Genomic DNA, 115343 nt, shown 5'->3' on the forward strand with positions numbered 1-115343 from the left:
GTGAAGACCCACACGGCGAAATCCGCGAAAAGGACCGCTGATCGCCAGGATCTGGTGAAGGAGTTGGTGAAGACAGAGATCAAGAATGCACTGGAGCGCCTGCCGGGGGCAGGTGATCTGACGAGTGCGAGCGTGCTGAAGAACGTCGACTACGTCGAGTACGCGCCCATCTTGACCACGACAATGGTGAAGCTCATCAGAGTCGACCCGGAGGTGGAGGGGCGTGCGGAGCCGCGGACGGCGGGGGCCACGGATCCGGCGCGTGTGGCGACCTCGGAGATCCCGGCGACCTCGGAGATCCCAGGGAATCCGGAAGTCTCGCAGACCTCGGAGATCCCGGAGGTCTCGGGGCCGGTCTTGTCGCTGGGTGGATTGTTCTTGCCGCAAGTGCCGCAAGTGCCGCATGTGCCGCATGTGCCGGTGGTGCCGGAGTTGTCGGGGGTGGTGCCGGTTCCTGTTGTGCAGTCTGAGGTGCCGCAGGTGCATGAGGGTGGAGTGCCGCGCTCAGCGGGTGGTGAGCCGTCCTCAGTGGATTCTCGGGTCGTCGGTGATGGCGGCGTGGAGTTGGTGTCTGATGTCGCGGGGTTTGATCCGACGGTTGAGGGTGGTTGGTCGCAGGCGGGGTGGGATGCGGCTGTTCGGTCGGCTGGGTTGTTGTGGGGGGAGATTGATGCGGCGTTGGCTGAGGCGAGGCGGTTGGTTGATGCGGGGTTGGGTGTTGAGCAGCTTGGTGGTGGGTATGCGGAGCGGTTCTGGTTGTTCGAAGAGGTGAAGAGGCTTGTTCCGCAGCCGGGGGGTTTGTTGTATATCGGGGCGCCGAGTGATGTGCAGCGGGAGCGGTTGCGGCGGCTTGATGAGGTGCGTGCGGTTGTGGCGGATGTGTATGTGCGTGATGGCCAGGCGGTGGCGGAGGAGTGGGCGGAGGCTCTGACGGGGCGGTTCGGCTTGGTTCGGACTGGTGGTTTGCCGGGTGGGTTCCCGGCTGGTGATGTTCCAGTTCAGTTGGGTGAGTCGGCGGCTGCCGGTGCGTTGATGGGCTCCGAGTCAGACCTGTGGCCTCCCGTGCGGAGTGATCAGCCGCCACCGGACGCGTTGAGCCAGCAGTTGCATGCGTGGCGGGGCGGGGCGGACAAGGACGGGCGGTTCTTCTTTGATATGGCAGCCAAGTCGTTGGTGGCGGCCAACGGTGTGGTGGTGGCCGGGTTGACCCACGACGTGCGGACGGCATTGGAAACGAGGATCAACCAGATCGTGGACCTGGCGGTCGAGCGTCACGATGCGGGACAGCAGCCGCCGGATGTGCGATTTGTCCTCCGGCTGACAAGCCGCAGGCAGAAATTGGTCGATTCAGCGGTCCAGCAGACCATGAAGTGGTTGACGGACTTGGTGAACGCTAAGATCCGGGAACGACGGCCTTCGGCGGAAACGCTGCACTTCACGCCAAGTCGTTCCAATCATCGGCCCCAGACGGGCACAAGACAGCACTTTGATCTGACGTTGCACGAGTCGGCCGCGAAAAGCCGGCGTGAGTACACCGCTGATCGTGAGCTTGTCGAGCCTTTCTGGATGATCCAGAACGTGTACCTGTGTCTGCCTGCTGTGCAGCGGCTGGAATGGGTGGTGGAGGGTTTCGTTCGCAGGACCCGGAGTCCGTACAGCGATGTGTCCTCGGTAGGTGACAGGCTGCGGATCTGGGTCATCTCTGACCCCGAGAATGCGGCGTACCCGGTGAAGTCGGTGCGGGACATCGTTGCCGGCGTGGTCACGCGGCTGGTCGGTCCCGCGGAGGCCAAGGCTTTCATCACAGAATTCGTCGATGTGCATACCTATCCCAAACCTGTGAACCCCAGGTCTCGGTCCGGAATGTTGGTCCAGGTGGGGCCGGATCCGGCTGGCCGACCTTCCGACGATGCCCGTCGGCCAGGACTGGACGACGCGGCCGTGTCCCAGGCCGTGCTGTTTGACCAGGTTGCGCACGGCGAGGCAGCGACCGAGTTGACTCGGGCGGCCAAGCGTCTGCGGATGTTGGCGGGTTCCAACCGCGACCTGGCCAGCGGGGTGTTCAGGGAGCAAAAATATGCCGCAGCGGCGTTCTCCCAGTGGCTGGGCGAGCAGTGCGCGCTGGAGTGGGAGGCATTGGAGCCGGACGCGGATGTGGCTCCGGACCTGGTGGTGGCTCTCGCCGGGCAGCGCACGGCGAATGCCGAGGCTCTTGATCGGGTGTTGCGGGAGCAGTTGATCGCGGCGAGGGCGATGTTCCTAAACGCACGGCTGGACGTGGTCGAGAGCGATCCGCAGGGATCGCTGGACCCTACCGTGCCCGCAGCGGTGATCGAGTCGGTCAAGGCTGCCCTGGCTGAGGGGAGCCACAACGCGTTCAAGCGGGCGAGGTTGAGGCAGGTCGAGCTGACCCGTGACGCCGTGGAGTCGTATCGCGCAACCAGCGCGTTGTTCGGTTCTACCAACCCGCCAGACCCGGCTGGTGGTCCGGAGACCGACGGCGTGTCCGGTGCACCTGTGATGTTCTGGATGAAAAACGCCGGGCCGGATCAGGCGAAAGACCCGCTGGTTCTTCAGGCGAACGAACTCGGCATCGACTTGGATCCAGCTGGTGCGTCGCCGGATACCGACGTCTTCACGGAGTGGCTGGGTGCGCAGGTGGCGCAGTCTGAGCAGGCGGTGGCGTGGGTTCGTGGTGATGCGCGTCTGGAGAGTTTGGCGCGGAGCCACCGGGTGTTGGCGGAGTTGTTGGACGCTGAGGTGGCCGATGTCAGGACGCGGCTGGAAGAGCGGTTGGGGCCGTTGGCGCCGCAGGCAGCGGCGGTGGATGGGGAGATTGCGGCGCTGGTGCCCGATGCGGATGTGACTCTGTCGTTGAGTCAGGTTCTGGCGGATAAGAACGTGGAGAATGCCGATGCTTTTGAGCGGGTGTTGCAGGAGCAGGTAGACGCGGTGCTGGGGGTGTTCCGGCTGGAGCGGTTGACTCTGGCTGAATCTGATCCGGATCGGGCGCTGGAGGTTCAGGCGCGGGAGGAGCTGATCGAGCGGGCGATCGCTGAGCGGGCTCAGGCGACCAAGGAGGCGTTCAAGCGGGCGCGGTCGAGGCAGTTCAAGCTGACCCTCGCAGCGGTGGAGCGGCACCGTGCGCACGTGTGGCTGGACCTGCTCGAGGGCCGTGATCCGGATTCGGCGGCTGAGCTGCGTGCGGCTGAGGCGCGAGCCGCGCTTGCGTTCAAGGGTCAACTGTCGGAGCTGAAGGCGCACCATCTGCAGGAGCTGTCCCGCAGGCTGGCGACGGTTGTGCGGGGCATGGATCTCGGTGCGGCGATGGACACCCAGTTCACTGCGAACAGGGCGGCGCTCAAGCGCGTGCTGCGGGAGCAGCGGGAGTTGCGGATGCCTGCGTACTGGCCGGAGCACATGCGGCTGCCGGTTGAGCTGACTAAGGCAGCCCCGGCGGCCCCGGCAGCCCCGGTAGCCCCGGCGGCCCCGGCAGGCCCGGCAGGTTCTCCGGTGCCCGGCGACGCGAGGTTATTGCCTTCCGACCTGCAAGCCAGGCTCGACGCGACCAAACCCCGGAAGCTTGATGGACTGAGCCGGCACACGGTAATGCGGACCGGCAAGGTGGGTAGGTCGTGGCGTGTCTTGTCGGTGGTCGATAAGACTGTTGACGCGGTGCTCGTGGGCGACGCTGCTCTCATGGATGCGGCGCGCGCTGTGGCAGAGCAGTTGGCTGAGCGTATGAACGCCGGTCATCAGCCGTTGGACGTCCGGATCTACGCGCAGGCACACTTCGCCCACAGTCCCAGTGATGACGAGTATCGACTGTTGCGTTCTGATCTGCGCGACTGCGCTGAGGCGCTCGAACAGGCGTTGACAGCGCTGATGCCGTTGGTTGACGGTTCGGCGACGTTCACACAGTTGACCAGAGTCGTCTCGGGTGTCGACACCGTCACCCACCCCAAGACCAACGTCGGCACCGACATTCACGTTGGGTTTGAGCTGTTCGAGACGGACCCGGTGGGGCTGGAGCACTACGCGGAGCTGCCGAACTTGACCGAGCGTTTCGTTAGGTACAAATCGTTCCTGGACGCGACGGCTGCGAAACGGGTCCGCGCTTTTGTCATGGGCAAGGCCAGGATGCGGCAGAAGGTGCAGATCGTCGTTGCAGGCTTCTCACCGACGACCGTCCAGAACGCTGTGAAGGATCTCCGGGCGCGGGTGCTCGCCGGCCTCTACCCGGCCAGGGATGAGCGCGTTCTCATCAATACAGTTGTCGGGCCGGACGTTCGTTTCGCGTTGCACCTCGATGTCATCCCCGACGATGCAGACCAGGCAGCAGGTAGCGCGGGGCCGATCGAATCGGAAGCACTGCCCGGACCCGGCAGCACCGTCGTCCCGCCGCCGATCGAACCGGCGCCTGCCAAGCACGATCAGATCCATAAGCAGGTCGGGTCGGGGGGCGAGTCGTCGGCGACTGGGGCGGCCATGGGAGATGCGTCCGAACTGTGGCGGGACAAACCTGCGAGCGCGTTGGCGCCGCCGCGCGGATGGACCGTGAAGCTGAGGTTCGTGCACGACAGCGAGGTGGCGAAGGGGCTGAAGTTCTTCGTCGATCTGCCGCCAGGTTCGGTCGCGGTTGAGAACGGCGAGTTGCGGGGTCTTTCCGACAAGAAGGCGCTGCACGAGAGGATCGCCGAGATCGTGGCCTTGGTGGTCGCTCGTCACGACGCGGAACAGCAGCCGCCGGATGTGCGGGTTCGTTTCCGGTCGCGGAGTGCCGACAGCGTCGCTGTCGAGTCGGCCATGCAGATCACCGTGGACTGGTTGGAAGGGCTGGTGAACGCGCAAGTCCAGCTCCAACGGCCGTCGGCGGAACCGCTGCGATTGACCCGATTTCGGCCCCTGCACAAACATATCGTGAACCAGCACTTTGAGCTGGTGGAGCACCACTCGGAGCCGCAGGGGCGGCCCGAATACCGCGCGATGCGTGAGCTCGTCGAGTCCTACTGGTCGAAGTCGGACGAGGAGCTGTCCGTGCCGGCTCTGCGGCGGCTGAAGTGGGTGGTGCAGGGATTCGTCCTGCGGCGGAGTCCAGGTCCGTACGGTGATTCGTCTTGTGCGGGGGACAGGCTGCGGCTGTTCGTCGTATCGGTGCCGTGGCTGGGAGCGGCCAGGGTGAAGGTCCTGCGGCAGGTGGTCGCTGATGAGGTAGAGCGGCTGCTGGGCGACTCGGCGAAGGCCGAGGCTTTCCTCACCGAGTTCGTCGATGTGCATGTCCACCCCAACGATCCGGACGGCGCCCGGGACGCTGTGTTGGTGTACGCGCGGCCGTTCTCGGCTGTCCTGCCGGAAACATCGCTGCCGTCCGGGGGGCGCACCAAGCTGAACACCCGACAGGACCGCCCGGTGGCGGAAGGGCTGAGTTACGTCATCGATACGCCACCGGAGTCGATTGGGGTGGACGAACTCGGTGAGCTGGTCGGTCTTCCCATCGCCAAAAGGTTGGCGCTGGAGGGGCGGATCAACGAGATCGTGGACCTGGTGGTCGCCCGCCACGACGCGGAACAGCAGCCGCCGGATCTGCGTTTCCATTTCCGGTCCCACAGTTGGGACAGCACCGCTGTCAATAAGGCGTCCGAGCTGACGAAGCGCTGGGTGGAGCGTCGGGTGAACGCGAAGGTCCAGAGCGAACGGCCCTCGGCGGTACCGCTGCGCATCACGCAAGCTCCAGTCACGAGCAGTATCAGAGCTGGCGTCAGACAGCACTTCGAGCTGGTGGAGTACCACTCGGAGCCGCAGGGGCCAGGCTATTACAGCGCTATTCCCGAGCTCGTCGAGACCTACTGGTCGAAGTACGGCGGGCAGCTGCCTGTGCCCGCCGTGCGGCGGTTGCAGTGGGCGGTGGATGGGTTCCTCCTTAGGAGTCCGAGTCCTTACGGTGACTCCTCCGCCCCGGCGGAGGACAGGCTGCGGCTGTTCGTCGTGTCGGCGCCGGACAGGGCGGCGGCGCGGATGGCGTTCGTGTGGCGTGCGGTCAGGCATGTGGCGGAGCGGCGGCTGGGTGACCCCGCGAAGGTCGAGGCCTTCCTCGACGAATTCGTCGAGGTTCTGTACACCAGGGCCGCCAAGCGGGAAGGTGTGTTGCTGTACGCGGGGGATCCGGCTGCCAAGCCCCCCGCCGCCAACCGGAAGCGGCCGCGGGGCGGTAACCAGGACGCACCTACCGGAAAGCGGCGGCGGACCGACGCGGCGGGCGCAGGCACGTCTGGGCACATCGAGTCTTCGCCGGACGGCAGCGCCGTCGACGAGCAGGCAGGTCCGCCCGCACCGGACGTCGACATGCTGGATGCCGACGTGTCCGAGGATGGGCACATCGAGCTGCCTTCCGGGTCCACGGCAACCCCGATGGAGTTGTCCGAGGCGCCCATTGACGCTCCGGGCGAGGTACTGACCAGCGAGCAGGAGGCGTGGCTGCTGGCTGAACTCAGGAAGACCACCGTGCCGAGCGGCTCGGCCGACAGCCAGGTGTTGCTCACCGGTGAATATGTGGAGGACTACTGCGACCACCGTGCCCACGTGTGGGCAGTGAAGTTGTTGAGCATTGGTGTGCCGAACGTCGCGAAGGTGTTCGTCGCAGTCAATGACGGGTTGTACATCGACACTCCGTACGCCTACGGCGCTACCGAAAGCAGCCCGGGGCGGGTGGCCTATGGACATCATGTGGCGCCATTGTTCGAGGTCGAGGCAGCCGACGGATCAGGACCGGTGCAGTTGGTGCTGGACCTGACGGTGAGCCCCGATCGGGTCCTGACGGTGGGCGAATGGCTGGACGCGTTGCACGCTCCCCGGTCCGCGGGAGACACCTCCCGATTGCCCGTCCAGCCACTGCCGACGCACTTCGAGGGCGCCCTGCCCGACGGTGAGATGCGGCTGGTGGCGTTCGACCCGGCCACGTACTCGCCGCCGTGGCTCGACGACTACTTCCCGAAGACCTTCGACGAGACGAGCCAGTTCATCGCGGATGGCCCCGAGCTTCTGAACGGTGAGCGGGAAGTCACCGCCCGGCGGGCTTTCCGGCGGTGGCACCACGCGCTGCCGGATTCCGCGCGGGAGCGGTTCGACACCTGGCACGAGTCCGCGAGTGGATTGGACGTGCGCCGGTTCCAGGACTACTTCCGCGCGCTGAACGAGGCCGAACGCGGCGAGATCGCCGACAGGCTGGCCGGCGGTGACGTGTCCGATCTGAGCCCGTCGCTGCGGTTGAGCGTATGGCTGGCGGGCCTTGGCTTGACCGGGGACGGGAACCGGCCGGACGCGACTCGGATCCTGGCGGCAGTAGGCATCACCCCGCAGGTGTTGCCGCCGAACGTGTCGTTCGAGGGCATCCAGGACCTCGCGATGTTCTGGCTGCAGGAGGCTGAGCAGGATCAGGTAGAGGACCTGCTGGAGCAGTTGGCGATCGAGTTGGGTGTCGATCCATGGGACATGTGGGACGGTGCAGAGGAGCAGGTGCCTGACTCGGTGGCTGTTGATCCGACGAGTGGTTGGTCGGAGGAGGACTGGGCGGCGGCTCTGGAGCGGCTGTTCGCCGGTGATGGGGTGGCGTCCGAGCAGGCTGGGGCCGAGGACGTGCTGGAGCAGTTGGCGATCGAGTTGGGTGTCGATCCACGGGGCATGTGGGACGGCGCAGAGGAGCAGGTGCCTGACTCGGTGGCTGTTGATCCGACGAGTGGTTGGTCGGAGGAGGACTGGGCGGCGGCTCTGGAGCGGCTGTTCGCCGGTGATGGGGTGGCGTCCGAGCAGGCTGGGGCCGAGGACGTGCTGGAGCAGTTGGCGATCGAGTTGGGTGTCGATCCACGGGGCATGTGGGACGGCGCAGAGGAGCAGGTGCCTGACTCGGTGGCTGTTGATCCGACGAGTGGTTGGTCGGAGGAGGACTGGGCGGCGGCTCTGGAGCGGCAGTTCGCCGGGGTGGCGTCCGAGCAGGCGCCGCTGGAGCAGGACGAGTTCGACCTGCCTACGGACGACCCGTCCGGCGATGCGCATCAGCGGGGGCGCGGTGCGCTGGATGAGGCGGTGCCGCGGTTCGAGCGGGCTCCGGTCGACAGGGGCCCGGAAGAGCGCGTGGCGCCGCCCGCACCGGTGCAGCGGCCGGCGTTCGATGTACGGCGCGCCGTACAGGACGAGACGTCGCCGGTGTCGCCGGAGGACGTTGCGTGGTACCCGCTCAGGGGTGACCGCAGGTACGGCATGGCCCTCGACACCGCGGAGCACGACCCCAACCGCGACGATCTGATGGCGTTCTCCGACGCGGCAAATGACCAGAGCCTGCGGACGGTGTTGGAGGAGCACACCAGGCCCGATGGCACGACGGTGCGCACGCCGACGACCGCGTTGTGGGCGGCCACGACGGATGGGAACTGGACGCGCCCGGTCCAGCTGGTCTTGGACGGCGAGGGTGACGAGTTCCTCGTTCCGCGCAAGGACGGGACCAGGGCGCGGGTGTCTCCGGAGCGGATGGCCGAGCTGATCGTGGACTCGCCGATGTTCACGGTGCTCACCAGAGGGCCGGTGCGTCCGCCGCTGCATGTGCTGACCAATGATCCGCAATCCGACGCGGCCACGGTGAGTGAGTCCAACGAGCGACTGCTGGCAAAACTGGCCGAGCTGACCGGGCCGTGGCAGGGCTTCCACTACACGGGGCCGGTCAAGTACGAGTGGGACCCGCTGCTCATTGTTCCAAAGGGGGCGAAGTTCACCGAGTTCTCGCAGCTGACGGTGAACGACCTTGAGCGGGAGTCGGCGGGTCCGGTATTCGCGTTCTCGCAGTCGGTCATGGACCGCGACATCTGGGGTCGGTTCGGGCGCGAGGTGCGGCGTGGTACCGCGAAGCTGCGGGATCTCCTGGTGGCGCCGGGTAAGAGGTTGGTGGTCGTCGCCGCGGACACTCCGGATGGGACGTTCGCGCGTGTGGTGACGAAGAACGGGGTGGTACACGAGGTCAGCGGTGGCCGGTTGGCGAAGCTGGCCTTGACCGATCCTTCGTTCCGTGCCGAGCTGGCTGGTGACGATTGGGAGTTGGCGCTGGTCGCGAAGGAAAGTGGCAAGCGGGTCAATTTCGATGGGTTCGGCTTCGACTTCGCCGGTGAGTTGCATGCTCAGGATCTGTTCGGCGAGGTAGTCGCGCCGACCGGGGACGCAGGTACCGATGGCACCCGGATCGAGCTGGCCGCCGATTCCGTCCTCGAGCCGGTGTCGGGGTTGCGGGCCGGGGATCTCGACGTGGAGGTGTTGCGGAACGAGGCGGGTGACGGTGTCGCGTTCTACGTGCGTGAACCTGGTGAGGGGCGGGAGTCGCCGCGGTACCTGGCCACGAAGAGGTGGGCGCTGAAGGTTACTGCCGACACTGTCTCCTCGTACAAGGTGGAGAACGCGGATGGCGGGCGGGTGACGGTCGATTCGCCGTGGCCGGTGGGCACCAGGCCGATGTTCGTCTTTGCCAGTGGGTCCGGGAGCGGCTACCTGGTCAGTCGCCGGGACGGTGCGTCCGAGTGGATCACCCCTGAGCAGTTGGCCAGGCTGCTGCGTGCTGACCCGCGGTTCCGAGAGATCCTCGGCCGGGACGCGAACGACCACGACCTGGTGCTGGCTTCGCAGTCTGGGCCGGTCGTCGGCGCGAAGGCCGTCGCGGCAGGTCTGCTGGACGGTGGTATCGCACGCTACGTACACGTGCCACGGAACGGTATCCGGCTGGACGATACCGGCGGGTTCACTGTGGACGGTGCGGAGCTGACGACAGTGAGGCCGGAGGTCACCGCCGATCATGTGCTGACCAGGGCGCTGGCCAACGGCGAATCCGGGACCTACGGCCAGGCCTACCCGCGCGACGCGGAGGACCTGTACGCCGTGCCGATGGCGGCGGGCAAGACGAACCCGGTGCAGGACCAGTACTACCTCCGTGAGCTGCCCCCGGGCAGCGCCAAGCGCTACGGCGTCTACCTCGCGCCCTCGGCGGGCCATGCGGGACCGGTGTGGACCATCGACGGGCACGGGGCAGCCACGTTTTTCGTGGTCGCGATGAAGAACGCGGATCGGCCGTTGCAGGTCGGCGACGCTCTTGAGGTCGGCGGCGAGGACATGACGCGGCTCATCGTCACCAGTTCGCTCTTTGGACTGGTCAAGGGCAAAACAGGCTTGCGGGTCGTGCACCAGGGCTGCGAGGTGAACAAGCCGTTGGACGGATCTCGTCCCAACGCCGCGGAGCAGCTCAAGTACGCGTGGTCGAAGTTCTTGCCCAGCGCGCCCACGACGGACGCGAGTACCACGAAGTTCGGCGTGTTCCCGCAGACTGGCGTTCGCATCGCCCAGCAGGGTGGTGTGCTCCAGGAGGTGTCGCCGGAGTCCGGCGGGCAGCCGCCGATGGTGCCGCTGGCCGACCTGGCTGCCGGGAAGATCGACCAGGTCGAGGCGGAGTTCGCGCACAAGCAAGAGTCGCTTGTGGACGCCGAGGCTGAGAAGGTGCGCGAGGTGGCCCGGCGGGTGGCCCGTGCGTATGCCTGGCGGGCGCTCAACGGTGCGGGCTTGCCCAAGGTCACGATCACCGGTTACGGCACCGCCGGCATGTTCAGATCCGGCGTGAGGACGGGCGCCACCAGGGCCGGTGCGGTGGCTGCCGAGTTCCGGGTGGAAATGGCCGCGGAGTTCGCCCGGCTGGCGCGGCTGGGGCTGGATGTCCGCCCGGCCGATGTCAAGATCGACATCCTCGGCGAGAGCGTGCCGCCTGACGGCTCGCGGTCCGCGACGATCAGCGTCACGCTGCCGGAACACGACCTGGGCGAACGGGAGCTGGCGGTCGTCGAGACCGGCGACGTCAGGGAGATCCCGATCGCCGCGCTCAACCGGGTGTTCGCCAAACTCGCCCCCGGTTGGTCCCCGCTCGCACCTACCGGCGGTACGCCGACGGGACAAGCTGCCAGAAATCCGGTGGCGGACGATCGCATGGCCGACGTCAGATCGGATGAGGAGCCGGACGACGGGGGTGAGTCGTCGGCGGCCGGTGCGCGGAAGCGGCCGCTGCCTGAAGCTGGTGGGAACGATCCTGCTGGGAAGCGGCGGCGCGACCTGGCCGGCTTGGCGGTGGATCCGGGTCTGCCGGGCCCGGCGGGTGCTGCGGTGACCGAGGTCGAGCCGACCGCATCGGCGAAACGACCTGGCGACTGGTTCGGCCGGATCTACGCGGCTCCAGGCGAGGAGTTGGATCTCGGCCTGGGGTATTCGTTGCGGATCGAGAAGGTCAATGGCCTGCTGCGGGTGGCGCCCGACGGTTCCGGTGTTCTGGACTTCTGGAATCGTCCGGATGTACAGATGAAGGTGCGGAAGTTGCACTGGCGGCTGTTTCAGCGGATGGTGCGTGGTCATCAGCTTCTGGACCTCCAGATCTCCGTGAAGTCGCATAGCAACAGCTGGCGAACTCGAGAGATGCTCGATGCGCTGACGGGGTGTCGCGACCGGTTCGAACAGGCGTTGCGCGAGCTGATGCCCTTGGTAGCCGATGCGGTGAAGTTCACGTATCTGGAGGGCCGGAGCAGCTCGCGCTACCGCGACACGGTCGAGGTCGGGCTCAAGGTGTTGACGACGCGGCCGATGCCGTTGGCGTCCTACGGAACGCGGCGGCAGCTGGCCGCACGTTTCCTTCCCAAAAAGCTCGTCCTGTCCGAGGCGAACATGGATCAGCTCCGTTTGCTTGCCGGGCAGGTTGATGACTCTGTCCCGGGTGGCCTGGGCAAGAGGCTGAACATCTGGGTCGTCAGCGGCTCCGAGACCCTTCTCCCGGCGTACCGGAAGGCGGTAATGGAGAATGTGCTGCCTAGTGTCCTCAGCGCGGATTTGATCAAGAGAAAGTGCCGTGTCGGGGGCCACAGCCAGATCAACATTCTGGCTGGTGTGGTGTTCGATGTCGAGCCGCTTGATGGTGAAGCGGGGTCGAGTACCGCGAAGGTGCCGCTGGTGGACGTCGACGTCGATGGGCTGGATGAGGCCTCTCGGGCCGCGGCGCTGTTGGACGTGGTGAAGACGTGCACGGTGTTGGACGAGTCGGATGGCAGTCTGCTGCATGTCTCCGGTGAGCATGTGGAGGCCGGCGGCCTTTTCCGTGCTCATGTGTGGGCTGCGAAGTTGCGGGATCTTGGTGTTCCTGTCAAGAAGCTGTTCGTGGCGGTCAATGGCGATGAGATGTTCTTTGATACGCCGTTTGCTTTTGGTGCGACGGTGGATCGTCCAGGGAGGGTGCGGTTCACCCAGCGTGCGGCGCTGTTGGTACAGGTCAAGAGTGTTGGTGATTCGGTGCCGGTGCAGTTGGTGCTGGATCCGGCGGTGAGTCCTGATCGGGTGTTGACGCTCGATGAGTGGTTGGACGCGTTGCATGTTCCGCGGCGTGCGGGGGATACGGATTGGTTGCCGATCGAGCCGTTGCCCGCGGAATTCGAGGGTGAGCTCGCTGATGGTGAGGTGCGGCTCGCGGCGTTCGATCCGGCGACCTTGGGGCCGCCGTGGCACCGCGGTTTCTTCCCGGGGTCCTTCGAGGAGACGAGCGAGTTCGTCGGCGGTGGCGATGAGCTTGTGCACGGTGAGAGGGAGGCCGCGCTTCGGCGGGCGTTCCGGGCGTGGCAGGAGGGGCTGAATCCCGCGGCTCAGCCACTGTTCAACGGTTGGGATGCGTCGGCGAGCGCGCTTGACCGGCTCCGGTTCCAGGACTATTTCCGTGGGTTGGATGAGTCTGGGCGGAACCGGCTGGCGGACAGTTTGGCCTCGGGTGACGCGTCCGAGTTGCGCCGGCCGTTGGCGGAGAGCGTGTTGGCGGCGCGTCGTGGGTTGAACGGCGACGAGGACCGTCGGTCGGATGCCGAAAGGCTCCTTGGGGAACTGGTGATCGCACCGCAGGAATTGTTGCTGGCGGTGTCGTTTGATGACCTTCGGGTTCTCGCGATGTTCTGGTTGCAGCGGCACGGGGACATGCTGGCGAAGGACCTGCTGGCGCAATTGGCGGCCGAACTCGGTATCGGGGGCCTGCCGGTAGGGATGGAACTCGATCCGCCCGCGCCGGATGAGGTCGTGTACCAGGAGCTCCTGCGGGAGCGGATCGCACAGGCCACGGCCGCGGTGGAGTCGGTTCTTGAGGATGAACGTCTGCGGGAATTGGCGAAGTCCCAGGAGGCGCTGGCTAGGTTGAAGGTCGCCGAGCACAGGGAGGTCCAGACACGGTTCGAGCTGCGGTTGGAGGAAATTTGGGCGCAGCAGGCGGCGGCGTTGACACAGGACATTGCCGCGTTGGTGCCGGACATGGACGCGGTTCCGGGCTTGGCGGAAGTTCTCCAGGCAGAGGAGGAGGCGAATACCGCCGCTTTTGATCGGCTGCGATGGGCACAGCTGCTCTCGGCGAAGGTGAGCTTCCAGAAGATACTGCTGGATGATTCCGAGTCCAATCCGCTGGAGGAACAGGAGAAAACCCCGCTGAGGGGGTTGATCGAGCAGGCGGAAGCCGAACTGGTTGAGGCGAGTCGGACTGCGTGTGAGCGGGTGCGGTCGAGGCGGCTCGATGTGACGCGCTCAGCGCTGGTGCTGCATCGGGCACAGCGGTCGTTGGACATGCTTGGCGGGACTGAACCTGACGCGCTTGGGTTACGCAGCGCCGCTGAGTCGGCCGATCAGGAGTTCGAGAGCCGGTTATCGTTGCTGGCGGCGAAGTATGAGCTGTTGTTGGCAGGCCGCCTGGCGGAGTTGCTGCCGGACGAGGACTCGAAGTCGTCGGTCGGCCAGGCGAAGTCCGCCCAGGCCGGTGTCACCAGGGCGGCGTTCGATCGGGTGTTGCTGGAGCAGCAGAAGTTGCACATGGCCGCGATCAGGCAGCGCCTGTGGCCGTCGGGCGGCCGCACTGTCGCCGAGCGGAACCCCGCTGAGTTACCCGCCGAGGTGGGTGAGTCGTCGGCGGCTGGTGGGCGGACGCGGTCGAAGGCTGCTGGTCCGGTGCTCGACGCTGAGCTGTTCCCGCTCGTGGACCCACCCCTCGGCTGGAGCACCCGGTTGTACGGCCAGGACGATACGAGCTCGGTCTTGCAGTGGCGGTCGAATTCGTTGCCGACGTCGAAGCCCGCTGGCCTGTGGCGTGTGACCTCTATCGCCGATGGTTCCGGTGGCCCGGACTTCAGTACCGATCCCGTTCTTAGGAAGCGGGCCATCGAGCTGCAACGGCTACTGCTTGAGCGTGAAGCCGCGGGTCATCAGCTGCTCGATGTCCGGATCTTCTACGTGGCGCAGTTCAAAAATAGGCCGAATGCCCTCTATGAATCTGATCTGGACACGTGCGTCGACCGGCTCGAAACAGCGTTGTCCGGCTTGATGCCTTTGGTAGGCAACAGGGTGGCCTTCACGCGTGCGACCGTCACAGGAGGCAGCGCAGGCAGCGCCGCTGTCGGGTTTGAGGCGATCATGACAAAGCCGGTGTCGCTGGCGCACTATGGGACGTTGACCAGCTTGGCCAAGAGTTTCATTCCGTACAAGCCAGTCTTTTCCAAGGCGCAGATGGACCAGCTCCGCAGCTTTGCCGTGGGCATGGCCGCAAGGCTTGCCAACGCTGATCTGGGTGGGCCGCGCAAGAAGCTGAGGATCCACGTCATCGGCCCAAGCGAGACTTTTGCCCGGACGGCTGTGCAGGGGATACAGGACGAGGTGCTTCCTGTTTTCCTCGCCGCGGGCTTGGGCATGGACAAGTTGATCGTCAAGGGAAGCGCTCGGGCAAGCCGTGCGCGCGGTGCGTTGTTCGACATCATCTCGCCGGACGAAGTCGGCGAGACCGGTGGTGCGGCGGGGCCGAGTACGGCGCCCGCTGTGGATGTCGACCAGCCGATGCCGCACGTCGAAGCGCCGGGTGAGCCGGATGACGATGCTCCCGGTGAGGTGGGCCGGTCGTCGACGACCGGTGGTCCGGCGACCGGCGCCCCGCCGATCGCATCAGCCCTACCTGACAACTGGTCAACGCGGTTGAAGTCCGTCAAGGGCAGGGAGATCAAGCACCTCGGTTGGGAAGGTTCAGTGCCGACGGTGGATCTCGGTGGCTGGCGTGTCCCGTCGTTGTTCGATGGTTCCGGTGGTCCGGACTTCAGCACCGATCCCGGACTCAGGGCGCAGGCGGAGGCTTTGGCACGGCACCTGCGCGAGCGTGATGCCGCAGGTCATCAACTGCTCGACGTCCGGATTCACGCGGCTTTTAAGCTCAGGCGCGAACCAGGTAGGAAGTCATTGCTTGAAACTGATCTTACGCAGTGTTGCCAACTGTTCGAGGAGGCGTTGTCCAGCCTGTTGCCATCAGTGGGCCAGCGGCTAAGTTTCACGCACCTGTCCGGCTCGAGGGAACAGTTCGCCACTGGCAGGGCCGCCATTGGCTTCGAGGTGTTCGAGACGCCGCGAGAGCCGCTTGCGTACTACAAGACGCTGGAGCACCTGGCCAAGGGTTTCGTTCCGCACAAGTCCTTCCTGTCCGCAGCGGACATGGATCAGGTCCGCTCGTTCGCCGACGGTGTTCGCGAGAAGCTTGCCAAGCCTGTTCCGGGTGCGCCGCGCAGGAAGCTGGCGATCCACGTCGTCGCCCCATCATCTGACGGCCTCGTGGAGCGGCAACGGGAAATTCGGAGCCGGGTGCTTCCTAAGGTCTTCGACGCGGATTTCATCAACGAGCACTGCTTGCCCATCGGCGGGACGGTGAAGGCAGGCGCTCCGGCCGGCGTGTTGTTCGACCTGGTCTTGGTCGACGCCGCGGGGTCGAGTACGGCGACCACACCGGATGCGGATGGGCAGATGCCAGACGTCGATGCGTCGGGTTCGGATGTGGCCGCGTTCAGGGCGCTGGTGGATGAGCGGGTTGCCTGGACCAGGGCTAAGGCTGAGTTGGCTGTCGGGGATGAACGTCAGAATGATTTGGCGGACGACTACGAGAACCTGGAGCTGTTGCTCGCCGATGAGCTCGACAATGTTCAGACGCAGTTCGAGGCGCGGTTGACCGAAATTCGGGAGCAGCAGGCGGCGGCGTTGGACCGGGAGACTTCCGCGATGGCGCCGGATCGGGATGCGGTGCCGGGTTTGGCGGAGGTGCTCCGCGCGCAGGAGACGGTGACTGCCCAGGCATTTGATCGGGTGTGGGAGGCGCGGCGGGACGCGGCGAAGGTGATGTTCCAAAGGTTGCTGCTCGACGATGCCGAGTCCGATCCGATGGGGGTGCAGGAGAAAACCGCGTTGGCGGTATTGATCGAGCAGGCGCGGGCCGAGCAGGTCACCGCGAGCGAGCTCGCGTTCGAGCGACTCCGGCTGAGGCAGGCCGAGCTGACTCGCGCCATGCTGGTGTCGCAGCGCGCGGAGTGGTCGCTGGACCTGTTGGCTGCGACTGATCCAGTGCTGGCGGCCGAGTTGCGCGGGGTCATTGAGGCAGCTGGGCAGGAGTCCGAGGCCATGGTGCGGGCGTTGGCGTTCGACCACCAGCAGCAGTTGGCCGCCCGGCTGGCGGAATTCGTGCGGGTCGAGGATCTGGGCTCCCAGGCCTCGGATGAGCAGATCGATGAGCACCTGGCGGCTGTCGAGCGGGTGGTGGACGAGCAGCGCACGTTGCACGGGGCCGCGATCAGGCACAACGTCACGCGCGAGCACGTCAACGCGCCTTCAGTGCCAGGGGAACCGGGTTCATCGGTTGATGGGTCGTTCGCGCCGCATGTGCCGGTGGTGCCCGGGTTGTCGGGTGTAATGCCGGTTCCTGTCGTGCCCTCCGGAGACGCGCACCAGTGGGGGCGTGGTGCGCTGGATGTGGCGGTACCGCGGTTGCGGGAGCGGGTGCGGGTGGTGCCGCGGTTCGACCCGGTTCCGGTCGAGGGAGGTCCGGAGGAGTTCGTGGCGCGGCCCAGGCCGGGGCAGCGGTCGGCGTTCGATGTGCGACGCGCTGTGCAGGATGGGGTGCCGACCACTGAGGTCACCGTGGTTGTGGAGATCGATGGTGGGGGTGTGCATGACGAGCGGGTGCGGGCGTCGGTGCTCCGGGTCGCGCAGGAGGGTGTTGACCGGTATCTGAACGCCGCGAATCTGGAGTTGCCCAATGGTGATGTGGTGCGGTTCCGGTTGGTGGCGGCGGTTGAGGGGGGGAGGCCCGCGCACCATCAGGTGCGGTTGTTGCCGACCGGAGCCGGTTTGGACGCGGCGGCGGTGGCGTTGATCGACCAGACGACGTGGCATCCGGATCAGCCGCCGGAGTTCGGGGCGCACGAGTTCGCGCACATGATCGGTTTGGTCGACGAGTTCGGGCCTGACGCGGGGCTTTCGGTTGAGGGCTCGTTGATGGGGAAGCTGTATGACGTCGACGAGGACGGTTCGTACGCACCGAGGCCGTTGAGGGTTCCGGATCGGTATGGGCAGGTGTTGGCGCAGTTCATCGGCGACGACGTGCCACAGGCTCGTGACGTTGGTGGCGAGACGGTCGTCCAGGAGTTGCTCACTGTGCCGTTCGGCCCGGCCACCGGCCCGGTACCGGGTTCGGTAGCCGGAGCAATTCGCTGGGCCGCTGGTGCGGTGGTGGACACGGCCGTGCGGTTCGCGGACCGATCACGGCCGACCATCACCGTCACTGCCCATCCGGACGGTGACGGCGAGCTGGATCGGGTGGCTGCGAAGGCACGTGCTGAGCGAATGCGTACGGAGTTCCTGGCTGCGCTGCCGGGTGAAGTGGACGTGCGGGTGGTCGTCGGTGCGCCGATCATCGACGAGGGTGATCCGTGTCGGGGCACTGTGCTATTCAGCCTGGAGATGCACCCGCTCGACTGGGTGTCACCAGACGAGGTGGCGTGGCACTCGCTGGTAGGCGCGGATGACCGCATGTTCGGCCTGGCCCCCAACACCGGTGAGCGCGACCGTCGTAACCTGGCGGTGCACGCCCGCACGGCGAATGACCAGAGCCTTCGGACAGTGATGGAGGAGGCCACCAAGTCCGACGGCGAAACGGTGCGCACGCCGATGATCGCGTTGTGGGCTGCTATGACGGACGGAAACCGGACTCGCCCCGTCGAGCTGATTCTGGACGGTGTGGACGATGACTTTCTGGTTCCGCTGATCGACGGGTCAAAGGCGCGAGTCACCCCGGAGCAGATGGCTCAGTTGCTCGTGTACTCGGCTGACTTCGCGCTGCTCACCGGCGGACCGGTGCGTCCGCCGCTGCTCCTGCTGAATAACCACAACCATGCCGACCCGGCCAAGGTGAGTAAGGCCAACGAGCGACTGCTGACAACACTGGGTGAGCTGACCGGGCCGTGGCAGGGCTTCCACTACGCGGGCCCGGTGAAGCACGAGAACTCGCGGGTGCTGGTGGTTCCGAAGGGGGCGCGGTTCACCGAGTTCTCGCAGCTGACGGCGACTGATCTGCAGCAGGAGTCGTCGGATTCGGTGTTCGCGTTCTCGGCGTCAGCGAGGGACCGCGGTACTTGGCGGCGCTTCGCGGATTCGGTGAAGAGCGGCGCGGCGAGGGTGCGTGGGTTGTCGGTTGTACCGGGCAAGAGGTTGGTGGTCGTCGCGGCGGACACACCGGATGGCACTGTCGCCCGTGTCGTCACGAAGAGCGGTGTGGTCCACGAGGTCGGTGGTGACCGGCTCGTCAAGATCGCGCTGACTGATCCTGTTTTCCGGGCGGCGGTGGACGGTGGCGACTGGGCGTTGGCGCTGATCGCGAAGGACAGCGGTAAGCGGGTCAATTTCGACGGGTTCGGGTTCGACTTCGCCGGCGGGTTGCATGCGGCGAAGCTGTTCGGCGAGGTTTCCGCGCCGACCGGTGATGTGGGTACCGACGGTACTGAGATCGTGTTGGCGCACGACTCCGTCTTTGAGTCGGTGTCGGTATTGCGTGCTGGGGATCTGGATGTGGAGGTGTTGCCGAACGCGGCGGGTGAGGCTGTCGCGGTGTGGGTGCATGAGCCCGGGGATGACGAGTCTGACCGGTATCGGGCGGTGACGGAATGGGCCCGCGATGCCACCGCCGCCGCGTTGTTCGTGTTCGCCGCTGTGGACGGGACCGGATATTCGGGCAGGCGCTCTGATGGTGTTGCCCAGTGGTTCACTCCTGGGCAGCTGGGCCGGGTGCTGCGTGCGGATATGAGGGTGCGGAAGATCCTCGGTTCGCGTGCCAGGCCGCGCGACTTCGTGTTCGCCCCGATGGGCGGGGAGGTCGCTGGTTCGGAAGACATCGCCGCGGCCCTGCTCGACGGCGGCATCAGCCGACGCATGCGTGTTCTGCGGAGCGGGATCCGGCTGAACGCCGACGGTGGGTTCACTGTGGACGGTGCGGACCTGGTCTCCGTGGCTCTGCCGGAGGTGACCGCCGACCACGTGCTGACCAGGGCGCTGGCCACCGGGGAAATGGGGACTTACGGGCAAGGCTTCCCGTGTGACCCCATGGATCTGTACCACATGCCTTACGCGGCGAGTAAGACGAACGCCGTTCAGGAGAAGTACTATCTCCGCGGAGAACCGGCGGGGTCCGCCAAACGCTTCGTCGCCTATCTCGCGCCGTCGGCGGGCCACGACGGGCCGACGTGGGCCATCCATGGGCACGCGGCACCCGGGTACTTCATCTTCGCGTTGAAGAACGCCGATCGCCCGTTGGACGTCGGTGACGTCGTCGCGGTCTACGGGGAGGACATGGCGCGGCTGATCACCACCAGTGCGCTCTTCGAGAAGGTGAAGGGCAAGCCCGGTCTGCGGATCGTGCACCTGGGGTGCCAGGTTAACCAGCCGTTGGGTCGATCTCGCCGCAATGCCGGGGAACAACTCAAGGACGCGTGGCCGAAGTTCCTGCCCACGTCGCTCACGACGGAGGCGGCCACCAGCAAGGTCAGCACAACGCTGCGGACGGGGGTTCGCATTCTGGACCCCGGTGGAGAGTTCCGGGTGGTCGAGCCGGAGTCTGGTGAGCAGCCGCCGATGGTGCCGCTGGGTGATTTGGCGGCGAGCCGGATCGGCCAGGTCGAGGTGAAGTTCGCGCACAAGAGCAAGGCGCTGGCGAAGGCCGATATCAAGCGGGTGGATGCGGCCGCCCAGAAGTTGGCGCGTGCGCATGTCTGGCGTGTGCTCAACGGTGCGGAACCGCCCGAGGTCAAGATCACGGGCAGGGGGACCACCACCGTACGTAGAAACGGTGAGAAGACTGGCGCGGCCAGGGCACAGGCGGTGGCCGACCTGCTCCGGCGACGGGTGAACGCGGAGATCACTCAGCTGGAGAAGCTTCTCGGACAGCGTGTCGGCCCCGCTCGGCCCAAGATCGATGTTGTCGGCGAGGGTGCCCGCGCCTTTGACTCGCGGTCCGCGACGATCACCTTCACTCTGCCGGAGCATGACCTGGGCGAGCGGGAGCTGGAGGTCGTCGAGGGCGGCAAGGACTTGCCGGGCCCGATCACCGCGCTCAACCGGGCGTTCGCGAAGCTCGCCCCCGGCTGGTCCCCGCCCGGTCCCGCGGGTGGCTCCCCGGCCGCTCCCGAGCTGGACATTGAGGCGGACTACCTGGCGCTGGCCTCGGAGACCGACGCCGAGCGCCCGCCGAAGCGTGGCGCCGATGAGCTGCATGTGGAACCGAAGAGGGCGCGAACAGGGTCGTTGGGTGACCTGGAACCCGGGGAGTACACCTCCGGGGGTGTGGTGTTCTCCGAGAACCCCGCCGAGCTGTGGCCCAGGAGGCAGAGTTACGACAGCATGCTGCCGCGGGCGGGCGAGGGTGAGCGGGAGGCGTTCTATGTCTTCGTCACCGTGCGCGGGGACGGCTTCGACCTCGATGGTGAACAGGTCTCCAGTGCCGAGTTCGCTGAGCGACTGCGGGCGCGAGACGCCTACCTACGCGTGGCGGGTGAGTCCGCCGTGCCGTTGGCGGTGGTGTACGACGTCCACCCGGACGGGGCAGACGAGGTCGACGAGGTCCTGCAGCAGTTCGCCGACGCCGTGCTCGCCGTCGACCCCGGCCGTGAGGTGCTCGCCGTCGAGCGGGGATGGCTCGAGCAGTTGCCGGTGGCCGCGTTCCTCCGGCTGTCCCCGATCGAGCTGGACGAGGTCGACTGGATGCGGCTGCGGGACGCGACCGGCAAGACCTATGGACTGGGCCTGCCCATCGAGCGTGACCTGAAGACCGCATGGGGCACGGTCGCGGGGATGAGCACCGGCTATGCCCGGCGGATCATCGAGGAGAAGGACCTCGATGGGCTGCCGGTCGACGATGAAGACGTCCCCGACGACGGCGTCGAGACGATGGCGCCGTGGGCGGCGGCCGTCCAGGACGGCCGGGTGGAGCCGCTGCTGCTCATGCTGGGGGCCGAGTCCGGTCGTCACCTGCTGATGTTGAAGTCAGGGCGGATTGTCGCCGTGCGCGCACAGCGGCTCGCCAAGCTGGTGCACGCGATGGACGTGTTCGACGCCGCGAGCGAGGCGGACATCCAGCCATCGCTGGCAGTGGCCACCGCCAACCTGGACCCCGAGGTGGATGAGGACTACACGCCCCGCGTCGTTGATCCGAATGTCGCGTTGCTGGCGCAGCTGAAGACCAAGCCCTGGCACAGTTACTCCTACTACGGTCGGGTGGCGTTCGGCGGCAACGGACACCTGAGGATTTCCCCTGGTACGACGTTCACCGAGCACCCGCTCATGCCCAGCGATGTCGAGTACGTCGTCGCCGGTTCGGTCTTCGGGTTCGTCGCCGGATCGGACATCGCCGCTGAGGTGGCCGAAGCGATCGCGGACGGGGCCATCAATCTTGACTCGTGGGGCGCGTTCGGGGAACCGATCATCGTGTTCCTCGACGGCGCGGAGAGGCATGCGACCCTGTGGCTGACCGGCGGCGGGAAGGTTGAGGCGGATGGCAGGCAGTTCACTGAGCTGTTGTTCACACTGCCGGAGTTCCGTGCTCTGCTCGCGGCGAAACCGAATCGGCCGCTGGTGTTCATGTCCCGCGACAGCGCGGCGCGGAAGAACATTGGCGGATTCGCCTTCGACAGTGCGGGGGTGTTGCGGGCCCGTAACCACTTCAGTGAAGTATTCGGCCTCGCGGAGGGCACGCGTCCCGAGCCCGGCATGCTCGTGAATTCGGCCACGTTCGAGCTGGTCTCGACCTGGCGCGCGGGTGACCTGCGGATGGTAATCTTGTCCAACCCCCAGTTCGACATCATGTTCTTCGTGTTGCGTTCACCCGGTGACGAGCAGTTCATCGAGGACCTGAAGACCTGGCTTGCCGGCGCTACTCCCAAGACGATCAGCGAATACCGTGACTCCGGCGGGCAGCAGCGGAAGTCGAACTGGGACGATGACAACCCACCGGTGTTCATCGTCGGCCGGACCACCCCCGACGGCCGTTTTTGGGGTATTCGGCGGGACGGCAAGCCAGCCGTGCTCACCGTGCTCGACGTATCGCACGTCATGCGGGACGATCTCGTTCTGCGTGAGGTCATGGGAAGGAACGGCAAAATCCCATTGGCACTGGCCGGCATCGGGGGAGCGGTGCGTGACCTGAAGGTGTTCGCCGAGGGCATGTTCCTCGGCGGCTACGTACGGGTCATGTACATGCCGAACGGCCGGCTCGCGTTCGGTAAGCCCGGCGTGCTGCACGTCGAGAATGGGTTTGCCGAAATCGGCGGGATCGTGCCGGAGCCGCACCGGATCCTGACCTATCCGCATGTTCGCCTGAATGGCGAGTTGCACGGTCAGTTCTATCCCTCGGAGGATTTCGACGCGGAATCTGATGCGGTGAATGGTCTGCACTACGACGGCGCTATGCAGAGGACCTACTTCACCGAGAAGCTCGTGACGGTCCCCGGTCCGGTTGGGACGGAGCAGCAGAAGCAGGAGTACGTGGAGGTCGACGCGGACTGGGCCGACGAGGACGTGTGGCTCGTCGACGGACACGGCGAACCCCCGTATGGCCTGGTGTTCGCCGTGCTCACCGGTCGTCCCGATGTTCCCGGTGACAAGGTCCGTCTGGTTGGTGAGCCGGCAGCGCGGGCGTTCTACGGCAGCGCGTTCTACGCCGCGGGCGGCAACAAGAACAAGGTCCTTCTGCGTCACTGCCAAGGTGACATGCCTATCCTCTCGAGGCCGGACAAGGCCTCCCCGTTGCTCACCGTCAAGCGGGCCTGGCCGGACGAGCTCGGGCCGGTCACCATGTGGGGTGCCACTGATGACGTCCTCATGAGGCCCAGCGGCTGGACGTCCGTGGTCGGGGGTGGCCGATTTCGGGAGATTCGCACGCCTGAACCGGGCGACGAGCCGCCCGGCACCGAGCCGGAGGCGGCGACTGTGGCGCGGGATCCTAATGGAGATCCCGCCGCCCGAAAGGGAAAGCGCACCCGGGACGATGATGCGGGCGGCACGAAGAAACAGCGGCGCAGGTTGGTTCCGGACTTGTCGCATGAGGCCATCGTGCGGCCGGGGAAGCGGCGTGCAGACGAGGACGCCATCGGCGCGGGCCCAGTGAAGAGGCAAAGGGGGACGCATGCCACCGAGGTGCCCGCGGAGTTCGCGGAGGCTCGTGGGTGGGAGCTGATCGCCTACGACGAGACCCACGGCCGCTGGGAGGCGCGCGGTGCGGACGGCGAGCCCTCGGCGGTGTGGCACTCGGCCATGAACATGGTGGCGCTGTACGCGGCGAGCCCGCCCCCTGGCCGGCACGTCACCGACGAGCACGGCGTGCTGCACGCCGACCTGCCTGTGCTGGAGTGGTACGAGGTGCCGATGGCACTCGCTGCGCCTCCCATCGCCTACACCTTGTACCGCCCGACCAGTCACTCCGCCCTCGGGACCGCGGCGTCGACACCACCGGTGGACCCGGCGACGGTCGCGATGCCGGACGCACTGACCGCGCATGTGCTGCCGTATGCGTTGTGGCGTCAGGACAACGACGTGCTCTACCACTTCAGCAACAGGTCGCCCGATCAGGTCGTCCAGGATGGCGGTCTGTTGCCCAAGGGCACCGGAACGCACCGAGGCCTGCTGGACTACATCTACAACGGGCACCAGGACACGAGCTTCGTCAGCACCAGTCGTGACCCGGGGATGATGTCGAAGTTGCGGGACAAGAACCCCGGTACGCACTTCGGACCAGGCAGTTACCGGTATCTCTACGTGATCGAGGCGCCAGGAGGCATCGACGCGAACGCCACGCTCGATATCGCCTCCCCGTTCCCGGACCAGGAAGAGATCACCTTCCCTGGAGGCGTGCGCCTGCGGTACGTGACGGGCTACCTTCATCTTGTGCAGGACCGCCCCACGGGGCACATCATCCCGCTGCCCGAGGACGACAAGGGCAACTGACACTTCCCTTATGGACCATGTAGTGAGTGTTCGAACCGACCAGGAGCCAAGATGGACACCATGACCGATGCACCCGAAGGCGCCGAGGCAGACGGTCCGACGCAGGAATGGTTCCTGCTGACCGACTCGGCGTGGGAGCCCGCGTCGGAGGGCGAGTCGCCGCCCATCGAGGCGGTGGTCGGCATGTGGCCGGTGGAGGAGGGTGGGAAGCTCGGTAAGTTCCAGCCCAACCCGGACCATGTGCCCTCCGACGAGGACTCGCCGACCGATCCGGTGGACGCCGTGCTGCGGCTGGTGTTGCAGGGCCGGGCCGAGGCCGAGCACATCCAGCTCATGCTGCGCGACAGCCTGTTCGACATCGCGATGAACGGTGACGGCCGCCCGCTGGTGACGAAGTCGCCGGACGACATCCCCTGTGTCGTCGTCGCCACCGGTGAGGCACACCGGCGGCGGTACAGCGCACCGGATTGGAAGCGGATCGACCTCGACGAGCTGGTGGTGATGCTCGCCGACGGTGTGGACGTGTTGTTCAATCCCGGCGGTGTCGCTTCGGTGCGGCTGACAGGGGACTTCATTCGCGAGACGATGATGATGGCGGACGAGCGGGCGGCTGAGCTGTATTCGGACTACCAGAATTCCGCCGGCCTCCGAGTCGTTCCGTGGGATGGCGGCGAGGAATCCTCGTCCGAGGATGTACAGCCTTAGGCTCGAATTTCGTCGGGTAGCAGCCAGGCCGATTGGGGCGATGACCGCCCCAATCGGCCTTTGTGTTCTGTTGTGGCGTTAACAGGCAAGTGTGAATGTGTCGCACCGGTTGCCCTTAAGGACATTCGGTTGCGAAAACTATTGCTGGGAGCTCCGATACATGATGGGGTACTTTCGTGTTACCCCGCCTGCGCAAGCACCGCATGCCCGGGCATGGCACGAGTAGTTCTTCGCAAAGGAGAGTCCACAATGGGTCAAGTGTCGACCACGACCGCGGGAATGCTGAAGGCGGCCGAATACCTGGAAGCAATGCAGGCCAACGTCAGGAAGGGGATTCAGGACGTTGACACGGAACTGGCCGTGTTGAACGCGGCCTGGACCGGATCGGCGTCGCTCCAGTTCCAGGCCGCGATGCAGGCATGGAAGGACGACTGCCAGAAGATCCACGACAAGCTCGGCCAGATGGTCGACATGATGCACGGAAACCGCAAGTCGATCATGACGACCGAGGAGAGCATGACCGAAGCCGCCCGCGGCGTTGTCCCGGTCGGGCCGGGTCTGAACATCTAGGCCGCCACTGCGCACATTTCAGCTGAGCACCTGAAGGGGAAATGCCATGACCTTCTATACCTACAACTACGCGACGGCACATCAGGTCTGCGTTGTGATGGCCAGTGTCACGAGCAACATGAAGTCCCAACTGGAATTCATGGACGCGGCGGTGAAAAGCACGCTGGCGGACTGGGTCGACGGCGCGAGCGCCGCGTACGAAGCCGCGAAGGCGGAGTGGAACGCTGCTGCGGCGCACATGCCGGTCAGCCTTGGTTCCGCGCAGTCCACGCTGGACCACATCTCCGGTGGCTACAAAGACATGGAGAACGCCGGCATCAAGACCTGGGGCGATTACTAGATGTGCACGCTGCGCTGCCGTCGATAGGCGCGATGCCTCTCGACGGCAGCACAGTCACCTTGATCAGAAATATCGGACGGGAGAGCGTCGTGGGCGACGATTACAACATTGGCGGCAAATTGCCGCCGAATCCGTACAACGTCAATTTCGATCCGTCGGTGGGCAACTGGAACGGCACTCCCGGTGAGTACTACACAGGGCTGCACCGGCCCCCGGGCGTGCCGGCCAACGGTGAGTCCAAGGGCAAGAACATCCGGGTGAACACCGACGCGCTCAAGCTGTTCACCCGCAATCTCCGCGAACTCAGGCCCTTGCTGGAGACGTGCAGGACGAAGCTGGGCACGGTGAGCCTGCTGCCAGGTCACTTCGAGGATGCCTACGCACTGTCCACCAAGGTGGTCGACGGTGGCGAGTCGATCAAGGGGGTCACGGAGAAGTTCCTGCGCACGGCGATCGACTGCATCGTCGAATATGCCGCAGGTCTCGATCACCTGGCAAACGAGTACTCGAAGACCGAGGAACTCAACAAGCTGGCCGGTGCCAAGTTCGGCGATTTCGTCAAGGGCGCGCAGGACTATCTCAACACCGCGGGCGTGCCCTCTTCCTCACCCGCTCCGCCGACTACCGCCCCGCCGACTACCGCCCCGCCCAAGTCCTAGGCCTCCTTGCGGCCGCGTCGTCCTCGTTCTCGCCTCGCATGAAGGTTGTCCACCATGGCTGACCCACCGAAAGTACCTGACGGCTTCGAGGAAGTGCCCGGCGGAGGGCTCCGCGCGATAGCCGGCGGAAACGGCCTGCTACGGGCCCAATACGGCTCGGCCGATTGGAAGGCTATCAAGGCCGCGATCTACAACACCGGAGGCGTCTCGAACGGTGCGGTGGATAAGTCGGCTGCAGGGCAGTCCGACCCGCGGACGCTGTGGGAAGCCGCGGAGATATTCCGGGAGGTCAAGGAAATCCTGGTGGTCGTCGGCAACAGCGTCATCGAGCAGGCGGACGCACTCGCAGGCGAGGACGGGCCGTGGAGCGGTGAGGCCGCCACGGCATTCCTGACCACGATGCAGCTGTTCGGGAAGACGTTTCACCAACACGCGGATCAGATCGATGGCGGTCCTGCTCGGCTCACGCCGACCCCGGAGCAATTGTGGGCGGCGGGCGAGTATCTCAATTGGGCACGCACCTCGGTTCAAGACATCGATTTCCACTACGCGAGCGAGGCCGTCCGCATCGCCAACGAACACAACGAGGCAAGCCACTCGTACCTCATTGACGTGACCCTGCCGGATGGCAGGATCGAGGTCAGCAAGCTTCCGCTAGTCGTCGAAGCGCTGAACCGGGACATGCGTCAGGTGCTGCACACCTTGGTCGGCCAGTACGAGCAGACCCGATTCGACACGACGCTGGCGGCCGTTCCTGCCCCGATTACCCCGCAGACGCCGCCTCCAACCAGGCCGCCGAAGGATGAGCCGCCGAAGAAGCCGCCGAAGGAGGATCCGCCGAAGAAGCCTCCGCAGGATCCGCCGAAGAAGCCGCCGGTGGATGATCCGCCGAAAAGGCCGCCGCAGGATCCGCCGAAGAAGCCGCCGGTGGATCCGCCGAAGAAGCCGCCGCTGACGCCGCCGGTGGATGCTCCGGTCAAGCCGCCAGTCAAGCCGCCGGTGAAGCCGCCGCTGACCTCCCCGGTGGATGCTCCGGTCAAGCCGCCGCTGACGCCGCCGGTGGGTGCTTCGGTCAAGCCGCCGGATGCTCCGATAAGGCCCCCACTGGACGGTCCGGCGAAGGCCAAGGTGGACACCCAGCCACCGCCTGTCCGCACGGATCCGTCCGCTGCCGACAGGCCCGGCGGCAAGACGACGCCTCCGCCTGTCCTGCCGGTCCCGGTGCGTGCACCGGTGACCCAGCCGCCCAAGCGCCCTGGCGGTACCGGCGGTGGCACCACGCCACCGAGGTCGCCGGTCGGTGGCATTCTCACTCCGCCGAAATCGCCCGCGATCAACCCGATCGCGCCGCCGAAGCTGCCTGACGGTTCCAAGGGCGGTGCGGGGGCGCCGAGTGATCTCCCCGGCGGCATCAATCCGCCGAAGCTCCCGGGTGGTGCCGGTGGCCCGAATGGCACGCCGTCGGCGCCGGAGATCAAGGTGCCGAACCCGGACGACTGGAAGGCGGGTGGCCCGGGAGGTACGCCGACGCCGGATCGCAATGGTGCGGGTGGGATGCCGATGATGCCGCCGATGGCGCCGCCGACCAGTGGTGGGAATGGGTCGTCGGATCGTCCGGATGCTTCTGGGTTGCTTGATGGTGGGCCGGAGGCGTGGGAGAGCACGGTTCCGCCTTTGGGTGGTGATCCGGTGAGTTCTGCTCATCAGCCGGGTAAGCCGGAGGGGTGGTCGCCTGCTCCGCTTGATGGTGTGCTGTCGCCGCCGGTGTTGGGTGGGGTGCCGGGTGGGGTGCCGGGTGGTGGGATGCCGATGATGCCGCCGATGGCGCCGCCGACCAGTGGTGGGAATGGGTCGTCGGATCGTCCGGATGCTTCTGGGTTGCTTGATGGTGGGCCGGAGGCGTGGGAGAGCACGGTTCCGCCTTTGGGTGGTGATCCGGTGAGTTCTGCTCATCAGCCGGGTAAGCCGGAGGGGTGGTCGCCTGCTCCGCTTGATGGTGTGCTGTCGCCGCCGGTGTTGGGTGGGGTGCCGGGTGGGGTGCCGGGTGGTGGGATGCCGATGATGCCGCCGATGGCGCCGCCGACCAGTGGTGGGAATGGGTCGTCGGATCGTCCGGATGCTTCTGGGTTGCTTGATGGTGGGCCGGAGGCGTGGGAGAGCACGGTTCCGCCTTTGGGTGGTGATCCGGTGAGTTCTGCTCATCAGCCGGGTAAGCCGGAGGGGTGGTCGCCTGCTCCGCTTGATGGTGTGCTGTCGCCGCCGGTGTTGGGTGGGGTGCCGGGTGGTGGGATGCCGATGATGCCGCCGATGGCGCCGCCGACCAGTGGTGGGAATGGGTCGTCGGATCGTCCGGATGCTTCTGGGTTGCTTGATGGTGGGCCGGAGGCGTGGGAGAGCACGGTTCCGCCTTTGGGTGGTGATCCGGTGAGTTCTGCTCATCAGCCGGGTAAGCCGGAGGGGTGGTCGCCTGCTCCGCTTGATGGTGTGCTGTCGCCGCCGGTGTTGGGTGGGGTGCCGGGTGGTGGGATGCCGATGATGCCGCCGATGGCGCCGCCGACCAGTGGTGGGAATGGGTCGTCGGATCGTCCGGATGCTTCTGGGTTGCTTGATGGTGGGCCGGAGGCGTGGGAGAGCACGCGGTCGGCCGGGCTCGGTGATCCGGAAGGCGACGTACTCGCGCGACCTGGTGAGCGCGCGGACTGGGCGCCGTCCGCTGTGGACCGTGAACGGCTGCCGATCGCCGACACGCCGGCCCTACCGCCGGCTGCCCCCAACGCAATGTCCAACGAGGCGCCCGGGGTGCCGTTCGTGCCGGTTCCGCTCGGCGGCTCGCCGTTCGGGCCGTCCAACGCGCCGGTGAAGCCGGTGTCCGCGGAGAAGGTCGAACGGGAAGAACCCGTAGGCCCCGGAACGGATGTCGAGAAACCGGTCGTCAAGGACAAGGTCACGCCGCCGAGCGAGAACCTGGTCCCGGTGGTCCGGCCGAATGATGCGGACGAGGACTTCAGCTCCTGGGATGTCGCCGTGGGGGGCGGATTGCTGTGGCTCGCGGCCTCCGGGCGGAAAAAGGACGAGGGGGAGCAGACCCCGGACACCCCCGACTTCGCGCTGAGGGAGACCGTCGGGTGGGAGCACACCTCGCGCCACAGCACGAGCCTGGGCGCGATGGAGCACCCACGTGGTTCCGATCCCTACGACTACATGCCGCGCCCGTTCGTGCCGCCGGACGGCCCAGTCTGCTCCGACGCCGGTCTGCGGGACGAACCTGAGGAAGACCCCGAAACGCGGGACGAAGACGAGGAGCAGGATGAGCCGGAACGCAAGGCCGTCGACCTGCTCACCCAGGACGAGGATGTGTGGGCCGCATCGCCCAGGCCGAACGCGCTGGGGGTGATCGAATGAGCACGGTCACCGTCAAGCGGGGTGCACGTGCCGAAGGCCCGCATCTGCCCGAGGGCGGGGAGGAACTGCAGGAACCGCCGGTGATTCCGGAGCCTCCGGTCAAGGACTTCAGCTCGGTGCTGACGTTCCTACCGATGGCGATCATGCCGGTGGCCATGGTCCTCGTGTTCTCGTCGGTCGGGTCCGGAGGCGGCTCACCGTTCATCATCATCATGTCCGGCGCGATGGGCCTCGGCATGATGGCCATGGCGGTCAGCCAGTTGGTGCGTAGCGGCAGCGAACGCAAGAGCAAGCTGAACGCCGAACGACGCGACTACCTGCGGTATATCAGTCAGCTCCGCCGCCGCGCCCGGGAGGCGGGCAACCAGCAGCGGATGGCCGTCGCGTGGAACAACCCGGACCCGTCGTGGCTGTGGTCGATCGCGAGTGGGCCCCGGCTGTGGGAGCGGCGCGGCAGCCACGACGACTTCGCCCGGGTGCGGATCGGACTCGGTTCCCAGCAGGCGGCGATGGAGTTCAGCCCGCCGTCGACCAAGCCGATCGAGGACCTGGAACCGTTGTCGGCGATCTCGCTGCGCCGGTTCAGCGAGACCTATCGGATGGTCACCGGCATCCCGATCTCGGTGGGGCTGCGCAGTTTCACCAGCGTCGAGTTCGCCGGCGACCCGGAGGAGGCGGATGGGCTGGTTCGAGCCATGATCGCCCAGCTTGTCACGTTCCACGCCCCGGACGAACTGCGCGTCGCGGTGCTCACCGCGCCGCAGAACCAGGCGGACTGGGACTGGCTGAAGTGGTTGCCGCATACCGCCCACCCGGAGGCCCGGGACGCGGCAGGCGCGTTGCGGATGCTGACCTGCGACCACGACGAGCTCCTTGACCTGCTCGGCGCCGAGGTGACCGACCGCGGTGACCACGACAAGAGCTCGCTGCCCGGAGTGGCCGAACCGTTCGTCGTGGTCATCGCGCACCGCGCGGTCATCCCCGAGCACTCGCCGCTGCTCGGGCCGGGCCTACGCAACACCGTGCTGCTGGACGCCACCGGCGCCCTGCCCGGTGGCGCCAAGGTGCTTCGGCTCACCTGCCGCGACGGTGAGGTCACCTACCCCGTCGGTGCGGAGACCGGCACCGCCAGCTGCGACAGGTTCAGCCTGCCGCAGTCGGACACGCTGGCCCGGTTGCTCGCGCCCAAGCGCACCAGCGGCACGGTCGACGTGGTCGACCGCCCATTTGAGACGGACTTCGAGCTGACCACTCTGCTCGGCATTCGGGACGTGCACACGTTCGACGTGAACGCGCAGTGGCGGCAGAAAGTCCCGCAGCGAGCCCGGCTCCAGGTGCCGATCGGTGTCACCGAGGACGGGGAGGTCGTCGAGATCGACCTGAAGGAGTCGGCGCAGGGCGGTATGGGGCCGCACGGCATGTTGATCGGCGCGACCGGCTCCGGCAAGAGTGAGTTGCTGCGCACGCTGGTGTGCGGCCTCGCCGCCACGCACTCCTCCGAGCACCTCAACTTCGTCCTGGTCGACTTCAAGGGTGGCGCGACCTTCATCGGCATGGACAAGCTGCCGCACACCTCGGCGGTGATCACCAACCTGGCGGACGAGCTCCCCCTGGTCGACCGCATGCAGGACTCGATCAACGGCGAGATGACCCGGCGCCAGGAGATCCTGCGCCAGAGCGGCTACTCCTCGCTGTTCGACTACGAGAAGGCCCGCTCCACCGGTGGTCAGCTCCCGCCGTTGCCCACCCTGCTCGTCATCGTCGACGAGTTCAGTGAACTGCTGGGCAGCAAACCGGAGTTCATGGACCTGTTCGTCAGCATCGGCCGGCTGGGCCGCAGCCTCGGCGTGCACCTGCTGCTGGCCTCCCAGCGGCTGGACGAGGGCCGGATTCACCGCGTCGAGGGCCACCTGTCCTACCGCATCGGTCTGCGGACGTTCTCCTCGATGGAGTCCCGCAGCGTCATCGGTGTCGCGGACGCCTACGAGCTGCCCTCCGCGCCGGGCAACGGATATCTCAAGATCGACACCACGAACCTGGTCCGGTTCAAGGGCGCCTACGTCTCCGGTCCCTGCCTGACCACGGCACCGGCCAGCGGCTTGATCAGCGACAGTGAGCTCGCCACCGGCGAGATCGTGCCCTTCTACACCCAGCCGAACCCACGCTCGCACGAGATCCGTAAGGCCGAGGCCGAGGTCGAGGAACCGGCAGCGGAGGATGCCGAGGCGGAGAAGCCTGCGGCGCCGGGGGAGGACGCGCCGAGCCTGGCCGAGGTCCTGATCCGGCGGCTGACCGGAGCTGGACCGGCGGCGCGCCAGGTATGGCTGCCCCCGCTCGCCGAGTCGCCAAGCCTGGACTCGATGCTGCCGAGCGTCGTGCCGCACCCCGAGCTGGGCATGGTCGTCGACTCCCCGGCCGCACGCGGCGGCCTGCGGGTACCGGTCGGCCTGGTCGACCTGCCCTACGAGCAGTTGCGCGAGCTGCTGGTCGCCGATCTGTCCGGTTCGGACGGTCACGTCGGCGTCGTCGGCGCGCCGATGAGCGGCAAGTCGACGTTGCTACGCACGCTGATCCTCGGCCTCGCGCTGACCCACACACCCGAGGAGGTTCAGTTCTACGGCCTCGACTTCGGCGGCGGCGGCCTCATGTCGATCAGCGGCCTGCCGCACGTCGGCTCCATCGCGACCCGGATGGAACGCGACCGTGTGGTGCGCACGCTCGCCGAGGTCGTGCAGGTCATGGAGATGCGCGAAACGGCGTTCGCCGAGCACGGCTTCGAGTCCATGGCCGCCTACCGCAAGGCGCGCCGGGAAGGGCGGATCACCGACCCTTACGGTGAGGTTTTCCTGATCATCGACGGGTGGTTCACCCTGCGCCAGGACTTCAGCGACCTGGAAACCAAACTGACCGAGATCGCGGCCCGCGGCCTGTCCTTCGGCATCCACCTCGTGGTGGCGGCGACGCGCTGGTCGGAGATCCGGCCGTGGCTGCGCGACGTGCTGGGCACCCGGTTCGAGCTGCGGCTGGGCGACCCGATGGAGTCGGAGGTGAAGGGCCGCAAGGCGGCCACCGTGCCGCACCAGCCGGGGCGTGGACTCACCATGTCCGGCTTCCACTTCCTGGCCGCGCTGCCCCGGCTTGACGGTTCATCGGAAACCGAGGACCTGGCCGAGTCCACCCGGTCCGTGGTGGATGAGATCCGGGCGTTCTGGCCGGGCCGCAGCGCTCCCGGCGTCCGGATGCTGCCGACCAAACTACCGGTGGTCGACCTGCCGCGCCCGGAGGGCGATCTGCGGATCTGCCTCGGCCAGGACGAACAGCGCCTCAACCCGGTGTGGCACGACTTCAACGCGACGCCGCACCTGTTCATGCTCGGCGACGAGGAAACCGGCAAGACCAATGCGCTGCGGCTCGTGCTGCGGTCGATCGTGCAGGGATACCCGCCGGGCCAGGCGAAGATTCTCGTCGCCGACTCCAGGCGCGACCTCGACGGCATGGTGCCCGAGGAGTACCGCATCGGCCACGTCGTCGGCACCGAGGCGCTGGCCGACCTGGCCACCAAGGCCGCCGTGTCCCTGCACAAGCGGGTGCCCGGCGCGGACATCTCCTCGGAACGACTGCGCCGCCGCGACTGGTGGGACGGCCCGCAGCTGTTCGTGGTCGTGGACGACTACGAGCTCTTCGGCGGCATGGGAGTGGGCACACCACTGGAAACCCTGCTTCCGCTGATGGCACAAGGTGTCCACATTGGATTCCACCTGATTCTGGCGCGCAGCAGTGCGAACGCCACGCGCGGGATGATGGATCCGATCATCCGCAGGCTGTGGGAGCTCGGCACGCCGGCATTGCTCTTCTCCTATCCGAAGGAGGAGGGCAAGTTCCTGGGGGAGGCCGCGCCGCGGACCCTGCCGGCTGGCCGGGCACAGCTCGTGACCCGCCGGGGAGTGAAGCTGATCCAGACCGGCTTCGTACCGGTCCCGACCTCGCCGGACGCCGAGGGCATCGCCGTCGGCGCCACTGGAAGAACTGAGACACCATGACCACGCAGGCTGAACTGTGCCGCATCACGGTGATCGGCCCGACCGGCCGCGCCGATCTCGCCGTTCCGGTCGCCACCACGGTGACCGCGTTGCTGCCGACGCTGGTCAAGCACGTCGTGCGCGATCAGGACAAGGCGCCGGAGGGCGACGGGTACGGCACGTGGGTGTTGCAACGACTCGGCGACGCACCGTTCGAACCCGACGGCACCCCGGAGACGCTCGACTGGCTCGACGGCGAGCAGCTGCACCTGGTCCGGGCCGAGGACCCATTGCCGGAGCTGGACTTCGACGATATCGCCGAGGGCATGGCGACCGCGGTCAACCGGCAGGGCAACAGGTGGAACGAGACGGTCAACCGCAAGCTCTTCCTGAGCCTCGCGGGGTGCGCGTTCGGTGCGATCGCCCTCTCGCTGCTGGAGAATCAGAGCACCGCGATCGCCACGGCCACGGCTGGGGTGTTGGCACTCATCCTGGTCGTCGCCGCCGTGCTGGTCGCGCGAACGTTGCGGGACCGGGGGCTCGCCGCGGTCGTGGGTGTGGCGGGCTGCGGGTACGCGGGGCTGGCAGGCACGATCGGGTTGGCGGGTGTCGCAGGCGCGATGGCCTTGGACCCGGTGGCCGTGCTGGTCGGCGGCGGCATCATGGCTCTCGTCGCGTCCGGGTTGCTCGTCGTGCAACGAATTCTGGCCCGTGACCTGCCCATCATTCCGTTCGGGGCGACGGCGGTCGTGGGCATCGGCGCGGTGCTGGCGACCGGGCTGTACCTCGGCGCCGAGCTGACACGGCCACAGACCACCACCGTGGTGATGGCTGTGGTCTACCTGTTGTTGCTGTTCTCTCCCAAGCTCGCCACACGCGCCGCCCGGCTGCGCGGCCCACAGCTGCCGCGTACCGCCGAGGAAATGAAGATCGATGTGGAGCCGATGCCCGCGGCCACGCTCGTGGAGCAGACCGGTATCGCCGACCGCTACCTCAGCGTGCTCGCCATCGGCGGCTCCGTCGTCTTCGCCGTCGGGTTCTGGTACCTGATGGTGGAACCGACCTGGCTGGACCACACGCTCGGCGGCCTCTTCGCGGCGCTGATCCTGTTGCGGTCGCGGGAGTTCCTCAACGTCGCGCAGCGCACGGCCTTCGCGCTGGCCGGTACCTGGGGCGCCGTGCTGCCCTCGCTGATCATGCTCGCCGGGATGAGTGACATGTCGCGGCTGTTCGGTGTCCTCGGGATGCTGGTCGCGGTGCTGCTGCTCATCGCGGCGGCACTGCGGCCCGCGCATCGCCGGATGTTGCCGATCTGGCCGCACATGGGCGATGTGGTCGAGAACCTGACCTGCATCGCGCTGGTGCCCTTCGTATTGCAGGTGCTCGGTGTGTTCGCCTGGGCCCGCGGACTGGCTGGGTGAGCCCGAGTGCAGACCAAAAAGGACCACGTCCACGCCTACCAGACGCTCGTCGGCCGGATGAGCGCCGGGTTGCTGCTGGGCGACACCAACTACAGCGAGGCACCCGCCCGCCGGGCATTGATGGGACTGGTGTACGGCGTGGTGCTGGCGCTGCTGGTCGGTGTCGGATTCTGGGTGTACGGCCTGATCAACCCCGGCGGCAACATGGCCTGGAAGAAGCCGAACACCATCCTGGTCGAGAAGGAGAGCGGCGCGCGGTTCGTGTACGACCGCGGCCTGCTGTTCCCGGTGGTGAACCACGCGTCCGCGATGCTGCTCAAGGGCGCGGGCGCGACGGTCGAGACGATTTCCCGCGCCTCGCTCAGTGGGCTGGAACGTGGCGCGCCGATCGGCATCCTGGGCGCACCGGACCCGGTTCCTTCGGCGAATGCGCTGGTCACCACGCCCTGGTTGCTCTGCCTGCCCCACACCGGCGGTGGGCAGCCGCCGGGCCAGGGGCTGATGAGCCTCAACGCCAACCCGGACGCGTCCTCCACCCCGCTCGATGAGCGCGAGTACATGTGGGTCGGCTCGACCGATGGGCACCAGTACCTGGTGTGGTCGGGACTGAAGCTGCGCCTCGCCTCGCCCGCCGTCGCCGTCGCGCTCGGCCTCGGCACCAGCTCGCCACCGTCCGCACCACCCGCGTGGCTCGCCGCGCTGCCGGACGGACCGGAGATTGGACCCGCTTCGATCGAGGGTCGGGGCACGGTGCAGGTCGCGGGTTCGGCACGCCAGGTGGGCACGGTGTTCCGGCAGGCCGCCGGCAACGGCACCGAGAACTTCGTGGTGCTTCGTCCGGACGGGCTCGCGCCGATGTCGCGCACTGAGGCCGCGCTACTCACGACCGCGCAGGGAGAGTCCGCCGCCGATATCGACGCAGCGACGATGGCGAGCATGCCCCGGTCTGCCGACACGTCTCTGACCAGCAGGATTCCGGACCTGCTCACTGCCAAATCGATGCCGATCGGTGAGCGAGCCTACTGCCTGCGCCAGGAACTCTTCGGCAGTTCGGTAGTCAGCATTCCGGTCACCACCGAGCGCAACTTCGCGTGGTTCGGGATGAACGAGCAGGTTGGGGCCTATCTGAAGCCAGGGACCGGACTGCTCGCGGCGTCGGCGCCCGCACCGACGGGCGCGGGTGCGAAACCGGACAGGTTCCTGATCACCGATCGAGGGTTCAAGTACCGGCTCGCGGACGACGAGGCCATCAAGGCGCTCGGGTTCGGCGGAGCGGCACCCCGGCCCATGGCGGCCGAGGTGCTCGCGCAGATCCCGAGCGGTCCGGTGCTGAGCCGGGCCGCGGTGGGTCCTGTTGAGAGAGGACGTGGCTGAGATGCCTCTGTTGATGAAGCGTCGTGAACCCAACCGTGGTGATGGCCGGGAGATGATCGGCCACACGATCGGCAACGCGCTCGTGGTGCACCCGCGCAACGCGCTGCGCGCCGAGACGAGGGACCTGGCGCTGCGCCTTGCCCCCGACCCTGAGTACCAACTGGTCGTTCTGGACCTGCCCCTGGAGAGTTCCGTGGCAGTGTGGGAGCAGGCGGCGAGGCTGTTGCCCCGCAAGCGCTGTGGCCTCCGGCTGATCATCGGCGGCCGGTCGAGGGAGACTACCGCTCTCGCCGGTCGGTGGCTCTGCGAACGGCTCGGCCGCACGGTCATCGCACCCGATGGGTCGGTCATGCCCGGGGTTGACGGCACGCTGTTCGTCGACTCGGGCTGGAGCAGTGGCTGGATGCGCTTTCAGCCGGGCAAGCCGCCGCAGTTGGACGGCAAGAGGTTCCCCCGCCCACTGTGGGAGGAGGCGACCTTGCTCAGCGAGATCCTGCCGACCAGCGCCGGTGGTGTGGCCGAGCCGTTGCCCGGTGGCGTGTGGCTGCGCCCGCGCGGCCCGGAGGCCGCGCTGAGCAGGCACCGTAAGCGACTTGTCGAGTCACTGCCGTCCCAGCCCGACGTGTGCGTGGTCGTGGTCGGATGCCCGGACACTCCGCCGGTCACGACGCAGGACATCGTCCGCTTCTGGAGCTGGGCACCGGAACCGTTGCGGGCGATGCTGCGGCTGGTGAAGTTCGGACCCATCACGTTGCCCGGTGACACCCGCTTCGGCCAAGCCGCTGCCGATGCGCTGGGGCAGGAGGTCATCTGCTACACCGGCATCCCGTTCGGCTCGCGCACTGAACCAGACGTCTTCACGCTGCGCGAGGACGGCACGCTCGGCTGGCGGGCGCTCGCCGAGGAGATGAGTTACCTGCCCGCCGAGCCAGGCCTGCCTGCGCCCCCATCGGTGCTGACCGCCTACCGCCCGCCGTTCATCGGGGTCGATGAGGTAACGCGAGCGGTGTTCCAGTACTCGCCGCACGCTGTGCTGGAGGTCGTGCCGTCCGGATTGTGGCTGCGGCCGCCAACCGAGGTTGGGCACGCAGCCGCGGTCCGGGCGGCCGAGCCCGACGCCACCCGGCACGTGGTGCTGTATGAGGAGGGGCAACGGCATCTGCGCGAGCTCGCCGAGGACGTCCTCGGCCGCCTCGACCCGGCGACGAGGTACCTGAGCCGGTTAGTGCCCGTGGATGCGTTGATGCGGCAGCGACTCGAGGTGGGTGGCCGGGCACTGGTCGCCGTGCCGGAAGTTGATGATCGCGGCGTGGCCTCCGAGCGGCCCGCGTTCGCGGCGGACGTCTCGCTGTCGCTCGAGACGGTGACCATGAGCCCGGAGAACCTGCGGCCGGAACGGCTGATGCCGAAGCCTGCGATCGCCGGCCCGGCCGCCGCGGTGGTCGAGCAGGACGTCGTGGCGCCGCCAGTGGCGCCCGCCGAACCCCCGGCCGTACCCGTCGAGCAGGCCGCTCCCGCGAGCGTGCACCCTGAGGTCGGTGCACCGGTCGACAGCCCCGCAGCCGGCGTTCCCTTCGCCGTGGTCGAGCCCCCGGTCGCGCTGAACCCTATCGCTGCACGGCCTGCCGGCGTCACAGCCATTTTCTCCAGCGTCGGACCGATGCCGACGGAGGTGCCGACGACCGAGCTGGTGCCGTCGCCTGCGCCAGCCGATACGTCGCTGTCCGGCGTCACCTCCGGCGACGTGCCTGCTCCGGAGACCGATCAGGCCGCCCCATCGCCGAACCGCGCGCCGCTCGTCGCCGCGCTGCAGCCGACTCCGGCGGCGGGCGCCGCCGCACTGATCCCCACCCGCGGGCTGGACGAGGAACGTACCTGGCTGCGCCGCGCCTTGAGCCGCGAATATGGGGCGATGTCCAACTCGGTGACCCGGGTGCTGTCCGAGCATCCTGGCTTCCAGGGCGCGATCGAGCGTTCGGCCGGGGCGGTCCTGACCGACGCCGTGGCGATCCGCCTCTACCTGTCCGACGCGGGCGACGATGTCGACCTCCCGCTGCGCTCGGGTGCGACCGGGCCGCACGTGCCCTTCGCGCGCTGTGTCGTGGCCGGACTGAGCAGGCTGCCCTCACACCGGGGCGCCACGATGTTCGCCGCCACGCCGACCGCGGCGGAGTGGGAGCTCTACCGCAGTCGGAAGTTCTTCACCGAGTGGGGTTTTGTCCATGCGCTCAGCGCTCCGTGCGCGCGGCAGCAGCAAGAACACGAGGTGGACGTATTGCTGTGGTCGATGACCGCACGTCGCACCAAGCTGCTCGAGCCCGAGAAGGAACCGACCATCGACCGGGTGCTGTTCGTCCCCGGCACCAGCTTCAAGGTGCTGGACCTGGCCGAGCCCCGGCCGGGGGAGCGTGGCCTGGTGTTGTTGCGCGAGTTGGCGACCGGTGAGATCGACGAGAGCGGTCGGGTGGACACCAACCGGGCGTCGCTCGACGAGCTCGCGGTGAACTCGCTGCGCCGTCAGCTGGACTCCTACGCCGATGCTCAGGGCGAGGTGCGGGTGCCGCCGGTCGCGGCGGCCCGGTTCAGCACGCTGCCGGGCCTGGTGCGGACCACGGCAACCCAGGAGAAGACACGATGAACCGTCAACTGCTGGTGGTCGCCGTGGACCGGCCCGGCTCCTACCCCACGATCAGCGCCGCGCTCCGGGACGCCCGGGACGGCGCGACGATCAACGTGCTGCGCGGCCGCTATGAGGAGAACCTCGTGATCGGCCGGATCGTCACCATCACCGCCGAAGACGGTCCCGGGACCGTCGAGGTGGTGGCTCGCACCGGCACCGGCAGCGTCGCCGTCGTCGCCGCGAGCGCGGCCCAGTTCTCCGGGCTCGTGCTGTCCGGTGAGGACACCGACCACCCCGCGCTGGACATCCGGCACGGCGAGGTGGCCATCGAGGACTGCCAGGTGTCGGCGGCATCCTGGGCGGCCGTGCTCGCGCACGGCCAGGGGAGCGTGGTGCTGCGCGGCTGCACGGTCACCAGCACCGGCGGCGCCGGCATCGTGATCACCTCCTCGCTGCCGAGCACAGCGGAGAACTGTGAGGTGCTCGACGCGGCCTCCTCCGGCATCGTGGTGGCCGAGGAGGGTTCGCTGGAGCTGCGCCACGTGGCCGTGCGCCGGGCGGGCGGCAACGGCATCTGCGTCAACGGTCGCAGCCGGGTGGTGATCGAGAACTGCCAGATCGTCGACTCCGCGAAACCCGCGCTTGTGCTGGAACAGGAGTCGAACGCCAAGATCCGCGAGGTCACCGTCAGCGGGAGCGGGAGCCTCGACCTGTACGTGCGCAGTACCGGCAAGGTGGTGGTCACCGACTCGGAGTTCACCGGGGCGGGGGCGCAGTCGGCGCACATCGCGGGCGGCGCGACCCCGGTGCTGCGCGGCTGCCGGTTCTCTTCGGCGGGCCACACCGCCATCTACGTCACCGGTGGCGCGGAGCCCCGGCTCGACGACTGCCGGATCAACGGCAGCCCGATCGGCGTGCTCGTGGACTCAGGGTCACGTCCCCAGTTCGGCACGCTCCAGGTCGAGGGCACCTCTGAAGGCTGCATGCTGGTGGACGCGGAGTCCTCGGTGCGGGTGAAGGGTCTGCGAGCGGTGCCCGAGTCCGGCCCCGCCGTGCTGGTGAAGGGCAAGTCGCGGCTGGTGCTCGCCGACGCGGAGATCGAGGTCGGCGACGCGCTCGGCCTCTCGCTGACCGAGGACTCGCACGGCGAGGTGACCGACGTGCGGTTCACCGGATCGGCGGCGCACCTGGTCACGGTGCTGAGCGGGGCGCACGCCGAGTTCACGTCCACCTCCCTGCGCGGCGGTGGTGTCCGGGCGGAGGGCGCGCACCTGTCCATTCAGGACAGTGAGGTCGTCGGCGCGCCGGAGGACGGCATCGGCGCGAGCGTGCGCAGCGTGGTGCGGCTGATCCGCTGCCGGGTGCGGTCGGCCGGTCGCCACGGCGTGCAGCTGCTCAGCGGTTCGCGTGGGGAGGCGCGCGGGTGCGAGGTGACCGACAGCGCGGGCGACGGCTTCTTGTTGGACACCGAGGAGAACGTCACCATCGCGGAGTGCACGGTCACCGGCAGCGGCGGCAGTCCGGTGCGCCGGGTCGTCGAGCACGAGCGGTTGTCGGTGACCGGCATGGTCACCGGCGAGCAGGCCCGCGAGGCAGAAGCCGCGCCACGGCAGCGTCCGGCGGTCTCTGGGCCGCACCGCGACGGTGAGAGCCAGTCGCTCGGTAACGCCATGGGGTCCACGCTGGAGGGGCCGCTCGCCGAGCTCGACGAGCTGATCGGCCTCGACGGCGTCAAGCACGAGGTGCTCGGGCTGATCAACCTGATCAAGATGTCCCAGCGCCGCAAGGCTCTCGGCCTGCCGATGCCCCCGATGAGCCGCCACCTGGTGTTCGCCGGTCCTCCGGGCACCGGCAAGACCACGGTCGCTCGACTCTACGGCTCGGTGCTGGCCGAACTCGGCTTCCTGTCCAGCGGCCACATGATCGAGGTCGCGCGCGCCGACCTGGTCGGCCAGTACATCGGCTCCACGGCCATCAAGACCACCGAGGTCGTGACCAAGGCGATGGGCGGTGTGCTGTTCATCGACGAGGCGTACACGCTGTCCAGCCAGTCCGGTGGCAGCGGCCCCGACTTCGGTCAGGAGGCCATCGACGCGCTGATGAAGATGATGGAGGACCACCGCGACGAGATCGTGGTCATCGCGGCAGGCTACTCCGAGCTGATGGAACAGTTCCTCGCCTCGAACCCCGGTCTGGCCTCGCGGTTCTCCAAGACCGTGGAGTTCCCGAACTACAGCGTCGACGAACTGGTCACCATCACCACGAACCTGTGCCGCAAGCACTACTACGAACTGACCGACGACGCAGTCGACGCGCTCACCGACTACTTCGAGCGCGTGCCGAAGAACGACACGTTCGGCAACGGCCGGGTGGCGCGCAAGCTGTTCGAGGCGATGGTCAGCGACCAGGCGTCCCGGCTCGCACTGGAACAGCCGGAGAGGGACACCGAACTCAACCGGCTCACCGCGCAGGACCTGGCAGGCGAACTGGTCGCGCTCCGCGAATTGAAACCCCGCACGGAGCTGTCTGACGCGAACCTCGACCCGGTCGCCGCGGTTCAGGCGACCCTGGGCTGGCAGCGGTTCTCCGCCCTCACCGGCCTTGAGGACGTGTGCGAGGCGGCAGGCCGCACGCTGGTGCTGCTCACCGAGCTCAAAGCGCGCAACAGGGGCCTGGGCGGGCACGCGAACATCGTGCTGGCGGGCAGACGGGGCATGGGCCGCCGCAGAGTCGCCGCGCTTTACGCCCAGAGCCTCGCCGAGCTCCGCCTGGTTGGCAGCGGCCACCTGACCCGGGTGTCCATCGGCGGCGACCTCTACCCGCGCTGGCCGGGCCAGGCGGCCAGCCTGGTGTCCGCGGCGTTCGACGAGGCGAACGGTGGCGTGCTGCTGCTCGACGCGGACGCCGACTGGACCACCGACTCGCTCGACCTGCGCACCGAGCTCGTCGCCGCGCTGGCCGAGGCGATCCGGTCCGACCAGAACGGCCCGGTGGTTCTGTTGTCCGGCGAAGAACGGTCGCTGGAACGGCTGGGGGAGTTCGCCCACACCCTTGACGAGTGTTTCGAGCAACGGTGGGAATTCGGCGCCTACGACGTGGACCAGCTGACCACACTGGCGGTGCGGCAACTCGCCCGGCGCGGGCACCGGGTGCCGCAGGAGGTGGCCGACGCACTGCGTGGGCTGTTGACCGTGGGCGAACACACCGCGTGGGACGCCCACCGACTGGCCCAGCGGCTGGCGACCATCGCGGCATCCCGCACGCTGGCCGCGGCCGATCTGTACGCGATCACGCCGTCGCGGGTCGAAGGGCTCACGGCGGTCGGCTGACCGGTTCAGCCGAGCAGCGCGAGTTCCGCCTCGGTGCGCTCGCGGTCCGCGCCGGTCGCGGGTCCGGTGAACAGCTCGAGTGCGTGCTCCAGGCAGGCGCGGGCAGTGTCGAGCTTGCCTGCGTTGCGCCAGGCCACACCTTCGCTCAGCGCGAGCTCGGCCTCACTGACGTACACCGCGACCTGGTCGTCGGGTTGTGCGGATCGCGCCGCGCGATAGCTCAGCGCTGCCTCCTGCCACCGCTGCAAGCCCGCGAGACAGTCGCCCGCTTTGGAGAGCATCAGCACGCGGGCCTTGGTCTCCATGTCGCGGTTCGTCTCACCTTCCCGGCTGGTCAGTTCGGCCAGCAGCGACTGGTAGACCGCTAGGGACTCCTCCAACCTGCCGACGGCGAACAACGCGGCGCCGTACGACACGGCCATCCACGACCGCAGGGCGAAGAAGTCGTAGTCCGCGGACATCTCATAGGCGAGCCGGTTGAGCTCGAGTGCCTCGGCCACCCGGCCAAGACGGAGCAACACGAGACCTTTCGCGCATCGCGCCACCATGAGCCCGCTGTGGTAACTGTCTGTCTCCGCGATCTCGACAGCTGTGCACAGGGTGGCGAAAGCGAGTTCGTGCTCGCCTGCGACAAAGCTCTGCAGCCAGCCCACCTGGGTGAGTGAGTCGACCTCCTTGTCCCGCAGACCGAGGGCCCTAGCCGCCTTCAACCCGGCGGAGTGAACCGCGAGCCAGTCGTGTTCGAGTTCGCGGCTCTGGACGTAGCGCTGCGCGTAGAACGAGAAGTCGAGTACTTCGCGGTGCCAGCCGAGCGCGGCGGCCTCCTGATGCACCGGGAACCAGGTCGTCGCCTCCTGTACCAGCCAGGTCCGCGCCTGTTCCAGTGACCGGAACGGGTTGTCCGCGGGTACCTCCCGGACGTCGGCGAAGAACAGCTTCCCCGCCGCGACACCACGGCCCAGGACATACGAGTAGAACTCGTCGCGCAGCCGGTGGCGCACGTCTTCCGGCTCCTCGGCGGCCAGGCGTTCCCGGGCGAAGATCCGGATCAGGTCGTGAAACTGCAGGCGGTTGGACACCGAGGTGATGGCCAGCAGCGAGGCCTCCACCAGTTCGTCGAGCGCCAGGCCGATCTCGTCCACCGGCAGGCCGCATGCGACGGCGGCGAACTCGTCGTCGAAGTCGGCGCCCGCGATCAGCGCGAGCCGGCGGAACACCAGCTGCGCGGGCGGTGACAGCCGCTGGAAGGAGACCTCGAAGGCGGAGCGCAGCTGCAGGTCACCCGCGGTCAGTGAGTCGAGTCGCAGCCGCTCGTCACGCATCTGCTGGACCACCGCCGCGACCGAACGCCTCCTATTCGCGAGCCTGTTGCCGACGATCCGCACGGCCAGCGGCAGGTTGCCGCACAACGCCACCAACTCACCCGTCGCCTCCGGTTCCTCCCGCACGACCGCTTCGCCGACGATCGAGGCGATCATGTCGACCGAGTTCTCCGCGAGCAGCACGTCGAGTGGCAACCAGCGCGCCGACTCCAGTCCCGCGAGTGCTCGGCGGCAGGTGACGATCGTCAGGCTGTGGGCACCGGTCGCGAGCAACGGCCGGACCTGGGACTCGTTGGCCGCGTTGTCCAGCACGACCAACACGCGTCGGTCCCGCAACAGCGTGCGGAACAAGTCGGCGCGCTCGTTCTGGTCCGCCGGGATGCGACTCGGCTGAATGCCCAACGCGGCCAGCAGCTGTTCCAGCGCGGCACCGGTGGTCACCGGCCGGTCGTCGACGCCACGAAGGTTGATTGCGAGACAGCCGTCGGGGAATCGCGACGCGAGTCTGCCTGCCGCGGTCACGGCGAGCGAGGTCTTGCCCACCCCCGGAGGGCCGATGATCACGACCACCCCACCTGTCGTAGCTTCCTGGGACAGTTGCCGCAGCTCCGCCTCCCTGCCGATCAATTCGGGAACAGCGGGCAGGCCGTACAGCAGTGTCTGGCCTGCCGCGTGTCCGGATCGGCGCCGCCCCTCCTTCCCCAGCAACAGGAAAGACTCTCTCTCAGCCGCTGCCAGCCGGAGAGCTTCGGCGAGCAATTCGGTCGAGCGTGCCTGCGGCGCCGACGCACGTCCGTGTTCGAGATCGCGCAGGGCCCGAACGCTCATACCCGAGGCGCGAGCGAGCTCTGTTTGGGACAGACCGGCCTTAGCCCGGTGGCGGAGTAGGCACTGGCCGAAAGCCGGTCGATCGATCGAATCGGACAAGGCGATCATCCTCTCCGCCGGCAGATGGTGACCCACCCGTGCATCGCCGAATCGCGCCTGGCGCTACACGGGTCGGGGCCGGTTCCGGCATGTGGAACCGCTCTTTGTTCCGCATCAGAATGTGCCATCCCTTCACGAACGGTCAACCGAGCTAATTCCGCGTAACGGGGTTGTCGCGCTTTGTGATCGTCGTGGATTCGGGGCGGCGCACCGGGTGGGGATGGGAATGGTGGGAACGTGCAGGTCGTGTCCGCCCGGACGGGTGGCCATTGTGGACTCCGGGGTGCGTCCCGGTCGGGAGCACGACATGAGCGCCGCCCGCGCCGACTTGGATCTGTTGGCCCGAATCACCGAGTGGGTCGGCGACGGCGCCCTCGCCATGGCCGATCTGGGGTACGAAGGCGAACTCGACATCTTCCGCATTCCGTTCAAGAAGCCCGCCGACACTACGTTGACCGTGGACCAACAGCCCTACAACACCGTCCACGGCGCCCTGCGCTGCCTGGGCGAACGCGCCAACTCCCTGATCAAGACCACATACAAAGCTCTACGCCGCAATCGCGGCTGCCCCTTGGCGAGCGCGCGCTGCGGGCCCAGGTCGCCGACATCGCGGCCAAGGCGCGGGACGCCACCGACATCATCGGCCAGGTGGTCGCGCGGCAGGCCCGCTCCGCCATCGACCGGATCGACTCGCGGATGATCGAGTACACGATCTCCGACTTCTTGGGCGACATCGTCGGGGCGGCGCTTGTCCTGCTCCACCACGAGAACCACCGAACCACCTGATCAACATCAGTTGATCACACAACGCCACGCACGTTACTCGAAAGGCTCAGTGAATAGCGATATTGCGACGGACAGAATGTTGCGATCGCTCGCCGTTGTGCGGGAATTTGCGGTACACGAACTCTCCTTTCAGTCGAACTGTAGTGCCCGTTGCCTCTATGGCGCTGATTTCTGCCCGGGCGGTCATACGTGCAGGCAGAGCAGGGGCGATCTGGCCGGTGTTTCTAGCCTGCCCGGCTGACGTGGTCAGGGCTTCTTGCGCACCCACGTAGTTGATGTTCGTGGTGAGCTGCCGAATTCCGTTGCGGGTGAGCCATTCCTCAATGTCGGAGCGCACGTGATGCAACGCATCGTCGTCCATGCGCATGACGATGCTCCGGAAACTGCTGCCCATCACGATCTGCCACCAGTCAGCGGCGTTCCGCCGCGAGCGCTCCAGGGAGCGCGAAGGCGATAGTGGACAACCCGTTGGAGACGAGGAAGGTGTTCGGCTCGTAAGTGGGATATAGCCGCGACATCCACATTTCGCCGCCCCGGTGTCGGTCAGGACGATATCGGTGGGTTCATGGCGGCGCGGCGAGTGCGTCCAGCGACCGGGAAGGGGTCGGCGTGCAGGCCTACGGTGACCGGGTGGTGCAGCTCCACTTTCTGCGGGAAACTGGTGCAGGTGAAGGACGGCCTTGTCCCGACTGGGGTTGACTTTGGCCGGGTCGAACTCGTGGAGTTCGTATCCGACACAGACGATCACGTCGGCGTCATCGAAGCCAAGTTGGTGTAGTCGTGCCGCATGAAACCCACCGCGCCCAAGGCATGGGGGTGGTCATCGGGGAACACGCCCCTTGCCGTGGAATGTTGTCGCCACCGGCAGCCCTGGCTGTTCGGTAAAGCGCACCTGTGCGGCGCCCGTGCCGGCACGGGCAGCGCCGTGCCCGGCCAACACGATTGGCCGCCGCGCCGCGGCCAGCACCGCTGCGGCCCTGGCGACCTGGGTCGGGGACGGTTCCTCGGGCTGCTGGCGGCCAGGCCGACGACGATTCGGTTGCCTTTTATTACCTCAATGACGGCCCGGACACTCCCAATATTTCTGGTCGGGGTCGTGAGATCGAGGAGTTTCTGAATAGGCTGACTCTCAGCGGTACACGCACGACGAAATAGGATGGAATCCCGGATGAGTGTTCGCGCTGACGTTCTCAAGCGTGCCCGTTTTGCCGCTCTGCTGACGGCCGTGGTGGCCACGACAGTGGGTGTGGCCGCCGCCGCGCCCGCGTCAGCAGCGTCGAGTGGTGGTGTGCTGAAGGTGTGTTCGGTGGGGAACTACACCTCATTCGTTCGGTTCCCCGCGAGGGGCACGGTGACGTGGCCGGTGCCTGCGGGCGTGTGCATCAACACCAAGATCGGCTTCAGTCAGAATGTGGAGCTGATTGAGGTCTGGGGCTACGCGGGCGGGCGCGAGTTCAAGCTGCAGACGGCCGGATGCGGCCGGCGTGCGGCAGTATCGTCGAGACCCATGGCGACCGCCCCGACAACCGGTGGGCGGGAGTTCAAGCGGTTTCGATCTTCCCCTGCCGTTCCTGAGGTTGCTTCCAGCGGAGGCGGGTGGGGATTCGCATCAAGCGGCTGCTGGCGATCCCCGGACACCCGACCTCAATCACGCCGTCGGCGCGACACTCCTGGCGAGGCCGCCGGCCCCTGCCGCCATCACCCTGACACCAGCCGGTGAGAAGTTCACAGAGGAAGTACTTCCGATCCTGGTCTTACTCGCCCAAGCCGAAAGCCGGACCAGTCCCAACACCACGCGCTTGTGAGAAATACTGCCTCGGATCGTGGTCGTGCTCGCCATCAATTAGGGTGGCGCGCCGATGGGCGTTCGTGGTCACGGTTGTTCGACGGCGAAACGGCCAGTCCGGTGGACAACCCGTCGTGATCATCGAAGGAACGACGATAGCCGGAGTCGGCTGCGCGGCGGATCTGCGGCATGGGGAGACCGTGGTGGAGTTTCCGGGCGCCACCCTGTTTCCTGGTCTGATCGACCCTCATGTGCACCTCGCCTTCGACGCGAGCTCCGACTCGGTGAAGCCGCTCGCCGAGCGCGACGACGATGCTGTCGCGGCCGCAATGCGCTTCGCGGCCACGACAGCATTGCGCGCCGGCATCACGACCATTCGGGACCTCGGTGACAGGGACTTCTGTCACTGGCGCTGCGAGGCGCGGTGGACCTGCCGACCATCGTCGCGGCCGGGCCGCCACTGACCACTGTTGGAAGGGCACTGATCGATCGTGGCGGCGGATGTCTATTTCCCGGAGTGGCTTGACTGGTTGACGGTGTCGATCGTTGGTACCAGGGGAGATCAGGTCGATGTTGCGGCGACTCGGGCGACGGCGGATCGGTATCGCGAGCTGGCCGTGTTTCTTGATGGGCTGGGATACCTGATCGCCGGTGCGGCGGCCGGGGTTGATGACGCTATCGGGGGCAATGCCGGCCGGGCGTTCCGGGGGAACGCGGACGAGGTGGTGGTGCCGTTGCCGCAGGTTGCCGGCTTGGCGGGGACGCAGGGGGATGCCCTGGACGATTTCGCGTTGAACGTGGAGTCGAGTAACTACTCGACGATGTACGAGCTCACGTTCTTCGCGTCGTCGATTGTGTGGGCGCTGACGAGCCCGTTCACCGCGTGGATGGTGCCCGAGTTCATTGCCGGCGCCCGTTTGGCGGTCGCTCAGATCTTCGCGCTCAGGGACGCCGTGACGTTGGCGGTGAAGGAGGCCGTGGAGGAGGCCGCTGAGGAGGTGGCTCAGGGCGCGTTGGTCCAGTTGCACCAGAAGGTCGAAGGTAATCGACACTCCGTGGACTGGGACTCGATCGCGATCGGTGCGGTCGCGGGTGCGGCGGCGGGTGGCCTCATGTCCGGTTTGCGCAAGCTTGGCGAGAAGTTCACCCCGGATTTCTCGAAGACAGTGCTGTTCTCCGGTCTGACCGAGGGCGTCACGGAAGGCATCGTGGGCGTTGGTGTCACCGGTGTGACGGGTGGGAACCTGTCGGATGCCTGGATGGGTGTGGTCGGCGGGTTCAACTCCGGTTCCCTGGAGCACGGCGCCAACGAGGTCGGTGACAAGATCGACGATCTGGTCAACGGGCCGAAGATGCCCAACATGGATGCGCTCGAGCGGCCGACTTCGGTCACGCCGAGCGGGCCACAGGGCACGACTGACGGTGGCGACGGGCCCCCCACGCCGATCACGCAGGACGTGGAGTCCGAGTTGCCCCCGGGCGTCGACAAGCCCGGCACGGACACGCCGGGTGTCGATGGGCCCGGCTCGGACACGCCGGGTGTTCACGGACCAGTGACGGACACGCCAGGTGTTGACGAGCCTGGTTCGCAGACGCCGGGTGTTGACGGACCTGAGACGGATGCGCCGGGTGTTGACGGGCCTGGTGCGGATGCGCCCGGCCTTGATGGGCTTGGCACGGACGTGCCGCTGGTCGTCGGCGCGCCGTCGAACATCCCTGCGGGGGCGCCGCAGAACAAGCCGCCAGGGCACGATCCGCAAGGGCAGGACCTGCCAGGCCGGGATCGGCCCGCCGAGACCGGGCCACACTTGGAGCAGCTCGGCGTTGATCAGCCGGCACCGCACTCCATCCTGCCGCACACTCCGCCACCGATCAACGGCCCAGTGGCCGACGGGCCGCGGATCGAACACCCGGTGATCGACGTCCCCGTGGTGGACACCCCGGTGATCGCTGGTCCACGGCTGGACGACCAGCCGCTGGAGGGTCCGCGGATCGATGCCCCGGTGGTTGAGGGGTCGCGGGTCGAGGTTCCGGACGGACCGACTGTCGAAGGACGGAATTCCGTTGATCCGGGCCAGGTCGTCGGCGACCCGACCGTCACTCCGGTTCCGGTCCCGTTGACGGACACGGTGACCGCGCCGCCGGTGACTGTCGACTCGCCACTGTTCAATGGGGTGGATCCCCACGCGCCGAGTGCGCTGCCGGGCGATACGGCGGACCCGACCTCCGTTGCGCCCCAGCCGATCCCGACCCAGGCGACGACGGATCACACGCCAACGGATCAGCCTCCGACGCAGGCCGGTCCACTGCCGGTGACGAGCCCGCCGAGTGGTCCGTTCGCGCAGACGACCCCGCCGACGACCCCACACATGGACCTGGCTTTGGGTGGCGCCGATCCGACACGGTCGGGCGGTCAGGTCGGGGAGCATGTCCCCAGTGGAGAGTCCGACGACGGTCGGTTGCCGTTGGTGCGGGAGTCCGGTATTCCGCAGGGTTCCGCGTTGGGTGATCTCGGGGTTCAGGGCCCGGTGGGACACAACGTCGATGGTCCGCGGCTTGGTCACCCGGGCGCGGTGCCGGTCGACTTGCCGCCGTTGAACGTTTCGCACGCGGGGCCGGTCTCACCGATTGGGCAGGCGGGCGGCCCGGCGGGTCCGGTCACCGTCGCGCCGCAGACATCTGCGACCCCGGTGAATCCCCAATCGGGTTCGTCGAGCCCGGTTCGGGGCGGCACGGAGTCCGTGCCGTCCGGGGATCAGGCCGGGGCCGTTTCCAGTGGACGGTCGGATCTTGGCAGGTTGCCGCTGGAGCGGGAGTTTGAGGTGCCGCGCAGCCCCGCGTTGGGCGATGTCACCCCTGCGCCGAGCGTGAGCGACACCCCTTCGCCGCAGAGCATCGCCCCGGTCGAGCAGGCGCCTGCCGTCCTCGGCCGGACGGACACACCTATCGCCGATGCGGGCCCCGTCGCCGACACCCATGTCCCGGGCGAACCGGCGACAGATCACTCCGACGTCGAGGTATCCGATGTCGAGGTATCCGAGGTCGAGTCGGTCTTCGATGGTGACCGCTCGGATGTCACGGATGCGAGTGATCTCGGTGACGTCCCGGTTGTGCCTGTTCAGGTTCCGCCGGTCTATGGCACGCCGCACGGCTATCCGCGGGGTGAGTCGCTCGCTGCAGCTCCCGCGCAGCAGGGTGGCCGGATCCACATGGCGCCGGGTTGGCCTAAGCCGGTGCGGTCGGCGTTCGAGGTCCGGCGGGGGCGGCGGGGCGTGGACACCGTCGTGGAGGTCACGGTGTTCGTCGACCTCCAGCCGAAGGGCCGTCAGGATGTCCTTGTCCGGCAGCAGGTGCTGCGGGAGGCTCAGCTTGCCGTCGACTGGTACTACAACCAGCCGAATCTGCGCCTGCGCAATGGTGACCTGCTGCGTTTCCGTATCCAGCCCAAGTCGGCGGACGATCCGCTGCACCATGCGGTGACCATCGATGCCGACCACGAGATCGACCATCTGCACTGGCGGCCGGGCATGCCCAGCGTGACCTATGCGCACGAGTTCGGCCACATGATCGGCCAACCGGAGGAGTACGCCGAGAACCAGCCGAAGCCGGACAACAATGCCAAGGACAACAATGCCAAGGACAAGAATGTCGAGGACAAGCCGAAGAGGCTCGATATCAGTGGCACCGTCATGGGCCGCCACACGGAGATCGGCCCGGACGGAAAGCCGCGCCTGATCACCGACATCAAGGTGCCGCAGCGATTCGTCGACGTCCTGGCTCGCAACCTCGGTATCGACGACCTCACCCCGACCGGCCACGACACACCGTTGCGCCAGGACAACATCGTCACCCCCGAACTACCCGAAGGCACCCCACTCCCCAAAGCACCACCGTTCGAAGTCGATCCGGCGGCAACGCCCACCGGAATGGCCAGGGACAGTCAGCCAGGGACGTCGGTCATGGCCGGCCACACAGACACGCACGCGGCCTGGGTGAACTCGGTCGGCGGCACCGGCGTGTCGATCAACCCAACACCTCCGCCACCGACCTCGGGGGCCGTACGGCGGCGAGGGGTGCGCGAGCCTCCGCGTCGGCGGCACGAGCGCCGCCGGTTGCGGCATGCGGCGGAGACGGCGGAGGCCGAGTTGCGTCACGTGCCGGGCTGGGACGTGCTGATCATGCGGGCGCGGCGTGCCGAGTTGTTCGCGGACCAGGTTGTCGCGGCGGTACTCGCGGCGCGCAGTCACACCAACCCCGGTGTCGGCTGGTCGACTTTTTCGGCCAGGACTAAGACAGAACCTGCCTCGGCAGGTGGGGACAGCGAGGCCGGTTCCCACGAGGCCGCCTTCGGCACTCTCGGGATACCCGCGCGAGTGCGGGATCTGGTGGTGGGGTGGCGTCCGCCTGGTGCGGATGATCCGGACGGGGTTCCGAATCTGAAGCTGTTCGTCACGGGCAAGCCTGAGCTGGTTCGTTATTTTCCCGCACCGCTCAAACAGAAGAGGTTGCCGGCGCCGGCGAAGGAGATGTTGCGTGCGTGGGTGCGGGGTATGCGTGGCCAGACTGATACCGATACGGGCAAGGCCTACCTGGCGAAGCGGGTGGCTGCCCTGTCCGGTGGCATGGTCAGCCAGTCGGTCGTCACCAAGAGCTGGGCGGACATGGGGGAGGCGGTGCCTGATGAGTTGCGGGATAAGGTGCTGGAGTGGCGCCCGCCTCGTGCGGATGATCCGGACGGGGTTCCGAATCTGAAGCTGTTCATCACGGGCGAGCCTAAGCTGGCTCGTTATTTCCCTCCACCGCTCACCTTGAGGAGGTTGCCGGAGTCGGCGAGGGAGGTGTTGCGTGCGTGGGTGCGGGGTCTGCGTGGCCAGACCGAGCTCGGTACGGGCGAGGCCTACACGGCGAAGCGGGTGGCTGATCTGTCCGGTGGCATGGTCAGCCAGACGGTCGCCACAGGCATCTGGGCGGAGATGGCGGAGGCGGTGCCTGTTGAGTTGCGGGATCGGGTGCTGGAGTGGCGCCCGCCTCGTGCGGATGATCCGGATGGGGTTCCGGATCTGAAGCTGTTCATCACGGGCGAGCCTAAGCTGGCTCGTTATTTCCCTCCACCGCTCACCTTGAGGAACTTGCCGGCGCCGGCGAGGGAGGTGTTGCGTGCGTGGGTGCGGGGTCTGCGCGGCCAGACCGATCCCGATACGGGCAAGGCCTACACGGCGAAGCGGGTGGCTGATCTGTCCGGTGGCATGGTCAGCCAGACCGGTGTCATCGCCATCTGGGGGGAGATGGCGGAGGCGGTGCCTGATGAGTTGCGGGATCGGGTGCTGGAGTGGCGCCCGCCTCGTGCGGATGATCCGGACGGGGTTCCGAATCTGAGGCTGTTCATCACGGGCGAGCCTAAGCTGGCCCCCTATTTTCCCCTACCGCTCACCTTGAGGAACTTGCCGAAGCCGGCAAGAGAGGTGCTGCGTGCGTGGGTGCGGGGTCTGCGTGGCCAGACCGATCCCGGCACCAACAAGCCTTACAACGCGGCGCGGGTGGCTGCCCTGTCCGGTGGCATGGTCAGTGAGACGGGTGTCACCAACAGCTGGGCGGATGTGGCGGAAGTGGTGCCTGATGAGTTGCGGGATCGGGTGCTGGAGTGGCGCCCGCCTCGTGCGGATGATCCGGATGGGATTCCGGATCTGAAGCTGTTCATCATGGGCGAGCCTGAGCTGGATCCCTATTTTCCCCTACCGCTCACCCAGAGGAGGTTGCCGAAGCCGGCGAGGGAGGTGTTGCATGCGTGGGTGCGGGGTCTGCGTGGCCAGACCGAGCTCGGTACGGGCGAGGCCTACACAGTGACGCGGGTGGTTGCTCTTTCCGGCGGCCTGGTCAGCCAGACGGTCGCCACAGGCATCTGGGCGGAGATGGCGAAGGCGGTGCCTGATGAGTTGCGGGATAAGGTGCTGGAGTGGCGCCCGCCTCGTGCGGATGATCCGGATGGGGTTCCGGATCTGAAGCGGTTCATCACGGGCGAGCCTAAGCTGGCCCCCTATTTTCCCCTACCGCTCACCATGATGAGCTTGCCGAAGCCGGCAAGAGAGGTGCTGCGTGCGTGGGTGCGGGGTCTGCGTGGCCAGACCGAGCTCGGTACGGGCGAGGCCTACACGGCGACGTGGGTGGCTGATCTGTCCGGTGGCATGGTCAGCCAGACCGGTGTCGTCGCCATCTGGGGGGAGATGGCGAAGGCGGTGCCTGTTGAGTTGCGGGATCGGGTGCTGGAGTGGCGCCCGCCTCGTGCGGATGATCCGGATGGGGTTCCGGATCTGAAGCTGTTCATCATGGGCGAGCCTGAGCTGGATCCCTATTTTCCCCTACCGCTCACCTTGATGAGCTTGCCGGCGCCGGCGAGGCAGGTGTTGCATGCGTGGGTGCGGGGTCTGCGCGGCCAGACCGATCCCGATACGGGCGAGGCCTACACGGCGACGCGGGTGGCTGATCTGTCCGGTGGCATGGTCAGCCAGACGGTCGTCTTCGTCGCCTGGGGGAAGGGGGCGAAGACGACGTTGGACACGGACGTGGCGTTGCGGGAGGCGGCGCGGGCGCGGGGGTTGGGGGTGGTTGAGGTGCCCGGTGATGGTGACTGTTTCTACAACGCTGTGTTGCAGACGGTGCCGGAGGAGGTGTTGCGGTCGGCGATGCTTCACCGGGGCCAGCCGATGACGGTCAGTGGGCTGCGTGTCCTGTTGGCCCAGGCTTACGAGCATTCACTGCAGGACCCCGATTTCGTGCTGGGGCTTTACAGCATGGCTATTGAGCAGGAATTGGCTTGGGCTGTGCGGCTCCTTGCTCAGGGTTATGACCAGGATGACCCCGAGTTCGCGGCGTGGAGAGCCCAGATCCGGGATGACTTCCTGCAAGCTGGTTCGTGGGCCAACACCAGTGGTGATATCGCTCCGCAGTTGGTCTCCGGGGTGCTGGATGTCACCATCCGCAATCTGAGCCCTAACCAGGTCGCCCCGGGCCAGGACGTCGCCCCGGGCCAGGAGGGCGTCTACTACCTTGCGTACAACGGCGTCAACCACTACGACGCCACACGTCCCCTGCCCGGGCAGGGGACGTCGGGTCCCGTCACGCGCCCGTCGGCCGCGCTGCCCACAGCCCAGCCCGGCGCGTTGGTCATGACCAACGTCGATGTCGACATGCCGGATGTCGATACGCCGGATGTCGATACGCCGGATGTCGATACGCCGGATGTCGACATGCCGGATGTCGATACGCCGGATGTCGATACGCCGGATGTCGACATGCCGGTTACGACGGCCGTCGGCAAGCGGCGGGTGCCCGCCGGTGGCGGTCACTCTGACGACAGTGAGTCCGGTGACCGTGACTCGGCCGTCGAGCCGGGCAGGCGATCTCCGGAGAAGCGGCGCAGGCGCGACCCTGGCAACGTTGGTGCCGCGGGTCTGGACATGTCCGGGCCGGGTGATCGTGTGGGCTTGTCGCGGTTGGCGGGCGAGCGTGGGCTGGTCGTGGTGCCGACGTCCGGTGTGGGTAACGGGTTCTTCGAGGCGGTGCTGGCGACGGTGCCGGTCGAACTGCTGGCACGCCGGCTCCGTGTGGGACTGGAGCAGGTGTCGGTCCGGGCGTTGCTGGAGGAGCTGCAGTGGCCGCTTCCGATGGACACATGGTGGACAGGAGGCGGCTCGATACAGACACTGATCGTCAACAGGCTGGGTGTCACCCTCTCGGTCCTTCAGTACACCGGGGAGACACACTCGTTCCAGCCTGCCGATAGCGGCCAGAATCCACCCGTGTACCACCTTGTTCAGGACGATCAGGGCTTCTACCACGCAACCACCTCCCTCACGCCCGCACCGACCACAGCGCGGCAGCCCGGACCGGGCTCCCCCGTGGGGCCACCCGTGTCCATACCACCCGCGACTGAGATGAATGCCGCTGATCTGGGCGGTTCGGCACGCCCCGTTGATACGGGCATCTCTGGCACGGGTATCTCCGAGAGGCCGGTGCCTGAGACGGTCGTGCTGCCGACCCGCCAGGCAGGCGACACTCCGGCCGGTGTCTTCTACCCTGCCCACGGTCGGGGGCGCCGCGGCCGAGCTGGCCAGGAACGTGAGAATGCGCCGGGATTGCCGACGTTGGCCGAGCCGGGCCGGCGACCTCGGATGTGGACGGCAATGTCCCCGGTGCTGGCGAACGGTTTCCGTACACGCGCGAGTGCCGAGCTGCGTCTTTTCCTGCCGTGGCGCCCGACCGCGCAACAGCATGAGGACTACACCACGATGGTGGACTTGGTCGCCTACCAGATCTACCTGAGCGACCACGGGCTCATCAGTCGGCCGCACGTGCACGGTCCCCAGCATCTCGCCGAAGCCCTCGCCACCGAGTACCGCACCCGATGGGCGCACCTGCACATGGCTGTCCCGCCTGGCGGCGTACCCCTGTCATCCGGACCCGCTGGCGACACAGCCGCGCGGAACGCCCCGCGCCAGGTCGCCACGCGGCGCCGCTCCGATGGCGGTCTGGAGGTGACCTACCCTCCGGACCAGGCCGAACTGGAACGCGAAGGACTGCAGCTGCTCCGGCGGCTCCACCGCCCCAGAGTCATCCCGACCCCCGGCGGAGACGACCTGTTCCCCTGGCGTGACAGCACCGACCCGGCCCGGGTGTTCGCACCCTTCGCCGGCCCCGACGGCCAGGTGCACCCCTACATCCGCGCCAACGTCGACCAGATCACCGCCACGATGCGCACCGGCAAAAGCCTTCTCATCGGCATCGCCCAGGATCCCGAGGACAACCGGCTGTCCCCGTTCAAAAAAGACGAGCGAACCGCGATCTGGACACGGCTCGAGGCCACAGTCGCAGGGGAGGTCCGGCGGCTGGTCCTCGGCCAGCCGCTGGACACACCACGAGTCCGTGTCGGAATCGTCACAGACGACCACGTTGAGCCACACGAACGCGTTCTCATCGGAACGCACGGGCTGTTCCGGTACCAGGACGCCGACACACCACCCGCCCAACGCCTCACCGCGCAAGGCGGAGACATCTTCGGCCTCTACATCGGAACAGCCCTGCTCACCGACGCCGAGCACCAAGACTGGCAGGCACGCCACCCCACAACCTTCCCGCACTACGCCTTTGACGCCCTCACCATCACCATCACCGGCGATGATGTCAACAATTCCATCGCGTTCGCCAACGCCGCACTGACTGAAGGACAACCACCAGAATACGACGAATCCCGAATCAACGCGGAGTTCCTCTCCTTCCACATCACCATGCCCCTGCCTCCCGAACGCCGCCCCTTCCCCAGCAAAACCACCTACAAAATTGGCATCATCGCTCTCGTACCCTTCGAAAACGTCTACGACCTCGCAACAAACCCCCATGGTGTCATCCGCGTCTCCTACGGCAACGCCTTCTTCCGCAACGACCCTGCCATCAAACAAGAAGAAACCGACGACAACACATAACCACCACATCAACCCAGAGGGGTCTATCCCAGCAACGGCTCTGGCGCACTTTCGGTGGTGGCGTTATCCGAGGAGGATGCGGTGACGCAGGAGAGCGATGCCCGCTCTCCCATACATTTGTCGCTTGAGCAGCTTCGTTTTTCTGTGGAATCTGATTTGTCAAGTTCATCCCTGTTTGCCCTGGTTCACTGTGACGATCGGCAGCAGGGTCGCGGTCGCCGGGATATCGATCTCGCGTGGCGAGGAGAAAGTGGTCACCATCGTCCTGTGACCCAGAACCAAAGCGCGCCAGCCCTTCAACCAGTCGTCGAAGGGCTGGCACGTTCGAGTCAGTGCGCGCCCTGTACCGCAAGGGGCGCCGGCTCGACCGCGCTCGCGAGATTGAGCGGCGTCGTTGAACGAGGTGGATCAGGTACCGCAGCCTGTCGGTAGTCGCGTGGAGACACGCCAAAGGTCGATCGGAACAGGCGGGAAAAGTGGGCGGCGTCCGGGAACCCCCAGCGAGCCCCGAGAGTGGAGATCGGCCGGTCGCGTAGCGCCGGATCGACGAGGTCGCGGCGGCAGCGCTCGAGGCGCCGCTGCCGGATGATGGAGGTGACCGACTCGCCTCCGGCCTCGAACACCTTCTGGAGCAGCCGCACCGAGACGAAGTGAGCGGCTGCGATCTGGGTTGAACACAGGTCCGGGTCGGGCAGGTTCTCATCGATGAACCGATAAACCTGTGCGACCAGCGCGCGGTGGCCGGCGGTTGAGCCTTCGGGCAAGGTCGCTGAGAGCTGCTGGGCGAACGCCGCAGTGACGAGGTCAACGACTGCGTCGCCCAGGTGCGCGGCGATGACGCCGCCGGTAGATCCGGTGTCCGCGGACAGGCCGCGCATCAGCGGTGTGAGCAACGAGGCGAGGCCTTGATCCCCCGAGAGACGGACGGCGGTCAGGCCGTCCATGCGGGCGGCCGGCAGTTGGACCAGGACGCGCGGGAACATCGCGATGATCATGCGGAACTCGTCGCCGAAGGAGATGCGATAGGGGCGCGAGGTGTCGTAGATCGCGAAGTCCCCGGGTCCCAATGCGGCCTCCCGGCCGTTCTGCTGGATCACGCAGCTGCCGGAAACCTGTAGGCCGAACTTGTAGAACTCAGGGTCATCGCGACGGATCAGTCGCGGTGTGCGTTCGACCACCGCCGTAGATGCCACGACCTCCGCCAGCATCACCGTCCCGAAGTCCTTGGCTTCGACGCCGCCTCGAAATCGGCGGACAGATTCCCTAGGCGGCCGCGCGTGCAGCGGTACGAATGTCTGGCAGATCTCGCTCTCCCACTCGTCGAACGTGTGGTGAGCGCTGCCTGGAGAGGTGAAGGTCACATTTTCCCTCAAAGCCTACGCCGATGCTCAGGTGAGCCCGGTCACAATACCTGACCGATCGGTCTGGACGTCAAGGAGTATCGGATTCTTGGAGTCAAGAGCCCTGCGTCTGCGGACAAGTGGGCGAAGGTCCTCGAGCGCACACTTGAATCGGCGACACCCGCTGAAGACAAGGAGTAGCCATGGACGACCTGAGCCCGCGACCCGGAGACCTGGAGCCGATCGAGACGGCCTCGGTCGACGAGCTTAGGACGCTGCAGACCGAGCGGCTGCACTGGACGGTCCGCCACGCCTACGACAACGTCCCGCACTACCGTGCAGCCTTCGACGCCGTCGGGGTGCACCCCGACGACGTCAAGGAGCTTGCAGACCTCGCGAAGCTGCCGTTCACCGCGAAGGCAGACTTGCGCGACAACTACCCGTTTGGCATGTTCGCGGTTCCGCGCGAGCAGGTCGTCCGGGTCCACGCCTCGTCCGGCACCACCGGCAAGCCCACGGTGGTCGGCTACACGCGGGACGACATCGAGACCTGGTCGACTGTGATGGCGCGCAGTATCCGGGCCGCCGGAGGCCGTGCCGGCCACATCCTGCACAACGCGTACGGCTACGGCCTGTTCACCGGTGGCCTTGGTGCGCACTACGGCGCCGAGAAGCTCGGGTGCACCGTCGTGCCGGTTTCTGGCGGAATGACTGAGCGACAGGTGCATCTGATCCAGGACTTCCGTCCAGACCTCATCATGGTCACGCCCTCCTACATGCTCTCGATCATCGACGAGATGGAGCGGCAGGGCATCGATCCGCGCAGCACCTCCTTGAAGGTCGGCATTTTCGGCGCCGAACCGTGGACCAACGACATGCGTCGCGAGATGGAGCAGCGCCTCGACATGCACGCAGTCGATATCTACGGGCTCTCGGAGGTCATGGGCCCTGGTGTGGCCAACGAATGTGTCGAGACCAAGGATGGCCTCCACGTCTGGGAGGACCACTTCTACCCCGAGATTATCGACCCGGTTACCGGGGAGGTGCTCCCCGATGGCGAGGTCGGCGAGCTGGTTTTCACCTCATTAACCAAGCAGGCGATGCCGGTCATCCGGTACCGGACCCGCGACGTGACCCGGCTCCTACCCGGCACGGCGCGCACGATGCGCCGGGTGGAGAAGATCACCGGACGCACCGACGACATGATCATTCTGCGCGGGGTGAACCTCTTCCCGACCCAGATTGAGGAACTTATCCTCTCCACCCCGGAACTCTCACCGCACTTCCAGTGCGTCTTGGGCAGAACCGGGAACCTGGACAACCTCACGGTGCGCGTCGAGCGCCGGGAGACGGCTCCGTTTGAAGGAGCGCAGGAGTCCGGTGTTCTTCTCCAGAGACTGATCAAGAACTCGATCGGCGTCACCGTCGCGGTCGAGGTCGTTGAACCCGCAGGTGTCGAGCGGTCCGTCGGCAAGATGCGCCGGATCGTCGACCAACGTCCCGCACGCTGACTGCACGCTGGCAACTCGCTGGCAACTCGCTGGCCGGGATTGACGAGGAGCGAGCGTTTGTCGCACACCGCGTCTGCAGACTGCACCAACTGGCGTGAAAGTTGGCCCGTGATTGACTCCAGTTCCACGTGTGAAGCCAAAGCGAGCGGAGCATCCACGCCTCGATCGCGCGGGCATCGTGCGATCGTGCAACACCCAGGCTCCGGCGATCAAGGCCGGAGGAAGGGCGGCCGACTGTTTGTCCGCCATCCCTGCCCGGAGTGCACAGCTACTTCCGGCGAGGCGGCCTCGTCGTCGCCTGGCCCGAGGTGCTCCATCAGGTGGCTGAAGGCCCTCGAACGCGAGCGTCAAGATCGTGGAGGCAAGTTGCTCGGTCGGAATCTGCCCGTCGATGCGGTACCACTCGACCAGCGAGTTGACAAGCCGAACCGCTGCAGGCTGACCAGGTCGGGGTCCAGGGTCGCTACGCAGAGCACCTCATCGACCGCCTGCCTGACGAGGGTTTGCGGGGTTAGCGGCGACACTTCGGCGACGCTGAAGAGCCCTCACCTGGGCACCACTACTACCGTGCACGCGGGGCAGAAGGGTGACCGCGGGTTGGTATGCCACCAACACCTCGACGCAGCGGCGCACCGCATCGTGCAGTCGTTCGGAGGTCGGCCCCTCTGCTTTCGTGGCGACGCCAACCGCCTTGCTCAGCTCGTTGCGAGCCTCGTCGAATGCCTGGGACGGCAACTCTTCCCTGCTCGTCACGTGACGGTAGACGGCTGACTTGGTTGCTCCGTGGACTTCGCGATGTCGCCGATGCTGGTCGCTTCATAGCCCTTGCGAATGGACTGTACGGCCGCCGCGTTCAAGAGCTCTGCGCGATCACGCCTGAAGGCTGCCTCGGACTCTCGAACTCACGAGTTGCGATGAAGTGGCGAGTGTTGAACCGGTGACCTCGACTCTCACGACCGGTGAGAATGTAATACCAAGGGCAGCGGCGCGCGCCCGGAGAAATCCGGAGCGCGCGCCGCTGTCATTTCTTGGGCAGGAGCTACTTGGTGGATCCGGCGAGCACCCCCTGCACGAAGTACTTCTGGAACGCCAGGAACACCACCAGTGGCACCGCCATGGACAGGAACGCCCCGGTGGACAGCAGGTCGATGTTCGCGCCGAACTGCCTCAGCTGCGATCGCAGTGCGACGGTGATCGGCGCGGAGTCCTGGTCGGCGAACACCAGTGCCACCAGCAGGTCGTTCCACACCCAGAGGAACTGGAAGATAGTCAGCGACGCCAGCGCCGGCTTGGCGATCGGCAGAATCACCCGGCGGAACACCACCCATTCGGTCGCGCCGTCCATCCGCGCGGCCTCCACCAGGTCGACCGGAATCCCGGTGAAGAAGTTGCGCAGCAGGAACACCGCGAACGGCAGGCCGAACGCGACGTGGAACAACACGACGCCGGCGATGGTGCCGAACAGTCCCACCGCGCCGAACAGCTTCGCCACCGGGATCAACGCCACCTGGATCGGCATCACCAGCAATCCGACCACGACCACGGTGAGCCAGTCACGACCGGGGAAGTCGATCCATGCCAAGGCGTAGGCGGCCAACGCGGAGATCACCACGACCAGCACCGTCGAGGGGACCGCGATGTAGACGGTGTTGAGAAACGACTGCCAGATTGCCTTGTTACCCGCGAGTTCGGCGTAGTTCTCCAGGGTCAGATCGAGGGGCTTGGTGAAGATCGTCCACCAGCCACTCGCGGTGTTGGCCTGCTCGCTGCGGAACGACGCGACCAGCAGCCCGATCACCGGGGTCAGCCAGAACAACGCGACCAGCGCGAGGCCGACCTGCACCCCACCGTTGCCGAGCTTCGACACGAACCGGGTGAGCATGCCTCGTTTCGGTGATCCGGTCACCGGTACCTCGACGACCTGGATCTCACGGGGCTCGAGAGACAGCGCAGTAGTCACGATCGCTCCCGTCGGAACCTACGGATGTTGTAGAGCATCGCTGGGGCGACCAGCAGGAACAGGATGATCGCCAACGCGCTGCCGACGCCCTGGTCGCCGCCCGCGCCGAATGACACTTGCCACATCTGCAGCGCCAGGACGTTGGCTTCCTCCTGCACGGAACCCGGTGCGATCACGAAGACCAACTCGAAGATCTTCAGCACGTTGATCACGAGCGTGACGAACACGGTGAGCAGCACCGGCGCCAGCAGCGGAACGGTGACCCGCTTGAACACCTGCCACTCGGTCGCGCCATCGACCCGCGCGGCTTCAAGAGCGTCACGGGGAATCGCGGACAGTCCGGCGGCGATGAAGGTGATCGCGAACCCCGTCATGATCCAGATCCACGAAGAGATGATCACTGGCGTGACCAGCGCCGGACCAAGCCAGGTCAGACCGCGAAACGGCAACGCGAAGTTGCCGGACGGCAAGCGCACCGAGTATTCCCCCGGCCCAAGGTTGGGGAAGGTGAACCTGCCGTCGTCACCTGTCATCGTGGTCGCCACCACGGCTCCGTCCCGCACGATCTCGACCGTGAGACCGGGTAGGCCGCGTTCGGCGGGATCGATCCGGCCAGACCGGCCACCCGTCGACACATCCAGCCACACCGCGCCGCGCACCTCGTTGCGGCCCGCCGACGGCTGCGACACAGGACGAGCGCTGGTGGGCAACTGCTGCGGCGAGTACCCGACCAGCGGCAGGGACACCACGCCGCCAGGGGAAACCGTTGCGGTGCTGGTGTATCCCCTCTCACTGGCGTCGAAGCCGGAACGCGGGCGGGCACCGGGATAGGAAGACGGCGTAGCGAAGACGTCGTGCACGCCGACCATCGCCGCGTTCACCACACCGCGCTCCGGATCCTGCTCGTAGACGAGCCTGAAAATGATCCCGGACGCCAACAGCGAAATCGCCATCGGCATGAACAGGATCAGCCGGAACGCGGTTGCCCAACGGATCCGTTCGGTCAGCACCGCGAAGATCAGGCCAAGGCAGGTGACCACGGCCGGAGCAACGACCACCCAGATCACGTTGTTGCGGAAAGCGATCAGCGTCCGCGGGTCGGTGAAGGTTTCCTCGTAGTTGCCTAGACCGACGAACTTGTCGCCGCTCGCATCGAAGAAGCTGCGGAACAGCGAGTAGACGAGCGGATAGACGACCAGCGAACCGAGGAGCAGCACAGCGGGCAGGAGAAACAGCGCGGCCTTGCCGGGGGAACGCCCCGGCTCGGCCGCGCCGCGGCGTGCGCGCAGCACCTGGGTCACGACGCGTACGCTTTGATCGCACTCATTTCCAAGCGCTGCATCGTCTCCTCGACCTTCGTCGGATCGGCGAGGAAGTCCTGCAGGTCCTTCCACATGCCCGCGCCCTTGGTGCCACCGAACGCGGTGGGCGTGAGGTCGGAGAGGTCGAATCGGACGTTGTCGCCCGCGTCGATGATCTGCTGTGCGAGGTCGCGGGTCACATCGTCGGGATATGCCTTGGCATCGATGCCCTTGCTCGCCGAGAGGTAGCCGCCCTCGGCCGCCCACACCGCACCGGCCTCGGGCGAGGCGAGGAACTTCATCAACTCGTTGGTGGCCTTGTCGTCCTTGAACTGAACGGCCATGTCGCCGCCCGTGACGACCGCGGGAGCGCTGCCATTCACCGAGGGGAATGGGAAGAACGTCGCATCGCGACCAACGACGGCCCCGGTGCTGGAGCTGATGACACCGGAGACGAAGTCGCCCTCGAACACCATCGCCGCCTTGCCTGGGTCACCGAACACGTTCGTGACAGACTTCGGGAACTCGGTCTGCAGCGCGCCCGACGAGCCGCCTTCGATCAGTCTCTGGTCACCGAACAGCTTCGCCAGTTCCCGCAACGCCACCCGCACGCTCTGGTCGGTCCAGGGGGTCTCGTGCTTGGTGAGCTTGTCGTAGTTCTCCGGTCCAGCGGTGCGCAGGTAGACGTTCTCGAACCAGTCTGTGAGGGTCCAGCCGTCGGCACCCGCGACGGACACCGCCGACGTACCCGCGTCCGCGAGCGAACGGGAGGTGGTGAGGAACGTTTCCCACGACGCAGGTGGATCAAGCGGGACCGAGGCGGCTTCGAACGCCTTCTTGCTGTACCAGATGGTGGACTTGTTGGCGACCTTGAAATAGATGCCGTACAGCTTGTTGTCGAAGCTCCCGAGCTTCCGCCAGATCGACGCGTAGTTCGCCGCGACCTCTTGCTCCACCTGTGCGCTCACCGGCTTGATCGCACCCGATTTCGCGAGTTGGGCGGCGAAACCCGGCTGTGCCACGAGTGCGACGCTCGGCGGCGTGCCGCCGGAGACCTTGGTCTGCACCACGGTCGGCAACTCGTCGCCCGCGCCGGTGTATCTGACCTGAGCTTCGGTCTTGGCCGTGAACGCGGCGAGCACCTTCTCGAAACGCGCCTGCTCCTCGCCGGACCACGTGCCGATGATGTCGACGGTCTGGCCCTTCAGTGCACCGTCGCCATCGGTCGCGCTGACGCTCGCGGACTCACCGGGGCTGCAGGCGGTCGCGGCAAGCGCGAGCGCGAACAACCCGGCGATCTTGCTCAGTCTCATGAACTCTCCTCATTCCAGATGGCGGCACCAGTGATCGGGTCGAAGAAGTGCAGGCGGGCCGTGTCGATCCAGATCGCGATCGGTTGCCCCTCGTAGATCCGCGATCGCGGGCTGAAGCGCCCGACCATCACCATGCCGTTGTGCTTGGCGGGCACGTCGTCGGCACCGGAGTCCTCGGCGAGCGCCCGCGTGTCGACGGTGTCGGCGGGTTGGGCGTCCACCGGGTAGTGCACGAGCACGTCCGATCCCATCGCCTCCACCAGATCGGCGACCGAATGCAGCAACGACCCCTCGACGTGGTCGACGAGGGTCGCGTCCTCCATGTCCTCCGGCCGGACGCCGAGCACGACGTCCCGGCCGACGAAATTCGCCAGCGCGGGGCGTTCGTGCAGCACGGAATCCGGCAGTCGCAGCGCGTCGGAGTTGAGCGTGACCCAGTGCTGGCCGTCACCGTCCACGTGCAGTCGAGCCACCAGCAGGTTCATCCCCGGCGAACCGATGAAGCCTGCGACGAACAGGTTCACTGGCCGGTCATAGAGCTCCTGAGGAGGACCGACCTGTTGCAGCACACCACGTTTCATCACCGCAACACGATCGCCCAGCGTCATCGCCTCGGTCTGATCGTGGGTCACGTACACCGTCGTCACACCGAGATCACGTTGCATCCGGGCGATTTGCGCCCGCATCTGCACGCGCAGCTTCGCATCCAAATTGGACAATGGCTCGTCCATGAGGAATACCTGTGGCGATCGCACCATCGCCCGCCCCATTGCCACCCGCTGCCGCTGCCCACCGGACAAGTTGCGTGGCTTGCGATCGAGATGCTCGGTGAGTTCCAACACCTCGGCGACCCGGCGCACCCGTTGCCGGATCTCCTTCTTCGGCATCCTACGCAAGGTGAGCCCGAACGCGATGTTGTCGAATACGTTCAGATGCGGGTATAGCGCATAGGATTGAAACACCATCGCGACATCGCGGTCACGGGACGGCACGTCGTTCACGACGCGGTCGCCGATCCGGATCGTGCCCTCACTGATGGTCTCCAGACCCGCGACCATCCGCAGAGCAGTCGACTTTCCACACCCCGAGGGTCCGACCAGCACGAGAAACTCCCCGTCCCGGATGTCCAGGTCGAGGTCCGTCACGGCACGCGTGCCGTCGCCGTAAGCCTTGCCGAGTCCGGCAAGCATCAGTTCCGCCACACCAACTCCACAACACTGTGTGAACTGCCGCACCGCGAACACGGTGCAGCAGAGAACTTACGCCGCGTTGCCCTAACGTAGTCCTAAGGAACGCGCACAATCGCCGTAAGGGACTTAAGGGAACACTCATGTGCCCGGAACCCCTGTTCACGGTCCCGCAACGCAGTGGCGCGCCTAGGCTTTCCGGCATGCCTAGAGCGCTGGTAGTCGAGGACGATCCCGCAGTCCAGGTCGCGTTGGTGCACGCGCTCCGCGGACTCGGTCTGGACACGCACGCCGTGGGCACAGCAGCTGCCGCGTTACAGGAAGTCGCCAATACCGAGCTCGACATCGTGGTGCTCGACCTCGGCCTGCCGGACCTCGACGGCGGAGTGGCCTTGACGATGCTCCGCAGCATCAGCAACGTCCCGGTGATCGTCGCGACCGCCCGCGGGGACGAGGAGTCAGTCGTACGCTCACTCAACGGGGGCGCTGATGACTACATCGTCAAACCCTTTGCCAGCAGACATCTCGCCGCCCGGATCAACGCGTTGCTGCGGCGCAGCCAGCCCGCATCGGAGACAGACGAACCAGAAGACGTCATCGATCTCGGCGGCCTCAAGATCGACCTGAGCACGCGACACGCGACATTGGACAGCGTCGTGCTCGACCTCAGCAGGCGGGAGTTCGACATGCTGGTTTACCTAGCGCAGCGGGCGGGCCGCGTCGTCAAAAGGCACGAGCTATTGCAGGCGGTGTGGGATCAGGCGTCCACTTCAGACGACCGCACCATCGACGTCCACACATCTTGGTTGCGCCGCAAGCTCGGTGAAACCGCGGCCGATCCGCGCTATCTGCACACGGTACGCGGGGTTGGTTACCGCCTCGCGGCACCCGGATGACGCGGCTCGCCAGACGCGCGGTCCTTGTCGCCTGCACGGTGCTGACCGTTCTTCTGGTGTCGTTGACCGTCGTCCTCGCGGTATCGCACGAACGCGATCTCGTGCACGAGAAGGATTTCAGCGATGCGACCATCGTCGCGGAGGTGCTGGCCGCGACCCAGGACAAGGAGATCGTCCGCGCGGCTATCGGTCGCACACCGGCAGGCCGCTCCGGTCGGCTGGAGGCTCGGCTCGCGCACGGTGGGGTGCTCGGAATGAGCAATGGTGATCCCGCTGTCGTACTGCCGGTGCGAGCCGCTGACGGCGGTAACGCTGTCGTGTCCGTGGTGTCGGCTCCCATCCCATTTCCGCACGGCAAAGTCATACTCGCGCTATTTGTCGCCGCGGCAGGCATGGCAGGCGCTGTGCCGCTCGGTCTGCGGCCGCTGCGCCCGATCGGGCGGGCGCTCACGACGTTGACCGAGGTCGCGCTGGACGGCGGTCGCCGCTTGCGGGTGAAAGGACCGCGTGAGCTTGAGGAACTCGGTGAGGCGATCAACGCGACCGCTGACCGCACCGACGAGATGCTCGCGAAGGAGCGGAAGATGATCGCGGACGTCTCGCACCGGCTCCGCACGCCACTCACTGCATTGCGTCTCGACGCCGAGGCGATCGGCTCCGGCGATGCCGCGGACCGCGTCCGCGTCTCGGTCGAGACACTCGAGCACGACGTCAACCAGATCATCCACTCCCTCCAACTCAGCACCGTCGCGACGGCGAAGCCGAGGTGCGACCTCGCTGCTGCCGTGGCAGAACGGATGATGTTCTGGTCCGCTCACGCCGAGACGCAGCTACGTTCCTTCGAGGTGACGCTTACCGACGGGCCGGCAAAGGTACCGCTCGCGCGCGACCGGGTCGAGGCCGTCGTGGACACATTGCTGGCCAACGTCTTCCAACACACACCCCCGTCCGCGCCGATAGCGGTCCAGGTGGTGCGACACGCGGGCTGGATCACGCTTGTGGTGGAAGACGGCGGTCCGGGCTTCGCCGATCCCAGCGGCGCCTTGCTCCGGGGCGCGAGCGGCTGCGGGTCGACCGGGCTCGGCCTCGACATCGCCCGGTCCGCCGTGGAGTCCACCGGGGGGCGCATCATCGTCGACAAAGGCCAGCTAGGTGGCGCCCGCATCCGGTTGAAGATGGCCGAGGCAGATCGCGAGCAGCGCCCGGAAGATCCTCGCGCATGGCGCCTGTGGTCCAAGAACCACCGGCGCCCGCGCCCACAATGAGATCCTCACCCGACCCGCCATGTTGAGTCGCCGACAAATGACGCCCACGGGCAGCTACACGGAAACCTCCGCGACGTCCATCGAGGTACCAAGCGGCAACTTGACATCCGGCCGCGCCGCAGGTCGGGCGCACGCGCGAGACCTGGGCGCGTCCGGCGTAACAAGCTCAGGGCCGTCGCCTGCATCACCGGATCAACCAAGGGCGGTTGAAGTCGTGTGGCTACCGGCCTCTGGCCCAGCAACCAGCACTTGCTCTGGATCGCCGTCTGACCGTCGCCGGGTTCAGGTCAGGAGTGAAGGCCAGGCACTAGCGCCCAGGCGTCACCAAGCTGCCCATTTGTCCTCACCGGTCCGCCACGACCCGGCTGGAAGCTGACCGTGGCGACCCAGAAGTCACCCTTGCCGTCCCGCCCACGAATACTCATCCCCTCGATGTCGTCGCCCCGGCCTAGAGCGGCCGGCAAACGCACCTCAGCGCACGCGCCACGCGGCACGACCTGCGAAATGGTTCGAGTCTTGTAGTAGAGCAAGTACGTGCTGTAGTTGCCGAACGAGCACACACCGAAAGCGTGCCAGAGGTAGCGGATGCAGGTGCCGCGGCGTGCACACCACCGGCTACGACCAGCGCTGCGGTAAGAGCAACGGTGAGTCCGGCCCGTCTGAGGGCGTTCACACGAAGCTTCATCTTGATCCCATCCAGGTCCGATTTCAGCGAATCATGATTACCAGAATTCGCTTGATTGCCCGCAACAGGCAGGCCGGAGCCTATCGAAGATCACCGGAAAAGCAGTGGGGAGATCCAGAGATGCCCGAGCGAACATCATTCTCTGCCCGAGCCCATGACCATCAGGGCGGACTTGGAAGTCGCAACAGGCAAAGGGCCACGCATTCGTGTGGTCGGGCAAGAAAAACGGTGCACGGAAATTTCGATGTCCAGCGCATTGCCTGAAAGGAGAGCTTGTGGTCCGCACGTTCGCCGGGGCTGGCGCGCACGCTCTCGCCACGCACGCCGCCTCACCGCGGGTCCGGGGCCAAGTGCGGGTTGTCGGTCACCGACACGACCGACGCTCGTCGATGGTGCTCTTCGGCGGGGTTACCTACCACCGGCGGGAGATTCATGATTTCGCACTCCAGGAAATGTCGGTTAGCCTTCTCCATCTTGTTCCGCCGCCGGTGAGTTGGCGACGAAGAGGCGTGAACAAATGCCTTTGCCGATCACCCGCCACCCGCGGGCGCCATCTGCGGCAGCAGAATCCACGAAACACGCTGGATTCCCTGAATACCCAGCTGATCAACGTATACCTCCCTTTCGACACACCAAGACAGTCGGCCGTTCGTGAAGGGATCGCACATTCTGATGCGGAACAACGCCCGCAACCGCTCGCGCAACGGGTGGAGATCGGTCAGCAGTGACAGCTCGGATGCCAGTCCGTATTCCTGACCGCCCAGCTCCAGCATCAAGGTGCCGCGCTGCTCCGCCATGGCCAGCCACTGTTCGACCAGACCGGCCCGTTCGGTGTCCACCAAGGCGCCGCCCGCGCCGGCCAGCGGGGCGCCATTCCACAGTTTCAGCGCAGCGTCGAACTCGGCGATCGCGGCGGTCTCGGCCAGTGTGCGGCCAGCAGACCAGTGGCGGTCGAACCGACGAGCATCGGTGTCGAAGTCCGCCAGGTTCATCGTGTAACCGGTGCGTGCGGACATCAGTCTCACGGACGCACCGGCGAGGTCCATGTCCTTACGCAGCCCGGCGACATAGGTGTAGATGCTGCCGCGCGCGCTCTCCGGCGCCTCGGTTCCCCACAATGCGTGCACGAGCCGATCGCGGGACACGGGCTGGCCGCCGCGCAACGTCAGATAGGCGAACAGCCCACGGCGGAGCGGAAATCCAAGCTCGACCTCATGGTCGCCCAGCCACGCTCGGACCGGACAATTCCACGCGAAGACTGGTCATCTGGCCCTCCTCACGCCGCCGTCTTCAACCACGGTACGAGGCAGTTCCTTAGCGCCACCTTGAGAAGAGGTTGCAACCGGCCGTTCAGTCCGCACCCGGTCAGCGGTACTCAGGGTTCTCGAAATCGTACCGGCAGCCCGCGTCCCATCCGGCGCGCTGATTGCCGTGCGCCGGGATCCCGCCCGCATCTTTGAGCATCCGGGCCAGGTGCAACAGGTTCCACGTCATGAACGTCGCGTTGCGGTTCGTGAAGTCGTTCTCCGGTCCGCCCGAACCGGCGTCCAGATAGGACGGTCCGGGACCGGCCTCGCCAATCCATCCGGCGTCGGCCTGCGGCGGGATCGTGTAGCCGAGGTGCTGCAGGCTGTACAGGACGTTCATCGCGCAGTGCTTCACGCCGTCCTCGTTGCCGGTGACGAGACAGCCACCGACCCGGCCGTAGTAGGCGTACTGCCCGGAATCGTTCAGCAGGCTGGAACACGCGTAGAGCCGCTCGATGACCTTCTTCATCACCGAGGAGTTGTCGCCCAGCCAGATCGGACCGGCCAGCACCAAGATGTCGGCGGCCATCACCTTCTCGTAGAGGGCGGGCCAGGCGTCGGTGGCCGCGCCGTGCTCGGTCATGTCCGGCCAGACCCCGGTGGCGATGTCATAGTCGATTGCCCGGATCACCTCGACGCCTACACCGCGTTTCTCCATGATCGTCCGGCTGATGTCGATCAGCCCCTCGGTGTTGCTCGGCTCCGGCGAGTACTTCAACGTGCCATTGATGAACAATGCCCGGAGATCGCGATAATCGGTCATACAAAAGGCTCCTTCTACGTATTCAGGAAATTCGCTAATAGGCTCATGTCGATGTCCGACTGCTCTCAGCGCAGTTCAGAACCTAAGGGATGTCTCGTAACCCGGTGATGGGTGTCCCGGGGTGATCGTTGATCATGGTGTGGTGCAGGTGATCTCGGCGTCCCGGTCGGAGTGGATCGTTCCGTTCACGGGCTTGGAACCCGGCCAGTTCCGCAAGCTCGTGCGGGTCGTAGCCCAGCGTGGCGGCGAGCAGGTCACCGACGGTCGCCCTGGCCGTCAGTGGCGGCTGGACTTGGCCGACCGGGTGTTGCTGGTCGCGACCTACTGGCGGACCAACCTCACGATGCGCCAGATCGGGCCCCTGTTCGGTGTGTCGCACTCCGCGGCCCACCGGGTCATCGACACCATCGGCCCGTTGCTGGCGCTGGCCCCGGTCCGCAAGCGGCGGATCGACCAGATCGCGATCGTCGACGGCACCCTGGTGCCAACCCGGGATCACCGACTGGCGGCACCGTCGAAGAACTACCGGTACTCGACCAACCTGCAAGTCGCGATCGACGCCGACACCCGCTTGGTCATCGCCACCGGCGACCCCGAACCGGGCAACCGCAACGACTGCACCGTCTACCGCGACTCCGGCATCGAGCACACCCTGGCCGGGCGCCCGGTCATGGCCGACGGCGGCTACCAAGGCAACCCCGGCGTGATCATGCCTTACCGCAAACGCGCCGACGGCCAACCTCTGACCGACTGGCAAGAAGCCCTCAACACCACGCACCGCAAGGTCCGCGCCCGCGTCGAACACACCCTCGGACGCATGAAGAACTGGAAGATCCTGCGCGACTACCGCCGCGCAGCCCACACCTTGCGCGACACCGCGTCAGCGATCGCGAACCTGCACAACATCACCATCACCGGCTGACCACAGAACACCCAAGACAGCCAACAACAAGATCAGTTACGAGACATCACTTAGCGTGTCCGACTCAGCCCAAATTTAGGCGTCCCGCCGAAATTTCTTGACCAAAGGGGTAGGATGTTGTGCCCATACGCGCAATGTTTGAACGGGCCGCCAGGCCAAGTGCATCGCTTACATAGGTTCAGGAAACCACACATCTGAAATTTCTGCGAATACTGTCATCCATGAAGGAGCGGGGCCGGTCAAGGACCACTGTTTGGTGGTTCGGCCGGGTTAGGGGTGTGCGTGATCGTGGCGGCGGGGTCAGGCCCGGGGCCGCAGGTCCCGCCCCTGAAGGGGGCTTGGCCTTGATGCCGTCGCCGACGGTCGTCGCGATCATGGAGTTGGCCGGACGGGTGCCGGGGGTGCGTCCTTCCCTGGGTCGTCGGGTTGTGGTAGGTCGTGTTTCACGAGGTCCAGCCGGTGCTGGGCGGGCAGCCCCGTCTCCGGGGTGCCGGTCATCCATTCGCGATGCCACCCGGTTTGGCCCCGGGGTGGGGCATGGTGAGGTGCGGCCGGTGATCGGGTGGGATCAATCAAGGTTCGATCACGCCGCCGAGGGCGGCGGGGATACAGACAGCGAACGATCACGCTGTTGGCCAGCGCAATGTCCTCCTCGAGGTCAGGAGCGTTGCTGCACCACTGCGAGAGCCGGTGCGACATCAACAAGGCATCGCCGGCGAGCATCAGGCAGTACGTCGTGTGGTCGTGACCGCCGACGCCCTCGGGGACAGTCGTGTCGACACCGGCCAGCGGGTCTCGAAGTCGGTCCCGAAGGCCCACCGCGACTGGTCGCCACCGAGCAGTCCGTCGTAGACGGACTCGTGGTCAACCGGTTCGAAGGGTCGTGAATCAGTCATCGTCAGCTCACATGTGCGGAACGTTGTCGGGGATCTCGTAGAACGTCGGATGCCGGTACACCTTGTCGCCACTGGGGGCGAAGAGGGAGTCCTTCTCGTCCGGGCTCGACGCGGTGATGTAGCCGGAACGGACCACCCAGATGCTGACGCCTTCATATACGCGTCAGCTTCAAGGAACGCCCGACGCGCCGACGAGCCGGACCGTCATTCTTAGCTGTCAAGGTCGCCAACAATGAGTCCGCGCCCCGCGACCTGATCCTTGAACCGGTTCGGGAAGGACATGGTGGACGACGGCATCGACCGAGGCGTACTGCGACCCCGGCTGCTGTTCTCCACGCACTGTTCCCTTTAGCCGTCGGCGTCACCGTTGAAAAGGTCGGCTGCCGGTCTCGTTCTTATGGTCGCCTTCACCACTGGGCGGCGCCCTCAAGCCTGGCGGAGGAACTCGTCCAGAACTCTTACCCCGAACCGGATCGAATCCACGGGAACTCTCTCGTCGACGCCGTGGAACAGCGCGGCGAAGTCCAAGTCCGGAGGGAGTAACAGGGGCGTGAACCCGAAGTGGCGAATGTCGAGCTGAGCGAACCGCTTCGCGTCGGTACCGCCGGACATCATGTAGGGCAGCGCGATCGCCCCTGGATCGTGCTTAAGCAGCGCGGCGACCATCGTGTCGACGAGGCCGCCATCAAATGTCGTCACAACGCTGTCCTGCTCGTGCCACTCAAGCTCGATCTTCGGGCCGAGGAGGGTCGCCAGTTCCGCGTCGAAGGCTTCGCGCCGCCCGGGCAGAAGGCGGCAATCGACTTCCGCCTCGGCGACCGCAGGGATGACGTTCGACTTATAGCCGGCGTTCACCATCGTGACGTTCGCCGTGTCGCGGATGGTCGCCCCGATGATCCGCGACAGGCCACCGAGTCGATCGACGACGTCTTCCGCGTCCTCGTCGTGGGCGAAGGCCCACCCACCTGCCTGGCTGATCCCGTGGAGGAACTCACGAACGGTGGGCGTGATCGTCACTGGGAAGCGGTGTCGGCCCAAGATGGTCAAGGCCTCGCTGAGCCTCTCGATGGGGTTATCTTCGACGATCATGGAGCCGTGACCGGCAACGCCGCGCGCCCGGATCTTGAGCCACCGTTTGCTCTTCTCCGCTGTCTGGATGAGGTAGGCCCGAATGCCGTTGTCGAGCGTGTGGGAGAAGCCGCCGACTTCGCCGATCGCTTCGGTGACGCCGTCGAGAAGCTCGGGGCGCGTGCGCACGAGGTACCCGGCGCCCAGGCGTCCGCCCGCTTCCTCGTCGGCGACGAATGCGAAAACAATGTCGCGGGCGGGAACGATGTTGTGCCTCTTGTAGCGAACGGCTAGCGAGAGAGCCATGGCGACCATATGCTTCATGTCCACGGCTCCTCGGCCCCACACGTATCCGTCGTGGATCTCTCCCGAGAGGGGGTGGATGGTCCAGTCGAAGGGGTCCGCGGGCACGACATCGAGGTGTGCGTGCACGAGCAAGCCTCCGCGCTCTCGGTCAGCGCCCTCCAGACGAGCAACCACTGAGTGGCGATCGTTTCCGGCGTCGACGTAGCTCACTTCGTAGCCCGCGTCGCTGAGTGCCGTGGCGACGAACTCGGCTGAGGTACGTTCCCCCACCGTTGTCTCGTCCTCACCTGTGTTGGTGGAGTCGATTCGGATGAGCGCGCTGAGAAGGTCGAGGGCGTAAGCCGCCGTGTCCTCGATGCTCGGCGCGGGCACGAGATCACCGCGGTGCTCAGGCCTGGGCATAGATGATCTCTCCGTCGAGCACCGTGTAGCGAACTGTTAGGTGCGGGATGTCGTGCGGGTCTGCGGTGAGTAGGTCGCCGTCCAAGACGCAGAGATCGGCGACCTTGCCGGTCTCGATGGAGCCTTTCCAGCCTTCGGCGCCGTCTTGCCAGGCGGCGTTAATCGTGTACGTGCGGAGAGCGGCCTCGAGGTCGATGCGCTGGTCGGGACCCGACACAGCACCACTCCCCCTCGCTTCGCGCAGGATCATGGTCGAGATGCCTTGCAGCCAATCGGGGGATGTGACAGGCGCATCCGACCCGCTGGTCACGGTCACCCCGGCTGCGAGGGCGTCGCGGTAGGGCATCTCGTATCCGGCGCGCTCCGGCCCAACGACGTCGTTCTCGGCGTCTGCGATGACCCATTTGATGGTGGGGTTCATGTTGGCGCCGAACCCGTTCGCGCTAAGCAGAGTCATGCTGGCACGGCTCAGGAAGTCGGCGTGAATGATGTAGTGGCGCGGGTCGGCGTTCGGTGCGTCGCGCTGGGCGGTGATAAATCCTGCGACGACTGCGTCGATTGCGCGATCGCCGGTGACGTGCACTCCGATCTGGTGCCCGCACCGGTGAGCGTGCTCAATCATGGTGTGGAGCTCGGCGATGCGTACGTCGTCGGTGTCGCCGTGCGTTGAGAGGCAGCCGTGGCCGCCGTCCTCGTACGGCTCACTCATCCACGAGGTGCGGTTGGGTGGGATGCCGTCGGCGAAGATTTTGACCCCGGCGATGCGGAACCGGAGCTGGTTGGTGCCGGTCGGCGTGGGCCAATTGTCAAGAACGTCCTTGAAATCGGCCGCGGTGCCCACAGGCCGCTGCGGCAGCAGCAGTCCGGTGACGCGTGCGTGGAGCCGACCCTCCGCGGCCAGGGCCTCGTAGGCGTCGACCTCGGAGGCCGTGAGTCCCGGATCCGTGTAGCTGGTGATCCCGCGCCGGGCACACTCGGCCACCGCGGCTTCGATGGCGTCAATTTGCTCGGCACGAGATGGGGCGGGGATCGCTTCGCTGAAGACAGCGACCGCCGCCTCGCGGACGATCCCGGTGGGTTCGCCGTCCTCAGTATCGATGATCCCGCCGGGCGGAGTTGCCACTCGCGTGCCGAGCCCGGTGGTCGCGATTGCGACTGTGTTGACCCACGCCGCGTGACCCGAGAAATCGGTGAGAAGAACGGGATGATGGGGGCTGACAGCGTCTAGGTCGCGTCTGTGCGGCGCCCGAGACCGATCGGCACGGCACTCCGCGAGGAGGGCCTGGTCCCAGCCGCGTCCGCGAATCCAGGTCCCCGGCGGTGTGGTCTCGGCTGCAGTGCCCACAGCCCGCACGATCTCGGCGATGGACATCACGCTGGGGTGGAGGAGGTCGAGCACCATCGGAGGCCGGGTCATGCCGTAGCCCACGCCGTGCAGGTGGGCGTCGTTGATGCCCGGCACGACGGTGGCGCCATCGAGTTCGATCACGGTCGTCTCGGGACCGATCATCGAGACGACGTCGCCGTCGGCTCCAACCGCGACGATCGTGCCACGACGGATTGCCACGGCGGACGCGACCGTAAACGCGGGGTCCACAGTGAGCACTTTTCCCCGCCGGAGGACGAGGTCGGCTGTCTGGCTCAACTGACGCTCTTCCAGTCGCTGACCGCTTCCGACATGGTCCTAAAGGGAACGTTTAGTTCCTTCGCCCGGCGGATAAAGTTCTCGACGGTGTGGAGCTTGCTGGCCCTTCCGATCGCAGCGGGGTGCCAGACACCAGTGAGGGTTCCGCCGGGAACGCGGTCGACCATGAACTCCAGATCGGCCACCCATCGCTTGCCGAGGGCGACGACGTCGGTACTGGCAGGCAGTACTAGTCCGGGAGTCATGACGAACTCGAGCAGGACAAAGTCGATGATGGTACCCAGTGGCACTTCGACGAGGTCGAGCTCCGGGCCGAACTCGACAGGCATGTCCGGGTCGACGACGTCGCCGGTCCGGCATCGGTACATCCCGTAGTCACTACCCCACAGGCTGCTGTCATACGTGAAGCTGTACTCGGCGAGCAGGCGCGTGGAGTTCGGAGAGAGGTCGGCGGAGGGTGACCGGTAGCCGGCGGGAACAACTCCGAGCACTTTGTCGAGAGCTTCCAAGCCACGCTCAAGCATGCGCCGCTCCGCAGGCTCCTCCAGATGCGTGGGAACCTCGTGGGCGTAGCCGTGATGGCCGATCTCGTGGCCGGAGTCGCGGATACGCTTGCAGACGTCGGGAAAGGCCTCGGCGTCCATCCCGGGAATAAACCAGGTTGACTTGACGCCTTCTCGGTCGAGCAGGTCGAGGATGCGAGGGGCGGCAACCCGGGCCGCGAACTCTCCGCGCGAGACATAGGTCGGCGAGGTCAAGCCAAGCGTTCCGACCCAGGCGGAAATGGCGTCCAGATCGAAGCTGAGGCAGACGGACGTCTCCTTGGCGAGGGTTTCATTCATGTGGTGCTCCTGCTCTAGCCGCAGCTCCGGCCCTGGAGTGCGACGTTGTCGTCTTGGCGTGAGGGTGCATATTTAGTCAGTGTCCATTGGTCGGTTCGGGCGCTTGATGCCCGCTGACGGCCTCCGTGCGGAGTGGAAAGTGGCAAGCCACTCGGCGCTGCCCATCGGCGATGTCGTCGAAGCTGGGTGCCTCCGTGGCACAGCGCGTCCGCTCTGGGATCACCAGGGGACCCACGGGACATCGAGGATGGAACACGCAGCCGGGCGGCGGTGCCGCTGGGTCGGGAACCGCGTCTGCTCCCAGTGTCGGGGTCGCGTTCGTCAGCAGTGTCCCCTTACGATCGGGGACGCTGTCGAGCAGAACGCGGGTATAGGGGTGGGCGGGATGGTCGAGCACGGTCATGTTTCCGGCCTCCATCATCTTGCCCAAGTACAGGACGCCGATCTCGGTGCACAGGTAGCGGGCGAGCGCTAGGTCGTGGGTGATGAACACCATGCCGATGCCAAGATCTGCCTGAAGGGACCGAAGCAGGTTGAGGACTTCGGCCTGGACTGATGAGTCGAGTGCCGCGGTGACCTCGTCGGCGACCAGAACGCGCGGTTTGGCGGCCAGCGCGCGGGCGATAACGATCCGCTGCCGCTGGCCACCAGAGAACTCGTGGGGCAGGCGGTCCGCGGCCGAGGCGTCCAGAGCGACCTTCTCGAGGAGGTCGTTCACGCGTTGCCGGTGGGCGCCGAGTGAGGATCTCCGAGGGTCGATCGCCTCCGCGATTGCGCGGCCAACCGTCATGCGTGGGTCGAGCGAACTGTATGGGTCCTGAGGTACCAGCTGCACCAACCTGCGCCGGTTGCGCATGACGCGACTCCGCGCGGTCGTGAGCGGGTCTCCGGCCAGCAGGACTGACCCTCCCATTGGCGACAGTTGTCCGACGAGTACCTTCGCCAACGTCGACTTGCCGGAACCGGACTCTCCTACTACGCCAACGGTCTGACCGGGCGTCACGGCAAGATCGACGCGGTGCAGGATGCGCCCCGAGCGGCTCGCGCGGCCGTAGCCCGCCTCGATTGCTTGCGCTTGGAGGATGGGAGCGCGGGGCTGTGGGTTGGTCATCGAGACATCGTTTCCTGAGTAGCGGGAGCCATGGCGTGACAGGACACCTCGCCGTCGCCGTGTCGCTGCAGGGCGGGGGCGACAGTGAGGCACGTTTCGTGAACGAGAGGGCAGCGGGCGGCGAAGGCGCACCCGCGGATGTAGTCGGCCGGCTCCGGCGGGCGTCCGTGCAGCGCTTGCAGAGGTTGCGTGACATCGGTTTGGGAGTCGAGTGCGGCCGCCAGAAGCGCCTGGGTGTACGGGTGCATCACGTGTCCCGATCGCAGGTCCTCGGTGGTCACCTCCTCGACGATGCTGCCTGCATACATGACGTAGATGCGGTCGCACATCGTGGCCACGACGTTGATGTCGTGCGAGATGAGGAGCATCGCCATGTCGTGCGAGGTCGTGAGCTGCTTCATGAGGCGAAGCACGTCGGCTTGTACGGTGACGTCGAGTGCCGTTGTCGGCTCGTCCGCGATTAGCAGCTTGGGCTCGGAGAGCAGAGCCATCGCGATCATGGCTCGCTGCCGCATGCCGCCGGAGAGCTCGTGGGGGTACTGGCGCATCCGCAGCCGCGGATTGGAGATGCGGACCTCCGCGAGTCTGTTAAGTGCTTCGTCCCAAGCTTGCTTCTTGGCGAGCCCCCGGTGCACCCGGGCAACCTCGGTCAGCTGCGCGCCGAGTCGCATGGCGGGATTGAAGCACGACGACGGGTCCTGGAAGACCACGCCGAGGTCGGTCGCGATGTGCTTGGGAGGCACGATGTCGGGGTCAGCCAGGCTGGCGCCGGCGACGTTCAGGGTCGCTGCCGACCACACGAGTTGAGGCGAAGCTAGGCGGGCGGTCGCCATGGCCGTCAATGATTTGCCCGAACCAGATTCGCCCACCAGCCCAACGATCTCACCTGCCCGGATGTGGAAGCTGATTCCCCGGACCAGGGGGATGTCGTCGACGTCCTCGCCGGCGCCGATCTTGAGCTGCCGGACTTTCACAACGTCCGAGCACGACATCTCCTCGTACGTGTCCTCGCTGGTCTTGCCGGCGAGGGGCGCACTGCTCGCCCGCCGTGTTCGGGCGCCGCTCCGAGGTTGGAAGTAGGCGTCGAACCCGTCACCCAGGAGCCCAGCGGCGAGTCCGGTGATGAGGATGGCGATCGAGGGACCGAATACCGCAGCGGGTGCCTGGTACATGTCGCGCAGACCGGCTGCGAGCAGTTGGCCCCAGTCGTAATCGGGCTGTTGAACGCCTAGGCCGATGAAGCTGAGCCCGGAGAGGGCGATGATGCTGGTTGCGAACACGACCGAAACGAGCACGAGTAGGGGTGCGGCGATGTTGGGCAGCACGTGGCGAAGCGCCAGTCGCCCCCCGGGTACGCCGAGCAACCGCGCGAGGCTGATGTAGTCCTTAGTCAGCACGACTGCTGTCAGTTTGTTCGCGAGACGTGCGAACTGCGGGACGAGAGCGACCCCAACGCCGACGGCTACGGAGACCTTGCCGGGGTTGAAGATGGCGATGATCGCGATGGCGATGATGATAGGCGGATAGCTGACCAGAAGGTCGACCAGGCGGGCGCCGAGTTGGCGCGTGCGCAGGGAGCCGAGTGCGGCGAGTGCACCGAACCCGATCCCCACGATGCTGGCGATCAGGGTGGAAGCCAGGGCCATCAGGAGGGTCAGGCGGGTCGCGACCAGCGTGCGGGCGAGAATGTCGCGGCCGAAAGCGTCAGTGCCCAGCCAGTGCGCCGCAGCCGGTCCCTGGCGAACGTCGGCCGTGAGCTGCTCTGCATGATCACCAAGCAGGAGCGGGCCCAAAATCGCGACCAAGATGATGAGTGCAAGCAGCGAGCTACCCGCGATCAGCATCGCAGGCGGCCGCTGGGAACGCTGGGTCATGCGGTCTCTCCCAGCACTCGGGGATCGAGCACGCCGAGCACGACATCGACCGCAACGTTGATGAGCACCGCCACCAATCCAAGGAGCAGGAGGATGCCTTGGACGACCGGGTAGTCGTTGCTCTGAACGGCTCTAACCAAGGCGTTGCCTAGGCCGGCCATGTTGAAGACGTTCTCGGTGATGACCGTACCGCCGATGAGCGCGATGAGCAGGACGCCTCCCAAGGTGAGCGTGCTTGTGATGACGTTGGGCAGGATGTGTCGGCTGACAGTGCGCCAGGTGCTGATCCGCTTACTGGCGGCGGTCATCATGTACTCCTGATTGAGCACGGCGCGGGTCTCGTTGCGGACGAGTCGTGCGAGGACGGCGGCTGGCCCAAGGCCTACGGCCAACGCCGGAAGCAGGATCTCGTCTGGCCCGGATCCTCCTTGGACTGGCAGGTAGCCCAAGGTCAGCGGGAAGATGAGGATCAGCAACGTTCCGGTGATGTACTCGGGAAGCGCGCCGACGACTGATGTGATTGCGGAGAAGACGCCGCTTCGCCAGGCCCCGCGACCGTCCCTCCCGAGGAGGCCGGCCGCCAGGCCGAGGGGGAATCCGAGGAGGATAACGACCAGCAGGCCCGCGCAGGCAAGCTCGACGGTGAGCGGGAAGCGCTGGCTGAGAAGGGTCGAGACCGGCTGGCTGTTAGTGAACGAGGTTCCCAGGTCACCGTGCAGGATTCCGGTCACGTAGGACCAAAACTGCTGAGGCAGCGAGTCAGTCAGTCCCAGTTGTTCGCGGACCCGCTTCACATCCTCGGCGCTTGCCGTCGGTCCGAGGATGAGTCGGGCGGGATCGCCCGGGACGAGCCGCACGACCAGGAACGTGAGAATCGTGATCGCGACGAGCACGACGACGAGTCCCCTGGCCCGGACCGCAAGGTAGTGCAGCCACACCGCGGCCGCCTGCTGGTGGTCGTCTCTCGATCTGCTGCGCTTCTGTGGCGGCAGCGGTGTGGTTGTCTGCATCGTTCACTCTCGCAAAGTGGTCGGTTCTGACCGGGAGGTGATTGGCGCTTGTCAGCCCGCGACCCGGATGGTCGCCGGGAGGATGTAGCCCTTGGCGGCGACGGCGGCGGAGCCCCCGGCATACACCATGTGGTAAGGCACAGAGGCGAGTGGGAGCACGTCGTTGTTGCCGATAAGGGCCTTCTGAATATCGCTCATCGCGGCGCAGCTCTCCTCACCTTCCGTAGTGGTGTAGGTGCCCAGCGCGGTGGCTGCCTCCTCGTTCTGCACGTTGCCGAGGTTCTGACCGTTCGGCGGTGGCGGTCCGATGAAGTTCAGCGCCGTGAGGAGCATGTTGGTGAAGGGGACACCCTGGACGTAGAGATTGACGTCCCAGTCGTTCTTGCCGCTGAACAGGTCGCCGATCCACGCCTCGTTCGAGAGGTTCTGCAGTTCAGGGTCGGCGCCGACGCCGCGCAGGGCCTCAAGCACGTAGTTATTGGCGTCGCCGCCGGCAAGGATATTGGTGCCAAGAACTCGGACCTTGACGCCGTCGAGCACACCTTTCGCAGCCTCAGGGTCGGTCGCGGGGATGATGTCGGCGATGCTGTCGTCGTAGCACTCGTAGTTGGGCTGGCCCAGGTTGTTCAGTACTTTACCGGCGCCGAACGACTGGACGTTGTTGAGCTGCTCGCGATCGATCGCCTGGGAGATGGCCTTCCGAACCTGGGGGTCGGCCGTGGGGTGGCCGTCGTTCTCGTTGAACATCAAGAACGTGTCGTAGAACTGCTTGACGTCGATCGTCGCGTTCGGCGTGTCAGCGAAGCGCTTCCACGCGTCGGATGCGAAGGAGGCGACCTGCATCTCGCCCGTCGCGAGAAGGTTGGCCATCGTGCTCTCGTCGGTGATCACGCTCATCACAAGCTTCTTCGGCGGCGTGCCGGCGGGCTGGTTAGGGTACTCGGCGCCCCATTCGTAGCCCTCGTGGTAGCTAAACGTGTAGGAGGAACCGGAAACCTGGGAGTCCGCGACCCAGGCGCCGGTGCCTTCCGACTTTGTGGCCAGACTCTTCGGCTCCTTGAGCCCTTCGGGGCAGATGATGCCGGTGAACGGTACGGTGAGACCCGCGACGAGCTGGGTCCAGGGCTGCGAGAGCTTCACTGTCACGGAGGAGTCGTCCGCTGTCACCGTCGCTTCTCCCTGCCCGGTAACCAACCCCCGCAGAGGAGCGGCCGTATTGGGGTCGAGGAAGCGCGTCAGGGACGCGGCGATGTCGTCCGGGGTCAGCGCAGTGCCGTCGGAACAGGTGATGCCGTCCTTGAGTTCAAAGGTCGCCTGGGTCGGGGTGGCCTTCCATGACTTGGCGAGGCCCGGGATGACTTTGCCATCGGAGTCGATGGCGACGAGCGTGTCGTACATCGCCCAGGAGGCGATTGCGGCCTGGGCCGAGCTGCCGAGCGCTGGGTCCAGCGTAGTCAGACCTCCCGGCAGGCTCATGGTGATGGTGTCGCCGGCCTTGGGGAGGGAACTGGCGTTCCCCTTGTCCCCCGAGCCGCCACACGCGGCCAGTGCCAGCAGCATCATGGCGATTCCGGCCACGAAGCCGACGCGGCGAAGGGTGCGGGATTGCTTGGACATCGACGATCTCCTGTTCCGGACGTGGTTTCTGCCGGGTCGAGACTGACTCGACTGCACTGTCGACCGTGTTGTGGCATGGACCACCTCAATGAGGTTTCGGAAAGTCTCCACCGAGACTACCTTTACGCACCGGAAACTCATAGATATGAGCGTAAATATTGTTGTACCCTTGGAAAGGTGCACCGAGAGCCCGTAGGCGAGGACGACCTTGTCCTCCTTCATGCGCTGCAAATCGCGCCACGGGTCTCGTGGGTCGCGGCGGATGAGATCCTGGACAGCAACCCGCAGGTCCTAGCCCAGCGTTGGTCAAAACTCCGCGACAGCGGCGTCGCCTGGATCACCGCCGGCCCGGGCGGCGTCCACGGCGACCTGACCACCGCATTGATCGAAGTGGACTGCATGCCCGGCGGACGGGCCGTCGCCATCGAGGCCCTGTGCAAAGACCCGCGGGTGGTCACAGTGGAGGAGTCCACTCAGGGAAGAGACCTCATGTTGACGGTCATGACCGGCGACCTGACGGAGATGACCGGCTTTCTCACCGACGAGCTGGCGACCTTTCCCGGAGTCGCCACCATCCGCACCTACCTGGGCACTGCGATGTACCGAGACGGCAGCAGCTGGCGGCTCGGTGCTTTGAACTCCTCACAAGCGACAGCACTGGAAGTCGAGGCCCGCGCAACGCGGCGCGACGACAGCCTCCCGCCGAAGCATGCTTGGCCTCTCATCGAGGCTCTCGCTGTCGACGGTCGCCGCGCGGCGGCCGAGCTCGCCGAGGCAACCGGTCGCAATGCCGCGACCGTCCGACGACAGCTACCTCGTCTGCTGCGCTCAGGGTTGCTGTCCTTCCGATGCGAGGTGGCGCAATCCGTTTCCGGCTGGCCAATCAGCTGCACGTGGCGATTCAGGGTTCAGCCCGCTCAGCTGGACAAGACCGTGGATGCGCTGTCGACCCTGCCGAACCTTCGCCTGTGCATATCCACAACAGGCAATGCCAACATGGTGATCACAGTCTGGACGAGCGAGCTACCTCACGTCACCAAACTCGAGCAACTGCTCGCTACCAAGCTCCCGTAGATGGAAATCCTCGACAGCGGCATCAACCTGCGCACGAGCAAACGAATGGGCTGGATGCTCGATAACAGCGGGCGAGCCACTGGTCAGGTTGTCACCCCGACCGCGTTGCAGCGGCGCTAGGCGCGTGAACGCTGGGGCGCGTGGCACGCCCCAGCGTCGCTGGACTGGCTCACCACGAAGGCCGCTTCCTCAGCTCGCGGACGCCCGCCTCACCGGGAGCATCAGACGAGCTCAGCGGCTCCCATGTAGTCCTGGGCTAGCCGAACTACGAACGGCCGCACGTGCTCGGCGATGAAGTCACTGGTGGGATCCCCTGGGCGCTCAGCCGCCCAACCGAGATAGGTCAGCCCTCGCGCCAAGAGCATCGGCTTCCAGATCGACCGATCCACGTCCGTGAGTGGACGAACCTCTTCGTAACCAGCCAGCAACGATGCGACAATCTCTTCGCCGCGACGGTGCGGCAGGTAGAAGAATGCTGCCGTCGCCAGGTCGAAGACGTAATAGCCCGGCCCGCTGTCGTCGAAGTCGATGATCGTCATCTGACCGTCTCGGACAAGAACGTTCTCTGGCGTGAAGTCGGCGTGCACCATGCCGTAGCGCTCGATGTTTTTGCCGTAGGCCGTCAGCTGCTTGTGGAGCTTCGTCGCCGCCTCCGCCACGACAACTCCACCCGCATCCAGATCCTCGAAGAGTCGCAGTGGGTCACCCCAAAGCGGCGCACTTCCAATCAGACCGTCCGCGTCCCACGCGCGCCGCACGGAGGACTCAGGTCGCAGACTCCCGGAAACCTTCAGATGCAGGTCTGCAATTAGCCTGCCGAGTGCACTGAACGAGGAAGCGTCAACCTCCTCAAGACCCAGGAAGGCGTCTCCGATGTCACCAAGCGGACTAGCGCCCTCCACCCAGTCGAGCATGTCGACCTGGTGAATGTCACCCTCGGCGTCGACGACGTGGCAGAAGGGCATGCCAGCCACGGTCCTTCTCACCTGTGGTACCTGAAGCCCGCTAGCCGAAAGACTGGCGAGCAGGGTCAACTCCTCGAGCAACTCCTCGTCGGAGCGGTAGCCGCCTCGGTGGAGCCGCAGGGCGTAGCTACGGCCGGTCTCGTCAACGACCTTGAACACGTAGTTCTCGCGGTACTTCACGAACGTCAGCGACGCGCTGACTTTGGGGCCGTAGTGCGGCAACGCGCTTCGGGCTACATCTTCAGCACTTTCGCGGTCGATGATCATCGCGCGAGACCGTCCTCTCCTGGACCGGGCCGACAGTTCGGTCGACCATCAGCCGACACCCAGGAGCCGGCTGGCACCATCACCGCCGTCGTCGGCTTTCAGCGAGCACATTGACATCCACATCGTACAAAAACGATGCCCTAGGGGCAATATTTGAACTTCTCGTTCAGGCTTGTGCCTAACGCGAGGACTCTGGCCCCGCGGCCGTCCAGCGCCTGGGATCGGCCGGTGGCCGCTTAAGGCTCGATCCACTCACAACCGCCGAAGCGACCGTCAATGAACCGACTACTCAGAGCCAGCTCATCGGTGGATCGAGGCTAAACGGAGGCTCAAAAGGCAGCGCCGCCCGGCATGTCAGAGATTTGCCACCAAGGCGTCCATGGAGTCCAAGATCTCTGTCGGGCTCACGCTGCCGTCGGCGACGTCACGCAGTGCGGATCTCATGGCGCCGACCAGGAGCGTCGCCACGACCCGGGGGGACGCCTTGGTAGAGACGGACTTGGTCTTTTGCGCTGCGGCCAGGTCGGCGGTGATGTAATCGGCGAAAACGCCCGATGCATGACCTCGAACCGGGTCGAGCGCCTCGTCGAGCGCCGGATCGTCGATGGAGTAGAAGCGGCCGACGAGGGGACGTTGCGCTACCTCCATGAGGGCCTCGGTCAGGGCACGCACCCGGGAGCGGAACTCGCCTTCTACTTCATGGATACGCACAGCTTGCTCGACCAGCTGCGTGTTGATTTCCTCGTACAGCTCGCGGAAGAGCTCCTCGCGGCCCTGCGGGAAGTACGAGTACAACGTGACCTTGGAGGCGCCTACACGGGCCGCAATGCTCTCAACCGTGGCGGACCCGTACCCGGACTCGGTGAACACCTCCAGGGCGGCGTCCAGCATCTCCCGTCTGGTTCGGAGCCGATTGCGTTCCCGCAGGGGCAGCACCGTCGACGGGCTGTCCGCTTTCGCTCGTTCTGACATGCTTCCTCCTCGTCCTTACGGCGCGTTCACTTCGCAGTCGACCTGAGAGTACCGCGATCGCGTCTGAAGACGTGAAGCGAGGGTGTCCATGATCATTGTGTGACGAATGACGTGGACACCCTCGCGACCGCACTCTATGTGAGAACCGATGACCTGCTGAAGCAGGCACCGCATCTGGCGCCGTGGCGCCCGAAGATCGGCATCAAGCCCCTGCTCACCGACGCGGAGCTGGTCACCCTGGCGGTGATGCAGGCGTTGCTCGGGTACCTCCGAGGCCCGCTGGTTGCGCCATGCCCGCGCTCATCTGGGTCATCTGTTCGGCTATCTGCCCCTGCAGCCGGGCTACAACAAACGGCTGCGCAATGCCGCCGGCCTGATCACCACGGTGATCCGCACGTTGGCCGTGGACACGACGCTGTGGACCGACGACGTGTGGGTCGTGGACTCCACCCCGGTGGAATGCGGCCGGTCACGTGAGACTGCGAAAAGCAAGGACTTCGAGACCGACCTCGACCGCGCCGGGATCGAACTGCTCCGCCCAGCCCGCAAGGGCGAACCCGAACGGCCCGGTGCACGACTGTTCAAGCCACTACGCCAAACCATCGAATCGATCAACCAGACCCTCAAAGGCCAACTCGATCTCGAACACCACGGCGCACGCACCCCCACCGGGGTGATCGTCCGCGTGCTCCAACGCATCCTCGCGCTCACCGCCGCGATCTGGCACAACGACAAGACCGGACAACCCATCAAACGATCACTGACCGCCTACGACCACTGACTCCCCTTGGAATCAATCATCTAGAGCACGATCGTGACGACCTTCTCCTCAGTGTTCGCCAGAATGCCGCTCCATCCGAGCTCTCGACCGATGCCGCTGGCCTTCACGCCGCCCCAGGGCAGGGCCGGATCGATGGCGGCCCACCCGTTTACCCACACCGCGCCGACACGCAGCCGACGTGCCAGCGTGTGAGCGGAACTTACGTTGGTGGTCCACACGGTTGCCGCGAGCCCATAGGTGGAGTCGTTGGCGATTCTTACCGCTTCGTCGATATCGTCGAAGGGCATCACCGCGCCGACGGGCCCGAAGACTTCCTCCCGCGCCAATGTCGACTGGTTGTCGACGTCGGCGAAGATGGTGGGCTGGACGAAGAATCCGTCGTGGCCGGGGAGCGCTCCTCCACCGGCGATTAGCCTCGCACCGTCGGCCTTGGCACCGTCGATGTAGGAGAGGACCCGCTGCTGATGAGGCCGGCTGATGAGCGGTCCCATCGTCGTTGAATCCTCGAACGGGTCGCCCAGTACTTGTGCCGCTGCGGCTTGCGCTAGCCCATCTACGACACATTCGTAGATTGCTCGGTGAACGAGAACTCGCGTCCCCGCGGCACACACCTCGCCTTGGTTGAAGAAGAGTCCCATGGCGATGCCACGTACGGCGGCCTCGACATCGGCGTCGTCCAGGACGATCTGCGGACTCTTGCCGCCCAGTTCGAGGCTGACGCGCTTGAACGTGTCAGCCGCTGCTTTCTGGATCTGGCGTCCGACCTCGGGCGATCCAGTGAAGCTGACCTTGTCCACGTCGGGGTGCTGGGCAAGGGCCGCTCCGGCGACCACGCCGAAACCTGGCAGGACGTTAACGACTCCAGGGGGAAACCCGGCCTCCTCGAACAGTTTGGCGAGGTGGAGGATCGACAGTGGTGCATCCTCTGCGGGCTTGAGCACGACAGTGTTGCCTGCGGCCAGCGCGGGTGCGAGCTTCCAGCTGGCGATCATCAAGGGCGTGTTCCAGGGCACGATGGCGGCAACCACACCCAGGGGTTCGCGCGTGGTGTAGGAGTGCGTGGGCTGCCCGAAGTAGCCAGCCGTGGGGATGGTGCTACCGGCGATCTTGTCGGCCCAGCCGGCGAAGTGGCGGAAGGTGGCGATCGCATTCGGCACGTCTAGAACCGCAGGCTGGCGAACAGGCTTCCCGATGTCGAGGGCCTCGAGTTCAGCAAGGTGGGTCGCGTCGCGTTCGATGAGGTCGGCCACGCGGTGCAGGAGTGCTGCGCGTGCAACGCCCGGGGTAGACCGCCAACCGCCCTCGAAGGCTCGTCGTGCGGCGCGGACCGCGTCGTCGACGTCGGTGGCGTCGGCAGCCGCGACCCGGCCGAGCGGCTCTCCGTTGGCCGGGTTGAGGACCTCGAGCGTGGCTCGAGACTCCCGCCAGCGGCCGTCGACGAAAAGGCGGCGCTCGACGACGAGACCGCCCCGGGCGGGGCTGCCCTGTCCCGACCCGGACGCTCCGCGATCGGTCCGAGTGGCTCGACGCTGCGCCTCGACATGCTCGAGCTCGTCGAGACTCGCAGCAAATCGGTCCACGAGGTGGTCGAGGTTGTCGTTGTCGAAGACCAGAGGCGGACGAATCTTGAGCACATTGTCGTAGCGCCCGACCTTGCTGATGAGCACGCCACGTCGGCGCATATCCTCGACGACCCACTTGGCCTGGGCCGCCCCGGGGTCACCTTCGCCGTCGATGAACTCCACGCCGAAGAACAGCCCGGTTCCACGGATGCTTTTCACGTTGGGATGGTCGCCGGCGATCTTCTCGAGAAGGTCGTGGGCCCGCTTCCCCACGGCGTGCGCGCCGGCTTGGAGTTCGCGGTCTCCCATCTCAGTGAGGACTGCGGTGCCGACGGTCGCTGAAACTGGATTGCCTGCGAATGTGTTAAAGAAGAGGTTGTTGGACCCAAACTCTTCGAGGAGGGCGGCGGTGGTTATGACGCCACCCATGGGGTGGCCGTTGCCCATCGGCTTGCCGAGGGTGACCAGGTCGGGCTCTAACCCAAGGAGCTCGTGTCCCCACATGTGCGAGCCGGTGCGCCCGAAGCCGGACTGCACCTCGTCGGAGATAACGAGTCCGTTCGCAGAGCGGACCATGGAGGCGACCGTCGAGACATAGCCAGCCGGGGTGCGGAGCAGGCCCTCGGTCGAGAGCAGCGGGTCCAGGAGGAGCGCGGACACGCCGTGGCCGGCGTTCTGCAGGTCGAGGATGGAAGCGGCGGCTTCGGCGAGAGCATCGGCGAGGACGAGCCTTTCCGGTCGCTTGTCAGCATGGAGATCGGGGATGCGCAGCGTCCGAACGTGAGCACCGAGCGGCTCCTTGACCGAGACGCCGGTGGTCAACTCTGCCAAGCTCGTCGTGTTGCCGTGGTAGCTGAAGTCGCTGACAAGGACTCCGGTGCTGCCAGTGTGCTGTCGCGCAATGCGGAGGGCGAGCTCATTGGCCTCGGAGCCGCTGTTGGTAAAGAACGCCCTGTTCAGACCAGAGCCGAACGTCGAGAGGAGGAGCTCCGCGTACTCGACGACCGGCTCCGAGAGGTATCGCGTGTGGAGGTTGAGGGTCTTGGCTTGTTCGATCAGGGCGCGAACAACGACAGGGTTCGCGTGACCAACATGTGGCACGTTGTTGTAGGCGTCCAGGTAGGTGGTTCCGTCAGCTCCCTGCAGCCAAACGCCCTCGCCGGAGAGCAGATGGAGCGGTTCGTCGTAGAACAGCGGGGAGTGAGGGCCCAGGGTGGCCTGCCTGCGCGCCAAGAGTGCGCTGGTACGCCACTTGCTGGTGCTGCTGCTGTTCATCGCGTCTCCTGTTTGATGCTTCGCCGGCCGCTGTGCGCTGCTCCAGGCGACTTAGGGCCGTGCTTGGGCTCTGGTCCTAGTCCTACGCTCTGTCCGCCCACCACTTACCGACGAGGTCGAGACCCTCATCGAGCGAGGTGGTGGGCTGCCAGCCGAGCTGGTCGCCGGCCTTCTTCACAGAGCAGTGCTGGTCAGTGGCGTACATCGCCCAGGCGTGCCGCGTGAGTGCCGGCGGCTCCGAATTCAGGTCCTCGAGCGCCTGCGCTTCGAGACGTGACGCGAGGGCGTACGCCACCTCCTTGTCGAGGTTCGTCGAGATCGGCACGGCGCCGGTGACCCGAGCCAGGCCGTCAAAGTACTCACGCCAGGTCTCGCGGCGGCCGCCTGTGCCGTTGTAGATCTCCCCGGCGGGTGCCTGATTGCCTGCGGCAATGAGGAGGCGCACCAGGTCGGCGACGTAGATAAAGCCACCGGTCGCTGTTCCATTGCCGATGAAGCTGAGCTGGCCTTGGTTCATTAGGTCGACGCAGCCCTCGACGAAGTACGGGCATCGTGGGCCGTACACACTGGCCGGGCGCACGATGACGGCGTCGAGCCCTTGCGCGATGGCCCCCTCAACCGCCTCTTCTCCCGCGATCTTCGCGTCGACGTAGCCCCAGCCTCGGCGCGTTCGCAGTGTGCTCTCGTCCAAGCCGCCGACGTCAGGGAACCCGTAGACGTCGGTGCTGCTGACGTGGACCAAACGGGCTCCGGCGGCCGCGGAAGCGGCCACCACGTTCTGGGTACCCACCGCGTTGACCGCTTCGAAGGCGCCCGGAGGCGCCCAGTCACTGACGATCGCGCCGCAGTGATAAACGATTTCGGCCCCGGCGACAGCTACGCCCACACTGCTCGCGTCCGAGAGATCGCCGAAAACGAGTTCGGCTCCAGCGCTCTCCAGGACGGCTGTCCTGGAGGTCGGCCGAACGAGAGCGCGTACTTCGACACCGCTCTTGCGCAACGCCTGAACGAGATGGCTTCCTATGAACCCTGACCCGCCTGTCACTGCCGCTGTGATCATGTCGTAACGCCTCCTTGGAGTCTGATACCCACGGTAGGTTTACTTACGCTTCATCGGCAATACCCTATGCGAGTTTTTTGAACGATGCGTTCATGTATGTTAGGCTGCACCGGTGGGAACGGGTCTTGACCAGGCGTCGATGTTTGCCGAGCTCCTTTTGAAAAATCGGCGGGCGGCGGGGCTGAGCCAGCAGCAGCTCGCGCAGTTGTCAGGCATCAGCGTGCGGGCGTTGCGGGAGCTGGAGCACGGCCGGGCACGCGCGGCTCAGCAGCGGTCGGCCGAGGTGCTGGCGGACTCGCTGGGGCTCACCGGCGCCGACCACGCGGAGTTCCTCGCGATGGCGCATGAGGGTCGGCGTCGGCGGCCTACCGGTAACCCGAACGGGTCGCCGGCGCTCCCACCGGATCTGGTGGGACGCCAAACCGAGCTGGACTGGCTCCGCAGCGTGCTGCTCGCGGGTGACGACGTCGCTATCGTGGGCCAGGCAGGCGTCGGCAAGACGGTGATGGCCGCGTTCGCCGCTCACCAGCTGAGCGAGGAGTTTCCGGACGGCTGCTTTGCTGTCGACCTGCGCGGCATGGACGAACGTCCGCTGGAAGTCCGCACTGTCTTCGAACGGCTGCTGCGTGCGTTGGGCACGTCCTCGGCGGAGATTCCGACCTCGGTGCACGGTATGGAGAGTCTGTATCGGTCCCTGCTTGCCCAGCGCCGCGTCCTGGTCGTCCTGGACAACGCCGCAGCCGAACCACAGGTCCGGCCGTTGATGGCAACGGTGCCCGGCTGCCGCACCTTGGTCACCTGCCGCCGTAGGCTGGCGGGGCTGTCCGGCGTGCGCTGGCTGCCGCTGGAACCGCTGGCCGCTGCCCAGGCGAACGCGCTGCTGACCGCGATCGCGGGGGAGGAGCGGGTCTCGGCGGAGCCGGCGGAGGCGCGTGAGCTCGTCGAACTGTGCGGGAACCTGCCACTGGCGCTGAGGATCGCAGGCGACCGGCTCGTGACCCGGCCTTCCTGGTCGCTCGCTCATCTTGTCGACCAATTGCGCGACGAGCGGAAGCGGCTCACCGCGCTCTCCGCGGGGGATCTGCAGGTGCGGTCGGCGTTCGACCTCTCCTACCGCGGCCTGTCCGAGCGGGCGAGGATGGTGTTCCGCAGGCTCGCGGTCGTGCCGGGCGCGGACTTCGGCATCGAGCTCGTGCGGGTCGCCACCGGCCTGACCGAGGCCGAGGCGTTCCGCCACCTCGACGAACTGCTCGAGGCCAGCATGGTGCAGGAAACACCGGTCGAGGGCCGGTTCCGGTTCCACGACCTGCTGCGGATCTTCGCGGGCGAACGGTGGGCGGAGGAAGGGACACCCGCGGAGCACGACCAGTTCCGGCATGCCGTGCTTGAGCACCTGCTGCACATGGCGAGCGCTGCGGGCAAGCTGTTCCTGCCCGCTGCGGAGAGTGGCGGAGTCTTCGAGTCGGCCGACGCGGCACGGGTGTGGCTTGATGTGGAAGCGTCGAACTGGATCGCCGCACTGAGGTACGCGGGACGCAAAGGCTGGCACCGCGAGGCGGTGGAACTGGCAGCGTCCATGCACTGGTACTCCGACGACAACTGGCACCGTCAGCCGTGGGAGGAGATTTTCCGCATCGGCGCCGCTGCCGCACACGAGCTCGGCGACCGGTCGGCGGAGGCGAAGCTGCTGAACTTCGTCGGGTGGGCGTTGCGGGTGGTCAAAGCATTCGAACCCGCACTGGACCTGCACCAGCAGGCACTGCGCGCGGCGATCGAAGCGGGAGACCGGTTGGAGCAAATGTGGGCTCTGGTCCACACGGGCCGGATTCACCAGATTCTCGGCAGGCCGACGGTCGCGATGGAGATGGTCGAGCAAGGCGCCAAGCTGTCCAACGAGTTCGACTTCTGGTCCGAACAGGTCTCGGTCCAGTACCTGTTCGGGTCGCTGCTGCTCGCACAAGGCAGAGCAGAGGACGCACTGGAAGTGCTCCGTTCCCTGCACATGCGCACGCAGCACTACGACCTGAAGAAGGCTGTGTACCGGCGGCGCATGGCCACTGTGCTCTCGGAAGGCGTGGCCCAGTGTCTGCAGGCGCTGGAACAATGGGAGGAAGCCACCATCCTGTTCGCGCGTTGCCGCGAGGACTACACCGCGATCGGCGCGCTCCTTTTCGCCGCGGGCGCCGCGCACTCGGAGGGACGCTGCTGGATCGCGCTGGGTGAGTATCTCCAGGCCGACGTCGCGCTGAGATTCGCACTCGCCACCTATGGCGAACTGGAGACGATAGCCGGTCGGCGCGAAGAGATTCAGGCGGACCTCGACGGCCTGCCCTAGTGATCGTCGGGGCGGGTGCAAGTGACGTAGTTGATGCCAGTGGCCAGCGAATCGATCGTGTTGGCCCGCAGCCATTCCTCGACCTCGGTACGGACCAGCACCAGCGCGGCCTCGTCCATTCGCAGGGCGACGTTGCGAAAGCCGCTGCCGAGGATGAACTGCCACCAGTCGCTCAGCGCAAGCAGCCGGGTCTGATAGTCGCGATGGGTGACCCTCGCGTCGGGCAAGCCTGCTGCGCGCACCAGGTTGCGCAGTTCGAAGAGATCTCCCGTCCGCCACCACGGTAGGTCGACGGCGAGGTCCGGTAGGTGGGCCTGGGCGTGGTCGAGGAAGACGTTGGAGACCGGGGCGAACATGTTGCGCGCGATGGTCGCGACCGCGAGCCTGCCTCCTGGCTTCACCAGGCTCCACGCCGAGGAGAACGCCGCGGTGATGTCTTCGGCGAAGAAGATCCCCAGACTGCACGCGACCGCGTCGAACGTGCCAGGTTCATACGGCAGTCGGTTCATGTCGGCGACCTCGAACGTCACATTGGCCACATCGAGTTCCTCGGCCCTGAGCCGGGCGAGTCGCAACATCTGTTCGGAGATGTCGCACCCGATGACCGCTCCGTCGCCGACCTGTTGCGCGGCACGCAGTGCGACGCCCCCCGGACCACACGCGATGTCGAGAACCCGGTCACCCGGTTCGAGCCTCAGCTCCGAGACGACCTCGTCGAGGCAGAACGGCGCGACTCGTTCGCGGATGTCGAGGTAGTTCTCGGCCGCGTGGTCATACGTGCGCGGCCAGTCGGACGTCTCCATGATCTGACTCCGTTTTCGTTGAGGTGATTGGACTTTCGGCATGGCGATCGGCGAGGTACGTTCCTGACTGTCCTTTCCAGAAAAGGGAGAAGGCCATGTCTGCCTACGAACGTGGAACGGTATTGGTCGCGGGCGCAGGCATCGCCGGACTGACGGCGGCTCTGCACCTGGTTCGATCCGGCTGGGAGTGCGTGGTGGTGGAATCGGCTCCCGGACCGCACCCTGAAGGTGCCGGGCTGCACGTGGCGCCGAACGGCGCGCGGGTGTTGCGTCGGCTGGGTGTGGATCTCGCTCCGGGAGCGTGCAAGGTCGACGCGATCGCCGTGCGCCGGTGGGACGACAACGAGACGTTGGGCCTGCTGTCGTTGACGGGGACGACCGACGTGCCCTACTACACGATGCACCGTGCCGACCTGCACGCGGCGTTGCTGGCGCGATTGTCCGCCGGGGTGGTGCGGTATGGCGTGGCGCTGACAGGACTGGACGAGGACGCGTCCAGTGTGCGGGTCCTGTTGTCGGACGGCTCGTCGTGGACGGGTGATGTCCTGATCGGCGCGGACGGCATTCACTCCGCGGTACGCACGCTGCTCTGCGATGACGAACCCGTCTACACCGAGAACGTCATGTACCGGGGCATCATTCCGACCGGCCCCGCCACCGAAGGCCTGAGCCCCGACCACGCGACCATCTGGGCCGGTCCGGGGCGGCACTTCGTCGCGTATCCGATCAGCGGGGGAGCCGCCTACTACATCAGTGCGAGCGCTGATGGTCAGCCTTGGGAAGGCGTGGACTGGTCGGAGCCCGCTGATCTGAACATCGTGCGGCAGCCCTATGCGGACTGGGACGGCACGGTGACCGCGCTGCTGTCCGCCGCACCGCGGATGACGCGCTGGGCGTTGTTCGACCGGCCGCTCGTCACCGGATGGCCGGGGCAGCGCATCACGCTGGTGGGAGACGCGGCGCACGCGATGCCCCCGTTCCTGGCGCAGGGAGCGAACCTGGCGATGGAGGACGCGGCTGTCCTCGTCGCCTGCCTCGACGATGCCGCCGGCGATGTCGTCACCGCCTTGCGCCGCTACGAGACAGCCCGTGCCGAACGCGTCGCCGCTGTCCACCGGTTGACCGCCAGCAGGGGCGCGACTTTCCGACTCGTCGACGGCGCCGACCAGGAGGCCCGCGACGCGGCACTGCGCGCGGGCTCGCTGGGCGACGACTTCGGCTGGATCTTCGGCTACGACACCGACGACGCTCTCCGCTGAATCGTTCATAGTCCGGTGTCGACGGTAAGCGAGCTGAAGCCGCGGAAACCGAGGTTCGTGTTGTACACGGGAGGTACGTCGGGAGCAACCCGCAGTGCCGGGAATCGGGTGGCCAAGGCGTGCAACGCCAGCGCTGTCTGCTCCCGCACCAGCGTGGCCCCGATGCAGTTGTGCGCTCCGCGGCCGAACGACAGGTGCGGGTTGGGCCTGCGGGTCAGGTCCAACGTCTCGGGATCGCGGAACTGGTTCTCATCCCGGTTCGCGGCGCCGATGTAGAGGAGCACGGGCTGGCCCGCGGTGAACTTGTGGCCCTTGTAGGTGAAGTCCTCCGTGACCATGCGACCGATGTACTGGACCGGGCCGTCGTACCGGAGGAACTCCTCCACCGCGTGCCGCAGGGTGCGGTCATTCTCCGTGATCAGGTGGCGCTGCTCCGGATGCCACTCGAGCGACCAGGTCGCGTTGCCGATGAGGTACCGCAGCGGTTCCAGTCCGGCGAACATCAGGAGCATGGCCTGTCCGCACGCGTCGTCGAGGATGAAGCGGAAGTTGTCGGTCTCCTCCTCGACGAGCTTGGTGATCATCGTGGGGTTGTGCCGTCGCATGGCGTTGTGCGTCTGGTCGCGCAGGTAGCGGGCGAACGCGTGGATGGCCCGTTGTCCTCGGCGCAGGTCCTCCACCGTGAGCGAACTCGCGCCGAAGAGATAGGCGATGTCGTCGGACCATTCGGCGAGCTGCACGTGATCGTCCATGGGCGCGCCAAGCAGCTGGGTGATGACCATCGCGGGCAATGGGCGCGCGAACTCGCTGATGAGGTCGTGCCTGCCGGACCAGCCCGCCAGGAGTGTGTCGATCGCCTTCTGGATGATCGGAGCGAGCTTATCCCTGGAGAACAAGTCGCACATCTTGTTCATGTGCTGGCGGCGGACCGCGTGGTCGTGGCCGTCGAAGAAGGCAACCCATCTCGTGAGCACGGGCACGATGTCGGCGAACTCTTGCTGCTGAGCCAACGGAAGCGCTTTGATGGGTAACGTGGCGCGGTTGTTGCTCAACCGAGGGTCGCGCAGCAGTGTGGTGATGTCGTCGTGAGCGAAGATGACCCAGGAGCCGCCGTACATGGAGGACTGGTGGATGGGCTCATCGTGGCGCATGGCCGCGTAGGTGGGATACGGGTCGGGGATGAGCTCAGGGTTGCTGAGCGAGAACGGATCCGCGGACAGCGCGACGGCGGCGGTGGTCATGGCGTTCCCCTGTCAGGCTTTTGGTGGCGGATTGTGGGAAGCGGCGCGGGCGAGCAGCCGCTGCGCGCTGGCGTAGCCGACCTGGTGGCTCCCGATCTGCGCGGCGGTGAGCCGGGCGACCTCGTCATCGAGCCGGATCGGAGTGCCTGCAGCTTGGGCGATCAGGCTGATGTAGCAGCAGGTGTCGAAAATGGTGAACCACCACACGGCGGCGTCGAGCGTCTCGGCGACGGCGACCAGTCCGTGGTTGCGCAGAATCACGCCCTTGCACTCGCCGAGCGCGGCGGCGATCTGCTTGCCCTCGACGCGGTCGAAGACGATGCCGGTGAAGTCGTCGAAGATCGCGTGGTCCTCGAAGAACGCGGTGTGGTCCTGCGTGATGGGCTCCAGCAGCTTGCCGAGGCTGGAGTAGGCCCGGCCGTAGTTGGTGTGCAGGTGGATGGCGGCTTGGGTGTCGGGGCGGGCCGCGTGGATCTCGGCGTGGATCGAGAAGGCGGGCAGATTCACCACGCCTTCACCTTCCACGGTGACGCCGCTGGGGCCGTCGACGCGGATGAGCTGGTCGGGCGTCATGTGCGCGAACGGCACCGTGATCGGGTTGGTCCAGAAGGTGTTGGTGTGCTCAGGGTCTCGCACGGTGATGATCCCGGCGATGCCCTCGTCGAAACCCTTTCCGGCGAAGTGCCAGAACGCGGCGGCCAGCCGGGACTTGAGGTGCGCACGAGCTTCCTGCGGATCGTCGAAGGACGCCTCTGGGAGGAACTGGTTGTCGGCGGGTTGGATGGTCTTGGTCATTTCTCGTCTCCTTGGGACTGTCGGTTCGGCGTCAGTTCGTCGCGTTCATCCACATGTCCAGCACCGTTCGGATGTCACCCCGGTACTGGCGTTCCGCTTTGATGTGGGAGCCGCGGCGGCCGAACTCCCAGCCGAGGACGTTGAAGTCGTTCGGGCTGACAGGGAACTCGCCGAAGAAGCGGGCGAGGCGCTCGGGCAGCGAGGGCAGGTCACACGCGGCGAAGTCCAGTACGGAGAAGCCGACGTCCAACGCGACGCCGTTGGTGGCGTTCACTGCGAGTGCGACGCAGTAGTCGCGCGAGATTTGCCGGACCACGGTGTCCGCGGTCTCGGCCGGGATGGCCGTACTCCCGGTCAAGGCCACGTACCGGTTGAGGTCCGCGGGGGACATCGGCCCGGCGACGTCGAAGTCCAGCACGACGGAGCCGGATCGCCAGTCGACCGCGGCGAAGCTGATGTGCCGCAAACCCATGTCAGCGAACTCGCCGATGCGGGCGGCCAGCGCAGGGGCGACCTCGGCCGCGCCGAGTATCTCGTCGTGCGGGCGTTTCGTGCCGAAGTAGAACCAGGTCTTGGTGAGGCCGAAGTCGGCGTCGAAGGAGCATGAATGCAGTGGCTTTCCGTCGTACAACTTTGCCCACGACCTGGCCAACGGGAGCAGAGGGTGGTGCTGCCGGAGAAGGCCCGACGCGAGTGCTTGTTCTGTTGTGTCAACGGAATCGGTGGGGAACACGCGGTAGGACAGCGGTGCGCCTGCCTGACCGGTGGTGCGCCAGAGCACTGATCCTGTGTGGAACGGCTCGGGGAAGGCCGCGTACACGGCCGAGGCGACGTCCGGGTCGTGGGGGGCGCCGACAGCGGAGGCTGCCGCCACCAGGTCGCGCCGAAAGCTCTCAGCGGTGAAGGCGCGTGGCTCGACCATGAAGCGATCCTTTCGATAGGCGTGCGTCAGCTCGGAATGAAGAGCGGTGACGGTGGGAGGTTGTTGCCTCGGGGATATGTCCAGCAAATATTAAGACTTGCTTAAGCGGAGAGGAAGGCTATGGATCTCGTTATTTCTTGACGATTCAACCCGCGGCGATGGCTGGATTTGTTTCATGCGAAACAATCTCCTCCAGGCAGGCCAAATCCGCGCATCTATGCAGGTCAGAGCTTGATCGGCGGCGAACCTGACGATCTTCTCGGGTGTAGTCCTTTGGTGACGAAGAGAGTCGGACGTTGAGACTCGGGGCAAAAGGGCAATGTTGGACGACCAGGAGGGCAATCCGCTTTCTCGTATTGTGTCAGGTGTCGTAGAATTTACGGTCCGAAATTTCGTCCGCGATCGTATCAAGTGGACTTAACATGTTTTGAGTGGGGAAAGTCGCATTCCTTGCCACGTCTGTTCACAGCGAGTACTTGGCCGGCGACGCATCATTTATAAGGACCATGTCAGGTCGGACAGCGCGCAAAGATCGCCGCGCTGACTGCCGTCGTCCAGATGCTTTGGGTCGTTGTCTTGTCGACTCAGTCGGCCGACGTAGCCCCTTCGGCGGGCAGCAAGGCGAGTTCCGCCTCGGCGCGCTCGCGTTCGTCGCGGTTGACCGTGTTGTCGAACAGGTCGATCGCGAGCGACAGTTGAGTTCGCGCCTGCTGGTGTTTCCCGGCATTGCGCCAGGCGGTGCCTTCGCGTAGCAGCAGTTCCGCTTTGTTGTGGTAGTGATAGGCGGGTTGGCCTGGCACAGTGAGTTCGGCCGCTTCGTGGAAGTGTTGTGCTGCTTCGTCCCAGTGCTCCAGGCCCGCGAGGCAGTCGCCGATGTGCGTGAGCGCGAGCACCGTCACCTTGGCGGCCATTTCCGGGTTGGTCTGGTCGGCTCGGCTCTTCGCCTCGGACAGCAACGGGCTGAGCAACGCCAGCGCCTCTGGGAACCGGCCGAACGCCTCCAGCGTGGCACCCAGCGAGAGTGTCATCCAGAACCTGGTCACCCAGAAGTCATACCCCGTCGACATCTCGTAGGCGCGCTGGCTGCGCTGCATGCCCTCCTCGATCTGTCCAAGGCTCAGCAGCGTCGAGCCCAGGATCGAGTTCGCGATTGTGATCCCCAAGCGGTAGTCGATCTCCTCGGCGAGTGCCAGTGCCGGACGGAGCGTGCTCAGCGCGCGTTCACTGTCGGCCAGGCCCCATTGATACGCCGATCCGAGCTGGGTGAGCAGGTCGACCTCCGCGATTCGGTCGCCCAGCGCCCTCGCCGCGTTCACGCCGAACTCGAACACCTCGTTCCAGCGGTGTCGCGACTCCCTGCCATGTGAGTAGTTGTGCAGCGTCCAGGTGCAGTCGACCACCTCGCGGTGCCATCCGAGCGCCGCCGCCTGCCGCAATGCCGCCAACCAGTTGGTTGCCTCGTGGTCCAGCCACTCCTTGGCCGCGTCCTGCGATTGGAACGGGCTGTCCGCGGGCACCTCGGACACGGTGGAGAGGAACAACCGGCCCGCCGCCGTGGTCTTCTCCAGTATGTAGGCGCAGAGACCCTCGTTGAGCTGTGCCCGCACGTCGCCAGGCTCATCCGCCGCCAAGCGTTCGCCTGCGAAGAGGCGGATCAGGTCGTGGAACTGCAGCCGCATCGGCGCGGACATCACATTCAGCAATGACGCCTCGACCAGTTCGTCCAGGTAGGCGTCGATCTCGGCGGGGGATACTCCGGTCGCGATGGTGGCGAGGTCGTCATCGAAGTGAGCGCCAGGGACGAGAGCGAGGCGGCGGAACACCAACTGCGCCCCGGGACTGAGCCTGCGCAGCGAGACCTCGAACGCCGAGCGTAGTTGCAGGTCGCCTGCCGACAGCGAGTCCAGCCGTGTCCGTTCGTCCTGCAACTGTCGCACCAGGTAGGCGAGCGACCAGTGTCGCCGGGTCGCCAGGCGGTTGCCGACGATCCGCACTGCCAGGGGGAGGTTGCTGCACAGGCGCACTACCTCGGCGGCGGCTTCTGGTTCGCCTCGCACGAGCTCATCGCCGACAATTTCGGCCAAGAGGTCGAGTGAACTCACCGCGGGCAACACATCGAGGGTGAGCCAGTGGGCCGCCTCCAGCCCTGCAAGCGAACGGCGGGATGTGACGATCGTCAGGCTGCGCTCACCACTGCTCAGCAGCGGCCGGACCTGGGCCTCGTCCGCGGCGTTGTCCAGTACGACCAGCACACGACGATCCCGCAACAACGTGCGGAACAGTGAGCTGCGGTCGATCTCAAGAGCCGGGATACGGTTGGCCGGGACGCCGAGCGTGGTCAGCATCCGCTCCAACGCCGCGGCCGCGGAGATCGGGTGATCGTCGACGCCCCGCAGGTCGAGGGCGAGACAGCCGTCCGGGAATTGCGCGGTGAGACGGTCAGCGGCCGCCACGGCGAGTGAGGTCTTGCCTACTCCAGGTGGCCCCATCACGACCATGACGCCACCCGTTTCGGCCGCACGGGACAGCTGTTCCAGCTCGCGTTCCCTGCCGACCAGCGCGGGCGCCGCAGGCAGCGCGTACAACATCGTCCTGTTGCCCGAACGAAGAGACCGCCGACGCCCTTCCTTGGCCAGCAGGATGAACGACTCCCGTTCATCTCCGCCTAGCTTGAGCGCGCTGGCCAGCAACTCAGCCGACCGTTCCTGTGCGGCGGATGCTCGTCCGTGTTCCAGCTCTCGCAGTGCGCGAACGCTCAAGCCCGACAACCTGGCCATGTCCGATTGCGACAGCCTGGCTGCGGTTCGATACCGCAGCAGTACCTGGCCGAAAGCCGGTCCAGATGGCGAGTCAGCGAGGCTGGTCATGCCGGACATTCAACTCGCGTCCTGCGGGAGATGGAAGCGGTGTTACCAATGTTGGCGTACTTGCTCACACAACGCACGCAAGCGGTCATCGGGAGTGACGTTCCTGGTCACGAGACTGCGTCAAGTCCTGATCTACGATAGTGCCGGTCTTCCTCAACCCGGGTCGCCGCGGGCGGCGCTGTCCGCGGGTGGCACGGACAACGCCGCCGTGGGCTCGGTTCGCGACTGGCGGATGGGTGCTCAGCGGAGGATGAGGCGCCAACGCTGAATAGTTGCCGCCGTTGCATTTGAGCCCGTACGCCTGACCGTTCCAGTTGGAGTCCACGCACAGGCCGCCCCGGGCGGAGTGAGGTTCCCCTCGGGAGTCGGACACCGGGGTTTCATGCCGCGAGGGCGATGTGGACTGTGGCTGATGCGGGTTTCGTGTGGGGTTCGGTAGCCGAGTGTCGAATGTAGACGGTCGTGATTGTAGTTGTCGAGGTTGTCGAGGTAGTCGGGCGTGGTCTCGGCTGTCGAAACCCTGGGAGCCCATCTCGGCTTTGAGGGTGGCGAAGAACGACTCGGCGACGGCGTAGTAGGAGCCGACTCTGCCCATCGACGATCGTGCGCCCAGGGCGGCGAGCGTGTGGCGGAACTCGGCCGAGGTGTATTGGGCGGATTCAACTGGTCGTCGCAAAACCCCTTGATCGAGAGGTGGAGCTATGGCAGGCGGGCCGAGGCAGAGGCAGGTTCGGGAGTACCGGGGATAGCTGCCGTCACCGGGCCTGCCGACGGTCGCGTGGTGCGAGGATTGTGTGAGGTTCTGGGCTGCGATCGCGACCGGCGTTCTGACCGATGACGCCTCGGCTGCGGCCGGTGTGTCGTCGCCGGTCGGCTACCAGTGGTTCCGTCACGCTGGCGGGGTGAAGCCGCGACTGCCGACGACGGTTTCTGGCCGGTACTTGTCGTTCGTCGAGCGTGAGGACATCGCGTTGTTGCGCGCTCAAGGTCTCGGCGTGCGCGAGGTTGCCAGGCGGTTGGGCCGGGATGCCTCGACGATCTCCCGAGAGCTGCGCCGCAACGCGTCCACCCGGACCTACGGTGTCGACTGCAAGGCCTCGACGGCGTAGTGGCATGCCGAACGGCGCGCGAGGCGCCCGAAGGTCGCCAAGCTCGTCGTCAACGAGCGGCTGCGGGACTATGTCCAGCAGCGCTTGTCCGGTGAGGTCCGTGACCGATCCTGTCCCTCAAACGGGGCAACCCCAGCACCGGCTGGGCTCTGTTGGGACGCCGGTAGGCTGGAACTGTCAGCCTTGACCGTGCAGGCCGTACTGGTGCGCTGCCGGATCAACAACCGGCTCTCCTCGCATCGATCGGCTCACCGGCTGACCAGCCTCCCTCGACGCAAATCCAGTTGGCCCTGGTAGGGCGTCGATCGTCACCGTCGGCGCCTTCACGACTACTCCTTCCTGCAGGTCACGGCAGTAGCTCACCGCAGATGCCGAGTGCCAAGAGTCAAGAGTCAATCGGGCAGTCAGGGCTACCTGACCGGTGCGCGCGCGCCCCCGGCTATCGCACTCAGTCCTCTGCGGGGCTACCGTCTTAATATTCTCTTAATGGCGCCGGCGGAATTTGGTGGCCGCTTGGGTCATTCGTGTCCAAACTGGGAGATCGCCATGGAGTCAAATCGATTCATTCGTCGGCATCTGCTTCGGGGCCTTGCCTTTGTTGTGGCGTCCATCACCACCCTAGTTGTGGTCGCCCCGGCTGCGCAGGCCTACGACAACGGGCAGTTCGAGTTCCTCTACGACAACGGCGCCCGTTCGGGGCAATGTCTGGACAGCAACTTCGCCGGTGACGTTTACACCAACCCGTGCAACTGGGACAACCAGTACCAGCGCTGGCTGGTCACGAAGACGAACACCACCTCGGCTATCGACGGCCATCAGCAGTACCGGCTCAAGAATGCGGCGACGAACCTCTACTTGACCCAGTACCGCGTAAATGGGCCGGTCGTCTTCACGGCGCCGTTTGGATCTTTCTCGTCGGACTATCAGAAGATCGACGGGGTTGGTTCCAGCTGGGCAAACGTGACCTTGAGGTCTTCTCACAGCAACGCCACCAACATGGCTCCGCCCATCTGCGTGACACGCTACTCAAATGCTCAGGTGTACTCGGCAGATTGTGGGCAGCCCAACCAGCACTGGGTGCTGAACAAATGACGTCACAATGCGGTAGATTCGCGAATTAGGTAGATCGTGACGGCCCGCCCGGAAGTCGAAAGAGTCTTCCGGGCGGGTCGTCACGGCGTGGTTTGGCTATCGCTCTGACGTCGTCCTTTTGTGGCAACTCGGGTTTGTTGTAGATTTCGAAAGTGCGCTCAGCTTGTTCTTTAACCCATCGGCATCGAGGGTCGGCCCTGGCTGATCATGAACGTAGGCCTTGGTTGATCATTCCTCTTGTGACGGAGTGAAGATCGATCCAAGGGCAGCGTGACGAGTGTGCACGATCCTGGCAGTGAGGCCAGTGCGCCGAAACCCGGCAAGCCCGGCCCTGGGCGCCCACCTGGCTCCAAGAACCGCAAGCCAGCCGTATGCCATGACGTCGGAAAACGTCAAGCGCGACCAGGGACGTAAAACAAGAGGCTCTGACCATGATTGCGTGATCAACTGACTGGGCCCAGGTCCGGGCGCGCGGCGACGGTTTGTGATCATGTCTGCTGTGTGATCGTCAGTGGTTGGACGTGCTCCTGCCGCACCTGGTGGGTGTGCTGGTCGAGCGGATCGAGCAGACCGCATCAGGCGTGCTGATGTGGGCGCGTGTCAAGGCGGAGGGCTGTGTCTGCCCGTCCTGCGGCAGCCGATCCCGGCGGGCCACAGCCGCTATGACCGTGGGCTGGCCGACGTCGTCGTGGCCGTCAGCCGGTGATGCTGCGATTGCGCGTGCGCCTGCGGCAAGTTGTCCGGCCGCGACGTTCGCCGAGCAGGTCCGCCGTGCCGCACGCAGTGCAGGCCGGCGACCGGTGGCATCTGTGGCACAACCTGGCCGCCGCAGTGGAGGAGGCGATCGTTGCTCACTGCGCTTGCTGGAACACCATCTTCAGTCCGGCGGACTCGGCGCTAGTTGCACGCACACGCGAGTGGTTCGCCGCCGTGCACGACCTGCTCGCCGAGGGTGCCGGGCTGCTGGAGTGCGCGCGGCGGCTGGCCTAATTGGGCGCTGAACACGGTCAAGCGCTACGTCCGCGCCGAGCGCATAGAGGAGTTGCTGCGTCCGCCGCGCTCCGGTGCCTGCCTGGTCGACCCGCACCGTGACTTGGTTGGGCAGCGCCTGGCGGAGAAGATCCACGGTCACCCGGATCCTGGCCGAGATCCGCGAGCAGAGGTACACCGGCAGCGCCACCCTCCTGGTGCGCTACATCAACCAGGGCCGGGCCGATCCCGAGCGCGTCGCACTCTCACCACGCCGCCTGGTCTCCTGGCTCATGAGCCGCCCGGCGGACCTGCCCGACCAACTCGCCGCCACCTCGACGACCTGATCACCACCTGCCCCGAGATGACCACACTCACCACTCGGATACGCGAGTTCGCCGCCATCCTCACCGGGCGCCGCGGCCAGGACCTTCCCGACTGGATCGCCACCACCCGAGCGGACGCACTGCCCGGCTTCGACTCCTACCTCAACGGACTGGACAAAGACCGCGACGCGGCGGTCGCGGGCCTGACCGTGCCCTACAGCAACGGACCCACCGAAGGCGTCAACACCAAGATCAAGCTGCTCAAGCGGCAGGCCTACGGCAAAGCCGGCTTCAGCCTGCTACGCAAAAGAATTCTTCTCACCGGCTGACCGCACCGCGACCGCGGACGCCATACTTGATCACGCAATCATGGACAGAGCCGTTCGTTTGACACACCCTGACGGCGGCGTCATCTGCTGTCGGTGACCGGTCAGGCCGTTATGGTGAGGCTGCGCATCTGGGCGACGCCTCGGGTGGCGTGCCAGGGTTCCGGCAAAATTACGGGGCGGCGCCGGTCAGGGTCGAGTGCGCGGCCGGGTCGGCGGCGTTGGACAGTATGTCGATGAACGCCTGGCGGTTGCCGCCCTTGCCCGCGGCCGGGGCGAGGCCCGCGTACTCGGCGACGACGCCGTCGGCGAACGGCGGGTGGAACCGTTGATCTCGCCGAGATGGCCCACAGACTCAACCAGCCCCCGTTCACCGAACCGGCAAGTCGACCACGCCACCCGAACAGGCAGCCACGAACGCGACGCAAACGGAAGGCTTCACACATGCGGAACGGCGCGCGAACTGTAAGTCGCGCGTCGTTCCGCATGTCGCCAATAGGGTCAGTACGGCAGCTTGCCGTAGGTGAACGACTTGAAGCTGGCCCAGGTCTGCACGAGGGTACGGCCGGAGCTGTAGGTCCGGTCCAGATGTGTCCAGAAGGTAAGTGGGCTGTTTGTGTGACGGACACGCAGGTCGAAACGCGCCCCGGTGTAGACACTGGTAGTCGTGCACCGGCCGGGCGAGACCGCATACGTCGAGAACCCGCCGAGATCCGGGAACTCAGCGCTGACAACGTAGTCGGAGCCGTAGTTGCACAACTGGAACGACGCGGTCGCGGCCTCTGCCGTGCTTGCAGTCAGAGTGGCACCGCCAATACCTAGACTGGCAGCCGCGACTACGGTGGCGAACTTCTTCGTGAGGGACACGCTATGATCCTCCGGTTTTAACGTCAGTGACGGTCATGATGCTGCGTCTGCGTACATGATCGAGCTCGCGTCGATGTTCTGCCAGCTACTGCAGGGGCGATTGCACTTCCATACCTGCAGGATTGCCCGAATCAGGGCCCCGAGGGAAGGAAGTGGCCTATTGACATTGCGTCCCCTGCCTTGTTGGCACGTAGTGGCCGCAACATGCACGTGAGTCCCTGGCGCGCGGGTAGATCCAATCATCGCCACTGCCAGCGCAGTTGGCGGTCGTTGAGGTGATTGGTAACGGTTTCATCAGCAGAGTTTTCTGCTGTCAACTCGTCGAACTACAACCAATGGTGAAATTCGACGCGGCGAACTCTCAACAACCTGACCAAGTCCTACAAGCTCAGGGAAGACAACCTCAGCTTCCGATCACTCCCGTTTGGTTCCCGGCGTTTCTCCCACGGGGCGTGAAAGTCCTTGCGTTGGAAGCGATGCAGGACGCACTCGGAGTCAACCACATCAGGCATCGCGTGCGGGAACGCGATCTTGCTCCGCGCCGTTCGGGCCGAGCAGAAACGTCGGTTCCTCAAGAGTCGGTTCGACCGGGTCCGTGCCTGCCGACCGGAAGCCGCTCACTCTCAGGGGGCCTAGTCATATGTACCTCCCGCTTACGTGATGTCCTGCCTCCTTCGGAGTCAACGTCCGGGTGTGTTAATGCGGTCGACCACGGTTCATCCTGTTGGGGCAACCGAGAAACCGTGAATTCGCCTGGCTCGATGTGGTTCGTTGGTCAATCACGATGCGTAATGTTTGCCCGATCGCAACATCGGCATCGGAAACACTCGACGCAAGGCACCCGATAACCGGGCTCTGGATCAGTACGCTCACGGTGGGGCAGAAACGTGAGGGCCCCACATGTCCGTGCGCGCAGCCAAGCTTGGGTTGTCGTTGCAGGTACAGGTCTTCGGTCCCGTCCGCGCGTGGTGGGGAAGCCACGAGGTCGTACTCGGTTCTGGCCAGGCGCAGGCGATCTTCGGCATGCTGACGTTGGCCGCGGGCAGAGTCGTGTCCACACATGACCTGGTGGCCCCGTCTATGGGCGGACACCGTGCCGGTGTCGGCAAGGGCATCTTGCACATCCACATCTCGTCGTTGCGGCGTGCGTTGGAGCCGCAGCGGGAACGTAGCGCGTCGGATCTGTTGGTGTCGGAAGGAGCCAGTTACCTGCTGCGCCTTGATCGTGATCAGGTGGATGCGTTCAGGTTCGAGGACGCGGAGAATGGGACTGCCCCCGGTCTGGTTGACTCTCGGGGTTGATGGTTCTCAGGCCGCCCCGGTGGCCTTGTAGAGGGTCTCAACTCGATTGGTGTGAGTCGTCCCAGGCTGCGTCGTCGGTGGTATTTGGTCTCGATCCAGGTGACGATCGCCAGACGGAGGTCGTCACGGGTGTCCCAGCGTCGGCGGTCGAGCACGTTGTTCTGAAGCAGGGCGAAGAATGACTCCATCGCGGCGTTGTCGCCGCAGGCGCCGACCCTGCCCATCGAGCCGATCAGGCCGGAACCCTTGAGCGCGTTGAGGAATCTGTGTGATCGGAATTGGGCGTAGTCGAGGAGCCGCTGCAGTTCCTCGCGAGTAAGAGGTAGGGCCTCCGGCTGCCCTCGTACTGCGGCAAGTGCGCGTGGGTGTTCCACTCGTGGCAGATCGGCACCGTATGCGCTCCCGAGCCGAACTCCTCCTCGCACGCGGTGACCCAGCTGTAGCGCCCGTCGCAGAGGAACTCGCTGAGCAGGCGAAGCTCCATCTGATAGTTGCGGATCGTGAACGGGGCGAGGTGCTTCTCGCCGGTCAGCCACAGCGACCACTCATCCACATGCGACGGCGTCCAGTCGAAGTTGCCCTTCTCCTGGTAGGCCAGCGGTCGCTCGGGCGCTAGAAAGGTAGGGCGGCGAAACCGGATCCGCGTGGGTTCTCAGTCAAGAGCTACGTAGCCGGCGGAAGTTGGTCGCCTGGCCAACATCTTGGCCGCGGACGACCGAAACGGCCCTGGTGAACAGCCAAAGGGTAGGTCCTCACAGGACAGCCAGACGTCCGAATGGCTCCACCCCCAGCGACAGCCCGTTCTTGTGCAACGCATCAGCATGCGCCCCGCCAGCTGCGTCGCGGACCGTCGCGGACCGACGCGGGCAGAGAGGGCAATGTGGTCTTCCCTTCTGACGCTCCCGGGAACCTGGCGCTGACCTGCGTCGCCCTCGAGAGTTACCTTTGCTGCGTGCTAAGGGAATCTTAAGAGCCCCTGATCCACCCCTCCCAGCCCATCGCCGCCATTGGGGATCCGCCATGAGCATCAACCGACGCAACCACAACCGTCTTCTCAAGACCTTGGCTCTCGTCTTCGCATCACTGTTCGGGGCGGTGCTTGTCGCGCCCTCGGCTCAGGCGGAGTACCTGGGGCGCAATCTCATCGAGAGCATCGACCAACCGGGCCAGTGCCTCACCGCGGGTGACTGGGTCGTTTCCATGTCCCCGTGCGACCCCAACTTCAACAACTCAAGGCAGAAGTGGGTCGTGAACTCGATCGGCACTTCAGACGGGCATGACCTGGTGCAAATCCGGAGCGACCACCACAACAGGTACATCTCCGCCTGGTACGTCCAAAACATGCTCGGCGGCGGCATCAAGGTCGCGCTCACCGCGGGGGCCGACTCCAGGGCCACCTTGGGCGGCCTCGGTGCGGACTGGCAGGACGTGCGCCTGGAGGCTTACGGGAGCTGGACAAACTTCTCCCACGCCTGCATTGACTCCCGCAATGTGTACGCGGCCACCACCTGCTACTCCGACCACTACGCCTACACCCCGCACCGGTGGAAGTTCACCCGGCAATACCTGTGATCGGGTAGCAAGCGAGCGCTGCCAACACGTCCTGGAGACAGGTGCGTGTTGGCAGCGCGTTGGTGTGCGGACAAGTGCGTCTCTCGCTGCCGAGCGGAAACGACAGCTACCGGTTCAGAGGCCGCGACCTCGGTCGCGCCCCGATAGCCACCACAACCGGAGAGTAGCCAAAACCCACCCCGGCACATCGAGATTCCGAGAAGCCCGCAATTCAAGTGCCGCAGGTCGATCACTTCGTTGCAGTCGGACGTCGATCGGTGACCGTCCGGTCAGGATGGTAATCGCCCGGCGACGTTGGCGCGATGAACCCGCTGCCCACTGATTGTCGCGGCGATCACGGAACGGTGATGAAGCACTATCCGCCGGAGTTCAGGCCGAGGCGGTCGCGTTGTACCGGTCCCGGCCGGGCGCGACGATCAGGTCGGTGGCCGAGGACCTGGGGGTCAACTCCGAGACTTTGCGCAGCTGGATCCGGCTCGACGAGGAACGGTGTAGCGGCTCACGGGTCGCGACCGGGGCGGCCCCAGCGGTGCCTGGGCCGTCGGAGGGCGAGACCGCCGCGCTGCGCAGGCGCGTCCGCGAGCTGGAGGAAGAGCGCGACATCCTGCGCAAGGCGGCCAAGTATTTCGTCGGGGAGACGCGCTGGTGCGCTTCGGAGTTCGTCGCCGACCACCAGCGCCGCCACGGCGTGAAGCGGTTGTGTCAGGTGATCGGGATCGCCCGGTCCAGCTACTACCATTGGCGCGCCTCTGCGCCCGACCTGGCGGCCCGTGCTGCCGATGACGACCGGCTGGCGGCCCCGTTCCGCACGATCCACCGCGACTCGGCAGGCACCTACGGGGTCCTGCGGATCACCGCCGAGCTGCGCGCAGCTGGGCACGTGGTCAACCACAAGCGTGTCGCCTGGGTGATGCGCGGGATCGGCCTGGCCGGGCTGCGGCTGCGCCGCCGGCACCGCACCACCCTCGGTGACCCCGCCGGGGTAAAGGCCCCGGACCTGCTCGGCAGGGACTTCACCGCTGAAGCGCCGAACACCCGCTACGTCGGCGACATAACGTATCTACCGATCGCCGACGGCACGTTCTGCTACTTGGCCACCGTGATGGACCTGTGCTCGCGCCGCCTGGTCGGCTGGGCCATCGCCGACCACATGCGCACCGAACTGGTCATCGACGCCCTCGCCGCCGCCGAGCGCACCAGGGGCAGCCTGGCTGGAGCGCCAGCCGAGCCGCCGGGGTGACCCAGTCCATGGGCGCGATCGGCAGCTCGGCCGACAACGCCGAAGCCGAAAGCCTCAACGCGTCCGTCAAACGCGAGACCCTCCAAGGCGCCCAAAACTGGGACAGCGAAAGGGAAGTACGACCGGCCGCCTTCGGCTGGCTGCACCGCTACAACACCCGACGCCGCCACTCCCACCTCGGACAGATCTCCCCGATCGACTACGAAAACAGCCTGCTACCGAAACCCGCTACGCTCACACACGCCGCATAACCCCGTGTCCAACATCCGGGGGTAAGGCCCTACCCCGCTCCACGCAACACTCGCTCACAGACCTGTCCAACGGGTTGGTCGTGTCGATCAACACCAAATCCTGCTGGCGACCCGGATCGCATTCGGGTTCCGCAACCCCGAATCGTTGATCGTGCTAACCCTGCTCGCCTACAGCGGTCACCGACAACCCTCCCAGGCCGATGACACACCCACGGATGGGCGCCAAGAGCCTATGCCGCCAAAGTTGCGCGCGTCGCGGCGACCACGTGCTGCCAGCGCGGCAGTTCCCAGGTCGGCAGCGGCCCGATCACCCAGCGGATCGCGACACCGTCGCATTCGGCGGGCGGCAGCAGAACGCGGCCAGTGAGCGAACACGCGCTCAGGTAGGCTAGGTCCGCTCGGGTGGCCAGGGACATGGCGGTCTCCGGCTGCGTGAGGAACACCCACTGCAGAGTCCGCCCGGTTCTTGTCAGCACCGTGGGTCGAATCGCTGAGCCTGCGAACCAGGACAGTGCCTCGCCCGCTCGGCCCGCGCGGATGGACAGCGCGGCGACCTCGCCCAGTTCGAGGACCAAGCGGCCGCGGTCATCCTGGGTGATCGGCCAAGGGCAATCGGTGAGTGTCAGGTCCGGATTGTCGTACGCTGTGGTCGCGGTCATCGCGTCGGCCTTCCTATGTCGTATCACCATGGAACGCCCGCGCATAGCAGGGGTCCCGAGCACGACTGGGCCTTTGCCCTCCCACACCGCCCAGTCTGCCCGATATGCGGCTGATGAGTGGCACCACGTCGACGGCGCGTCGCCTGACCGCTGCCCCTCGACACCCTGATCTTGCTTGGACCTTCGGACATCGTGCCCGCTGATTAAGACCCAGTTACGGGTGTTCGCCCAACCTGGCGATTCAGAGACTTCCGAACAGGCTCTGAACACTCCAGGCGAGCGGCTGTGGCCTCACTATTCGACAACCGGTCCGGGGCCTCGGCAGTTGCCGCCAACCTGCGTCGCGCCCTCGTCTTGCTGGCTGGCCCCGACGTCTGGTCGCCTGCGACTACGACGGGACTGTGTCCGCGCTGGCGATCCGCACGGCTTGGTGCGACGCCACGCTTCCCAAGCACGTGCTTGTAGACCGCGTTCCCGGTCACCGCGTCGCGGTCCGGGTCGCCGCATGTCAACCTGGTGGCACTGGTCTCGGTTCGGAGCCAGGTCGGCACGGCACTGTCGGGGCGGTCCCTTCGGGCACCTATTCGCGCGATGGCGGGCAACTAGGCATCACCCCCGTTGCACGGACAAGCACAGGGACGCAACCTGGGGCTCACGGATAGGCAATTCGCCGTATGCATCTATGTCGAGATCGCTCGGCATCGTCTGGTTACTAGGTGGTGGGACGAATGACGGACTCCGCCGTAGGCGCATGTGTTTCGCAGCTCGGCACGCCGCAATGAGGATCAAATTTGTAGCGGCTGCCTGGATCGGGGTTCCGCCACGCTCTGCGTGATCGTCGACGAACCGTTGGCGCAGTCATGCCGTCTAAGTGCACCACATCATCCGATGTCGGTCTGTTCTTGCCGAAGTAATCGGCCGACCGCAAATAATTCCGTCTGATGGGGGATAACTGAAAGGCACCACAATGCGCAAGTTTCCCCCGCTTCTTGTCCTCATACTCCTGTTCGCCGCCGGGTGTGGCCCGGTTTCCGGCGGCGGTCGACTAGCCGATGACACCAATTGCGTCGAATACACATACTCCAATGTGGTACCCCCGACTGCAACCACCGTCATCGGGGTCACAGTGTGGCCGTGTCCGACTGTGAAGCCCACGACCACAGTCGCTTCAACGACTCCGCCGATAAACCCCACCTCCGTCCGGCCGACCACGACCACGACGCCCACCACGACCACGACGCTGACGCCCACCACGACCACGAATACGACCACGAACGCGACCACGGTGTACCCGAACCCGAATAACACCGGGGCGAGGGGCGTTACTGCTTACACGGTGATCTCGGGTGACTACACCGCACCAGCCGGCGCGGTCATCGACGGCAAACGCATCACCGGCCGTCTCATAGTCGGCAGCGGCGGCGCGACGATCCGCAACTCCGAGATCTATGGCGGCATCACCAACTATCCCTCACGCGGCCGGTACACGGTGACCGACTCCACGATCGGCGCACCCACCGGCTGCAATGGTGGAATCGGCTTGGCGTCGGAGAACTACACCGCAGAGCGGGTGCACGTGCGTTCATTCGGAGACGCGTTCCGGGGCAGCACAACCACCGGCGCGAGTGACATCCTCATCCGTGACTCCTACGCGCGTCTGTGCTCTGAGCCTGGATTCCACTCTGATGGCTACCAGGGCTACCAGGCGGGTACGAACATCAAACTGATCCACAACACCCTCGACCAGCGAGGCGCGCCGGACAGCACTGCTCCCATCTTTAACGCCGACGGCAGCAAGGCGCTCTGGGCCGAGAACAACCTCGTCGTTGGCGGCGGCTTCAGCTTGCGCATCTATGACGTCGCCGGGCAGAAGTCGACAGTGCGGGACAACAAGGTTGTGGACGGGTCGTGGCAGTACGGGCCGGTCAACTCCTCGTGCAACGACCAGTGGAGCGGCAACGCCATCGTCGGGATTGACAGCGACTACCGGGTGACTTCGGTAGTCCGGTCGTTAGCGTGCTCGGGGTGATCGACCGACGGGCGTCCGAACGGTAGACGACAACCACATCTGGTTTGATCGACCGGGCCCAGGCCTTGGCGCGGTCGGGGGTGATGGTGATCAGGTGTGCCAGGAGACGCTTGACCTCGCCCAGTGCCCCGCCCCGGGTTTGATGGAGACATCGAACACCCGGAGGATTCGGAGTCATGGCGGCACCACGGAAGTACCCGGACGAGTTGCGTGAGCGGGCGACTCGTCTGGCGGTTGAGGCGAGGCGGGACCCGGTGTCGGCCGGTGGGGCGATCAAGCGGATCGCCGATCAGCTCGGTGTGCACCCCGAAGCGTTGCGGACGTGGGTGAATCAGGCTGAGACCGTGCCCCACAGCTGAAGGTGCCCCCGGGCAAGACCAAGCTCGGAGCTTGGTGGCCGAGCACAAGGGCGCGTTCAGGCAAACCCTTGCCCCGCGGGTCAACTGGCTGCTCGTGCCCGGACCGCTGGACGGCTCGGCGTTCTCGCCGCCAAGTACTCCGCCGGTGGCCCGGTGGCGTGGCCACGCCACCGGGCCACCGGCCAAACTGCGCTTACCGGCATGAGCAAGGCCCTGCAGGGTACCGTCGAACTGATCGCGCTGGAGTTCGCTTATGGTGAGTCGTGCCGATCCCAAGGTGTCTGTCCGACAAACTCGAAAGGTCCACTGCCATCACGGTCCTCGAAGCGAACGTAGGCCCCCGACCACATCACGTTCACTCCAGCGCGCGAGAAATTTGCCCAGGAGGCACGGAATGTACTCTCGCTTCTCGGCAGAATGACATAGGTAGGAGGGCCGTCGCTGACGCGTTGCCTCGCCACCCACGAGCGAAGCATGACGTGGCAGTGCTGTGACGACTATTGCCCACCTTTTTGAACGTATTGCTCAACGATCACAGTATTTTCGAGAATCGAATCGATGTCCTCAATGAGCGCGTCGAGTTCGTCTTCCTTCTCCGCGCGAGAGGCTGCGCCCGCTTCGCTCGCCAGCTCCAGCTCGGATTCGTCGTCGTCTCGTTGATGATGTGCTTGGTGCTGCGACATGAACACTCCTCCGCTGTTATTGCCACGACTGAGAACCGTTGTTCGGACCGTTGGGAATCAGCGGCATTTCGCCCGCATTCACGAGGGATTCAACAATGCCCGAGAGCCAGGTCTGCAGCTTGGCTTGCGCGTCGACACCGGCAGTTGAGGCCGAAGTGTTCGACAAACCAGCAAGTCGTGCCGCGACGGCGACACGAAGGTCTTGTAGAGTCCAGACCCATGTCATGCGACTCATATCGCCGTAAACTTCGATGACACCTCCGCGTGCGGGCAGAGCATCAAGTAACACCGTAATCGATTGCCGCGCCCGATGTAGTCGAAGATCAAGGTTGCCTTCTGCGTTGTTCGCAAACACGGCCATGAGAACAGGGTCGTCATAACATCCAGACAACCCCCTGTCGACACGATGCCGATAGTCGGTTAAGTGTTTTCGCAACCAGCGGATCTGTCGAGGACTAAGTATTCCGATAATAGTGTCGCCGCAACGATCCCAGCCGATCATCCGATTTCGGGCTCCTTACACGTGAACCGAGTCCGCGACAACTTTGCCCAAATATAGCGAGCAGAATCCACTCTGCCAGCGACACGCGCGGATTGGCATACAGCCTGCGCAAGTCTGCCCAAACAGGCCGAGAAACCTGGTCAGTTAGTTCAGCTGGACATCCCCTTATTGACAAAGCCAGAAGGGCTCTGTGCGTCCGAGCGGAGGCCGCAGCCTGCGACCGGGCCTGCCAGTTCGCTGGCGCCTGCCGGCGTGCCCGCCGCTGCCATCGGCTGCACGGGTCTCACCGTCGGCGGCATCCTGCTGGTCCTCGCTTCCCAGGGCGCCTGCTCACTGCCTGCCGCCTGCACGCGCTCCGCACAGCCCGTTGGCTGCCCGGTGATGATCTCGACCGAGGCTGCGCCTGTCGTGAACCAAATCCCCGGCCCGGTGCACGTACCTCGACGAATCCATATCTGGTGCGACCTGAAGGGAAACGCCATGTCCTGGTGTGCGTGGCCGATCCGCCGGCATCTTCCGCTGCTGTGAGACGTCCCGTTGGCATTGGCCCCGAGCGCGGCAGTTGCTCGAGCGGTGTTGCTTGAGGGCGCTCGGGTCGTGGTCGAACGGCCGGGCCGACGTTTGGGACTGCGGTCGGTGGGCCACGGTTTGGGTTTGCCCCGCTGGTCGGGCGTCGGCGGTGTCGGCGACGCGTGAAAACTGACCCCCTGGCGACGGGTGAAATCTGACCCCCGTTGACAGTAGGGAGTGCTCAACGTGGAGGACTGGGCGGAGATCCGCCGTCTTCATCGGGCTGAGGGGATGCCGATCAAGGCCATCGTCCGGCAGCTCGGTGTCAGCCGTAACACCGTTCGTCGGGCGTTGGCCGCGGAAGGCCCGCCGCGGTATCAGCGTCCGGCCCGTGGGTCGATCGTGGATGCGGTCGAGCCGCAGATCCGGCAGTTGTTGGCGCAGTGGCCGACGATGCCGACCACGGTGATAGCCGAGCGGATCGGCTGGACCAGGTCGTTGACGGTGTTGAAGACCGGGTGCGGGAGTTGCGGCCGTTGTTCGCGCCGCCGGACCCGGCCAGCCGGATGGACTATCAGCCCGGTGAGCTGGCGCAGTGCGATCTGTGGTTCCCGCCGGTGGACGTGCCGTTGGGGTTTGGGCAGGTCGGGCGGCCGCCGGTGCTGGTGATCGTGTCGGGCTATTCGCGGGTGATCACCGCGATGATGATCCCGTCGCGGCAATCACCGGACCTGCTGGCCGGGCACTGGGCGTTGCTCGACGGGTGGGGCCGTGTCCCGAGGGCGCTGGTCTGGGACAACGAGTCCGCGGTCGGGCAGTGGCGTGGAGGGAAACCGGTGCTCACCGAGACGATGAACGCCTTCCGCGGAACTCTGGGCATCAAGGTCGTCCAGTGCCGACCGGCCGATCCGGAATCGAAGGGCCTGGTCGAGCGGGTCAACGGCTACTTCGAGACCTCGTTCCTGCCCGGCCGCAGCTTCACCTCACCGACCGACTTCAACGCTCAGTTGGCCGAGTGGCTGGCGACGCGCGCCAACCAGCGCCAGCAC

At 66.0% G+C, this 115343-nt stretch carries 63 protein-coding genes and 7 pseudogenes (2 of these 70 running past the window's edge); 35 read left to right on the forward strand and 35 right to left on the reverse strand.

What is annotated here, in order from left to right; translation table 11 throughout:
• From C8E96_RS13400 to C8E96_RS13450, 11 genes are all read left to right on the forward strand, one after another.
• On the forward strand, positions 1–24363 hold the final stretch of the coding sequence (locus C8E96_RS13400) for a protein-glutamine glutaminase family protein (protein ID WP_133794404.1). Its footprint begins 29697 nt before the window's first position; 24363 of the gene's 54060 nt are visible here — the last part of the coding sequence; its start codon lies off the left edge, out of view; it ends in the stop codon at positions 24361–24363.
• A 60-nt stretch (positions 24364–24423) separates the two neighbouring features.
• Positions 24424–25068: a type VII secretion system-associated protein gene (locus C8E96_RS13405; RefSeq protein WP_133794407.1), complete on the forward strand. Its 645-nt coding sequence runs from the start codon at positions 24424–24426 to the stop codon at positions 25066–25068.
• A 258-nt stretch (positions 25069–25326) separates the two neighbouring features.
• Positions 25327–25638, forward strand: coding sequence for a WXG100 family type VII secretion target (locus tag C8E96_RS13410; protein WP_166657976.1), 312 nt, complete (start codon positions 25327–25329; stop codon positions 25636–25638).
• 46 nt (positions 25639–25684) lie between these two features.
• A complete protein-coding gene (locus tag C8E96_RS13415; protein WP_091384339.1) occupies positions 25685–25978 on the forward strand; it encodes a WXG100 family type VII secretion target in 294 nt (97 codons plus the stop codon).
• An 89-nt stretch (positions 25979–26067) separates the two neighbouring features.
• Positions 26068–26637, forward strand: coding sequence for a hypothetical protein (locus C8E96_RS13420; RefSeq protein WP_091575112.1), 570 nt, complete (start codon positions 26068–26070; stop codon positions 26635–26637).
• A 54-nt stretch (positions 26638–26691) separates the two neighbouring features.
• On the forward strand, positions 26692–30039 hold the full coding sequence (locus C8E96_RS13425) for a hypothetical protein (RefSeq protein ID WP_133794409.1): 3348 nt from the start codon (positions 26692–26694) through the stop codon (positions 30037–30039).
• Complete coding sequence (gene eccCa, locus C8E96_RS13430; RefSeq protein WP_091384429.1) at positions 30036–34079, forward strand: type VII secretion protein EccCa; 4044 nt, start codon at positions 30036–30038, stop codon at positions 34077–34079. Before C8E96_RS13425 ends, eccCa begins: the two co-directional genes overlap by 4 nt.
• The gene (gene eccD, locus C8E96_RS13435; RefSeq protein ID WP_091384426.1) at positions 34076–35479 is read left to right on the forward strand and encodes a type VII secretion integral membrane protein EccD; all 1404 of its coding nucleotides are present in this window, start codon (positions 34076–34078) and stop codon (positions 35477–35479) included. The genes eccCa and eccD overlap by 4 nt, the downstream gene beginning before the upstream one ends.
• Positions 35480–35485: 6 nt before the next feature.
• Positions 35486–36853: a type VII secretion protein EccB gene (eccB, locus tag C8E96_RS13440; RefSeq protein WP_091384424.1), complete on the forward strand. Its 1368-nt coding sequence runs from the start codon at positions 35486–35488 to the stop codon at positions 36851–36853.
• A 13-nt stretch (positions 36854–36866) separates the two neighbouring features.
• Positions 36867–39491, forward strand: a complete 2625-nt coding sequence (locus C8E96_RS13445) for a hypothetical protein (protein ID WP_133794411.1) — start codon at positions 36867–36869, stop codon at positions 39489–39491.
• The gene (locus C8E96_RS13450; RefSeq protein WP_176926869.1) at positions 39488–42802 is read left to right on the forward strand and encodes a right-handed parallel beta-helix repeat-containing protein; all 3315 of its coding nucleotides are present in this window, start codon (positions 39488–39490) and stop codon (positions 42800–42802) included. Before C8E96_RS13445 ends, C8E96_RS13450 begins: the two co-directional genes overlap by 4 nt.
• 5 nt (positions 42803–42807) lie before the next feature.
• Here C8E96_RS13450 and C8E96_RS13455 read toward each other — a convergent pair whose 3' ends face one another.
• Positions 42808–45060, reverse strand: coding sequence for a helix-turn-helix domain-containing protein (locus tag C8E96_RS13455; RefSeq protein WP_091384420.1), 2253 nt, complete (start codon positions 45058–45060; stop codon positions 42808–42810).
• A 217-nt stretch (positions 45061–45277) separates the two neighbouring features.
• On the opposite strand from C8E96_RS13455, the gene C8E96_RS34620 reads away from it, so the two are divergent.
• Together C8E96_RS34620 and C8E96_RS34020 are read left to right on the forward strand one after the other, a co-directional pair.
• A complete protein-coding gene (locus C8E96_RS34620; protein WP_407642677.1) occupies positions 45278–45751 on the forward strand; it encodes a transposase family protein in 474 nt (157 codons plus the stop codon).
• Positions 45700–45837, forward strand: coding sequence for a hypothetical protein (locus tag C8E96_RS34020; RefSeq protein WP_176926868.1), 138 nt, complete (start codon positions 45700–45702; stop codon positions 45835–45837). Before C8E96_RS34620 ends, C8E96_RS34020 begins: the two co-directional genes overlap by 52 nt.
• A 46-nt stretch (positions 45838–45883) precedes the next feature.
• Here the strand turns inward: C8E96_RS34020 and C8E96_RS13465 are convergent, their stop codons facing one another.
• The 3 genes from C8E96_RS13465 to C8E96_RS33240 all read right to left on the reverse strand — a co-directional run bounded on the left by C8E96_RS13465 (position 45884) and on the right by C8E96_RS33240 (position 46804).
• Complete coding sequence (locus tag C8E96_RS13465) at positions 45884–46198, reverse strand: hypothetical protein (protein WP_133794415.1); 315 nt, start codon at positions 46196–46198, stop codon at positions 45884–45886.
• Positions 46199–46247: 49 nt separating this feature from the next.
• On the reverse strand, positions 46248–46361 hold the full coding sequence (locus tag C8E96_RS34480) for a thiamine pyrophosphate-dependent enzyme (protein ID WP_166657979.1): 114 nt from the start codon (positions 46359–46361) through the stop codon (positions 46248–46250).
• A gap of 296 nt (positions 46362–46657) precedes the next feature.
• Entirely contained in the window at positions 46658–46804 is a 147-nt protein-coding gene (locus C8E96_RS33240) for a hypothetical protein (RefSeq protein ID WP_166657980.1), read from the reverse strand.
• Between the two features lie 953 nt (positions 46805–47757).
• On the opposite strand from C8E96_RS33240, the gene C8E96_RS33245 reads away from it, so the two are divergent.
• On the forward strand, positions 47758–48087 hold the full coding sequence (locus tag C8E96_RS33245; protein ID WP_166657981.1) for an amidohydrolase family protein: 330 nt from the start codon (positions 47758–47760) through the stop codon (positions 48085–48087).
• 27 nt (positions 48088–48114) lie between these two features.
• Positions 48115–57099: an OTU domain-containing protein gene (locus tag C8E96_RS13480; protein ID WP_133794417.1), complete on the forward strand. Its 8985-nt coding sequence runs from the start codon at positions 48115–48117 to the stop codon at positions 57097–57099.
• 329 nt (positions 57100–57428) lie between these two features.
• Here C8E96_RS13480 and C8E96_RS13485 read toward each other — a convergent pair whose 3' ends face one another.
• Positions 57429–58460: an AraC-like ligand-binding domain-containing protein gene (locus C8E96_RS13485; protein WP_166657982.1), complete on the reverse strand. Its 1032-nt coding sequence runs from the start codon at positions 58458–58460 to the stop codon at positions 57429–57431.
• A gap of 182 nt (positions 58461–58642) precedes the next feature.
• Here C8E96_RS13485 and paaK point away from each other — a divergent pair, with 182 nt between their 5' ends.
• The gene (paaK, locus tag C8E96_RS13490) at positions 58643–59950 is read left to right on the forward strand and encodes a phenylacetate--CoA ligase PaaK (protein ID WP_091373022.1); all 1308 of its coding nucleotides are present in this window, start codon (positions 58643–58645) and stop codon (positions 59948–59950) included.
• A 1039-nt stretch (positions 59951–60989) separates the two neighbouring features.
• Here the strand turns inward: paaK and C8E96_RS13500 are convergent.
• Genes C8E96_RS13500 through C8E96_RS13515 form a run of 4 tightly spaced genes read right to left on the reverse strand, consistent with a single transcriptional unit; the run spans position 60990 to position 65726 of the window.
• A complete protein-coding gene (locus C8E96_RS13500; RefSeq protein ID WP_228769790.1) occupies positions 60990–61910 on the reverse strand; it encodes a carbohydrate ABC transporter permease in 921 nt (306 codons plus the stop codon).
• Positions 61907–63304, reverse strand: a complete 1398-nt coding sequence (locus tag C8E96_RS13505; protein WP_228769791.1) for an ABC transporter permease — start codon at positions 63302–63304, stop codon at positions 61907–61909. Before C8E96_RS13505 ends, C8E96_RS13500 begins: the two co-directional genes overlap by 4 nt.
• The gene (locus C8E96_RS13510; RefSeq protein ID WP_091373030.1) at positions 63208–64524 is read right to left on the reverse strand and encodes an ABC transporter substrate-binding protein; all 1317 of its coding nucleotides are present in this window, start codon (positions 64522–64524) and stop codon (positions 63208–63210) included. Before C8E96_RS13510 ends, C8E96_RS13505 begins: the two co-directional genes overlap by 97 nt.
• Complete coding sequence (locus C8E96_RS13515) at positions 64521–65726, reverse strand: ABC transporter ATP-binding protein (protein WP_324187090.1); 1206 nt, start codon at positions 65724–65726, stop codon at positions 64521–64523. Before C8E96_RS13515 ends, C8E96_RS13510 begins: the two co-directional genes overlap by 4 nt.
• Before the next feature lie 188 nt (positions 65727–65914).
• Between C8E96_RS13515 and C8E96_RS13520 the strand changes: the two genes are divergently transcribed.
• On the forward strand, positions 65915–66607 hold the full coding sequence (locus C8E96_RS13520) for a response regulator transcription factor (RefSeq protein ID WP_091373032.1): 693 nt from the start codon (positions 65915–65917) through the stop codon (positions 66605–66607).
• Complete coding sequence (locus C8E96_RS13525) at positions 66604–67872, forward strand: sensor histidine kinase (protein WP_091373035.1); 1269 nt, start codon at positions 66604–66606, stop codon at positions 67870–67872. The genes C8E96_RS13520 and C8E96_RS13525 overlap by 4 nt, the downstream gene beginning before the upstream one ends.
• Before the next feature lie 1215 nt (positions 67873–69087).
• Here the strand turns inward: C8E96_RS13525 and C8E96_RS13530 are convergent.
• Together C8E96_RS13530 and C8E96_RS13535 are read right to left on the reverse strand one after the other, a co-directional pair.
• Entirely contained in the window at positions 69088–69783 is a 696-nt protein-coding gene (locus tag C8E96_RS13530) for an AfsR/SARP family transcriptional regulator (RefSeq protein WP_324187121.1), read from the reverse strand.
• Positions 69784–69922: 139 nt separating this feature from the next.
• A complete protein-coding gene (locus tag C8E96_RS13535; RefSeq protein WP_091373040.1) occupies positions 69923–70627 on the reverse strand; it encodes a flavodoxin family protein in 705 nt (234 codons plus the stop codon).
• Between the two features lie 142 nt (positions 70628–70769).
• Between C8E96_RS13535 and C8E96_RS13540 the strand changes: the two genes are divergently transcribed.
• Complete coding sequence (locus C8E96_RS13540; RefSeq protein ID WP_091374126.1) at positions 70770–71549, forward strand: transposase; 780 nt, start codon at positions 70770–70772, stop codon at positions 71547–71549.
• Between the two features lie 630 nt (positions 71550–72179).
• Here C8E96_RS13540 and C8E96_RS34625 read toward each other — a convergent pair.
• The 9 genes and pseudogenes from C8E96_RS34625 to C8E96_RS13585 form a co-directional block, all read right to left on the reverse strand.
• Positions 72180–72445 (reverse strand): annotated as a pseudogene (locus C8E96_RS34625) (Phenylacetic acid catabolic protein); the annotation flags it as partial.
• Positions 72446–72452: 7 nt separating this feature from the next.
• Positions 72453–72599: pseudogene (locus tag C8E96_RS34630) on the reverse strand (1,2-phenylacetyl-CoA epoxidase subunit PaaB); the annotation flags it as partial.
• A 272-nt stretch (positions 72600–72871) separates the two neighbouring features.
• Positions 72872–74221, reverse strand: coding sequence for a M20/M25/M40 family metallo-hydrolase (locus C8E96_RS13555; protein WP_091373044.1), 1350 nt, complete (start codon positions 74219–74221; stop codon positions 72872–72874).
• Entirely contained in the window at positions 74208–75866 is a 1659-nt protein-coding gene (locus C8E96_RS13560) for an amidohydrolase (protein ID WP_091373047.1), read from the reverse strand. The genes C8E96_RS13555 and C8E96_RS13560 overlap by 14 nt, the downstream gene beginning before the upstream one ends.
• Complete coding sequence (locus tag C8E96_RS13565) at positions 75863–76708, reverse strand: polysaccharide deacetylase family protein (protein ID WP_091373050.1); 846 nt, start codon at positions 76706–76708, stop codon at positions 75863–75865. The genes C8E96_RS13560 and C8E96_RS13565 overlap by 4 nt, the downstream gene beginning before the upstream one ends.
• 76 nt (positions 76709–76784) lie before the next feature.
• Positions 76785–77819 (reverse strand): oligopeptide/dipeptide ABC transporter ATP-binding protein, encoded by a 1035-nt coding sequence (locus tag C8E96_RS13570; RefSeq protein ID WP_091373053.1) that lies wholly within the window; start codon positions 77817–77819, stop codon positions 76785–76787.
• Positions 77816–79693 (reverse strand): dipeptide/oligopeptide/nickel ABC transporter permease/ATP-binding protein, encoded by a 1878-nt coding sequence (locus C8E96_RS13575; protein ID WP_228769792.1) that lies wholly within the window; start codon positions 79691–79693, stop codon positions 77816–77818. Before C8E96_RS13575 ends, C8E96_RS13570 begins: the two co-directional genes overlap by 4 nt.
• Positions 79690–80703: an ABC transporter permease gene (locus C8E96_RS13580; protein WP_091373060.1), complete on the reverse strand. Its 1014-nt coding sequence runs from the start codon at positions 80701–80703 to the stop codon at positions 79690–79692. Before C8E96_RS13580 ends, C8E96_RS13575 begins: the two co-directional genes overlap by 4 nt.
• Positions 80704–80754: 51 nt before the next feature.
• Entirely contained in the window at positions 80755–82320 is a 1566-nt protein-coding gene (locus C8E96_RS13585) for an ABC transporter substrate-binding protein (protein ID WP_166657983.1), read from the reverse strand.
• Between the two features lie 177 nt (positions 82321–82497).
• On the opposite strand from C8E96_RS13585, the gene C8E96_RS13590 reads away from it, so the two are divergent.
• Complete coding sequence (locus C8E96_RS13590) at positions 82498–83394, forward strand: Lrp/AsnC family transcriptional regulator (RefSeq protein WP_228769793.1); 897 nt, start codon at positions 82498–82500, stop codon at positions 83392–83394.
• Positions 83395–83615: 221 nt separating this feature from the next.
• On the opposite strand, the gene C8E96_RS13595 is transcribed toward C8E96_RS13590, so the two are convergent.
• Together C8E96_RS13595 and C8E96_RS13600 are read right to left on the reverse strand one after the other, a co-directional pair.
• Positions 83616–84626 carry a phosphotransferase enzyme family protein gene (locus C8E96_RS13595; protein WP_091373067.1) on the reverse strand — a complete coding sequence of 337 codons (1011 nt, stop codon included), beginning with the start codon at positions 84624–84626 and terminating at the stop codon, positions 83616–83618.
• A 354-nt stretch (positions 84627–84980) separates the two neighbouring features.
• Positions 84981–85598: a TetR/AcrR family transcriptional regulator gene (locus tag C8E96_RS13600; RefSeq protein WP_091373070.1), complete on the reverse strand. Its 618-nt coding sequence runs from the start codon at positions 85596–85598 to the stop codon at positions 84981–84983.
• 99 nt (positions 85599–85697) lie between these two features.
• Between C8E96_RS13600 and C8E96_RS13605 the strand changes: the two are divergent.
• Positions 85698–86379, forward strand: a pseudogene (locus C8E96_RS13605) (IS982 family transposase).
• Positions 86380–86399: 20 nt separating this feature from the next.
• Here the strand turns inward: C8E96_RS13605 and styD are convergent.
• Both styD and C8E96_RS13620 read right to left on the reverse strand, forming a co-directional pair.
• Entirely contained in the window at positions 86400–89216 is a 2817-nt protein-coding gene (gene styD, locus C8E96_RS34035) for a phenylacetaldehyde dehydrogenase StyD (RefSeq protein WP_228769794.1), read from the reverse strand.
• A gap of 82 nt (positions 89217–89298) precedes the next feature.
• A complete protein-coding gene (locus tag C8E96_RS13620) occupies positions 89299–90276 on the reverse strand; it encodes an NAD-dependent epimerase/dehydratase family protein (RefSeq protein WP_091373074.1) in 978 nt (325 codons plus the stop codon).
• 112 nt (positions 90277–90388) lie between these two features.
• Here C8E96_RS13620 and C8E96_RS13625 point away from each other — a divergent pair, with 112 nt between their 5' ends.
• The gene (locus C8E96_RS13625; RefSeq protein WP_228769795.1) at positions 90389–92611 is read left to right on the forward strand and encodes an ATP-binding protein; all 2223 of its coding nucleotides are present in this window, start codon (positions 90389–90391) and stop codon (positions 92609–92611) included.
• Here C8E96_RS13625 and C8E96_RS13630 read toward each other — a convergent pair.
• Entirely contained in the window at positions 92608–93414 is an 807-nt protein-coding gene (locus C8E96_RS13630) for a class I SAM-dependent methyltransferase (RefSeq protein ID WP_166657984.1), read from the reverse strand. The two genes, C8E96_RS13625 and C8E96_RS13630, sit on opposite strands and share 4 nt — an antisense overlap.
• A gap of 95 nt (positions 93415–93509) precedes the next feature.
• Between C8E96_RS13630 and C8E96_RS13635 the strand changes: the two genes are divergently transcribed.
• A complete protein-coding gene (locus tag C8E96_RS13635) occupies positions 93510–94673 on the forward strand; it encodes an FAD-dependent oxidoreductase (RefSeq protein ID WP_091373083.1) in 1164 nt (387 codons plus the stop codon).
• Between the two features lie 5 nt (positions 94674–94678).
• Here the strand turns inward: C8E96_RS13635 and C8E96_RS13640 are convergent, their stop codons facing one another.
• The 4 genes from C8E96_RS13640 to C8E96_RS13655 all read right to left on the reverse strand — a co-directional run bounded on the left by C8E96_RS13640 (position 94679) and on the right by C8E96_RS13655 (position 100507).
• Complete coding sequence (locus tag C8E96_RS13640) at positions 94679–95914, reverse strand: cytochrome P450 (protein WP_091373088.1); 1236 nt, start codon at positions 95912–95914, stop codon at positions 94679–94681.
• 12 nt (positions 95915–95926) lie between these two features.
• Entirely contained in the window at positions 95927–96709 is a 783-nt protein-coding gene (locus C8E96_RS13645; RefSeq protein WP_091373091.1) for a class II aldolase/adducin family protein, read from the reverse strand.
• Positions 96710–96740: 31 nt separating this feature from the next.
• Positions 96741–97631, reverse strand: coding sequence for an aromatic prenyltransferase (locus C8E96_RS13650; RefSeq protein ID WP_091373094.1), 891 nt, complete (start codon positions 97629–97631; stop codon positions 96741–96743).
• A 584-nt stretch (positions 97632–98215) separates the two neighbouring features.
• Positions 98216–100507, reverse strand: coding sequence for an XRE family transcriptional regulator (locus tag C8E96_RS13655; RefSeq protein ID WP_324187119.1), 2292 nt, complete (start codon positions 100505–100507; stop codon positions 98216–98218).
• Positions 100508–101247: 740 nt separating this feature from the next.
• Here C8E96_RS13655 and C8E96_RS13660 point away from each other — a divergent pair.
• The 5 genes and pseudogenes from C8E96_RS13660 to C8E96_RS13680 form a co-directional block, all read left to right on the forward strand.
• A pseudogene (locus tag C8E96_RS13660) lies at positions 101248–101709 on the forward strand (transposase); the annotation flags it as partial.
• A gap of 384 nt (positions 101710–102093) precedes the next feature.
• On the forward strand, positions 102094–102699 hold the full coding sequence (locus C8E96_RS13665; RefSeq protein WP_133794423.1) for an RICIN domain-containing protein: 606 nt from the start codon (positions 102094–102096) through the stop codon (positions 102697–102699).
• A gap of 771 nt (positions 102700–103470) precedes the next feature.
• Positions 103471–103689: a hypothetical protein gene (locus tag C8E96_RS13670; RefSeq protein ID WP_133794425.1), complete on the forward strand. Its 219-nt coding sequence runs from the start codon at positions 103471–103473 to the stop codon at positions 103687–103689.
• A 107-nt stretch (positions 103690–103796) separates the two neighbouring features.
• The gene (locus C8E96_RS13675; RefSeq protein ID WP_091575000.1) at positions 103797–104015 is read left to right on the forward strand and encodes a hypothetical protein; all 219 of its coding nucleotides are present in this window, start codon (positions 103797–103799) and stop codon (positions 104013–104015) included.
• A 17-nt stretch (positions 104016–104032) separates the two neighbouring features.
• Positions 104033–104323, forward strand: coding sequence for a transposase (locus C8E96_RS13680; protein ID WP_091373113.1), 291 nt, complete (start codon positions 104033–104035; stop codon positions 104321–104323).
• A 498-nt stretch (positions 104324–104821) separates the two neighbouring features.
• On the opposite strand, the gene C8E96_RS13685 is transcribed toward C8E96_RS13680, so the two are convergent.
• Positions 104822–105187, reverse strand: a complete 366-nt coding sequence (locus C8E96_RS13685; protein WP_091373117.1) for a hypothetical protein — start codon at positions 105185–105187, stop codon at positions 104822–104824.
• A 900-nt stretch (positions 105188–106087) separates the two neighbouring features.
• Here C8E96_RS13685 and C8E96_RS13690 point away from each other — a divergent pair.
• Positions 106088–106489 carry an AfsR/SARP family transcriptional regulator gene (locus C8E96_RS13690; protein ID WP_133794427.1) on the forward strand — a complete coding sequence of 134 codons (402 nt, stop codon included), beginning with the start codon at positions 106088–106090 and terminating at the stop codon, positions 106487–106489.
• A 41-nt stretch (positions 106490–106530) separates the two neighbouring features.
• Here the strand turns inward: C8E96_RS13690 and C8E96_RS13695 are convergent.
• Together C8E96_RS13695 and C8E96_RS33250 are read right to left on the reverse strand one after the other, a co-directional pair.
• Positions 106531–106773 (reverse strand): annotated as a pseudogene (locus C8E96_RS13695) (integrase core domain-containing protein); the annotation flags it as partial.
• Positions 106722–107042 carry a hypothetical protein gene (locus C8E96_RS33250; RefSeq protein WP_166657829.1) on the reverse strand — a complete coding sequence of 107 codons (321 nt, stop codon included), beginning with the start codon at positions 107040–107042 and terminating at the stop codon, positions 106722–106724. The pseudogene C8E96_RS13695 and the gene C8E96_RS33250, both read right to left, overlap by 52 nt.
• Before the next feature lie 467 nt (positions 107043–107509).
• Between C8E96_RS33250 and C8E96_RS13700 the strand changes: the two genes are divergently transcribed.
• A complete protein-coding gene (locus C8E96_RS13700; protein WP_091373120.1) occupies positions 107510–108061 on the forward strand; it encodes a hypothetical protein in 552 nt (183 codons plus the stop codon).
• Between the two features lie 322 nt (positions 108062–108383).
• Positions 108384–109552, forward strand: a pseudogene (locus C8E96_RS13705) (IS3 family transposase).
• Positions 109553–109782: 230 nt separating this feature from the next.
• Here the strand turns inward: C8E96_RS13705 and C8E96_RS13710 are convergent.
• Positions 109783–110211 (reverse strand): hypothetical protein, encoded by a 429-nt coding sequence (locus C8E96_RS13710; protein ID WP_091373124.1) that lies wholly within the window; start codon positions 110209–110211, stop codon positions 109783–109785.
• Between the two features lie 1134 nt (positions 110212–111345).
• On the opposite strand from C8E96_RS13710, the gene C8E96_RS33255 reads away from it, so the two are divergent.
• From C8E96_RS33255 to C8E96_RS13720, 3 genes are all read left to right on the forward strand, one after another.
• Positions 111346–111516: a hypothetical protein gene (locus C8E96_RS33255; RefSeq protein WP_166657985.1), complete on the forward strand. Its 171-nt coding sequence runs from the start codon at positions 111346–111348 to the stop codon at positions 111514–111516.
• Positions 111517–111547: 31 nt separating this feature from the next.
• Positions 111548–112240, forward strand: coding sequence for a hypothetical protein (locus tag C8E96_RS13715; protein WP_166657986.1), 693 nt, complete (start codon positions 111548–111550; stop codon positions 112238–112240).
• Positions 112241–112416: 176 nt separating this feature from the next.
• Positions 112417–112599: a transposase gene (locus tag C8E96_RS13720; RefSeq protein ID WP_091373127.1), complete on the forward strand. Its 183-nt coding sequence runs from the start codon at positions 112417–112419 to the stop codon at positions 112597–112599.
• A gap of 497 nt (positions 112600–113096) precedes the next feature.
• Here the strand turns inward: C8E96_RS13720 and C8E96_RS13725 are convergent, their stop codons facing one another.
• Positions 113097–113282: a ubiquitin-like protein Pup gene (locus tag C8E96_RS13725; RefSeq protein ID WP_133794431.1), complete on the reverse strand. Its 186-nt coding sequence runs from the start codon at positions 113280–113282 to the stop codon at positions 113097–113099.
• A gap of 16 nt (positions 113283–113298) precedes the next feature.
• Entirely contained in the window at positions 113299–113784 is a 486-nt protein-coding gene (locus C8E96_RS13730; protein ID WP_133794433.1) for a DUF2017 family protein, read from the reverse strand.
• A 747-nt stretch (positions 113785–114531) separates the two neighbouring features.
• Between C8E96_RS13730 and istA the strand changes: the two are divergent.
• A pseudogene (gene istA, locus C8E96_RS13740) lies at positions 114532–115343 on the forward strand (IS21 family transposase); it runs 429 nt beyond the window's last position.

It is taken from the genome of Actinokineospora alba, from assembly GCF_004362515.1.
Lineage (GTDB): Bacteria > Actinomycetota > Actinomycetes > Mycobacteriales > Pseudonocardiaceae > Actinokineospora > Actinokineospora alba.

Coding starts and splice junctions, on each gene's coding strand:
- C8E96_RS13405 (WP_133794407.1), top strand. CDS start 24,424: ATGACCGATGCACCCGAAGGCGCCGAGGCAGACGGTCCGACGCAGGAA.
- C8E96_RS13415 (WP_091384339.1), top strand. CDS start 25,685: ATGACCTTCTATACCTACAACTACGCGACGGCACATCAGGTCTGCGTT.
- C8E96_RS13425 (WP_133794409.1), top strand. CDS start 26,692: ATGGCTGACCCACCGAAAGTACCTGACGGCTTCGAGGAAGTGCCCGGC.
- eccCa (WP_091384429.1), top strand. CDS start 30,036: ATGAGCACGGTCACCGTCAAGCGGGGTGCACGTGCCGAAGGCCCGCAT.
- eccD (WP_091384426.1), top strand. CDS start 34,076: ATGACCACGCAGGCTGAACTGTGCCGCATCACGGTGATCGGCCCGACC.
- C8E96_RS13445 (WP_133794411.1), top strand. CDS start 36,867: ATGAAGCGTCGTGAACCCAACCGTGGTGATGGCCGGGAGATGATCGGC.
- C8E96_RS13450 (WP_176926869.1), top strand. CDS start 39,488: ATGAACCGTCAACTGCTGGTGGTCGCCGTGGACCGGCCCGGCTCCTAC.
- C8E96_RS13455 (WP_091384420.1), bottom strand. CDS start 45,060: ATGATCGCCTTGTCCGATTCGATCGATCGACCGGCTTTCGGCCAGTGC.
- C8E96_RS34620 (WP_407642677.1), top strand. CDS start 45,278: ATGGTGGGAACGTGCAGGTCGTGTCCGCCCGGACGGGTGGCCATTGTG.
- C8E96_RS13465 (WP_133794415.1), bottom strand. CDS start 46,198: ATGGACGACGATGCGTTGCATCACGTGCGCTCCGACATTGAGGAATGG.
- C8E96_RS34480 (WP_166657979.1), bottom strand. CDS start 46,361: ATGTGGATGTCGCGGCTATATCCCACTTACGAGCCGAACACCTTCCTC.
- paaK (WP_091373022.1), top strand. CDS start 58,643: ATGGACGACCTGAGCCCGCGACCCGGAGACCTGGAGCCGATCGAGACG.
- C8E96_RS13510 (WP_091373030.1), bottom strand. CDS start 64,524: ATGAGACTGAGCAAGATCGCCGGGTTGTTCGCGCTCGCGCTTGCCGCG.
- C8E96_RS13520 (WP_091373032.1), top strand. CDS start 65,915: ATGCCTAGAGCGCTGGTAGTCGAGGACGATCCCGCAGTCCAGGTCGCG.
- C8E96_RS13525 (WP_091373035.1), top strand. CDS start 66,604: ATGACGCGGCTCGCCAGACGCGCGGTCCTTGTCGCCTGCACGGTGCTG.
- C8E96_RS13535 (WP_091373040.1), bottom strand. CDS start 70,627: ATGACCGATTATCGCGATCTCCGGGCATTGTTCATCAATGGCACGTTG.
- C8E96_RS13555 (WP_091373044.1), bottom strand. CDS start 74,221: ATGCCCAGGCCTGAGCACCGCGGTGATCTCGTGCCCGCGCCGAGCATC.
- C8E96_RS13565 (WP_091373050.1), bottom strand. CDS start 76,708: ATGAATGAAACCCTCGCCAAGGAGACGTCCGTCTGCCTCAGCTTCGAT.
- C8E96_RS13570 (WP_091373053.1), bottom strand. CDS start 77,819: ATGACCAACCCACAGCCCCGCGCTCCCATCCTCCAAGCGCAAGCAATC.
- C8E96_RS13575 (WP_228769792.1), bottom strand. CDS start 79,693: ATGACCCAGCGTTCCCAGCGGCCGCCTGCGATGCTGATCGCGGGTAGC.
- C8E96_RS13580 (WP_091373060.1), bottom strand. CDS start 80,703: ATGCAGACAACCACACCGCTGCCGCCACAGAAGCGCAGCAGATCGAGA.
- C8E96_RS13585 (WP_166657983.1), bottom strand. CDS start 82,320: ATGTCCAAGCAATCCCGCACCCTTCGCCGCGTCGGCTTCGTGGCCGGA.
- C8E96_RS13595 (WP_091373067.1), bottom strand. CDS start 84,626: ATGATCATCGACCGCGAAAGTGCTGAAGATGTAGCCCGAAGCGCGTTG.
- C8E96_RS13600 (WP_091373070.1), bottom strand. CDS start 85,598: ATGTCAGAACGAGCGAAAGCGGACAGCCCGTCGACGGTGCTGCCCCTG.
- styD (WP_228769794.1), bottom strand. CDS start 89,216: ATGAACAGCAGCAGCACCAGCAAGTGGCGTACCAGCGCACTCTTGGCG.
- C8E96_RS13620 (WP_091373074.1), bottom strand. CDS start 90,276: ATGATCACAGCGGCAGTGACAGGCGGGTCAGGGTTCATAGGAAGCCAT.
- C8E96_RS13630 (WP_166657984.1), bottom strand. CDS start 93,414: ATGGAGACGTCCGACTGGCCGCGCACGTATGACCACGCGGCCGAGAAC.
- C8E96_RS13635 (WP_091373083.1), top strand. CDS start 93,510: ATGTCTGCCTACGAACGTGGAACGGTATTGGTCGCGGGCGCAGGCATC.
- C8E96_RS13640 (WP_091373088.1), bottom strand. CDS start 95,914: ATGACCACCGCCGCCGTCGCGCTGTCCGCGGATCCGTTCTCGCTCAGC.
- C8E96_RS13645 (WP_091373091.1), bottom strand. CDS start 96,709: ATGACCAAGACCATCCAACCCGCCGACAACCAGTTCCTCCCAGAGGCG.
- C8E96_RS13650 (WP_091373094.1), bottom strand. CDS start 97,631: ATGGTCGAGCCACGCGCCTTCACCGCTGAGAGCTTTCGGCGCGACCTG.
- C8E96_RS13655 (WP_324187119.1), bottom strand. CDS start 100,507: ATGTCCGGCATGACCAGCCTCGCTGACTCGCCATCTGGACCGGCTTTC.
- C8E96_RS13665 (WP_133794423.1), top strand. CDS start 102,094: ATGGCGCCGGCGGAATTTGGTGGCCGCTTGGGTCATTCGTGTCCAAAC.
- C8E96_RS13680 (WP_091373113.1), top strand. CDS start 104,033: ATGACCACACTCACCACTCGGATACGCGAGTTCGCCGCCATCCTCACC.
- C8E96_RS13690 (WP_133794427.1), top strand. CDS start 106,088: ATGTCCGTGCGCGCAGCCAAGCTTGGGTTGTCGTTGCAGGTACAGGTC.
- C8E96_RS13700 (WP_091373120.1), top strand. CDS start 107,510: ATGAGCATCAACCGACGCAACCACAACCGTCTTCTCAAGACCTTGGCT.
- C8E96_RS13710 (WP_091373124.1), bottom strand. CDS start 110,211: ATGACCGCGACCACAGCGTACGACAATCCGGACCTGACACTCACCGAT.
- C8E96_RS13720 (WP_091373127.1), top strand. CDS start 112,417: ATGGCGGCACCACGGAAGTACCCGGACGAGTTGCGTGAGCGGGCGACT.
- C8E96_RS13725 (WP_133794431.1), bottom strand. CDS start 113,282: ATGTCGCAGCACCAAGCACATCATCAACGAGACGACGACGAATCCGAG.
- C8E96_RS13730 (WP_133794433.1), bottom strand. CDS start 113,784: ATGATCGGCTGGGATCGTTGCGGCGACACTATTATCGGAATACTTAGT.